Below are 87,013 nucleotides of genomic sequence, written 5' to 3' on the forward strand. Positions count from 1 at the left end.
TCCCAACGGATATCGCGGCACATCTGACTGATATCGTCGGCGGAAATACGGCATTTCGATCCAGCCTCCGGAACTTAATCATCACCTGCGCTGTTTTGTCCACAATGATATGAACGCCGAATGAGCAGCCCGATATGGACGCCCATCGGCCCAGCCGGAGAGATTGCCATGACGGATATCAACAGCACGGTAGATGCAGCAGCGCGTGACGCCAAGACCGCAGCGCATGATGTAAGCGCAGAAGCGAAAAGCGTCGTAAATGACGTAACCCAGCAAGCCAAATCGGTCGCAAACGATGCGAAAGAAACGATCAAGTCCGAAGTGACCGCCCGCGCCGACGCTGCAAAGGGCGCCGCCGCACAGGAAGTAAACAACGTAGCCTCGGCTCTGCGCAAGGCCGCAAACGAAAGCCGCACTGGCAGCCCGCAGGAACGCACGTTCGGCCAGATCGCCGATACGCTTGCCGATGCGTCTGATGCAATCAGCAACAAGGATCTGGGCACGGCGATCAGTGATGTAGGCCACTTTGCCCGTCGTAATCCGCTGGTCTTTTTGGCTGGCGCGGCCCTTGCCGGTTTTGCGGTCAGTCGTTTCGCCAAAGCATCCGAACGCAATGCGGGCGGTATGGCGGCGCAGGATGACTATCACGGCAGCGATGATTTCATGCCGCCGCGCCACGGTAATGCAGACATCGACGGTCGGGGCTGATCATGCAGTCCCCTGACCCCCGCAGCACCGGTTCACTGCTCAGCGATGTGCTGGGCAGCGTCGGTAACTTGTTGCGCCAAGAGGTTGACCTTGCGCGTGCCGAGGTGGACCAGAATTTGAAACGCGCCGGTGCGGCGCTGGGCCTTCTGGTCGTGGCGCTGATCCTTGCCTTCATCGGCCTGTCGGTTCTGTCGACGGCGGTGATTTCGGCCCTGGTTCTGGCCGGCATCAGCCAACTCTGGGCGACAGTTCTTGTCGGCTTTGCGGTTCTGCTCATCGCTGTCATCTTGGCGATTGTTGGCATCAAGCGACTGAAGCTGTCCAGTATTGCGCCGACCCGCGCGGCCCGCAGCCTAAAGGCAGACGCGCAAATGATGAAAGAGGCGTATAATGACCGCTGATACCCGTAATCCCAAAGAGATCGAGGCCGAAATCGCCTTGGAACGTGCGCGGCTAGGCCGTGATCTGGATGTCTTGCAAAACCGGCTGACCGTTGACGGCTTGATGGAAGAGGTCAAGCTGCAGGTGCGCGGCCAGATCGACGAGGTGACGGCGCAGTTGCGCGGTCAGGTCGGCGTTGTGACACGCGACGTATCCTTGGTGATGCGCGACCAGATTGCCGTCGCCAGCGACACAGTCAGCCGCACAGCGCAAAAAAATCCCTGGCCCTTTGCCGTGATTGGATTGGGTCTGGCCTGGCTGGCAATCAGCGCGGTCACGCCGGAACGCGCACCGCGCAACAAAAAGCCGCGGGTCGGTATGGCCCCTGTCAAACCTGCAACCCGTCCAGAGGTGCACCACTATGACAGCAGCCCCGCCGATATGGCTGCGGCACGGTTGGAAGATGACGCCGACCTTTGGGCTGACCACACACTTGCTGCGCAGGCCCGTCCGGTGCCCGCCTATGACACTGACCCGCTTTGGGCACGCGACGATTATGATCCGGCACCGCGCCGCCGTTGAACAATGACGCAGGCACCAAGCCTGTAACCCGTAAAGGAATATACCATGAGCAATACTGCAAAAGACATGCTGAACAGCGCCAGCGATGCGGCGCAGAAATTGGCACATGACGCGAATGAAACGATGCACCGTGTCGGTCACGATGTCAGCGCCGAAGCACGCCGCCTGCGTGACCGTCTGTCCGAAGGTACCGAAGGTCTGTCAGAGGCAGCACGTGAACGCGTCATCGCGGCCCGTCAGCGCGCCGTAGAGGCGCGTCGCCAGGCAGGCAGCGCAATGTCGAACGGCCGCGATTCCGCAGGCGATCTGTTTGACCGCCAGCCTTTGGTAATTGGTGCGCTGGCCTTTGCGGTGGGTGCTGCGGTTGCAGCCTTGCTGCCAAAGACCCGGACCGAAGACAGCTATCTGGGTGCCCGCCGCGATGCTCTGATGGATGAGGCAGAGCGCATCTATCACGAAGAGCGCGCCCGCGCAGAACGTGCCGTTGCCGCTGCCCGGTCGGAGCTTCAGACAGCTGCGCAAGAAGCTGCGGGTTCGGCCAAGGCAGCGTTGAAAGGTGCAGCGACGCAGGCCGAAGATAAAGTTCGCCAGACGGTCGATGATGTTGCCGACAAGGCTGCGAAAGCCGCAGAAAAGTAAAAGTTGCCATCAGGCAAAATGAAAAGAGCCCCGCAATGCGGGGCTCTTTTTTGTCAGCTTGCCCAGTTGAAATCCAAAGCTGCATAGCGATCCTGAAAATTCAGCCGCGTGGCCCAGACATCGCGTTCATTGATCTTTACGTTCGGCCGGGCCAACGACAGCTGGCCTGACTTTTGCAGTCCGCGTAGCAAGCGGTTCACATAGATGTCGGTCAATCCCAACGCATCACCGATTTCCTTTTGTGACATCGGCAAAGGAAACCGGTCGGAAGGTTGCCCACTGATTTGTTCGGACTTTGCTTTGATCGTAAGCAAAAAGTGCATCAGCCGATCCTCGGCTGAATAGCGCGTAATCGCGTGCAGGCGATCATTCGTCGCTGCAGCGTCAAGGCTGGCCAAGGACAGGATCAATGCAAACAGCCGTGGGTGTTCTGCGCCCAGACTGCAAAGCGCCTTGCGACCAAGCAAATGAACAGACCCGTCGGTTTGCATCGTTGTCTCATGTGGGGGGCGGCCAAGCCCCAGATCCGACAGGCCGATAACGTCGCCGGCCATAAAGATTTGCGCGATTGTCGTCTGGTTGCCGTCACTGCGCACCCGCGTCACCGCCCAGCCAGACCGCACGATCGCGATCCGGTCTTGCGGCTTGCTATCGGAAAAAAGAGGGGACCGCTTGCCCAGGGCGACAGGCTGGCCTTCAAGACGCGACAAGGCATCGCGTTCTGAATCCGTCAGTGCAATATGTCGGCCTAACCGGGCCTGAAACGCGCTTTGAACAATCTTGAGCATAAACCACCTTTTGCCTGGCAAGGCGGCCTAAGCCGGCTTGCATGCTTACGTGAAGCAACACTTGAAACTTGATGTGGTTTCATAGGGCGCGATAAGACGTGGCGATATAAACTGGTTTAATCGACAGGCGCGTTTTGTCCTGCCCAGCGGAACCCCGCGTGCGGCCCGTTTGTCAGAGTGGCGCGATGCCCAAGGCGGTTTCGACACAGGTCGTAAACCTGTCGAGCGCGGCAGGCAGTCGACGATAGGGCGGATAAAAAGCTGTCAGCCAAATGTCAGGCGGGTTCCACCCGGTAAGCAGGCGCACCAGCGTTCCCGCCGCAATGGCATCACGCAACAAAAAATCTGGAAGCAGTGCGATTCCCTGACCTGCTTGGGCCATTTGCGCCAGCAAATCGCCATTGTCACACGTCAGCCCCGGCTTGATCCGCACAGGTTCGGTCAAACCGCTTGCCGCGTGTGTCAGGTGCCACACATTTCGTCCGGCCAGATAGGTATAGGATAGGGCAATGTGTCCACCCAGGTCCTCGGGGCGGCGGGGAATGCCATGCTGCGACAGATAATCCGGCGAGGCGACAAGCGAACGGGGGACCGGAGCGATTTTACGCCAGATCGTCGACAGATCGGACGGGGCAGACGAAATACGCAGGGCCATGTCGACATCCTCTGTCAGGATGTCGACAAAGCGGTCCGTCAGGTTGAGGTGGAGTTCGACATCCGGCGTGGTTTCGCGAAAGCGGATCAGCGGCGCGGCCAGTCGATGCAGGCCAAGCGACAAAGGGGCCGATACACGCAACGTACCGATCAGCGTCGTCTGAAAGGCGCGAATATCGTCCTGCGCCTGCGCGAGTCCTGCCAAAAGCGGTGCGACTTGTGCGCGAAACGCTGTGCCGGCTTGGGTCAGGGACACGCGCCGCGTGGTGCGCACAAGCAACTGGACGCCGAGGCGGGTTTCCAGATCTGATACTGTCCGAGTGACGGATGATGGTGCCACGCCAAGGGACTTTGCGGCGCTGGCAAAGCTTTGCGCCTCTGCTACGGCCAGAAAGGCAGCGATCTGTTCAGCGTGTCCAGCCATCTATTATTGCGATTTCTGCAATGAATTCTGCTGGCTTATTGCGGTTATCGCAATTGCTGTCCAGCATTAGGTTTACATCATGCAAGAAAGGATGCGCCATGCTGCACCAGATCAAAGGACTTCACCACGTCACGTCGATCGCTTCGGACGCGGCCGAAAACAACGCGTTCTTTACGCAGACCCTTGGCCTGCGCCGCGTGAAAAAGACCGTTAACTTTGACGCCCCGGATGTTTACCATCTTTATTATGGTGACGAAGTCGGCACGCCCGGAAGTGTGATGACGTATTTTCCGTTCCATAACGCCCTGCGCGGGCGTCGCGGCACCGGCGAGGTGGGTGAAACCGTCTATTCCATTCCCAAAGGAAGTTTGCCGTTCTGGGCGGATCGCCTTGGCGCGGTCGCAGGCAACGTTTCGATAGCCGATCATTTCGGTGAAAGCCGGCTGCGTTTCCAGACGTCAGACGGCGAAGGATTTGCCTTGGCTGAAATCGCGCAGGACGATCGCCAAGGCTGGACGGGCAATGGCATAGCAAGCGATTACGCCATTCGCGGTTTCCACAGCGCCACACTGCGGCTGAAGGATACAGGCGCGATGGAGGAATTGCTGACCTTTATGGGGTATGAAAAGCAGGGAAGTTCTGGAAACCTGACGCGCTTTGCTGTGGCGCAGGGGACGGGCGCAAATACGATTGATCTAGAACTGCTGCCCACGGCGCAGCGTGCCTCTCAGGGGGCTGGGTCGGTGCACCACATTGCGTTTGCCGTGGAAAATCGCGCGGCTCAGGTAGATGTGCGGGCGGCCCTGCTGGATACAGGTTATCAGGTCACCCCCGTTATTGACCGCGACTATTTCTGGGCGATCTATTTCCGCACGCCGGGCGGTGTCCTGTTTGAAGTGGCAACCAACGAACCCGGCTTCGACCGCGACGAAGACATGACCCACTTGGGTGAGGCGTTGAAGTTGCCCGAACAGCACGAAGATTTGCGGCCGTTTCTGGAAAGCCACCTGCAGCCGCTTGATTAGGAAGCAAACCCGAAGCATTGGCGCGGGGGCACTTGCTGGCTTGCCTTTTTTCAGAAGTCGGCATTCACGCCGGGAAGGTTCAGCGCCTTGATCAGGTCACGCAATTCCTGCCGCGCGGCGATGTTTGATATGTTCAGGTTTTTTACGCCAACATCGCGCAGATCTAGCAAGGTCAGACCGCGCGGGAACAGTTCGCGGAAAATGACACGCTCGTTAAAGCCGGGCGCATTGCGAAAGCCGATCCGCTTTGCCAGCTTGTCGATAACGCGTTCCATCTTGTCCTTGTTGACCATTTGCTGCGCGCCGACACGGTTGCGCACGACGACCCAGTCGATAGGCGTCAGGCCAGCTTGTGCACGCAACTGGCGGGCGTTCCACACCATTTCGGAATAAACGCTTGGCCCTGTGATAGTTTCACCCGCTGTATCGACATGGGCCAGCAGGTCGAAATCGACAAAGCTGTCATTCAGCGGCGTGATCAGCGTGTCGGCAAGGCTGTGCGCCACCTGACTAAGACGCGTATGGCTTCCGGGGCAGTCGATCAGGATAAAATCGCTCGACGGCTCCAGCTCTGCCACGGCCATGGACAGGCGGTGATCATAGATGTTTTCGTTTGGGCCAAGCGCCGACTGATCGATATCCGGCAGATCGGCATAGCTGGGCGAGGGCAGGTCGATGCCTTCCGCCGCAAGGTATTCGCGGCGATTGGCCATATAGCGGCCAAGGGACTTCTGGCGCAAATCCAGATCAAGCGTGCCCACGCGGTGCCCCATGCGCGCCAGCGCCGTTGCGACATGCATCGCCACCGTGGACTTGCCTGCGCCGCCCTTTTCGTTGCCCACCACAATGATATGCGCCACAGTCAGCCCCACGTGTTTTTCAGTTGCGGACACTTTATCTTGTGTCTGCCGGCGATGAAAGCGCAAGCGCACCCTTGCCGCGCCTTTTCACAGCCCCTTGACACATGGGACTCAAAAGTCCACATGGCGACCAGACGATTGATCCTGCCGCGTGAGCAGGGCCGGGCCGCAGGCCCCGCAAATCACCGTCGCCAACTTCGGTTCCCATGATCACGCAGGGGGTCCAGCGCCAGATCGGCGTCAGGGCAATGCGGCTTTGACTGTCAGGATTTCGGCGCAACCTTTTGTCGCCGCGCGCACACCCCCGTGCGCCCGAACCGCTTGGGCCGATGCGGCCCGGAAAGAATACTGATGGATTTTGATATGCTGGGCCTCGCGCCCCGCCTTGTGGCCAAATTGGCTGAACAGGGCATCACCGACCCGACCCCTATTCAGACGCAAGCGATCCCGCACGCCATGAATGGCCGCGATGTCATGGGCCTGGCGCAGACTGGCACGGGTAAAACCGCAGCTTTTGGTCTGCCCATGATCGATGCGCTGATGAAAGCCGGCGTAAAGCCGAACGCAAAGACCGCGCGCGGTCTGGTGCTTGCCCCAACGCGCGAGCTGGCCAAGCAGATTGCCGATAACCTGACCGACTATACCAAAGGCTCTCACCTGAAGGTCGCCCTAGTCGTCGGCGGCGCCGGCATTGTGGCGCAGACAAAGCGTCTGCAGAACGGCGTCGACCTGCTGGTGGCCACGCCCGGCCGCCTGATCGACCTGCTGGATCGCCGCGCAATCCGTCTGGACGAGACGATTTACCTTGTCCTTGATGAAGCTGACCAGATGCTTGACATGGGCTTTATCCATGCGCTGCGCCGGATTGCGCCGCTGCTGGCAACGCCGCGTCAGACGATGATGTTTTCCGCCACGATGCCTAAACTGATGTCCGAACTGGCTGATGCCTTCCTGAACGATCCTGTGCGGGTGCAGGTCAACCCTCCGGGGCAGGCCGTGCAGCGGATTGAACAGTCGGTGCACTTTGTCGCGCAGGCCGCCAAGACCGATTTGCTGGTCGAATTGCTTGATAAACACCGGGACGAGCTGGCGTTGGTTTTCGGCCGCACAAAGCATGGCTGCGAAAAGTTGTACAAGCAGCTGGAAGCAAAAGGCTTTGCCGCTGCGTCCATTCACGGCAATAAGTCTCAAGGTCAGCGTGAACGCGCGATCGAGGCGTTCAAGTCCGGCAAGATCCGAGTGCTGGTCGCAACTGATGTTGCTGCCCGCGGAATTGACATTCCCGGCGTGCGGCACGTCTATAACTATGACCTCCCGAACGTCGCTGAAAACTATGTTCACCGTATTGGCCGTACAGCCCGCGCCGGTGCCGATGGTGCCGCAATTGCACTGGTCGCCCCTGACGAGATGATCGAGCTGAAGGACATTGAAAAGGCTATGAAGGCCGAGATTCCTGTCGCATCCGGTCGTCCGTGGGACATTCTGCCGGGCCAGAAAAAGCGCCCGAATGGCGGCGGCGGCGGTGGCCGTGGTCGCGGGGGTGCTGGCGGCGGCGGTGGCCGCGGCAAGCCTGCCGGTGCCGCGGGCAAACCCGCCGGTGGCAAACCGCAGGGGCAACGTCGTCGTTCCGGTGGTGGCGGCGGCCGTGGTCGCTCTGCTGCGTAAAGCAGGCGTTACGTTTTGTGAAAGGCGCATCCTGCGGGGTGCGCCTTTTGCATTTCGGAACCTCGCGCGGGGCGGATGGGTTGAACTGGCAGAACCTGAAACAGGAGACGCCAATGTCCATCAAGGAAATGATCGCAGAACACCCTGATGTTGCCGGCCATGACAACGAACTGCTGACCGAGGCTGTAAAGCATGCCATGTATTGCGCCGCGATCTGCAATTCTTGTGCAGATGCCTGCAGTGCCGAAGATGGCGACCGTGCCCAGTGCATTCGCCTGTGCATGGACTGTTCCGACATTTGCACTGCAACCTATCGTGTCGCCACGCGCCGGACCGGAGAGAACGTCGCCATTATCAAGCAGATGCTGGAACTTTGCGCCGCAGCCTGTGACGCCTGCGAAAAGATGTGCGCGATGCATGATGACGCTCATTGCAAACGCTGTGCCCAGATGTGCCGTGAATGCGCCGCCGATTGCCGCAAGGCGGCGCAAAATCTGTAATTTGGAATCACCCTATCCCTAAAAGCAAAACGCCGCCCCAAGGGGCGGCGTTTCGTGTCTTGGCGCTGGTTGGCTTAGAAGCCCAGACCGGCGTACTTGTTCTTGAACTTCGACACGCGGCCGCCGGAGTCCATCAGGCGGGACGTGCCGCCGGTCCATGCCGGGTGCACAGAAGGATCGATGTCCAAGGACATCTGGTCGCCCTCTTTGCCCCAGGTGGAGCGCATCTTGACCACGGTGCCATCGGTCATCTTGACGTCGATGTCGTGGTAGTCTGGGTGAATACCTTTTTTCATCGTCAGAGTCCTTATTTCTGGGCCAGAGGCTTGTAGTTGGTGACTTCGACAATACGCGCGGACTTACCGCGACGTGCGCGCAGATAGTACAGCTTTGCACGGCGAACTTTACCGCGACGCACGACTTCGATGCTGTCGATGTTGGTGGAGTGCAGCGGGAAAACACGTTCCACGCCTTCACCGAAGGAAATCTTGCGCACGGTGAACGAACCGGCGATGCCGGAGCCGTTTTTGCGCGCGATGCAGACGCCTTCGTAATTCTGAACCCGGGTACGGGTGCCTTCGGTTACTTTGTAACCAACGCGGATGGTGTCACCCGCTTTGAAATCGGGGATCGTCTTCCCCAGCGCAGCAACCTGCTCCGCTTCGATTTGTGCGATCAAGTTCATGATCAGCTCCTATGATAGCACGGGTTTTCCCGCGACGTTTATGCTGGCCCTAGAGCTCTTGGTCTTCATCCGGGTCCCTACCATGCTGTGCACAATAAGCCCGCCAGAGGTCAGGTCTGCGTTCCTTTGTTAGCCTTTCGGCCTGCGCCCGCCGCCAGTCGGTGATGTTCGCATGGTGCCCGGACAGAAGAACGCCAGGGATCGTGCGACCGTGCCAGTCAGCAGGTTTCGTATAGTGGGGGTGTTCCAGCAACCCGTCGGAAAATGACTCTTCCTCTGTGGATGCCTGATTCCCAAGCACGCGGGGTATAAGACGGACCGTCGCGTCAATCAAGGCCATAGCGGCGATCTCTCCGCCTGTCATGACAAAGTCGCCAAGACTGACTTCGATCATGTCGAAATGTTCTATGACACGCTCGTCGATACCTTCAAACCTGCCGCATAGCAGGGTCACGCCGTCAGCCTGTGACAGCTTTTGCATCAGCGATTGTGTCATCGGCCGGCCGCGCGGCGAGAAATAGATCAGCGGCATATGTCCGCGTGCGCCGCTGCGCACCTCTCTGAGTGCTGCTTCCAGCACATCGGCGCGTAACACCATGCCTGCACCGCCGCCGGCTGGAGTGTCATCCACATTACGATGTTTGCCAATGCCAAAGCGGCGCAGGTCTGTGACCTTCAACTGCCACAGATCATCCTTTAGGGCGCGGCCGAGCAGGCTGTCGCCAAGGATGCCGGGAAAGGCGTCGGGCAGCAAGGTCAACACCTGCGCTGTCCAAACACCCGCCAGATCCGGTGTGTCGGTCATCAGCTCTTGCGGCTGCAGGGTCGGGCGAATTGTTTTGCGCCCTAGAGCGCGGGGGGGCGGTGTATCGGTCATAACCGCGTCTTAGAACATCGCCCCCCGCACGCAAACGCTAATTCGTCAGATCAGGGCGATGATTCCGAAGAGCGCCAATAGGAACAGGACCAGCACAACGAAAATTAAAAATTTCGCGCCGGTCAGCGCCGCGCCGGAAATCCGGCCAAAACCAAGAAGCGCCGCAATCGCAGCGACAACCAAAAGTGTGACAATCCAGCCGATCATGATGCGGTCCTTTGATAAGTGTTGCAACGTCCAACACGCCAAAGCCCTGCCGGGTTCCTTTAGTCTGCGTCGCCGGTGTCCCGAGCGGCCCTTAGCATCGCATCCTTGGCCAGCTTGAGCGCTGCCTTGTCGCGGCTTGCCCTGTTCATTCGCAGGAATTCAGCCTCCATCGCCTTGCTTTGGCCGCTGTTGGCACGGCCGGCAGGGGCAAAGGCGGCGCGCACCTCGTCCGGCACCCCCAGCAGGTCAAGCACGGCGGCGGCCGGTCCTTCGTGCCGGTCACTGACTTCTGAAAGGTCGACGAAATGCGCCGCGACGCCAAGCGTTCTTGCTATCGACTCCGCCTCTACCCGCGGATCAATCAGATTTGGAAACCTTGCACGGAAAGTGTCGTAGTCATCACGCAGATGGATCGACCGTAAAAGGTGGCCATAGACGCTGCGGATCCAGCTTTCGCGTTCACGCAAGGTATAAAGAAACGTGATCTGCACATCCGCGCCAAACCGCGTTTGCAGGGCTGCGATCACCTGCTGCCCCAAGGACACGGCCACGCTGCGATACCCGGTGATGATCCGCCCCGGAAAGCGGCGGTGGCCCGGCATTGAACCGCTAAAGGTTTCGCGCGACAGCACAATGACGGGCGCATCGGGGATCTTGTTGAGGAACCGGTCAAAACTGCGGCGGAACGCACGCAGGCGCCACGGATAGGGCTTTTGCCCATAAATCCGCGCGGCGCTGCCGGCGGTCAGAAAATCGGCTTTACCGTAAAAGCTAAGATATGGTTTCAGCGCACGGCGGTTTTGCCCCAGCCAGCTTTGCAGGCTTGATGTGCCCGTCTTGTGAAATCCCGGATGAACAATGACATGGACCATCAGGATTGACGCCACCCGCCAAGGTCGGTTGTGCGTGCAAGCTCTGCTTTCGCAGCCTGCGCGGCGCGGTCATCCAGATCGCTGCGGTTCAGATCCAGAAATTGTTGCCAAAGCGACTGCTCTGGCCCCGCGTTGCCTGCGCCGACAGGGGAAAGACTTGCGGTAACCTTTGCTGGCAAGTCGAGCAGACTACAGATCGCGCCGCCCGGGCCAAGCGGATGATCGCGCATGACAGACAGGTCTAGCGATTGTACGCTAACGCCGCCCAGCGCCGCGGCAATCGCGTTAACATCACTATTCAGGTTGCCGGCTTCGACATAGGTGGCTGCGAATTCAGCCGCTGAAAGTGTCATGCGCTGCCCCCGCAGGTGGTGACGATATGCGCTGAACAGCCAACTGTCCGGATCGCGGGTCGTCAGAACGATGTCAAACTGGGCCTTGGGATAACGGTCCTGAAAATAGCCGGTCAGATAGGTCAGAAGCGCGGGCGCCGCCGCATAGCTATCGACTCCAGGCCAGCCGGGCAGGTGCCCTAGCAATCCTTCGCAGGATAGGATGATATCCTGATTAGCACGCGGCTCGGCCTGCTTAATCGCAGCATCCATGCCGTCAACGATATCAATCAGATCCGCGGGATTTCCATACCGCGAATAGCGGCAGGCCATACGCACAACAGGTTTCAGGTGGCGCAGCAACACGGGGACGGCATGCGGTGCAAGCACCGCACGATTATGCCAAAGGAAATGCTGGATCGAGCTCGTGCCCGTCTTGTGAAACCCCGGGTGAAGCAGGATGCGGGTCATACGCCCGGGAAAAGTCCGTCGGGTGGATCCGCCACGATGCGCCCGCTAGCCAGATCCACGGTCGGCACAACGGCCTGCGTAAAGGGCAGCAGGACTGTTTCCGACTGGCCTGGCACCGCGATATCGAGCAAATCACCTGCGCCATGATCGACAACGCGTACGACCTTGCCCAGCGTGACACCGCCGGTGTCCAGTACGGTCAACCCTTCAAGATCGGCGTAGTAATATTCATCGTCCTCCGGCGCAGGCAAGGCACTGCGCAAAGCGTATAGATCGACATTCGTCAAAGCGTCAGCCTGTTCCTTATCGACTATGCCGTCGATCCGGGCTGTAAAGCCGCCCTTGATCTGGCCTGTTAGTACGACCTGCGCAAAGGTCAGGCCCGTGTCCGTTGTCAGGGGAACATAGTCCGCAATAGCCATCGGGTCCGCGCAGAAGGATTTCAGACGCACTTCGCCGCGCACGCCAAAGGACCCCGACAGGCGGCCGACGATAACACGGGGATCGGTTGGGGTGTCTGTCATAGCGGAACCTCTGATTGGCGGGGCGCTGGCTGTCAGCGCCCGGCAAAGCAGCGGGTAGCAGGCCGGATCATGACGATCCGGCCTGCGGCAGGCAAGATTACTCTGCTGCGGTGTCTTCTGCCGGTGCATTTGCAGCTTCGTCGATTGCAGCCTGCTTGGCAGCTTTCTCGGTCGCGCGTGCCTTGGCAGCTTTGCCCGGCTCGCCCTTTTTCAGGTTGGAACGGTCCTTCTTGGGCAGGGTGCCAGCAGCTTCCAGCATACGTGCAACGCGGTCGGTGGGCTGAGCGCCTTGATCCAGCCAGTACTGCACGCGCTCCATATCCATTTTAACGCGGTTTTCGTCGTCTTTTGCCAGCATCGGCGCGTATGTGCCCAGCTTTTCCTTAAAGCGGCCATCGCGCGGCATGCGGCTGTCGGCGGCAACGATCGAGTAGTAGGGGCGCTTCTTGGAGCCACCGCGGGCGAGACGAATTTTCATAGACATAGCGTATTTCCTTACGTTTGGCAGAAGTGACGACAAAAGCCGTCAGGATTGGTGTTGTTCGTGGTGGTGGATGACTTCCTGAATGATGAAGTTCAGGAATTTCTTGGCGAATTCAGGGTCCAGATCGGCCTTGTTCGCAAGATCGGTAAGGCGTGCAATCTGCGTTGCCTCGCGCGCGGGGTCCGAAGGCGGCAAGGCATGTTCTGCCTTCAGCCGGCCCACGGCCTGTGTATGTTTGAACCGCTCGCCAAGCGTGTAGACAAGGATCGCGTCCAGCCGGTCGATGCTGGCGCGGTGATCCTTCAGGACGTCGGCGGCGCGGATGGTATCGTCGCTCACAGCTCGTACTCCGGCCGTGCGTAGCGCCAAACTTCGCAACCGTCATGCATTTCGCCCGGCACTTTTTCAGCGCCAAGGCGGGTGGCAAGCGCGATGGCACGGTCGTTTTCCGGATCGATGTAGCTGACCAGCGTGTCAAAGCTCAGCGCATTCCAGGCGTTGTTGCGCGCCTTTTCGGACGCTTCAAAGGCGTAGCCCTGGCCTTCGGCCTCTTCGGTGAACAAAAAGCCCAACTCTGGCTCCGGATCGCCGGTTTCGTGGCCGAGCAGCACAAAACCCAGGACGCGCTTGTCGTCCTGATGTTCGACTGTCCACAATCCGCAGCCGCGCAGAATCCAGCTTGCAGTCAGCTGAATGAAATCATCCCAAGCGCCTTCGCGCGTCAGCGGGCCAGAGACATAACGGCCACGGTCGGAGGTCACCAGATCAGCGAAGACGTTGAAGTCTTCCATGTAGGGGCCGCGCAGGATGGTTCGGTCTGTTGCGATGCGCGGCAGCGCCTGCGCAATGCGGTCGACTGCGACGGCGGCTTGTCCGGTGGCGGGCTGTTCCCAGGGGTGGATGGTCATGGCAAGTCCTTGGATGCTGTGGCGCAAGATGCCGGTTGCGGGGCGGGGTGGCGCCAAGCGGCGCTGTCAGGATAGCTTGTTGGCATCAGGGCGCCGTCATCGCGCAGGGCACCCAGTTTTTCCGCCAGCGCGATCGAACGGAGGTTGTCCGGGTGGATATAACTGACGGCTGTCGTCCAGCCCAGCGTATCAAACGCATGGCCGATCGCAGCGCGGGCGGCTTCGGCGGCAATGCCGGTGCCTTCGGTCGCGGGATCAAAGATCATCCAGCCGATTTCAGTCTCTGGCCAGTCGGGCGGGGTCCAGGGGCCGACAAGGCCGATGGCCGTGTCATTGCCGCGCCGGGTCACGGCCCACATGCCATAGCCAAAGATATCCCAATGCCCCAGCTCTGACGCGAAGCTGCGCCAAATGCTGCCGATATTGCCCTGATGGCTGAAAAAGGCAGCACGGTCCGATTGCATGAAATCCCGAAACGCTGCCCAGTCGCCAGCAACAGGCCGGCGCAGAATGAGGCGTTCAGTCTGGAGGCTTAGCACGGTCTTCAGCATGGCGCAGCCTCGTGCGCGCGGTGGGCACGGGATGCCTCCGGCGGGAGTTTATGAGCCAGATGAAAACGGTTCATCATTGCTTATTTCTTTTTCCCAAAGCCAGATAGGCCAGCGGGCAGTTTCAACCCGCCGCCGCCAAGGCCGGGCAGGCCGCCGGCGGGCATTTTGCCTTGCAGGGCTTTTGCGGCTTCTTGCATGGCTGCGGGGTCGTTCATGTCGGGCATGCCGCCGCCTTTGCCCATCATCTGCTTCATGGCCTGCTTGAGCATGCCGCCCTTGCCCATTTTCTTCATCATGTCGGCCATCTGACGGTGCTGTTTGACCAGCTTGTTCAGTTCCGACACTTCCAGACCTGCACCCTTGGCGATCCGTTTTTTGCGGGAGGCGGCCATCAGGTCGGGGTTGGCACGTTCTTGTTTCGTCATCGAATTGATAAGCGCGATCTGGCGGCGCAGGATGCCGTCGTCCATGCCTGCAGCGTCCATCTGCTTGGACATTTTGCCCATCCCGGGCAGCATGCCCATCATGCCTTCCATGCCGCCCATCTTGAGCATCTGCTCTAGCTGCATCTTCAAATCGTTCATGTTGAAGCGGCCCTTCTGGAACCGTTTCATCATCTTTTCGGCTTGCTCGGCCTCGATGGTCTGTTGGGCTTTTTCGACCAGCGCGACGATGTCGCCCATCCCAAGGATGCGGCCTGCGATGCGCGACGGCTCGAAGGTTTCGATTGCGTCCATCTTCTCGCCAAGGCCGACGAAGCGGATCGGCTTGCCGGTAATGGCGCGCATGGACAGGGCTGCACCGCCGCGACCGTCGCCGTCCATTCGGGTGAGCACGACCCCGGTGACGCCGATTTTGTCGTCGAATTCTTGTGCAACGTTGACGGCGTCCTGACCTGTCAGGCCGTCCACAACCAGCAGCGTTTCGCGCGGATTGGCCACGTCGCGCACGGCAGCGGCCTGCGCGATCAGTTCGGCGTCAATGTGAAGCCGGCCTGCGGTATCGAGCATATAGACGTCGTAGCCACCAAGCGAGGCAGCGGTCTTGGCCCGCTTTGCGATCTGGACAGGGGTTTCGCCCTTGACGATCGGCAGGGTGTCCACGCCGATCTGGGTGCCGAGGATCGCCAGCTGTTCCATCGCGGCCGGGCGGTTGGTGTCGAGAGATGCCATCAGCACGCGCTTGCCTTCACGCTCTTTCAAGCGCTTGGCCAGCTTGGCGGTCGTGGTGGTTTTACCAGAGCCTTGCAGGCCGACCATCAGGATCGGGGCGGGCGGGTTGTCGATTTTCAGCGCGCCGGGGTCGGTGTCGCCAGTTAGCACACGTTCCAGTTCGTCATGGACGATCTTGACGACCTGTTGGCCGGGGGTGATCGACTTGGTGACCGCCTGGCCGGTCGCCTTCTCCTGTACGGCAGCCACGAAGTCGCGGGCTACGGGGAGGGAAACGTCAGCCTCCAGTAGGGCGACGCGGACCTCGCGCAGGGCTGTTTTGACGTCGTCATCGGACAGCGCACCTTGTTTGGTGAGCTTGTCAAAGACGCCTGACAGGCGATCTGATAGGTTCTCGAACATCGGCGCGGGCCCCGTTTCGTTACATCCAAACCCTGATATAGGGCAGATGGGTCAATGCAGTAACGCCCCCGTGGGCGCAACGCGCTGACGAGGGGCGATCCTTTGGCAAGCAAAGGACCGGAAGGCTTTGCTTCCGGGTGTTGACAGGCGTGTAAAAGGTGCGACGGCAGGAGTCAAGTATACTGGCGTTTGGCCCTGGGCAGGGTGTGGCTGGCAAGGAAGGTTCCGATTTCCGCGACACTTGCGTCCGCTTCTGGTGTACGGCCCACACCCATGTGCCAGACGTGGGGAAGACCGGTTTGCGCGTGAAAGGTAACATCGACCCCTTGGGCGCGCAGATGGTCGGCCATCAGGCGGGCGTCGTCGAAAAGCACCTCTGTTGTGTCGGCATGGATCAGCACGGGCGGTGCGCCGGTAAAATCGCCTAGAATGGGCGAGGCGTCAGGTTGCGCCGGATCGGTGCCTGCAAGATAGGCCGCAACACCGCGCGCGCCCCATCTGGTAGACACAAGCGGGTCGCTGCGACGGTTGATGGCCAGGCTTGGATTTTTCATCCGCAGGTCCGTCACGGGGGACATTACCGCAACCGCCGCAGGCAGCGTCAGCCCTTTTGCGACAATCCGTTGCAGTAGGGCCAGGGCGATATTTCCGCCGGCGCTATCCCCCGCGAGTGTCAGGGGGCCGTAGTCTGGATTGTCTGACAGGGCGCGCCAAGCGGCCTCTGCATCGTCGAGGGCGGCGGGAAAGGGGTGTTCCGGGGCCATGCGGTAATTTAGAAAAACGGCGCGCAGGCCTGCTGCCTTGCCGATCGCGGCAATCAGATGGCGATAGCCACGCAAATTGCCCATCACGAAAGCACCGCCGTGGATATAAAGCAGGGTGCCATGATCCTGCGCCTGCCCGGTGCCGCACAGGGTGCAACGCCGCGTTCCAAGCTGAAGGGGGGTTAGCGTCAGACCTGCTGGCGTGCGTGCGTTCAAAACGGCATTCAAGGTGAACAAGCGGCGCAAGATCTGCGGGCTGCGCACGACAGCAAGCAACGGCTTTTGCACAAGCCGTGCATTCAGTGTCGCAATGCGTTGGGGCAAAGAGCGCATATGCCAATCTTTGCAGCACAGACCCCATAGTCAAGCACGATGGCAGGACCAAGCGATGATTGGTTGTTGCAATTTCAAACAGAATTGCGGAACGATTGCGCACAAGGTTCATTACTGCACAGGATATCATGGACAGCTGGGACGAAATCCGCACCGCATTTCAGGTTGCGCGTGCAGGCACGGTAAGTGGGGCTGCGGATGCGCTTGGCGTGCACCATGCCACCGTCATCCGCCATATCGACGCATTGGAGGGGCGTCTGGGCGTGAAGCTGTTCCAGCGCCATGCGCGGGGATACACCCCGACAGAAGCAGGGGTCGATCTGCTGCGCGTTGCGCAGGCCACGGACGAGCAGTTTACCCAGCTTGCAGGGCGGATCAAAGGTCTTGGGGACGGTGTGCGCGGGGAGCTGGTCATCACATCGCTTGCGGCGCTTAGCCCAGTGCTGATCCCGATCCTGACCGACTTCCAGCACGACTATCCCGAAATCCGGTTGCAGTTCCTGACCGACGACCGCGTGTTCCGCCTTGAATACGGCGAGGCGCATGTCGCGATCCGCGCCGGAAGCCAACCGTCAGAGCCTGATAACGTCGTGCAGTTACTGGTATCGCAAAGCATGGCGCTGGTCGCATCTGACGACTACATCGCCCGTTTTGGTATGCCAAAAGATGAAGACGATCTAAAAAACCACTATTTCGTAGCCCATGTCGAAGAGCCGCATCGTGCGCCGTTCTTTCGCTGGCTGCATGAAAAAGTGGGGTCATCGCGCATGGTGTTGCGTGCAACCGATATGCGCGTGATGACAGATGCTATCGCGTCCGGTGCAGGCATCGGCTTTATCTCTGAACTGGAATTGCCGCTTTACCCGAACCTAAAGCGGGTAATGCCGTCGCCACCAGAATGGACGGTCCAGCTGTGGCTGGTCACGCATGTCGATCTGCATCGCAGCGTCAAAGTGCAAACCTTTTTAAGCCATCTGAAAGCGCGTGCCGCTGAATTTACAATCTGATGCGGCCTGCGCTAGGCGGACATTTGGCCATGCTGGCGTTTTCCGCGCTTGTGGCCGGGTCATTTGCCTTGGGGTCCCGGGCTGCGAATGACATTGATCCCTTGGTCATGACAGCAGCGCGGTTCTGGATTGCGGCGGCTGTGCTGGCTGTGCTGGCCTATATCATGGGCGCATGGGACAACCGTGTCTTTCGCGCGCCGTGGCGGTTCGTGGTGTTGTCGGGCCTGATTTCTGGCTACTTCGTCTCCATGTTCGAGGGGCTGAAGACGGCACCGCCCATCAGCACCTCTGCGGTCTTTACCCTGACTCCGATCATTGCGGCGGGCTTCGGCTGGCTATTGCTGCGACAGCGGCTGACAGGGCGGATGGCCGTCGCCTTGGCAATCGGCGGCGTGGGCGCACTATGGGTGATCTTTCGTGCCGATCTGCAGGCCGCACTGGCGTTTGATGTCGGACGCGGGGAATTCATCTTTTTTTGGGGCTGCGTCGCACATGCACTTTATACGCCGCTGATTGCCAAGCTGAAGCGCGGCGAAAATACGGTGATGTTTGCCTGTATGACGTTGCTGGGCGGGGCGGTTCTGACCAGTCTTTACGGTGCGCAGGCGATTGTTGCGACGCCGTGGAAGGCTTTGCCCGGCGTGGTCTGGATTACATTGATCTATATCTCGGTTTTTGCTTCTGCCGCCAGTTTTGTGCTGTTGCAATTTGCGGCCATGCGGCTGCCGAGTGCCAAGGTCATGGCCTATACCTATCTTACGCCGACCTGGGTCATATGCTGGCAGCTGGCACTTGGCGCGCCGCCGCCGCCCCTGCTGATTTTGATTGGTATCGCTTTGACGGTTTTGGCCTTGGTCCTGCTGTTGCGTGATGACGATGCGCCAACGGCTGCCACCTGATCTGTCATGTCGGCCGGATCTTGCCGGATAGGGTTTGCGCGCACGGTACGATGCAACCCTAAGGCAAGCAGGGCGTTTCAGTCTTAGGTAATCTAAGGAGGATACGCCATGGAAAGCGAACACAACCTGATCGACTCTGGCCGCGTGAACGGCACACATGTCTACGGGTCTGACCGTGAACAGATCGGCCATATCGACCATCTGATGATCGACAAGCAGTCTGGCAATGTTGCCTATGCCGTCATGAACTTTGGCGGGTTTCTGGGTATGGGAGAGGACCAGCACCCTCTGCCATGGAAATCACTGCGTTATGACACGGCGCTGGGCGGCTATGCTACGGACCTGACAAAGGACCAGCTGACCGGCGCGCCGGAACGCGTCAGTGACTGGCAGCGCGACCGCGATTACGAAACGCGGCTACACGACTACTATGGTCTGTCGCCTTACTGGATGTAACGCCAGATCTGCGCGGGCGGGTCAGCCGATCTGCCCGCGCACACCGCCTGTCTGGCCACGATCAAGCAGGATGTGATCCAAGATTACGCAGGCCATCATCGCCTCGCCTACAGGAACGGCGCGGATTCCGACGCAAGGATCGTGGCGACCTTTGGTCACGACCTCGACCGGTTGGCCGTCCATTGTGATTGATTTGCGCGGTGACAGGATGGACGATGTCGGTTTGACAGCAAAGCGCACAATGATGTCTTGCCCCGTGCTGATCCCGCCAAGGATGCCGCCCGCGTGGTTTGACGAATAGACAGGACGCCCGTCGTTCCCCATGAAAATCTCGTCCGCGTTATCGCGCCCGGTCAGTGTCGCGGAGGCCATACCTTCACCAATTTCGACACCCTTGACGGCATTGATGCTCATCATCGCGGCAGCAAGATCGGTATCCAGCTTGGCATAGACCGGCGCACCGATCCCTGCGGGCACACCGCGGGCGACGACTTCGATGATTGCGCCGACAGAGTTGTGGTCGTCCTTGCGCAGCCAGGTCAGGTAGTCTTCCCATTCGCCGGCGGCCTGCGCGTCAGGGCACCAGAAGTCGTTCTGGCTGATCTGATCCCAATCGAAGCGTGCGCGGTCGATCTTTTTCTCGCCCATTTGCACCATGTAGCCGGTGATCTGCACGCCGGGGACAATTTCGGTAATCGCCTCTCGGGCGACGCCGCCGGCGGCCACGCGCGCCGCGGTTTCGCGGGCAGAGGATCGCCCGCCACCGCGTGGATCGCGTAGCCCGTATTTCTGGTGGTAGGTGATGTCCGCATGACCGGGACGGAACGTGTTTAGGATATCGCCGTAATCCTTGGACCGCTGATCAGTGTTACGGATCATCAGCTGGATTGGCGTGCCTGTCGTGCGTCCTTCATAAACGCCGGACAGGATTTCGACCGCGTCCGGCTCATTGCGCTGGGTGGTATTCTTGTTCTGACCGGGGCGCCGTTTATCCAGCCACTGCTGGATCATCGCCGGGTCTAGCGGTACACCCGGCGGGCAGCCGTCGATCGTCGCGCCCAAGGCGGGGCCGTGGCTTTCGCCCCATGTGGTGAACCGGAACAGATGACCGAAAGAGTTGACTGACATGCGCGGCCCTTTGTGTTGTTGCACAGGGCTTAAACCATAGGCGGCGCGGGTTCAATTCTGGCAATTCAGGCAAAAGACCGGGCAGTAAGCGGTTGTATTTTAAGCAGATGCACAACCCTTGAATGTTTTTGTCGCCAAAAATTCATTTCTGTGACAGCCTGAACGCCAGAAAGCCTGACTTTTCATGATGAAGGAGCTGCCTCATGACAGATGCAAGTCAAACCTCCCCGCCCGTGCATGACGGTAAAATGTCACTGACCATGAAGATTATGCTGGCGATGGGGCTTGGCATCGTTGTTGGCGTCATTCTGAACGCGCTGGATGTTGCCTTTATCAATACGCATATTGTGGCCGGCTTTTTTGGCATGATCGGAACGATGTTCGTCAATGCCTTAAAAATGCTTGTTGTGCCGCTGGTGTTCTTTTCGCTGATCGGCGGTGTTGCCGGAATTGGCGATGTGCGTGTGTTGGGCCGTGTCGGCACCAAATCCTTTGGGCTTTATCTGGCGACCACAGCCTTGGCGATCACTGTCGCGCTTGTGCTGGCCACGGTTGTCGGGCCGGGCACAGGGTTTGACATGACCGGTATCGATGCCAGCAATATTTCCGCAGCCGAGGCACCAAGCGTCTGGAACGTCTTTGCCGCCATCGTGCCGACCAATCCGATTGCCGCCTTTGCGTCGGGCGAAATGCTGCAAGTCATTTTTTATACGGTCGTTCTGGGCATAGCGGTGCTGATGCTGGGTGATCGGTCCAAGCCGTTTATCGAAGCTTGCGATTACATGAACGAAGTGATGATGAAGATTGTCGATCTGGTCATGCGCGCAGCGCCCTACGGTGTGTTTGCCCTGATTGCAAAAACGTTCGCAGAGCAGGGGCTTGGGCTTTTTATGCCGGTTATTGCCTATGTGCTGACGCTTGTTGCGGCGTTGATGATCCACTTGTTTGTCACGCTGCCTGCCATGCTGAAACTGCTGGCAGGGCTGAATCCGGTCACCTTTATGAAAAAGATGCGGCCAGCGCAGATATTTGCCTTTTCGACCGCATCGTCAAACGCCACCATCCCCGTGACTTATCAGTGTGCGACAGAACGGGTGGGCGTGGATGAAAGCGTTGCGTCCTTTTGCATCCCCTTCGGTGCAACCATCAACATGGACGGCACCGCGATCATGCAGGGTGTGGCGACAGTGTTCCTGGCGAATGTGTACGGCATCGACCTTGGCCTGATGGGCTACCTGACCGTGATCGGCATGGCTGTGCTGGCGTCGATCGGCACGGCTGGTGTGCCAGGTGTCGGCTTGGTCATGCTGACCATGGTGCTGACGCAGGTTGGCCTGCCGATTGAAGGGATCGCGATCATTCTTGGCGTGGACCGCCTGATGGACATGATCCGCACAGCGGTGAACATCACCGGTGATGCCATTGTCACCACCATTGTCGCCAAGGGTGAAGGCAAGATCGACATGGGGATCTTTGACAATCCCGATGCCGGCACGACCGGCGAAGGAGAGGCGCATTTGCCCGACCATGCCATCGTCTGAAGGGTGCAACATCGTTCAAAAGGGCCGCAGCATTTGCGGCCCTTTTCATTTCGCAGGCCGATTGTTAACGTCATGCAACCTCGGGGGGCCAATCCGGCTGAGATGCGCAAGCGGACCCGTTGAACCTGAACCGGTTAAGACCGGCGGAGGGAAGGTCCGGCAATCATGCTGTCCCCCATTCCGCCCGTCGTTTTGGAGGATGACATGACGACCAAACTCTTGAGCGTCGGCGCGATCCTGTGTGCAAGCACAGCTTTCGCCCAGACCCCAACCCTGAATGTGCTGACCTACGACAGCTTTACATCCGAATGGGGCCCCGGCCCCGCGATCGAGGCGGCGTTCGAGGCAGAATGCGCTTGTGATCTCGTGTTTACCGGCGCGGGAGACGGCGCGGCCCTGCTGGCGCGGCTGCAACTGGAAGGCACGCGCACGGATGCGGATATCGTGCTGGGCCTTGATACAAATCTGACCGCTGCAGCCCGCGATACCGGTCTGTTTGCACCCCACGGGGTCACGGCAGACCTGACGCTGCCTGTTGCATGGGATGATGATACCTTTTTGCCCTTTGACTGGGGCTATCTGGCGTTTGTTGCCAACAAAGACACGCCGGCCGCCGCATCCTTTCGCGCGTTGGCGGATAGCGATTTGAAGGTCGTTATCCAAGACCCGCGATCATCTACCCCCGGGCTGGGGCTACTGATGTGGGTCCATGTCAGCGAAGGCGACGCCGCATCGCAAATCTGGGCCGATCTGGCTGACAATATAGTCACCGTGACCCCGGGCTGGACCGAGGCGTATAACCTGTTTCTAGAAGGCGAGGCCGATGCTGTTCTGTCCTACACGACATCGCCTGCTTATCACCTGATCGCCGAAGAGGACGACAGCAAAACGTCTTGGGCCTTTGACGCCGGGAACTACTTGCAAGTTGAAGTGGCGGCGAAATTGGCCGGAAGCGATCAGCCGGAACTAGCCGACCAGTTCATGGCCTTTATCGCCACCTCCGGTTTTCAAAACGTCATCCCCGAAACGAACTGGATGTATCCCGCAACAGACGTCAGTCTTCCGGATGGGTTTGATACGCTGACCGTGCCGTCCAAAGGCCTCTTGTTGTCATCGCAAGACGCCGCAGGGCTTCGTGACGATCTGGTCGAGGCATGGCGCGCCGCGCTGTCGCAATAATGCGTAGCCTGCCAGCGTGGCTAACCGCCGCGCTGGTGCTGACGCTGACCCTAGGCACGCTGCTTGCGGTTGCCTTGCGCGCCGAGGCAGGGCGCGGGCTGACGCCGGGTGATTGGTCCGCCATCCGCTTTACCGTGATGCAGGCTGCGGCATCTGCAGTCGCGTCCGTTACCTTGGCGATCCCCGTGGCGCGTGCGCTGGCACGGCGGCAGTTTCGCGGACGTGGTGCGCTTGTCATGCTTTTGGGCGCACCATTTATCTTGCCGGTTATAGTGGCGGTTCTTGGTCTGCTTGCGGTCTTTGGTAGAGGAGGATTGCTGAATGCCGGTCTGGAGGCGCTGGGGTTTGGTTCTGTTTCGATTTACGGCGCTGGCGGGGTCATACTTGCCCACGTCTTTTTCAATCTGCCGCTAGCGGTCAGACTTATCCTGCAAGGATGGCTGTCTATTCCGTCAGAGCGGTTCCGTTTGGCGGCCCAGCTCAATGCCCCGATCTGGCGCATTCTGGAGGTGCCGATGCTGGCACGACACGCGCCGGGTGCGCTGCTTGTCATTTTCCTGATTTGCCTGACCAGTTTTGCCGTTGCGCTGACCCTTGGGGGCGGCCCGCGCGCGACAACGGTCGAACTTGCGATTTGGCAGGCGATCCGCTTCGACTTCGATCTGGGCAGAGCCGCGTTGCTGGCTTGTGTGCAATTTGCATTATGTGCTGCGGCGGCCTTGGTTGCGTGGCGTATCACGCCGCTAAGCGGATTTGGTCGCGGGCTGGACCGGACCGTTGCGCGGTGGGATCAAAGCCGCTGGGATTGGGGGTGGCTGCTGTTGGTCACGCTTTTTATCGTGCTGCCGCTTGCCATGATCCTGTGGCGCGGCCTGCCGTCACTGCCCGATCTTGGACCTGATATCTACCGGGCGGCGGGCCGGTCGGCAGGGGTGGCCATTGCCGCGACGGCGCTGACGCTTGTCGGTACGCTTGCGCTTTCCCTTTACGGCGGCGGCCTGGTCATCGTCGTCGGCGCGCTGCCCTTAGCGGCCAGTGCGCTAGTCATGGGAACGGGCCTGTTCGTGATCGTCTTTCCTTTCGTCAATCCGGAGGCAGTGGCTTTGCCGGTGACGGTTGCCGTCAACGCTGTCATGGCCATGCCGTTTGCCTTGCGATTGCTGTCACCGGCTGTGATTGACATCCGTAGCGACTACGGTCCGCTGGCGGAGAACCTAGCGCTGGGATCATGGGCAACACTACGGCTGGTCATTCTGCCGCGTCTGCGCAAACCGCTGGGCTTTGCCGCAGGACTGACGATGGCACTGTCGATTGGCGATCTGGGTGTCGTCGCGCTGTTTGCGACGCCCGCGCAGGAGACGCTGCCGCTGGCTATGTACCGGTTGATGGGGGCCTACCGGATGGATGCGGCGGCCGGGGCTGCCGTTTTGCTGCTGTTCATGGCGCTGGGCGCATTCTGGATCTGCGATTCGAGGGGGCAGGGCGATGCTGACGCTGGATGACGTAACTGTGGCCAAGGGAACGTTCCGACTGCAGGCAAACATCGCTGTGCCACCCGGTATGACGGCAGTCATCGGCCCATCGGGCGGTGGCAAGTCCACATTGCTGAGCGCGATTGCAGGGTTCGAGCCTGCCGTGTCAGGGCGGATCAAATGGGGCGACGTCGATCTGTCTGAACAAGCGCCGGGCCAGCGACCCGTGACCATGCTGTTTCAGGATAACAACCTTTTCCCGCACCTGACGACCGCCCAGAATGTCGGGCTGGCGCTGGCCCCTCGACTGAAGCTGAGCCAGCCGCAATTGATGCGCGTGGAGGCCGCTTTGGAGGACGTGGGGCTGCCGGGACTTGGCGGGCGAAAGCCGTCTGCATTGTCCGGCGGTCAGATCGGGCGGGCGGCGCTGGCGCGAAGCCTGCTTTCGGATCGGCCAGTTGTGCTACTGGATGAAGCCTTTGCCGCGCTGGGCCCTGCGCTTCGGGCGGAAATGCTGGCCTTGGTGCGTGACCGGATGGCGCAGCAAGGTCGCACTGTCATCATGGTCACCCATGATCCGGACGACGCGCGAAATTTTGCGGATTACGTGATTTTTGTCGCCGAAGGCATCGCACATCCCCCGCAAAAAGCGAGGGCGTTTTTTACGGACCCGTCGCCTGCTGCGCAATCCTATCTTGGCTAGAACATAAAAAAAGGCCCGCCCCCTATCTGGGGCGGGCCTTTTGCCGTCAGACTTCGGCTTGCGCCTTAGTCCTTCAGCTTGTTCTTGTGTGGTGCCCAAAGGCGCTTGTTCGTCAGGTACAACAGCACCGACAGCAGCGACAGAAAGATGACGCCGGTCAAACCAGCTTGCTTGCGTGCAGTCATCTTGGGTTCTGCTGCCCACATCAGGAATGCGGCAACGTCCTGCGATTCGGATTCCAGTGTCGCCTCGTGGCCGTCATCAAACACCACATCGTCGCCATAAAGCGGCTGAGGCATGGCGATCCAGCTACCCGGTACGGTGTGGTGGCCGTGATCATCCTTGCAGGCATCAGGGAAGCCGCCGTTTGCGAAGGCAACGTTGTAGTAGCCTTCCATCGGGGTTTCCATTTCGGCCGCACAGGCTGGCTCTTCCTCGTAGCCGGCCATCAGGGATGCAAGGTATTCAGCGCCGCCCATGCCGTTGACGAACTGGCTGATGCCCGTGCCATAGGGGCCGTGGAAGCCAGCGCGCGACTTGGCCATCAAGGACAGGTCAGGCGCGTTCGACAGGGACGATGCGGGATAGTAGTCCGCCGGTGTCGCAGCGCGGTAGTCGCCTGCACCGTCGGCAAGCGCCGGATCGAAGACTTCGAAGTTTGCCGCATAGGCGCGCATCTGGTCTTCTGGCAAGGCAGGGCCTGTTTCGTCATGCAAGGTGCGGAACGCAACGCGTTCCAAACCGTGGCATGCAGCACAGACCTCTGTATAGATCTTCAGGCCGCGCTGCAGCTGCATGGTGTCATAGCTGCCGAACGGACCTTCGAAGGGGAAGTCGTAGTCGTGAATTTCGACTTCGGATTCGGCCGAAGCGGCACCGGCGGAAATCGCCAGTGCTGCCATGGCCGTCAGGGTGAGTTTGCGAAGCATGGTCACTTGGTCCTTTCTCACTCGGCCGGGTTCACGATGGTTTTTGTCCCACCGGTCGGCGCGTAGTGCGCGTTGAAGTCGTCTTCGATCGTTGCTGGCGGTGTCAGCGGTTTTTCCATCACGCCAAGCAGCGGCAGAATGACCAGGAAGTAAGCGAACCAGTAGGTGGCAGCGATCAGGGAAATCCAGTCATAGGGGAATTCCGCGGGTTGGGCACCGACCCACATCAGCACGATGAAGTCGACGGCGAGCAGGGCAAAGTACCACTTGAACGTGGGGCGGAAACGGCCCGAACGCACAGACGAGGTATCCAGCCAAGGTGCCAGCGCCATGACGGCAATGGCACCAAACATGGCCAACACGCCAAAGAACTTAGCGTCGACGATGCCGAAGGTGACCCAGTTGACCAACTGCACAACCCAGACATCAGCCGTGAAGGCGCGCAGGATCGCGTAGAACGGCAGGAAGTACCATTCAGGAACGATATGCGACGGTGTCGCCAGCGGGTTTGCCGGAATATAGTTGTCCGGGTGGCCCAGATAGTTCGGCATGAAACCAACGATCGCCATAAAGACCGCCAGAATGATGGCCAGTGCGAACAGGTCCTTGATCACGAAGTAAGGCCAGAAGGGCAGCGTATCCTTGGCAGCGTCTTCTTTGGATGTACGGCGAACTTCGACCCCTGTGGGGTTGTTGTTACCGGTCGTGTGGAAAGCCCAGATATGAACGATCGTCAGGCCCAGCAAAATAAAGGGCATCAGATAGTGCAAAGAGAAGAAGCGGTTCAGTGCAGGCTGCCCAACGGCAGAAGCACCAAGCAGCCAGGTCTGGATCGACTCGCCGATGAAGGGGATCGCGCCGAACAGGCCGGTGATAACTGCGGTGCCGTGGAACGACATCTGACCCCAGGGCAGAACGTAGCCCATGAAAGCGGTGCCCATCATCAGCAGATACATCAGCATACCGATGATCCACGTCACCTCACGCGGGGCCTTGTAAGACCCGTAGTATAGGCCGCGGAAGATGTGCAGATAAACAGCGATAAAGAACAGCGATGCGCCGTTGGCGTGGAAGTAGCGGATCATGTGACCGCCATTCACATCGCGCATGATGTGTTCGACAGAAGCGAAGGCCAGATCAACATGGGGGGTGTAATGCATGACCAGCACAACACCGGTCGCGATCTGCAGAACCAGTGTGAAAGCCAGGACGATGCCCCAGATCCACATCCAGTTCAGGTTTTTTGGTGTCGGAATGAACAGCGCGTCATGGATCAGGCCAATGATCGGCAGCCGTTTGTTAAGCCACTTTTCACCGCCGGACTTCGGTTCGTAGTGGTCGTGGGGAATACCAGCCATGGGTGTCTCTCCTTAACCGAGTTGAATGGTGGTGGCGTCGATAAACGACGCGACGGGAACGGGCAGGTTGCGCGGCGCAGGCCCTTTGCGAATGCGGCCGGCGGTGTCGTAATGGGACCCATGGCAGGGGCAGAACCAGCCGCCAAAGTCACCCTGTTCGCCCAGAGGCACACAGCCAAGGTGCGTACACACGCCCATTTGCACAAGCCACGCGCCGGGGGCCGCGTCCGACCCTTCGGGGGTCGGCAGGGCACGGTTCGCGTCCGTCGCGTCGCTGCCTGCGGGCAGGTTCGCGTTTTCCGCGCCCTGGTCGGGCAGATCGGCAAGGGCGACAGCCTCTGCTGCCTCGATCTCGGCCGGGGTGCGGTAACGGATGAATACGGGTTTGCCTTGCCACAGCACCGTCAGCTGCGTGCCTTCGCTGACGCCGCTGACGTCAACGCGGATCGACGCAAGCGCCTGAACGTCGGCCGATGGGTTCATCTGGTTGACTAGCGGCCATACGGCTGCGCCGCCAATCACGACGCCAGCACCGGCGGTCGCATAGTAAAGGAAATCGCGGCGTGTGCCCTGATGTTCGTCTGCATGTGACAAAGGGATGTCTCCGGTTAAGTTGGGCGCGCCGCGTGGCGGGCCTGCGAATAACAGCAAGGGCGGCCAATAATGCCACCCTGTATAAGGCGTTGTTTAGCGGCCATGCCCGCGCCAGTCCAGCGGACATTCCCGCGCAGGGCAGGCGATTGCGGCATGAAAGACGCATTTTTAGCAGGATGTGGACCCGTCCCTACCGTTACAGGTCACGCGATTCTGTTTAATATTACGCAAACCAGGGCTTGAGCGGTGACGGGTGGAGACCTAAGTTGCAAGGACAGTCCGAATACATAACCGAAAGATCGCCCGATGCTGCGTACCGCTGCCCTGACCGGAGCCCTTGCCATTCTATTGCCAGCAGCCGCTAGCGCGGAAGTCGAGCTGAGCTTTTACGGTGGCATTCAAAGCGCGCCACATTCGGATGTTTTCACATCCGGCGCTGATGGTTACCCATCAAAGACGCGGGTCAAATGGGAAGGCAAATCCTTCGATGCGCCGCCTTATTATGGAATCCGCGCAACTTACTGGGCGTCCGAAAGCGTTGGCTATGGCCTCGATTTCACGCATACCAAAGTTTATTCCGACGACGAGTCGCGTGAAGGCACACCTTATGAGGTGCTGGAATTCACGGATGGTCTTAACACGCTGACAGCGAACGCGTATCGCCGGTTTGAACCGATGGCTGGCTTCACCCCTTATGTCGGCGCTGGCGTCGGTTTGGCCATCCCCCACGTCGAAGTTTCGAACGGTGCCACGTCGACTGCCGAATATCAGATCACGGGTCCGGCTGCGACGGTGCTGGCCGGCGCAAGCTATGACATCAACGAGCGTATGTCGGTGTTCGGCGAATACAAATTCACCTATTCCCAGAACGAAGCTGATCTGGATGGCGGCGGCACGCTAAGCACCGACATCATCACGAACGCGCTGAATGTCGGCGTCAGTTTCGCCTTTTAAGCGCTAGGCGGGAACAACAGTCGCCTGCATCGAATCGCGTTGCGCAAATATTTCGTGCCACGCGGCTAGACTGTCGTTCCCGGCGCGCCAACTGCGCGCATCATGGCGCAGGTCAAGATAGGACAGCGCGCAGGCCACGCCGATTTGCCCCATGTCAAGCGGACCGCTCAGATGCGATATCCAGCGATCGTCAAGGGATTTGACGGCGCGGCTGACCTTTGCCCACTGGGCATCCATCCACTCTGGCATCTGACGGTCATCAGGGCGCATGCGCGCCTCGTAGGTGATGGCAAGTGCCGCCTCCATGATACCATCTGCCGTCGCCTCGAGCGTGAGAACCTCCCACAGGCGGGGGCTAGGGTAAAAGGCCGTGGCGGCATGGTCGTCAAGAAATCGGGTGATGACGCGGCTGTCATAGATGGCGGGGCCGTGTTCACGCAAAAGGGCGGGGATTTTGCCTAAAGGATTGGCGGCGGCAACGTCATGCGCCGTGGCAAAGGGGGATGTGGTGACATTTACCTCGGCCACGGTGTCCATCAACTGCGCCTCGCGCAGCAAAACGCGGCATTTGCGGGCGAATGGCGAGGCGGGGGACATCAGCAATTTCATGGCGAGGGCTCCTATGCGGTTAGAGCGAGCCAATCACAGGGTATGCCAACTGGCAAGCGGGCAGGGGGCGCTGCCCCCGCCGCCCTGCGGGCAGCCCCCCGGAGTATTTCGGGCCAGATGAAGACTGTCAGGCGCGCAAGACTGTCAGGTCGCAACCCTTGATCGATGCCGTGACGATCTGGCTTTCGGGTTGATCAGTGTCGAAGTGGACTTCGGCAAATTGGGCGGTGCGGCCCATCCGGGGTGATTCCATCAAGATTTGATGGGTCCGGCCGATTTGTGCAGACAGATGGGCTTGAACTGCGGCATCACCGGCTGCGCGCAGACGGGCGGCGCGATCCTTGATCGCGGGGCCGCGGACCTGGGGCATACGTGCGGCGGGGGTGCCAGGGCGCGGTGAGTAAGGGAAGACATGCAACCACGTCAAGTGGCAGTCGTTCACCAGCGCAAGTGAGTTCGCGAAGCTATCCTCTGTTTCTGTTGGGAAGCCCGCGATTATGTCGGCACCAAAGGTCATGTCCGGTCGCAGTTTGCGGGCTTCTTCGGCAAAGGCGATGGCGTCGTCGCGTGAGTGGCGACGCTTCATCCGCTTCAGGATCAGGTTGTCGCCATGCTGCAGGGACAGGTGCAAGTGCGGCATTAAACGAGGTTCGGTCGCAATGGCCTGCATCAAGGCGGGGTCGACTTCGATGGAGTCGATGGAAGAAATGCGCAGGCGCGGCAGGTCCGGAACCAGTTTCAGAATGCGCAGGACAAGATCGCCAAGGCGCGGCGCGGCCGGAAGGTCGGCCCCCCAGGATGTCAGGTCAACGCCGGTCAGCACGACTTCGGCAAAGCCGCGATCCACGAGGCGTTTGATCTGGTCCACCACCACGCCAGCAGGGACCGAGCGGGAATTTCCGCGACCAAAAGGGATGATGCAAAACGTGCAGCGGTGATCGCAGCCATTCTGGACCTGCACATAGGCACGCGACCGGGTTCCAAAGCCGTCAATCAGGTGGCCTGCGGTTTCGGTGACCGACATGATGTCATCGACCTGAACGGGTTCAGTTGTGCCCTTGAAGTCAGGGGCCATTGCGGCCCAGGTTTCCGGCTGCATTTTTTCCGTGTTGCCGATGACCATGTCGACTTCTTCCATTGCGGAAAAGGTGGCAGGTTCGGTCTGGGCGGCGCAGCCGGTGACGATAAGGCGGGCGTTGGGGTGCGCGCGGCGGAGTTTGCGAATGTCCTGGCGGGCCTTGCGCACGGCTTCTGCAGTGACAGCGCAGGTATTGACGACAATGGCGTTCTGCACGCCTGCAGCCTCTGCCAGTTCGGTCATGGCAGCGGTTTCATAGGCGTTCAGGCGGCATCCGTGGTTGGAAAAGATCGGTGCGTCAGACATGCCAGGCTCCGTCAAAGACATGGGCCGTGGGGCCGGTCATCCAGACGCCATCATCGCGCCAGTCGATGTGCAGGGTGCCGCCGTCGAGGTCAATGCGCACGTTGCGCCCCGTCAGGCCCCGGCGCGCTGCGGCGACTGCCGTGGCGCAGGATGAGGAGCCTGAGGCCAAGGTGACGCCGGCGCCGCGTTCCCAGACGCGCATGCGCAGGTGATCAGGGGCAATGACCTGCGCAAACTGGACATTGGTGCGTTCGGGGAAAAGCGGGTGGTGTTCCATCGCGCTGCCGCGTACGGCCAGATCAATGGTGGTGATGTCGTCCACGAAAAAGGTGCAATGCGGGTTGCCCATTCCGGTGGCCGTGGGAGTGCCGTCAATCGGAAGCGATAGCGTATCCATTTCAGATGCAAGGGGCACGTCGGCCCAGTCTAGCAGTGGGAGGCCCATGTTGACGGAGGTCAGGCCATCCCCGGCGCTACGCGCCTGCAGCGTGCCCCGGTCTGTTGTAATGACTAGGCTGTCCGTCCCCCGGTTTGCCATGTCCCAGGCTGCAATACAGCGGGTTGCGTTGCCACAAGCGGCGGAGGTGGAGCCGTCGCTGTTCCAGAATGTCAGATGTAGATCGCCGTCAGGGCTGTCTGTCACTTCGGCCAGTTGGTCAAAGCCGATACCGCGGTGACGGTCGGCCATCGCAATTGCAAGAGCGCTGTCGACGCGCGGACCGGACCGGGCGTCAATAACAACGAAGTCGTTGCCGAGGCCGTGCATCTTCATGAACGGAATGGAAGAGGTTTTGTTCTGCATGGCGCGCCTATACGCCCCGAATGAAACTTTATCCAGAGGAAGCGATATTTCGGGGTTGACCCCACCCGGCACAACGCCTAATTCCCCCCTCGTGGCATGGGCCGGTAGCTCAGTTGGTAGAGCAACTGACTTTTAATCAGTAGGTCTCGGGTTCGGATCCCGACCGGCTCACCACACACTTTACCTTCATATATGATGTTGCAAGTGTGCGGTCACATGACGCCGGCGCAACTGTGCTAGTGTTTGTTGTTACTTCGAATAGTCGCAATGGATGCGGTTATAAGGCTCGCCGTGCACGCAAAGCGGCTGTGATGGTGCCGTCGTCCAGATAATCCAACTCTCCCCCCACGGGCACCCCCTGCGCAAGTGAGGTGACCGTTACATCTGTCAGCTGATCGGCAATGTAATGGGCGGTTGTATGGCCGTCGATTGTGGCACCAAGGGCCAGAATCACTTCGGTCACATTTTCGGAAGTTACACGGTCGAGCAAGCGGGGGATTCGCAAATCTTCCGGGCCAATGGCGTCGAGGGCGGAAAGCGTACCGCCAAGGACATGATAGCGTCCTTTGAATTGTTGGCTTCGCTCCATCGCCCAGAGGTCGGCGACATCTTCGACGACGCAGATTTCACCGTTGGCCCGTCGATCGTCGTTGCAGATATTGCAGATGTCCCCGGCAGCAATATTGCCGCAGTTCAGACATTCGCGCACATTCGCGCCGACGCGCTGCATGGCATCGGCGAGCGGAACAAGCAGCTGACCGCGTTTTTTGACCAAGTGCAGCACGGCACGGCGGGCAGAGCGCGGGCCAAGGCCCGGCAACTTTGCCATCAGTGCAATCAGGTCGGTCAGATCATCCGGGCCATCAGTCATCGCAACGTGTCGCCAAATGCGCCTCCGGCGGGAGTTTGTCTTGCCAGATGAACAGGGGTCCGTGCCTCAAAAAGGCATCTTCATGCCGGGGGGCAGACCGAGGCTTTCTGCGATTTTGCCCATCTCGTCCTGAGCGCGCTCTGATGCTTTGGACTGCGCGTCTTTGATTGCGGCCAAAATCAAGTCCTCGACGACTTCCTTGTCGGATCCGTTAAAAATGCTGGGGTCGATATCCAGGCCAGTCAGCTCGCCCTTGGCGGTGGCTGTCGCCTTAACGAGACCTGCGCCAGCCTCACCGGTGACGGTGATGGTGTCCAGATCGTCTTGCATCTGCGCCATCTTGGCCTGCATATCCTGCGCAGATTTCATCATCTTGGCCATATCGCCAAGACCGCCCAAACCTTTGAACATGTCGGTGTCTCCGTCGTGAGTTATTTATAACAGGTATGTGTGCTGCGGGGCGAAGCAAGGGGGCCTAGCCGTCTTCGAAGGGGTCCCATTCGTCGGGCACTTCTTCCAGCGCTTCGCTTGCTGCCTCTTGGGCGCGGTCGGCTTCAGTCCTGATGTCGGTGATGCGCGCCTTGGGAAAGGTCAGCAGCACGGCCTGCACCAGCGGGTGAGCAGCTGCCTGCTGCTGGAGAGCTGTTGCAGCTGCGTCGCGGACTTCGGCAATCGTTGGTTCGCCTTCGTCATTACTGATGATCACAGCCCAGCGGTTTCCCGTCCAAGCCTGCAGGCGTGCGCCGAGGCGCTGGGTAAGGTCGGACGCGGCATCGCCAGTAGGGTGCACTTCGATGCGGCCTGGCTGGTAACTGACAAGGCGCAGGCCGGTTTCAACCTCCACCAGCAGCTTTACGTCGCGGTGGGCGCGGATAAGGTTCACCACGTCCTCGAACCTTGCGTAGTGCTGCAAGGCCTCTGTCGCCAGTTGCGGCGCGGCAGAGGCTGAGGGGCCAGACGGGCCGCTGTGTGTCGGCGTGTGCGTCTGCGATATTGCCTGCGCTGTGTTGCCAGAGGGTGCCATGCGCGCACCGCTGCCGCCACCGCCAGAGGGGGGCGGCGGGGTTGCATCCTTGAGCTTGCGCACAAGTTCGTCGGGCGTGGGCAGGTCGGCGACATGGGTCAGGCGGATAATGGCCATTTCGGCGGCCATCATCGCATTGGGGGATGCAGCGACCTCTTCCAGCGATTTTAGCAACATCTGCCATTGCCGAGACAGTACGCGCATGGGGACAGCCTGCGCCATTGCCAGACCGCGGGTGCGTTCGTCCGGGCCGATGGTGGGATCGTCCGCCGCGTCTGGGGTGATCTTGATCACGCTGACCCAATGGGTGACTTCGGCCAGATCGCGCAGGATCGCCATGGGGTCGGCCCCATCGGCATATTGCGTCGACAATTCGTTCAGCGCCTCTGCCGCGTCGCCGCGCAAGATCATATCAAACAGATCCAGCACCCGGCCGCGATCGGCAAGGCCCAGCATGGCGCGGACCTGATCGGCCGTGGTTTCACCGGCGCCATGACTGATCGCCTGATCCAGAAGCGAAGTCGCGTCGCGGGCAGAGCCTTCTGCGGCGCGGGTAATCAGGGCGAGTGCGTCATCACTGATTTCGGCTGTTTCAGCTTTGGCGATCTTTTGCAGCAGGCCGATCATAACTTCAGGTTCGATCCGGCGGAGGTCGAAGCGTTGACAGCGGGACAGAACCGTTACGGGGACTTGCCGGATTTCTGTCGTGGCAAAGATGAACTTCACATGAGCTGGCGGTTCTTCCAGCGTTTTCAAAAGCGCGTTGAAAGCGCTTTTGGACAGCATGTGAACTTCGTCAATAATGAAAATCTTGAATCGCGCGGAGACGGCGCGGTAGCTGACGGTTTCAATGATCGCGTCGCGGATATTTTGCACGCCTGTATTTGACGCGGCGTCCATTTCCATGACGTCGACGTGCCGCCCTTCCATGATGGCGACGCAGTGTTCGCATTTGCCGCAGGGGTCCGTCGTGGGGCCGCCGTTGCCGTCCGGCCCGATGCAGTTCATGCCTTTGGCGATAATGCGGGCGGTTGTCGTTTTGCCGGTGCCGCGAATACCCGTCATGATAAAGGCCTGCGCAATCCGGTCGGCTGCAAAGGCGTTTTTCAATGTGCGGACCATCGCATCCTGACCAACAAGGTCGGCAAATGTCTCTGGCCGGTATTTGCGGGCGAGGACCTGGTAGGCGGGTTTGTCGGACATGGGCGCTTTCTGATTGCGGGTCGCGGGCAATCTATGCGCTGCGCGCCGCCGCGTCCACCAACGGTGTGGATTGCGCCAAGGTTTCGATGGCAAGCATCAGATCTGCGACGAAGGCATCTTCTGCCGCTGCGCGATCTGCTGGCGGCATCCGCAGCAAAGCACTGGGATGCAAGGTAATCAGAACGGGGCCATGGGGCGTTTGTTCAATCGTGCCGCGCCGCGCCGTGACGCCTTTGGCATTGCCCGTCAATGCCCCCATTGCCGTCGCCCCAAGCGCCAGCGTCAAGCGTGGTTTCAGCAAGGTGCGTTCACTGTCGAGCCAGAATTTGCAGTGACTGACTTCTGACGTGTTCGGGTTCACGTGCAGGCGGCGTTTGGCACCTTCCTTGAACTTAAAGTGCTTCACGGCGTTCGTCACATAGGCTTGCCTGCGGTCGAGTCCGGCCCGCGCAGCAAGCTGGTCAAAAAGCTGGCCTGCTGGGCCGACGAATGGTTTGCCGGCTAAATCCTCTTGATCGCCGGGCTGTTCACCAACGATCATCAGTGGCGCATCATGGGGCCCATGGCCGGGTACGACCTGCGTTGCCGGGCCATGCAGCGGACAACGGGTGCAAGCTGACAGGCCCGCGTTCAACAAGTTCCACGATGCTGGTTGCGGCACGGCTTGCAGTTGTTCGCGGATGCGGGCAACGCGGGCGGGTTCCAACGTGGGTGCCGTGGCGGCCATTTCGCGCACGCGTGCCTCTGCATTGGCGATCAAACTAGGAATAAACTGCGCCTCTGGCAGGTTCTTCCAATATTTCTTTGGCATCTCTGATGTCATCGCGGATACCTTCAGCCGCGCAGGATTAAAGATGTTCTGGAAATAGGTCCCCCAAAGCGCCTCTGCCGCGTCTTCGGGAAGGTCGGGCTTTTCCCGCCCTTCGTGGAAAGTCAGATTGCCGTCGGTGAACTTGGCCGTGACGTCTGGGGTCACGATCATCCAGTCCATATCGGCAAAGCGGCGTGCAAAGAATGGCGCGCAGGGTTCGAGCGAATGATGGGTGGGTTCGAACCAAGCAGCAAAGCTGCGCCGCGCGCCGCCGGTGCGTAGATCGCGAAACCGCACAAAGGCGCGCATTTTGTGTTTGCAGCGATGGACCGCCTTTTCCATCTGGCGCAGGCGGGCCAGTTCGGTATCGGCGCGGTCGGCCATGATCCCTTTTTCCAAGCGCAATCGCCAAAGCAAGGCATAAAGCCGCGCAAAGCGTTCAGGATCTTTATGCCAGACGACCCAACGCGCCATTTCCACGAAATCGGCGGGCACCTTGATTGCCTGCCGTGTTGTTGGTGGCGGTATATCGGTTGCGAACAATTCGTTTGATGTGCCGTCCCAGTCCCAACAAACCTGTTCGGGCGGTACGCGTGCAGCAAGTAAGGCACGCGCGGCGTCGCGCCACGCGTCCCAAGTGCCAATGCGGGGCAAGGGTACTGTGAACATTTAGAATAGCGTCAATTGTTCGGGGGGCGGTGCAAAGCGCGCACGCAGGTTCGCGCTGTCCGTCAGGTCGCCGGGGGTCCAGTCCAATGCGGTTACGAAGGCCTGCGCCTTTTTCAGGGATGCACCAAGGCGCAACAGGTCGTCATAGCGCAGCGTACGATGACGCCGCGTTGTCAGGATGCGATTGACTGTTTTGGTGCCGAACCCCGGCACCCGCAGCAACATGTCGCGGCTGGCCTTGTTGACGTCGACCGGAAACAAATGGCGGTTCTGCAATGCCCAGGCCAGCTTTGGATCAATTTCGAGGTCAAGATTTCCTTGATGGGCGACAGATGTGATTTCATCGGCACCAAACCCATAAAAGCGCATCAGCCAATCCGCCTGATACAGACGGTGTTCGCGCATCATTGGAGGCTTGATCAAGGGAAGCTTTGCCGTGCTGTCCGGAATTGGCGAGAAAGCTGAATAATAGACCCGCCGCAGTTTGTAGTCGCCATAAAGCGAGGTTGATCGCGTCAGGATCGTAGCATCCGTCGCCCCATCCGCACCGACAATCATCTGAGTCGATTGTCCGGCTGGTGCAAACGCCGGGGGGCGTTTTCCCGTATGACTGCGATCCTTTGACGCCGTGCGCAGCCCGCGCACATTGCCCATGGCCGCGCGAATGGTCGTCGGGTTCTTTTCCGGGGCAAAAGCCTGAACCGATCTGTCTGTTGGAAGTTCGACATTGATCGACAGGCGGTCTGCATAAAGGCCAGCTTCTGCAATAATTTCGGGCGAGGCGTCGGGGATTGTCTTGAGGTGAATGTAGCCGCGGAAATTTTCGACCGTCCGCAGGCGTTTTGCGATGCGCACCATGTCCGACATCGTGTCGTCAGGGTTTCGAATAACCCCAGAGGACAAAAACAGACCTTCAATATAATTGCGCCGATAAAACTCGAGCGTCAGACTGACAACTTCATCAACGCTGAACCGCGCCCGCGCCACGTTAGACGACACGCGGTTGACGCAATAGGCGCAGTCATAGATGCAAAAGTTCGTCATCAGAATTTTTAGCAAACTGATGCAGCGACCATCAGGCGCGTAGGCATGACAGATGCCCGATCCTTCTGTACTGCCAAGCCCCTTGCCATCCCGGCTATCGCGCCGGGTGGTGCCACTTGACGCGCAGGATGCATCATAGCGGGCCGCGTCGGATAAAATTGCAAGTTTTTGCTGAAGTGTTTGTGCCATAAGTTCATGTTATGTTCTTCGCGCCTCACTTTCAAGCGGGCTGAGCGAAAGTTCAGGCGCAAGTTCATCATGGGCTAATCTGGGTTATATTTCGCTAATCCGGGCCAGCGGATGTGCAGCGTCATTTTTACGGCAGGAATGCCATTAAACCAGGTGAAATCCGCTATTTCGACATGAACGCAAAACTAGCTTATTTTTCGCTTGTTTCATTGGCCCGCCACACATAAAAGCGGCCTCGGAGACGTGGCCGAGTGGTCGAAGGCACGCCCCTGCTAAGGGCGCATACCGGCAACGGTATCGAGGGTTCGAATCCCTTCGTCTCCGCCAGACTACCTTCAACGCTCCTCCGGTTTCTTCAAAGATGAATGCCTTCGGGCGCTGTTTTCCCTGTTTTCAGGCGGCTTTTCTAACGCAGGGTGCGTCTGACTGAACGCGGATAAGGTTTGGCCCTTTACGCCACGGTACACAGGTTTAGGCGCGTCGGACGCGTCTTAGCGTGTGCTTGAATAACTTACCTTTTCTGTCGGGCTTGAATGTGGCAAGCTTTACCGTGTCCGCAAGTCTGCGAACGATAACTTTGTGACAGCCATGACGGACCAACCTGCACTTCTTGAGACCTATCGCATATTGGCGGCAGAGCGTCTTGCGGCTGGGCCACTGGCATTTTTGAACGGCGGTTCGGGCGCTTGCGTCACGCAGCGCGCAAATCAAAGCGAATTTGACGATATCGCTATTTTGCCACGTGTGCTGCGGGACTTGCGCGGTGGCGGCACGGCGGTTCGTTTGTTTGCGCAGACACTTGAAGCACCGATATTGGTGGCGCCTGTCGCGTATCAAACGCTTTTCGCACCACAGGGTGAACCTGCCACGGCGATGGCGGCTGCCGCGCAAGGGGTGGGTATGGTGCTAAGCTGTCAGTCCGCCACGCCGATGGCAGTTGTCCAGCAAGTTGGAGAAGGGAATTTGGCCTGGTTCCAGCTATACTGGCAGGGCGCGGGGCGCGATGCGACAATGGATCTGGCGCAAGCCGCCGCCGATGCCGGCTTTGACGCCCTTGTTCTGACCGTCGATGCCCCCGTCAACGGCGTAAGGGACAGCGAGGTTGCATCCGGCTTTCGTTTGCCGCCGGGTATTGGTGCAGTCAATCTGGCCAATGCACCGCAGCCAAAGTTTGCCCCGCTGGAAACAGGCGAATCGCTGCTGTTCGACCGCGTCGCATCATGCTTGCCGACTTGGGAAGACGTTGCATGGCTTTGTGGCAACGCCCCGTTGCCTGTCGTTATAAAGGGGGTGCTGTCCCCTGCTGATGCAAGCCTTGCAGTTGCTGCAGGTGCGGGTGCCTTGGTTGTGTCAAACCACGGCGGCCGCGTGTTGGACGGGGTTCCCGCCGCTATAACGGCACTTCCTGCGATTGCTGACAAGGTGCAGGGCGCAATTCCGGTTTTGATGGACAGCGGCATTCGGCGCGGCAGCGACATTTTCAAGGCGCTGGCCTTGGGGGCAAGTGCCGTATTGGTCGGGCGTCCGGTCATGTGGGGGCTTGCTGTGAACGGCGCACAGGGCGCCAGTCACGTGTTGCGAATGCTGCGTGACGAGCTTGAGGTGACGATGATGCTTGCCGGTTGCCGCACGATTGCCGATATTTCGCGGGACTGCGTTCACCTGAACCGATAGTTGATCGGCACAATCATCGTAATACGATCTCGGCCCAAGTTCTGCGGCGGAGTAGGAAGCTTGTCCAGCCCATCCAGAACCGACAGCGCGGCATTGTCCAGCACGGGCCACCCCGACGATGTCTCGATCTCGCGGGCGACAACCGCGCCATAGGCATCTATGGTAAAGCGCACACGAACCTCGCCTTCGATCTTTTTGCTGCGCGCGGCGGCAGGATAGGCGCGGGCGGATGCGATGCGGACGACGACCGACTTTTGCCAGTCGGCAATCTGCGCCAGATCCTCTGCGGTCAACCCTTCTGATTGCGCTTGTGCGGTATCGCCCTGCTGGTCTGCGTCCGATCCGTTCACTGCGGCGTCCCGCGCATCGGCAGCGACGGCGCCGATGGCGCTTGGCTTCAGGATTTTATCCTCGTCAAAGGCGTTGGCAATCTCGGTTGCGACATGGTCGGTTTCCGCCGGAGGCTCCGGGCTGGCGACACCGAACTTCAGGCTGTCGTCGTCGACGTCGTAGGGGATCTGAGCCAACATCGGCTGTTCGTCCGCTTTGGCAGCTTCAACGACTTCAGGGCTTTCGGTAACGGTCGGGGCATCGACGGCTTCGGCGACAGCGGTGCTGGCTTCACCCACTTCTGCGGGCGCTGTGATGACGTCAGCCAGATCGAAAAGTATCGCGCCGGTCACGCCGGCTTGCTGTTCGATTGCCGCAGGCGCGCGCGCCACAAAGGGTGCTGTCAGGGCAACATGCACAGCAATGCTGCCCGCGATGGCCCCGGCCCAGATCACTGCGCCACCGTTGAAAGGGCTATAGATCATGCTCATTCTTCCGCACCGTGTGCGCCGGGCGCATCGGGAACGGCGTCCGCGTCAAGCCCGACAAGACCGACCTTAAGATATCCTTCGCCGCGGAGCTGGTTCATCACGCCAATCAGCTCGCCATAGGGAACCGATGTGTCTGCGCGCAGATAAAGTCGCTGGTCGCGGTCAAGCCTTGCGGCAATGCCAACCTCGGTAATCAGACTGGCTTTGGTTGTTGCGGTCTCGCCAACTGACAAGGACAGGTCTTCAGCGATTGTGATAAAGACCGGCTCGGACGGCCGTACAGGCGGGTCTGCGACCGCAACGGGTAGTTCGACGGGAATATCGACCGTGGATAACGGTGCGGCGACCATAAAGATGATCAGCAGCACGAGCATGACATCAATAAATGGGGTGATATTGATCTCTGCGTTTTCGGCCAGATCGCCATCGTGTTCGCCCAGCTTCGCCCCCATGATCTAAGCCGCCTTTGCGGCAAGGGTCGGGGTAACCGCGGCCCTGTCCAGATCGCGGGACAAAGTCCGCTGCACCAGCGTTGCCGCATCCGTTAGCATCACGCGATATCCCGTGATGGCCCGCGACAGAGTGTTATAGAAAATCACAGCAGGAATCGCGGCAACCAATCCCAAGGCCGTTGCCAGCAAGGCCTCTGCGATGCCAGGGGCGACGACAGCAAGGTTTGTAGTGTTCGTCTCGGCGATAGAGATGAAGCTGTTCATGATGCCCCAAACGGTGCCGAACAACCCGACAAAGGGCGCGACCGCGCCGACGTTTGCCAACACGCCGGTGCCAGCGGCCATGCGGCGTGCCGCGCCGGCCTCGACCCGCGTCAATGCCGATTCAGCGCGGTCCTTGATCCCTGCTGATTCCATTCCCGGTGCCGCGCGATCACGCTCTGCCACGGCGGCAGCGATCATTGCGGAAAGCGGGCCGCGACTGCGCGGCTGGTCCACGGTCATCGTCGCCAAAACATCCAACTGCCTGTAGCCCCGGCGCAGCCGTGCTCGCGCAACGGCAAGTGTCAGCAATTTGGCCATGAAAATGGCCCATGTCACAACCGAGGCGAACGCAAGCGCCACCATAACGGTTTTCACCACGACGTCGGCAGCCATGAACATCCCGACGGGGGACATGTGATCCTGACCGGCCGTCGCCAGCCAGTTTTGCAAATCACCCCAGGCAGGCACCTGGGCTTGCGCCGCAACCGGCACAGTCAAAAGAATGGAAAGAGAAGGCGTTAAGATCAGGTTACGCATTGCTTATACCTCTGACCACATGCGGATCATATTGTGATAGATGCCCGTCAGCCGGACAACTTCGGCATCGGTTGCATTAAGCCGATCTGCCAGCGCCTGAATGGTCTGGTCCATGTCGAACAGCATTGCGCGCTGTTCGTTTGACCGGATCATGCTTTGCAGCCAGAAAAAGGATGAAACCCGTGCGCCGCGGGTTACGGGGCGGACTTCGTGCAAGGATGTCGAAGGGTACAGAACCATATCGCCCGCATTCAGTTTGACCGCCTGTGTGCCGTAGTGATCCTCGATCACCAGTTCGCCGCCGTCGTATTCATCCGGCTCTGACAGGAACAGGGTCATCGAAAGGTCGGCGCGCAGCCTCTCCTGCGTCAGGGGCGATACGCGAATGGCATTATCGACATGAACGCCGAAGGTCTCTCCGGTTTCGTAGCGGTTGAACATGGGCGGCAGAATGCGCAGTGGCAAGGCGGCGGACAGAAACAGCGGGTGCTGCGTCAAGGCGCGCAATATTTCCTCGCCAAGGGCGCGGGCGTCGGGGCCGTCAACGGGAAGTTGCTGATTGCGTTTCACGCTTTGAGATTGCGCGCCGGCTGTCTGGCGACCGTCTTGCCAGGATGCGGCATCAAGGCGGGCGCGAATGGCCTGCACCTGCGCTGGATCCAGCACTTGCGGAATTGTAATCAACATTGTGTCTAACCTGTCGTTTGGAAAAGTGTGGCAGGGGCGGCCACATGGTCGCCCCCACCCATCAGGGCGTGCCTAGAATTTGAAATCAACGGCGGCCCAAAGCTCGCGCCCCGGCGCGACATAGGTGAACGGCTCTCCCGAACGATAGGCAGCATCGTAAACCGTCTTGTCGGTCAGGTTTGTCACGCCGAACCGCACGTCAGTGTTGTCCGTCACCGCATAGGACCCGACGAGGTCAAAGCTCCAGCTTTCAGGCAGGGTGTTGCCGTTGGCATAGACGCTGCCCAGATCGCGCTCTCCGATATAGTTTGACTGCAAGCCCAGCATCAGGTCGTCCGAGATGTCATAGGTGGCCAGCAGATTGAACTGCATGCTGGCAATGTTCGGAACGCTTTCACCAATCGCGTCAGGATCCTGACTTTCAAGCACCTCTGTATCCATGAAGACCAAGCCGCCATAAAGGCCGACCTTGTCGTGGACCTTGCCTGCGACACCCAGTTCCAGACCCTGCACCTGATACTTCAGGCTGTCGTAGGTGACCGAATTTCCGCGTCCACCGATGTCTTCGCGAGCGTTGTCTTTGGTCGTGCGGAACAGAGCTGCCGTCAAAAGCAGGTCATCGGCGTATTCGTATTTTACCCCGACCTCGATTGACGTGTTCAGCTCTGGCGCGAGTGCTGCGCCGCTGTCGTCAAGCCCGCCATAAAAACCACCGCCCGCAGCAATTTCCTGACCCATCGGATTGCTGGAAGTCGCAACGGCGCCGTACACGGTCAGCGGTTTCTGCGGCTTGTAGGTGACGCCGCCGTTCCAATTCCACATGGTGTCCGTGCGGCTAAGCGATGTCGACGCGCCATCGTCGTCGAAGCTATCGCGGTCGACTTCGTAGTGATCGACCCGCACGCCGCCATTTACGGCCCATTTGTCGGACAGTGTTACCGTATCCAGCAGATAGGCAGAAGTGGTGCGCACACGTGTTTCCGTGTGGCTGTCGGATAGCACAGCACTTTCGCCCGACCAGCAGCCGGCTGCAATGGGATCGGGGTTTGTCACACTAACCTGACAGGAGCTTCCGCCGCCCGGGGCCTGATAGTCCTCGCTCAGCAAGTTGTCGTATCCATAGGTGGATACGCGTTCCTCGCTCAGGTGCAGGCCTGCGACGTAGTTGTGACTGACACCGCCAAGGCTGGATGTGCCGGTCAGTTCCAATTCGTCCGCGATGACTTCCGTTTCCTGATAGCGGCTTTTGAAGCTCAGGTTCGCTGTCCAGTCGTCCGGATCGGTAGAGCCGTTATCGGCAACAGAGCTGGGTGCTGTCAGAATATAATCGTTGATCGAAGAAGACGTCCGCAGCGTGTTGGTCAGGGTCATGCCATTGCCCATGTCCCAGATCGCGCGGCCGGTCGCGACCTTGCTGCTGGCGTTCTGGTAATCGCGGCCTTCGACGCCATAAAAGGTGTCACGGTCCACGCCGAATTCAGTCACTGGCCCGGTCGGCAGGCCCGCTGTTGGCGCTGAATCGTCAACGGAAATGAACGGAACGCCCCAATCCGGCGTCTGTTCGATCCGTGTATAGGTATAATCGCCTTCCAGCGTAAACGTGTCCGACACCTTGTAGCGCACAGCGCCGGCAAGACCTTCGCGGTCGTCAATGACCGCTTCACGGCCCGCAACCTCGCCGTCTTGCAGCATACCGTTCAACCGGTAGGAAAACTTGTCATCGACGACGCGGTTGGCATCGATCGTAACACGCTTTGTGCCGGCGTCGGTCAGCATGGTGCTGACTTGGGTAAAATCGACATCCTGCGGCGTTTTGGTTGCGATGTTCAACGCGCCGCCTGTCGTGCCGCGGCCGCCGACTGTGCCGGACGGTCCTTTCAGGACTTCGACTTGTTCGGTGTTGAACGTCTCTCTTACGCCGGTGCCAGGATCGCGGACGCCATCAACATAGACGTCGTTGTTTGCCTTAAAGCCCCGGATATAAAGGTTGTCGCCAAAGGCATTGCCGCCTTCGCCAAAGCCAAGTGAAATGCCAGGGGTCGTTCGCGCAAGCTCGCGCACTGAGGTCGTGCCCGTCGTTTCCAGCGTTTCTTTTGTCACGGCAGTGACCGTGCGGGGCATGTCGCGCACTTCACCCGGTAGTTTGCTGTTCGAAAGCGTCTGCGCCCGCAAGCCTGCGTCCGGATCGGCGTAGGGGCTGTTTCCAGCGTTTGCCTTGGCAGCGGCTTCGGCTGCTGCCGTCGCAGCGGCCTGTGCATCAGCAGCAGCCTGCGCGCGGGCGGCATCCTGCGCAGCGCAAACGGGCTGACCTGTCAGTTCTGGTGTGCAGACTTGCGGTGCAACCGGTGCGGCGACAGGGCGGGGCGCAGCGGCCTGGCGCGGTGCCTGAACAGCGGGCGCTGGTGCTGGCGCGGCTTCGGTCGTTTCGACATCAACGGTCGGCAGCACGAAAATATCACTGTCTGCACCTTGCGCGGACGCCACGCCGGCGACGCACATTGCTGCCAGCGATGCTCCCCGCAAACCGATATTTCTTGCTTTTCCTGACCGCAGAACGGTCTTTGGCTGGCGCAATGATTGCATTTTTGATCCTCTTTCAAATAAATCCAGTCGAAACCCCATGTGGGCGTTTCGTATGCTTTGGCTGGCTTGAAGAGGGCAGGGCCCGGTGGCTGGCGGGAGCGGTTCCCATTAGGTGACATTTTTTGTCAGGTAAAGGGGGCGGGGTGCCGGAAAATCAATTTTTCATGATCCGCATCAGAATTGCGTCAATTTATGTGTGGGTTATCGTGATGATATCTAGCCTGAAATGCGAAGCCGGCGTTGTGGTCAGCGGCAGCAGCCTGACTGCCTCTGGCTACAAAACAAACAATGCTTTCTGGCTAAGCGTTCAGCCGCTATGACTGCGGCAATGGATATCACCCTACTTAAAACGTTTCTTGAAGTCAGCGCGACGGGGTCGTTCGTCGCGGCATCTGATCGTTTGTTTGTCACGCAATCCGCCGTATCCCTGCGGGTTCAACGGCTAGAGGATTCCTTGGGCAAACCGCTTTTCACGCGGTCTAAGGCAGGTGCCGAACTGACCGCCGCGGGGCGCGAATTTGAACGCTACGCCATGTCGATGATCCGCGTCTGGGAAGAGGCCCGGCAGCAAGTTGCCGTGCCAGAAGGTTTCAAACGTAGTCTTTCCATCGGCGCGCAATACTCGCTTTGGCCGCGGCTGGGCTTTCGTCTGATCGATCAGTTGCGGCAGAATATGCCGGATCTGAATGTCCGGGCAGAAATGGGAATGCCAGATCGTTTGACCCGGTTTCTGGTCGAAGGCGTCATGCACGTCGGCCTGATGTATATGCCCAACCTGCGCCCAGGCCTGATCGCCGAGGAAATCATTGAGGAAGAGCTAGTTCTGGCCGCGTCGTGGCCTGATCCTACGATGGATATGCAAGGGCGCTATGTCTTTGTGGATTGGGGGCCTGAATTCGTGACAGCCCACGCAATTGAGTTGCCAGAATTGAAAAATTCCGGGCTGACGTTGGCGCTTGGTGCGATGGCGGCCGACTTTGTAGTGAACCGCAAGGCTGCCGCCTATCTGCCTGCCCGCTACATCAAAAAATATCTCGACAGTGGGGAGCTTCACCTCGTCCCTGACGCGCCGCGGTTCCCTTATCCGGTATGGGCCGTCTGGCGCGATGATATGGATACAGAGCTCGCCGAAGGCGTAAAGGCGGCGCTCCTGCATGTCAGCCGCCAAGCCGAAGCGGACGGGGACGCCGTGCTGGCGCAGCTTGCAGACATCAGCGAAGATCATGAAGTCGACGTTCTGGGTGAACATAGTCGGGATGTATAGCTAAAACTCTTGTTAAGCCCGATTATTCTGAATTTTACTCATCCATCGGTCAGATGCTAAGTTCTCTTTGGCTTCGCTGCTTAGCGACGATCGAGTCGTGTGTGTGATCGAGTGGGGTCTAAGGGGGGGGCGCAAGTCCTTCCTCTTTGCTAGTAGGACGAAGCTAAAACGAGGGTAAACGATGTCTATCCATGACCGTGATCATCATCTGACCTGCGATACTGCGATTGATAGCGTCAAATCGGATTGCGCAGTCAACCGAAACGGCTGCGGTGCCCGTGCTGTTCGTCGTAAATACCGCGTGGTGCAGTGGGCCAGGCCGGCGCACCGCTGACTTAAGGCCGATATTCCGCCTATTTTGTCCAACTTAACGCGCGCTTTGCACATCCTTTTCAAGGGGTTTTCCACTCATGGCTTTCCTGAACTTTTCAAAATTTGCTTTAATCGTTTCCGTCATCACTGTGTCCGCGTGTTCGACCAGTGGCGTTGTGAACGGCGTCGTCGACACAACCGGCTATGTGACCAAAGCTGCTGTAAACGGCACCATCGGTGCCGGGAAAATGGTGGTGCGCGGTGTGACGGGGTCCGATTCGAAATAATCTGGTGCCATGAACTGGCGCTTATTCAAACTGTCTGTCGCTGGAAATGAAGGGCGAACAACATGATTGTCACCACGTCCATCAGTAAGGATCATTTCCGGCTTCACTTTCCAGGTGGCGTTGGTACAGCCTATCCCCTGTGCACGCTGCAAAGCAAATTAAAGCATTATCGCCGGATGGCCCGATTGCACCGGCATCCGTCCTATCAGGCCATCGCTATTGCATTGGAAGAGCTAACACTGTTGCTAGATAGCGGTGCCGAACCGGACGGTTGAAATCGTCAGCGGCTGATACGACTTTCACAGCCTCGAAATTATGTGCCGCTTTAGTCAGGCGGCTAAAATTCAAGTGCTGCGATCAGTAAACCATTCGTGGCTTTGCTGCTTCAGCTGCGCGATCAAGACCTCGATCCGCGTCAAATGAGCTGTCATCGCTTGCGCAGCAAGGTCGGCATCGCCGAATGATATGGCGGCCAGAATTGCGATATGCTCTGCCAATGCGCGTTTTTGCGATGTGGCATCAAGCGATAGCATACGCACCCGGTCCATGTGGGCCTTGTGGTCGCTGATGATCTCCCATGCAAACTCTACGTTTGCCAAAGCACAAATCCGCTGGTGAAACAGATCATCAAGAATGTGAAAGCGATGACGATCACCGTCGCTGATCGCCTGCCTTTGCTGAACAATCAACTGTTCGAGTGTCGCCAGCCCGTCGGCGTTTGCGGCGTGACACGCGGCGCGGCAGGTCTGGGTTTCCAGTGCGATCCGGATAAACCGCGACTTCAAAACGGCATCTTCCGAAATTAATGTGACCGTCGTGCCGCTTTGCGGACGGATGCTTAGAAATCCCAAATTGGCGAGGCGGCGAAAAGCTTCTCTGACGGGCTGGCGTGAAACGCCCAGTCTGCTTGCAACCTCTGCCTCTGATATTCGCGTGTTTGGGGGAAGTTCCAGCGACAGAATCTCTTGCTGCATCGTGTCAAATACACGGTCGGCGACGCTTTTGGGCGGATTAACGGTCATCTGATCTTGCGCGGCTCCCTACACTTGATCGGTTTTAGCATGCTAAACGGGGGTAAGGGCAACTGGGATATCAGTTGACGTTGGAAATCTGGTCTACTAGGATATTAGTTAAGGCGCTGCGCTGCGGGTGGGAGGATTCAAGTTGGCACTTTTGAATGACGATCGCCTTTTTCCGGCCGATCCATCGGTCCGAACGCGCGCGCGCGCGCTTTACGAAGGTGTGCGCGACCTTCCCATCATCAGCCCCCATGGCCATACCGACCCGCGCTGGTTTGCGGAAAACGGTGCATTCGCTAACCCTGCGGCATTGTTCGTGACACCTGACCACTATGTGTTCCGCATGCTTCATTCGCAGGGTGTATCGCTTGATGCGCTCGGTGTGCCGCGTGCGGATGGCACTGCCCCGGACGTGGACCCGCGCAGTGTCTGGCAGCTGTTTGCTGACCATTATCACCTGCTGCGCGGCACCCCGTCGCGGCTGTGGCTGGACCACGCCTTCAGTACTGTGTTTGACGTGCAGGAGCGATTGTCAAAGGACAATGCCAGCGCAATCTATGACCAGATTGACGCGGCATTGAAAACGGACGCCTTCCGCCCGCGTGCCCTGTTCGAGCGATTCAAGATCGAGGCGATATCGACAACGGAATCTGCCATAGACGATTTAAGATGGCACCGCATGATCCGCGATAGCGGCTGGGCGGGGCGTGTCGTGACCGCCTATCGCCCTGATGCCGTGATTGATCCGGAATATCCGGGCTTTGCCGATAACGTCGCAATACTTGGGCAAATGTCGGGTGAGGATACAACGACATGGATCGGCTATCTGGCGGCGCACCGTAATCGCCGCGCCTATTTCAAAGGTTTCGGTGCGACATCGACGGATCATGGTCATCCGACCGCCCGGACAGAAGATCTGCCACAGGACGTTGCAGCCGCCCTTTTCGACAAGGCGCTGGGCGGCAAATGCACCGCCGAAGAGGCAGACGCCTTTCGCGGCCACATGCTGACGGAAATGGCGCGGATGTCGCTGGATGATAGCCTTGTGATGCAGATTCATCCGGGGTCGTTCCGTAATCATTCTGACCGTATCTTTACCGGGTTTGGCCGCGACAAAGGTTACGATATTCCGACGCGCACCGATTATGTCCACGCGCTAAAGCCGCTGCTGGATGCCGTCGGTCACCGGACTGATCTGACCGTTATCCTGTTTACATTGGACGAATCCGCTTATGCGCGTGAACTGGCTCCGCTGGCTGGCGTCTATCCCTGTCTGCGCCTTGGTCCGCCATGGTGGTTTCATGACAGCCCAGAGGGGATGATGCGTTTTCGCCAGATGACGACAGAGACGGCGGGTTTTTACAATACTGTCGGCTTTAACGACGACACCCGCGCCTTCTGCTCTATTCCTGCGCGTCACGACGTGGCCCGCCGTGTTGATTGCGCCTTTCTGGCCAATCTGGTCGCGACGGGCCGTCTGGATGCGGATGAAGCGCCGGAACTTGCGCACGAGTTGGCCTATGGTCTGGCCAAGCGTGCCTACCGGCTTTGATTTTCACAATTCCTGAACCGAAAGATGAGACATGCTGAAAACCCAGACCCGATATGCCATTGATCCATCGACTGCCAAAACACTGGATACCGATCAGTTGCGTGATCATTTCCATGTCGACGGGCTTTTCGCAGAAGGCGAGATCAAGTTGGTTTATAGTCACTATGACCGGCTGATCCTCGGCTCTGCCGTCCCGGGCACAGGCACCTTGACGCTGGATCACGTCGCAGAGACCGGGACTGCGACATTTCTGGAACGGCGCGAGATGGCGGTCCTGAACGTCGGGGCGACCGGCCGTGTCACTGTCAGCGAAGAGGTCCATACACTGGAAAAGGGCGAAGTCATCTATATTGGGATGGGCGCAGGCCCCGTCGCCTTTGACGGGCCGGGTCGTTTCTATATCCTGTCAGCCCCTGCTCATCGGACCTGCCCGACACGGCTGATCAAGCTGTCCGACGCGCGCCGGGTTGAAATGGGATCACCAGAAGCTGCAAACGAACGCGTTATCCTGCAGTTTCTGCATCCCGAAGTCGCAGAGTCCTGCCAGCTTTTGATGGGGTACACTCAATTCGCAGAAGGCTCTGTCTGGAACACCATGCCGGCCCATACCCATGATCGCCGGATGGAAGCCTATATGTATTTTGATATGCCGGCCGATCGCCGCGTGTTCCATATCATGGGTGAGCCAACCCAAACCCGTCACATCGTCATGGCGAACGAAGAAGCGGTAATCAGCCCGCCATGGTCCGTCCATGCGGGCGCTGGCACCGGATCGTATACCTTCTGTTGGGCCATGGCGGGCGACAACGTGGACTTTACCGATATAGACATGGTCCCGATGGAGGCGCTGCGTTGAGCATGTTTTCACTTGCCGCAAAACGTGCGCTTGTCACCGGCGCAAACACAGGCATCGGCCAGGCCATCGCCGTCGGCCTGGCACAGGCAGGTGCCGAGGTGGTCTGCGCCGGGCGGCGCACATGCGATGAAACAGTCGCCATGATCACGGCCAACGGAGGCACAGCGCACAGCGTGGTGGTGGACTTTGCCGACCCGATGGCGGGGCAGGGGCTTTTCGCCCCGCAACAGATCGATATTCTGGTGAACAACGCCGGTATCATCCGCCGCAATGATGCGGTGGATTTTACGCAAAGCGATTGGGATGACGTCATGGACGTTAATCTAAAGGCGCTGTTTTTCACCACGCAGGCCTTTGCCAAAGCGGTGTTTGCCCGCAACGGACAAGGCCGCGTCGTCAATATTGCGTCATTGCTGTCATTTCAGGGTGGTATCCGGGTGCCAAGTTACACAGCGTCCAAGCATGGTGTTGCGGGGCTGACCAAGCTTTTGGCGAACGAATGGGCGGCCAAGGGGATCAACGTCAACGCGGTCGCGCCCGGCTATATCGAGACGAACAATACGGAAGCCCTGCGCGCGGACGAAGCTCGAAACGCTGCCATTCTGGACCGGATCCCCGCAGGTCGTTGGGGCGCTGCCTCTGATATTGCGGGTGCTGCGGTCTATTTGTGCACGCCTGCTGCGAACTATGTCCATGGTGCCATTTTGAACGTCGACGGGGGCTGGCTTGCCCGTTGACCGACTGAAACGTACCGTCGGCCAGCGCCCCGCAACAGGCATTGTCCATCTGGGGCTTGGCGCATTCTATCGCGCGTTTGGCTGTGTATACATCGCTGATGCGATGCAGGCCGCGGGGGGCGATTGGGGCATTGTCGGCGTCAGTCTGCGCAATCCAGACACCCGCGATGCGCTGGCGCCGCAGGACTGGGCCTATACGTCTGTGACGCTTGCACCGGACGGGCCGCAGACGCGCATGATTGATGTGCTTAACGGTGTGCTGGTCGCGCCGGAGGATCCGCAAGCCGTTCTGACCGCGATGTGTAATCCCGCGGTCCGCATCGTGTCTTTGACGGTTACGGAAAAAGGGTATTGCCACAATCCGGCGACAGGAACCTTGAATCCGGACCACCCCGATATCATCCACGACATCACCCATGGCCTGCCACGGTCGGCCCCCGGCTATCTGGTCCGGGCCTTACAGCAGCGCCGGGCCGCTGGCCTTGCGCCGTTTACCGTCCTGACCTGTGATAACCTTCCGCATAACGGTGCGCTTGTGCGCGGTGTTGTGCTTGATCTGGCGCGGCATATTGACCCCTCACTGGCAGAATGGATCGCTGAATTCGGGTGTTTTCCAGCCACGATGGTTGACCGCATCACGCCCGCGACGACGGCGCAAGATATTACGACTGTAGAGCAACTGACCGGCCGGCATGACGCTGCCCCCGTCATTCACGAACCATTCCGGCAGTGGGCTGTGCAGGATCATTTCGTAAACGGCGACCGCCCCGACCTAGCCAGTGCCGGTGTGCAAATGGTCCAGGATGTTGCTCCGTTCGAGGAAATGAAACTTCGGATGTTGAACGGCACGCATTCGGCGCTGGCTTACCTTGGTTATCTGGCCGGGCACGAAACTATTGCCGACACGGTGTCTGATCCTGATTTTGCGGCTTACGTCCGCCAATGCTGGGCAGAGATTGTTCCGACCGTCACAGCGCCGCCCGGCGTTGCGCTGACAGATTATGCCGATGAGCTTTTCGACCGCTATGCAAATCCGGCTATCCGGCATCGGACATGGCAGATCGCAATGGACGGCAGCCAAAAATTGCCGCAGCGTTGGCTGGGCACGCTGCGGGCGAACCTTGATGCTGGCCGCGACAGCCCGGCGCTTTGCCTCGCTGTGGCAGGGTGGATGCGATATGTGACCGGCATAGATGAGGCAGGACAGCCCATCGATGTGCGCGATCCTTTGGCGGATGTGCTGCGACATGCCGCGACGGATACGGCAACAGGGACCGTGTCGGCGCTGCTATCGCTTAGGGACGTCTTTCCTGCCGATCTGGCCCTGCAACTGGTAGGGCCGATCAGCACGGCAGCGGCGACGCTGTGGGCAAAGGGTGCGGCGAAAGCGGTGCAAGAGGTGACACGATGATCGAAAGCTGGCGTTGGTATGGTGATCTGGACGCGATCACCCTGGACGAGGTTGCCCAGACGGGGGCAAGCGGTATCGTCACGGCCCTGCACGAAATCCCATATGGCGAGGTTTGGGGCACCGATGCAATTGTCACCCGCAAGGCGCAGGTGACCCAAGCGGGATTTGATTGGGTCGTGGTCGAAAGCCTGCCAATCCACGAAAGCATAAAGCGGGGCACAGGTGATCTGGGGGCATTGTTCGCCAACTACCGGCAATCAATGGCCAATCTGGCAGCGCAGGGTGTCACCACAATTTGCTATAACTTCATGCCTTTGCTTGATTGGACCCGCACAGACCTGCATGCCCCTGTCAAAGGTGGCGGCACTTGCCTGCGCTTTGAAGCTGTCCGGATGGCGGCCTTCGAGGTGCATATGCTGGGCCGTGCTGAAGCCGAGGATGATTATCCGCCCGAAGTTCTGACCAAGGCGGCCATCTGGTTTCAAAGTGCTACCGCAGCAGAGCGCGAAGCGCTTCTGGCATCAATCATGGCTGGGATGCCCGGTGCCTTTGACCGCTACGACATTCCCGGCCTGCGCCGCGCATTGCAAGAATACGCCGGAATCGACCGCGCCGCGTTGCGGTCCAATTACAAAAGGTTTCTGAACGAAATTATACCCGCCGCTGCTGACCTTGGTCTGCGGTTTTGCGTTCATCCTGACGATCCTCCGCGCGATATCCTTGGTCTGCCACGCATTGTGTCAGACGAAATCGACATTGCATGGATCATGGACGCAGTTGATGTACCCGCGAATGGGCTGACACTGTGTTCCGGATCTCTTGGGGCAAATCCCGTGAATGATGTGCCCGCAATCGCCGCGCGCTTTGCGGATCGCATTCACTTTGCCCACCTGCGAAATGTGACAAAGGATCCTGACGGATCCTTTGAAGAGGCAGCGCATCTTGACGGGGATACGGATATGATTGCCCTGATCCAGGTGCTGCTGCAGGAAGAAAACCGCCGCCGCGCCGCAGGGCGCGCCGATCATGCGATCCCGTTTCGGCCGGATCACGGCCATCATATCCTGTCGGACCAGACCCGAAAGCTTATCCCCGGCTATCCGCTGATTGGCCGGATGCGTGGACTTGCTGAACTGCGCGGCGTCATGCGAGCGCTGGCCCACTCCGGGTCATAAAAGTAAAAGGCGGGCCCTGCGACAGGGCCCGCTTGTAGGGTTCGTCACGCTGCGCGTTACTGGCGTCAATCGGCAGCGGTGTAAGCTGTCAATGCGGCAACGGTGCCTGCCTCGTTGATCAAAAGCAGCCAGCGGCTGAATTCGGCAACGAAAGTTGCGTTCTGGCCAAGGTCGCCATAGATGCGTGTCTGAGCAAGCCAGCTTGCAGGGTTTGCTTTCGCATCCTTTGCTGCTGCCTGCAAAGCGTCCCAATACGGGTCGTTCGGCGCGATAACGGTTCCGTCTTCGCGCGTGCCTTCGCACATGCGGGCCCACAAGGCTTCGACCAGTGCCAGGCCAGACACAGAGGTTCCGGCTGCCAGCGCGTCACGGATGACCGGCAGGATGAAACCGGGGTGGCGCGATGAGCCGTCGAAAGCGACACGCCGCGTCGTATCGCGGATCTGGGCATTGGCAAAACGGCCGGCGATCAGGTCGACATAGGCTTCGGGTGTCATACCGGGGACGGCATGGACGTGAGGGACGATTTCCGTCAATTCGACCTTGCGGAAAAATGCATTGATGGCAGCATCTTCCATGCAGCCGTTGATCGTTTCCACACTCAGGATCTCTCCGGCGTTGGCAATGATCTGGTGGCCGGCATTCAGGCAGCGCAGCTTCATCGCCTCGTAGGCGTGAACATCGTCCGTCAGGGTCGCGCCAACCTTTTCCCATGCGGGGCGGCCTGCGCAGAACGCATCTTCGATGACCCACTGGCGAAAGTTTTCATGAGTGACGGGGACGTTGTCGGCCACACCAAATTCGCGGGCGAGGGCAAGCTCTGACGGGCCGGTGGCCGGTACGATGCAGTCAACCATCGCATTGGGAAAGGTGCAGTGCGTGTCAATCCAATCGGCCAGATCCGGATCCGACAGGCGCGCAAGGCCGATGATGGTCTGGCGCAAAATGTCGCCGTTACCCTGCAGGTTGTCGCAGGACTGGCAAGTGAATGGACCGGCACCTGCATCGCGCCGCGCACGCAAGGCAGCGATCATGGCACCAAAGGCGCTGCGCGGGGTGTCGGGGTTTGCTGCGTCATGCGCCATGTCAGCATGATCCGCGTCAAACTCGCCGGTTCCGGTCTGGTAATAACCGCCTTCGGTAACAGTCAGGGCCACAATGCGGATCGCAGGCTGGCTCATCGCGGCGATCAGGGGGGCGTTTCCCTCTTGTACGGGGACGAAATCAATCATGGACCCGGTGACTTCAGCCGATTTACCGGCCGGATCAAGTTCGATCAGCGTCGTCAGGCAGTCCTGCGCCAGCATCTTTTCACGCGATGTGGCATCTGCGGGGCGCACGCCGGCACCAATGATGGCCCAATCATGGGCAAGGCCCTGATCCATCAAGCGATGCAGATACCATGCCTGATGTGCGCGGTGAAAGTTGCCAAGTCCGATATGAACGATGCCGGGGGTCAGATCGCTGCGGGCATATGACGGAACGCGCACGTCAGCTGGCAGGTCGGACAGGGTGGAAAGGGACAAAGAGATGGCCATGATAGCGCTTTCAAAGGGGGGCTTGGGGTTGTGTGGTAGCGGTCAGCTCATCCACTGGCCGCCGTCGACATTATAGGTCTGCGATACGATGTAATCCGCGTCGGACGACGCGAGAAATACAGCCATGCCGGTCAGATCCGATGGCACAGCGAAACGGCCCGCAGGGACAGAGGCGGCAACTTCGGCCTTTTTCTGGCCCAGGGGCTTTCCTTCGAGAGTGGCGAACATGGAATCGACGTGGTCCCAATGGTCGCCGTCCACGACACCGGGGGCGATCGCGTTCACGTTGATACCGTGTTTGATCAGGTTCAGCCCGGCGGACTGGGTCATAGAGATGACAGCAGCCTTGGTCGAGCAATAGACCAGCACCAAAGGCTCTCCTCTGCGGCCCGCCTGTGATGCCATGTTGATGATTTTGCCGCCGTGACCTTGGGCAATCATCTGCTTTGCCGCAGCTTGCATCGTGAACAATGTGCCGGCGACGTTGACGGCATAAAGTTTGTCATAAGAGGCGCGGGTGATGTCGACGGTTTGCGCCGCATCAAAGAGGGCCGCATTATTGATGAGAATATCAAGTTTGCCCGCCTGCGCCACGACAGCGGCGATCGCGGCGTCGATGCTGGCTTGGTCGCTGACATCCAGCTGGACAGCGTAGGCACATTCACCAAGATCTGCCGCTGTCGCGCGTGCCGCATCAATGTTGATATCGGCAATCGCGACGGTGGCACCTTCGGCCAGGTAAGCCTCAGCAAACCCGCGGCCAATGCCGCGGGCTGATCCGGTGATCAAAGCTGATTTCCCAGCCAAACGCATCATGCGATCCGCAGGCCTTGGGCGTTAAAGCGGTGAATATGCTCTGCACGGGGCTCAAGGTGGATAGTGTCACCATGCTTCAAGCCGACTTCACCGCCTGCACGGACGGTCATCGGCTCTGACATCTCTGGGATATGGACATGGAAAAAGGTGTCCGAACCCAGATGCTCTGCCACGCCGACGCGGCCGGTAAAGGTGCCGCCGGATTCGACCACATCAAGGTGTTCGGGGCGGATACCGATAGTGGTCGCATTGTGCTTGTCAGCGATTGCGCCGGTCAGCAGATTCATCTTTGGGCTGCCGATAAAGCCGGCAACGAAGGTGTTACGCGGGGCTTTATACAGCTCCAGCGGGCTGCCGACCTGTTCGATGTTGCCAGCGCGCAGCACGACGATCTTGTCGGCCATGGTCATGGCTTCGACCTGATCGTGTGTCACATAGATCATCGTGGTTTTCAGGGTGCTGTGCAGCTCTGAAATCTCCATCCGCATGCCGACGCGCAGGGCCGCATCAAGGTTCGACAGTGGTTCGTCGAACAGGAATGCTGCAGGTTCACGCACGATGGCACGGCCAATGGCAACACGCTGGCGTTGACCGCCAGACAGCTGGCCGGGGCGACGGTCAAGGTAGTCGGTCAGGTTCAGCGCTTCTGCCGCTTTGGCAATGCGGCGATCCTGCTCGGCCTGATCCATGCCCGCCATTTTCATCGGGAAGGCGATGTTCTTGCGCACGGACATGTGGGGATACAGGGCATAGCTTTGAAAAACCATCGCCAGACCGCGCTTGGCGGGGGGCAGGTCGGTGGCAGGCTTGCCGTCGATGCGGATTTCGCCGCCTGTGACATCCTCTAGTCCGGCAATCAGACGCAGCAGCGTGGATTTACCGCAGCCCGAGGGGCCGACGAAGACGACAAATTCACCGTCTTCAATGGTCAGATCCAGCGGCGGAATGACTTCAACTTCGCCGAACTTCTTTTGCACTTTATCAAGTGTAATGCGTCCCATGGGTCTTCTCCCTTATTTCACAGCGCCGAAGGTCAGGCCCCGGACAAGTTGTTTCTGGCTGAACCAGCCCATGATGAGGATCGGTGCAATGGCCATGATCGAAGCAGCCGAGAGTTTGGCGTAGAACAGACCCTCTGGTGCCGAGAAGCTAGAGATGAACTTGGTCAGCGGGGCTGCGTTCACCGTTGTCAGAATGATCGTCCAGAACGCCTCGTTCCAGGCCAGGATGATGTTCAGCAGGATAGTCGATGCAATCCCCGGCACAGCCATGGGGGTCAGCACATAGATGATCTCGTTCTTCAGGCCGGCACCGTCCATGCGCGCGGCTTCCAGAATTTCACCCGGAATTTCGCGGAAATAGGTGTAAAGCATCCAGACGATGATCGGCAGGTTGATCAGCATCAGCACGACAATCAGCAGGATCCGGCTGTCCATCACGCCAAAGTACTTAGCAATCAGAACCAGCGGATAAAGCACGCCCACGGCCGGCAACATTTTGGTCGACAGCATCCAGAGCAGGACGTCCTTGGTTTTCTTGCCCGGCACAAAGGCCATGGCCCAAGCGGCAGGCACCGCAATGATGATACCCAGCAGGGTTGAGCCGACAGCGATAATGATCGAGTTCATCAGCGCCAGTGGATAGTTCGACCGTTCAAGCACATCGGAGTAATTCTGCGTCGTCCAGTCAAAAAAGAACCAGACGGGCGGGTCGGAAATTGCCGTGGCCTCTGATTTGAAGCTGGTCAGAAACGTCCACAGGATTGGAAAGAAGATCAGCAAGCCGATGCCCCAAGCCAGGGCGGTCCACATGATCTTTTTGCGATTTGTGATAGCGCGTGCCATGGTTGCGTTCCCTTCAGGTATCGAGGTTCTTGCCAACGATGCGCATCAGGAAGATGGCAACGATATTGGCAAGGATGACGGCGACGATTCCCCCGGCAGAGCCGAGACCGATGTTCTGGCTTTCCAGCACACGCTGATACACGAGGTAGGTCAGGGTGCGGGTGCCAAAGGCGCCGTTGGTAGTGACAAAGATTTCCGCAAAGATCGACAGCAGAAAGATCGTCTGGATCAGAACAACCACGGTGATTGCGCGGCTCAGGTGCGGCAAGATGATGTACCAGAACCGGGCATAACCGGGGGCACCGTCCATTTCGGCGGCTTCCAGCTGCTCGCTAGACAGCGATTGTACGGCAGTCAGTAGGATCAGCGTCGCGAAAGGCAGCCACTGCCACGCCACGATCACGACGATCGATAGCAGGGGTGATTGCGACAGAAAGTCGTAAGGCTGCGCGCCGAAAAATTCCCAAAGGTAGCTGAACAGACCGTTGTCGACGTTGAAGAACATGTTCTTCCACACCAGCGCAGACACGGTGGGCATGACAAAGAAGGGGGCGATCACAAGGATGCGCACGATCCCTTGGCCAAACATCGGCTGGTCTAGCAACAATGCCAGCGCAACGCCGCCGCCGATGGTGATCAGTAGGATGCCGGCCACCATTTGCAAGGTCACCATCACTGACGACAAGAACGACGACGAGGTCAGGAAAGACGCGTAGTTGCTGAAGCCGATCCAGGCATCAAACGTGCCGCGCATGGGGCGGTAGTCTGCAAACGAAAAATATAACGTCATGCAAAGCGGGACCAACATCCACACCAGCAGCACAAACACTGCTGGTGCGATCATAAGCCGCGCGGATGATTTTGAGTGTTCTGTCGCCATGACTGGCTCCTCCCGACAGTGAGCAGGGTTTTGCGCAGACCGCGCAAAAGCGCCCTGCGGAAAAGCCTACAACCATTAGTGTAATTATCAAAAGAAATCGGGGGCGAGCGAGCCGCCCCCGATCTTGGTGAAGCTGGGCTTAGTAGCCTGCGGCTTCCATTTCTTCGTTGGTCAGCGTCTGTGCGTTTGCCAGCGCTTCGTCAGCGGTCAGGTTGCCGGCCAAAGCGTCAGAGAACTGCTGGCCAACCTGCGTTGCAATGCCAGAGAATTCCGGGATCGCGACGAACTGAACGCCTGTGTAGGGCACTTCCTGAACGGACGGGTTGGACGGGTCAGCAGAGTTGATGCTGTCCAAGGTCATCTGTGCGAAAGGCGCGGCTTCCAGATACTCTGCATTCTCGTAGAGCGAGGTGCGTGTGCCCGGGGGAACGTTTGCCCAGCCTTCTTCACCAGCGACCAGCGCGGTGTAGGACTGACCGGTTGCCCAGCTGATGAAGTCCTTTGCAATGTCCTGCTTCTGAGAAGAGGCGGGGATTGCCAGCGACCATGCCCAGAGCCAGTTGCCGCGCTTGCCCAGACCGTTGTCGGGTGCCAGTGCGAAACCAACCTGATCGGCAACGGTGCTGTCAGCGCCGGTAACGAAGGACGCGGCAACAGTCGCGTCAATCCACATGCCGCACTTGCCCTGTTGGAACAGCGTCAGGTTTTCGTTGAAGCCGTTGTTTGCTGCACCGGCGGGGCCGGATTCGTTCATCATGTCGAGGTAGAACGTCAGCGTCTCTTTCCACTCAGGGCTGTCGAACTGGGCTTTCCAGTCCATGTCGAACCAGCGCGCGCCAAACGAGTTGGACATGGCGGTCAGAAAGGCCATGTTCTCGCCCCAGCCAGCCTTGCCGCGGGCACAGATGCCGTTGATGTCTGCGTCGCGGTCGGTCATGGCGGCAGCAGCTTCACGGATTTGCGTCCATGTCGGTGCGTCGGGCATTTCCAGGCCGGCAGCTTCCATCAGGTCCTTGCGGTACATAACCATCGAGGATTCGCCATAGAACGGCGCTGCATAAAGTGTGCCATCGACGGTCAGACCGTTGCGGATGGCGGGCAGCAGGTCGTCAGCGTTCCAATCATCGGCCATGCCTTCGTCCAGCGACACGAGCCAGTCGTTGTTGCCCCAGATCGGTGCTTCGTAGGTGCCGATTGTCATCACGTCGTACTGGCCACCGCCGGTCGAGATGTCGGTGGTCACGTTCTGGCGCAGAACGTTCTCTTCCAAGACAACCCAGTTGATTGTGTTGCCAGTCGCTTCTTCCCACTGCGGGGACAGCTTCTGCATCCGCACCATGTCGCCGTTGTTCACGGTCGCGATGGTGATTTCTTCTGCCATGGCAGCAGAAGCAAGGCCGGCAGCCAAGCCGAAGCCGACTGCGGTGGACATCAGGTTACGCTTTAAAGTCATGAAAAGGTTCCTCCCACGGATTTTTACATGCGTTAAACTTAGTGGGGGAAGCAACCTTGCGTCAATACAAAATTTCAAATTTGATCGCTGCAGCGCAGCAAACCTATCGGAACCTATGCAGACTCACGGATTTTCAGGATGCCATCCATCAGGTGAATGACCTGATTCTCTGCAATATTTTCGGCGCGTAACTTTTCCAAAAGTCGGTCCACCGCGGTCTGACCGATGGCCGTCACGTTCTGCGCGACAGTTGTCAGTGATGGCGTCGTGAAGGGGCAAAGCGGGTAGTCATCGTGCCCCGCGATTCGCAAACCGCCCTTGCGCTGCGCGCCAGGTTCCAGTCCGTGCTGTGCTGCTGCGCGCAACGCACCAATTGCGACCCGGTCATTCGCGCAGAGTATGGATGATTCGATCAGCTGCCCGCGGGCGAACATGTCGTCCAGCACGGCCAGGCCGTGCGCTTCAAAGTGGTCATGCTCGTGGTACAGGCGGGCCCCCACGATTTGCGGTTCGTGCCCAAGTTCGCGCATCTTTTCGATATATGCTGTTTCCCTTTCCAGTGCGTTAAAGTTGACGCGGGGCATAGCCAGAAACACCGGTGGCGGCCCGACGCGGCACAGATACTCTGTGATGGCACCAGTGCTTTGTCGGTGGTCGGACCCGATAAAATCAACGTCTTGCAGTGCTTTCGGACGCGAATCCATTAGGACAAAGGGCAAGCGTTCGTTCAGGCGCGCATAGACGTCCATATCGCTGTCGTCGCCCAGCGGTGCCACGATCGCGCCATCCACATTCATCGACAGGAATGTCTCGGCGGCCCGCTTTTCAAGCGCCGGATCAGCATGTGAACATTGGGTGATAACTGTATACCCCGCACGCAGCGACGCGGTTTCAATCGCTTCCAGCAGAAGGGTGAAAAACAAGTCGTTCAGATAGGGAATGATGACGCCGATCAGACCCGTCGATTTACGGTTCATGCGGGTGGCAAAAAAATTCGGCGTGTATTCAACCTTTTCCAAGCCATCAGCGATGCGCGCGACAGAGGATTTGCTGACCTTGGTGGGATCTTGAAAATAGCGCGACAGCGTTGGGCGTGAGACGCCAATTGCCTCGGCCAGTTCTTCCATCGTGTGAATTTTTGGCTTTGCCATCGCACATTGCTCCCCCCAGCTTACATCGCAGTTTTAGATACTACGTCAAAAAAACTAACAAGATCCAATGCTTTTATTTACACGCGTAAATAAAGATGCAATCTAGAGGCGGTGCTCTCTTACATGCGGGCGTTGTCCTGCAAAATTGACACCGCGCCAATGCGCTTTGTTTGGTGTTCGCCCTGCGGGCGACCTGCCGGTGTGACGCGGCGGAAATGATGTCACGGCGTTATTTGCCCATTACGTGGGTAGCAGTCACTTCAGGAGTTTTTGGCCATGCCTCGCATCCCGTTCAGCGTCCCCCATACCATGCCGGTCGAAGTTGCCGCGCAGCGCTTGCTTGACGGCGTGCCGAAGCTTGAAAAGGCAATTCCCGGTGGCGGCAAGGTCGATGCGACGCGGATTGGCGAAGATGGCATGCTGCTGCGAATTGGCGTGATGGGGCAGACGATTGTTGTGGATGCCATCCTGACCGCTGATGCCGTTGGCGGAACGGTCGAAATACCGATGGTCCTTGCCATGATGAAAGGGCAGGTATCTCAGATGGTCGAAGGCGCGATTACACGCATGCTTCGGTCTGATCCGCAGACCGAACGCGCGGATCAGATTGTTTCAGGCGACGCCAGAGCTTGACTTAAGTGTCGGAACGGGTGGCCCAAATCTTATCAGCAGGCGGCTGAGGCAGTTCTTCAACATCACGGCAGCGGTGCAGGTGCACCTTTGCGATGAAGTTTGCGGAAATCGGTGCCGTAACAAACAGGAAAGCCATGACCAGCATTTCATGCAGGGACGGCATGCCGGTGGCAAAACCATAAACCATGGACGCCAGCAAAAGCGACCCGACTCCCAAGGTCGAAGACAGTGTTGGCGCATGTAGCCGCGACATGGCATCCGACAGTTTCAGCAGGCCAAGCGAACCGGCCAAGGTGAATGATGCGCCGATCAGCAGCAGGGCGGATACGGCAATTTCGGCGTAAATGGACATGGTCATTCTGTGATATCCCCCCGAAGGACAAATCGACACAGGGCTACGGTGGATACGAAGCCGAGCATGGCAATAATCATCGCGCTTTCGAAATACATCTGAGTGCCTAGGCTCATCCCGGCGAGGATGATTAAGGCAATCGCGTTGATGACCATCGTATCAAGTGCCAGAATGCGGTCACCGACATGGGGGCCGCGCAGCAGGCGCACCATGGCCAGTACTTGCGCGAGTCCAACAATCCCGACGGACACATAAATCGCGGTGGAGATCATGGGAAAATCCTCCTGAGGCGTCTCTCATACCGGTTTTTGATATCGTCGCGCACGCTGTCCGGGTCGGGCGCATGCAGGGCATGAACAAGCAGTGCAGTTCCATCGGCGCTAAGGTCGGAAGACAGGGTGCCCGGCGTCAATGTAATCGAACCGGCAAGCAGTGTGATCGCTTCGGGCTTTTTTAGATCCAGCGGGATAACGATCCACGCAGGCTGCAGTGTCCGGTCAGGCTTGAACAGAATCTGCCAAGCGACCTGCGCGTTGGATTTAATGATGTCGAACATCACGATCAGACAATAGGCGATCAACCGAAACGGGCGGGCGACCGGTGGGCGGTCAGGCCAATAGGCGGCCGTCACGATGGGGATCAGGACGCCAAGGATCGTGCCAAAAACTACCGTTCCTAAGGTGATACTGTTGTTCAGCAGGCACCATACGGCAACAAGTATGACGGTCAGCAGCGGATGCGGCGCAAGGCGACGGGTCATTCGGAGCGGCATATCAGTGACCCCCTTCGTCTTTATCTTCGGTTGCATAGCCTGCGTCATGATCGCTGTGCGAATCAGATTTAATCACTTTGCCCGGCATCGACAGAACGGCCGAGATGTATGGCTCTGGCGCGAACAATTGCGCCGCCGTTGCAGACAGATTGCGGGTCATCGGGCCAGCAAAGACGGTCAGCGCAACAAGCAGGGCAATCAAGCTACCGATCGCAATCATCGGCAAAGCTGGCTGCGCAGGAGATGGATCTGCGGTATTCGCCTCCTCCTCCTCGCTTTCGGCATCATCGACCCGATCAAGAGCGATCTGATGCGAGCGCCAGAAAATTTGGCTTCCTGCCCGGCCAAAGCCGACGACGGCGACCAGCGATCCCGCAAGCACCGTGGCCCAGATCCACCAAATCAGGGTCGATTCCCGCGCGGCATCAAGGATCAAGAGCTTGCCAACAAAGCCGGACAGTGGCGGCAATCCGGTCATACCGATGGCGGCAACAAAGAACATGCCTGCAACCAACGGCCCCCCGGCAACGGGGACGGCATCATTCAGCCATGCGCCAACCTTGCCGCGCCGATCACGCAGCACATCCACCAGTAAAAACAGCGCCGCCGTCGCGAATGTTGAATGAATGGCATAGTATAGCGCTGCGACAATACCTTCCGGCGTAAACACCGCCACTGCGCTTAGCAGCATTCCCATCGAGCCAATAACGGCAAACGCGACCAGCTTGTCGATCCGCCGGGACCCAAGTACCCCGATCATCCCCAGCGCAAGCGTCAGCAGCGCCGCCGGCATAAGCCAGGTATCGAACAGCCCCTGCGTGGCAGTCAGATCCGGCGGGAAAACCAGCGTATAGATGCGGATAATGCCATAAGCACCGACCTTGGTCATGATTGCGAACAGGGCAGCAACAGGGGCAGGGGCCTCTGCGTAGCTGGCGGGAAGCCAGAAATGCAGCGGCAATATCGCGGCCTTCACCGCGAAGACCAGCAGCAAAAGCACAGCCGCGACGCGGATGCCGGCGTTATCCGCCAGATCGAGTGTCGCAACTCGTTCCGCAAGATCAGCCATGTTTAGCGTGCCAGTCTGGGCATAGATTGTGCCCAGTGCGAATAGAAACAGGGTAGAGCCAAGCAAGTTGTACAGTACGTATTGCGTACCTGCGCGCAGACGCTCTGCGCCGCCTGCGTGGACCATCAGGCCATAAGACGCAATCAGTAGGACTTCGAAGAAGACGAACAGGTTAAAGACGTCGCCAGTCAGGAAGGCTCCGGTTATTCCCATCAGTTGGAACTGAAAAAGCGGATGAAAGTGCCGCCCCCGGACATCCCAGCCGCTGCCAATGGCGTAAAGCAGGACAAGCGGGGCAAGGATGGCCGTCACCAGCACCATAAGCGTGGACAGGCGATCCGCGACCAGCACGATACCGAATGGTGCCTGCCAATGGCCTAGCTGATAGACGCTGATTGTCCCGTCAGAAGCCTGCCAGAACAGCCCTGCGGCGATGGCCAGCAAGACTACAGTCCCCGCCATCGACAAAGTGCGCTGCAGCGACACATGGAAGCGTGCCACGAGCACAAGAATGGCGGCGAGCATGGCAGGCAGGACGACAGGTGCGATAAGCCAATGGGTCATTCCACAGCCTCCCCGCGCAGGGTTTGCGGGGCCTGCGGAATATCCGCATGGGGATCAGGCACATCCACCAGATCATCGCCCGCGCTAAGGTAGGAGCCAAGCGCCATGATCACGACGACCGCTGTCATGCCAAAGGAAATGACGATTGCCGTCAGCACCAGCGCCTGCGGCAATGGATCGGCATAGACGTCAACGCCGTCACGCAGCACGGGCGGCGCATTCACCGTCAGCCGGCCAGAGGCGAACAGGAACACGTTGACGGCATAGCTTAGTAGCGATGTGCCGATAATAACGGAAAAGGTGCGCTGTCGTAGCACCATATATATGCCGGCAGCCGTAAGCACGCCGATGGCAGAGGCGACAAGAAGTTCCATAATCAGCCCTCCTTGGCCGTATCGGTGCGGGACGGGTCGATATCGATGGCATATTCGCTGTCTTCCGTTCCAGCGCGGCGGCCAAGGCGAAAGAAGCTTTCCAAAAGCAGCATGACTGCGCCGACAACGGACAGGAACACGCCCAGGTCAAAGCCCATGGCTGTGGCCAGTTCGAATTTCTGCATCGGCGGGATGCGGAAATAGCCGAAAGCAGATGTCAGGAACGGCTGTCCGGCGAACCATGATCCGATGCCGGTCAGGCCGGCGCAAAGCACGCCTGCGCCGATAATGCCGTGATATGGATAGCGTTGCCGCTTTTCCGCCCAGGCAAATCCGGATGCCATATACTGCATGACGACAGCGATAGCGACGACCAGACCCGCAACGAAACCGCCGCCGGGTTCATTATGACCGCGCAAGAAGATGTAAACGCCGACCATCAGCACGACGGGCATCATCACGCGGGTCAATACGACCATCATCAGCGGATGTGCATCGCCTGCGCGGGCTTCCTCGAAGTCACGGTTCAGCAGTTTGGCGCGGACGGGTCCGTTCAACAGCGCCTCTGTCAGGGCATAGATCACCAGTGCTGCGATACCAAGCACGATGATTTCGCCAAACGTATCATAGCCACGGAAATCCACGAGGATGACGTTAACGACGTTGTCACCGCCGCCGCCTTTGTACGAATTGGCAAGATGATACTCGGAAATAGAGGTCAGCGGGAAGCCGGACATCAGGATTGTCCAGACAAGGCCGGCGACACCAACCCCGCCAATCAACGCAATGGCAGCATCGCGTGTGCGGCGGGCAGTGCTTGATTCCTTGGGGCTGCGGTTCGGCAGAAAGTTAAGCGCCAGCAAAAGCAGGATAATCGTCACCACTTCGACCGAGATTTGCGTCAGGGCAAGGTCCGGGGCAGAGAAGAAGTTAAAGCTGACCGACACAATCAGGCCAATGATCCCCATCAGGATCAGAACTGCCAAACGGTTGCGGTGATAAACAACAAGGAAACAGGTCGCCGCAATCAGCATACCCCACAGCATGACAGCGATCGGCGTCATCGCCTGCATCGTGCGGGTTGCACCGCCTGCCGTACCAGTAAACCAGGCATGCGCACCGATACCGACCACCGCCAGCGTGAAAATCGCAGCATAACGGGTAAAGCTGCCGTCATGCAGCGCCCGGCTAAATACGCCGGCACCATTTGCCAGCGCTTTGATCAGGGCGTCAAAAAGCTCTTTCGCTTCGGGCCGGGGGGCGGCTTCCCACATGCGGGACAATGGGCTGAACAGCGCCAGCCAGATGAGGCCGCCAACAACGGCAATCATCGACATATACAACGCAGGTTTAAAGCCGTGCCAAAGCGCAAGATGCTCTTCTGGCAATTCGGCCACGCCGCCGACGACAGCTTCTGTCACCAAGCGGACAAAGGGTTCAGCCAGGAACGGCGCAACGCCGAGGGCGATCACAGGGATCATCAGCAGGGCAGGAGAAAACCACAGGCCCGCCTTGGGGTCGTGCGGATGGGCAGGATAGTCATCCCGCTCTGCCCCCAAGAAGGTGTGAGAGATGAAGCGGAACGAATAGGCCGCCGAAAATAACGCGCCAACCGTTGCCACAACCGCGACCAGCAGGGGGCTGCCGAACAGGGTGGTGTGGACTGCCTCTTCCAGCATCATTTCCTTGGAAATGAAGCCGTTCAGTAGCGGAATGCCAGCCATCGACAAACCTGCCAGCGTCGCCAGAACAAAGGTCAGCGGCATGACATGCCGCAGCCCGCCCAGTTTACGCATGTCGCGGGTATGCACGCCGTGATCAACGATGCCCGCAACCATGAACAACGCGGCCTTAAAGCTGGCGTGGTTGAGGATATGAAAAACGGCAGCCATCGCGCCAAAGGTCGTGCCGGTGCCCAGCAAAAAGCAGATCAGGCCCAAATGAGACACGGTGGAAAACGCCAGCAACGCCTTCAGGTCATGCTTAAAGAAGGCGATGAATGCGCCAACCACCATGGTGATCAAGCCGACAGAGCAGACGAGCGTGATCCAGACATCGGTACCAGACAAAACCGGCCACATGCGGGCCATCAGGAACAAGCCTGCCTTCACCATCGTGGCAGAGTGCAGATAGGCAGAAACGGGCGTGGGCGCGCTCATCGCGTGGGGCAGCCAGAAATGGAACGGGAATTGCGCGGATTTTGTAAAACAGCCGGTCAGGATCAGTAGCAAAGCGGGCAGATAAAGCGGCGAGGCCTGGATCAACTCGCGGTTTTCCAGAATGACAGTTAGGTCATAGCTGCCGACAATCTGGCCAAGGATCAGCATGCCACCAATCATCGCAAGGCCGCCCATACCAGTCACGGTCAGTGCCATCCGCGCGCCTTGGCGCCCTGCCGGAAGATGTTTCCAAAATCCAATCAGCAGGAAGGACGACAGCGACGTCAATTCCCAGAATACCAGCATCATCAAGATGTTGTCCGATAGCACGATGCCAACCATCGCGCCTTGGAACAGCAGCAGATAGCTGTAAAACTCGCCCATATTGTCGTCGCGGGACAGATACCAGCGTGCGTAGATGATGATCAGCAGGCCGATCCCCAAGATCATTGCCGCGAACATGAAGCCCAGCGGATCAAGGAACAGGTTCAGGTTCAGGCCCAGATCCGGCAGCCAATCCAGACGGGCGGTTGCCACCTGTCCCCTTAGCACTGCGGGCAGGTGCGTCATCAGGCCAACGAAGGCCAGTGCACTTACCGTGAAGGTTGCGACAAAGCACGCCTGACGGCCGGCCCTGATGAACAGGCCGGGCAGCAGGGCGCCGAGAAAGGGCAGGGCGACGATAAGGAACAATGACATGGCATCGTTATCGCCGAGGGCGGTGCGATGGGCCAGCCCTTTTCACGCCATCCCTGTCGGTTTTCGTCGGTTTTTGCCTCGTTTAACGCGAAATTTATTGACTACCGGTTTCCCCCAAATGACCTGCGACATGCCGCAAGGTTTCAAGGGCTTGCGGTGTGGCATCTGGCCACAGGTGCCACATATGAAACAGGTTCGGCAAAATGGCCGCTGTCACGCAAACGCCCTGCCGCGCAGCAGCGCGGACAAGCATCAGGGAATCGTCCAGCAGAACCTCTGTCGTTGTGGCGCTAACGAACAAGGGCGGTAGCTTTCCCAAGTCAGCGTAAAGAGGAGATGCTGCCGGATCATCGTCGCGCAGGTGTCCAAGCGCCATGTCGCTCAGTCTGCGATCCTGCGCGTCGTCGTTCATTAAATCACAGACCGTATTGCGCGCGCGTGTCGTGCTTTGCCCGCTGCGATCGGTGTTTGGCGAAAGGACGGCCAGCGTACCAATCAGGTCGGAACGGTCCAGCGCAAGGTGTAGGGCCAGATGCCCACCGGCACTGTCCCCCACCAGATCGCAAGGCCCGATTGCATCAGCGACCGCGACCGCAGCATTCAGCTGCGCCGGCCAGGGATGTTCCGGCGCCAATGGATAATCCGGGACAAAAACAGCGCGCCCTGACAGATCGGCCAAGGCCTGCGCGGGGGCGGCATGGCTGTCAGATCCGCCAAACACATAGCCGCCACCATGCAGCCAGATAATCGGTTTGCCGCCTTGCCCGAACCAGCGTCCGGGGCAGCCGCCAACGTCTTGCTGCGGCGGCAGGTCGGGCACGGTCCCCGCCTGTGCAAGCGTCAGAAAAGCCGCCCGCATATTTGCAGGCGACCCGACGACCGGAGTGTTCCGGATATGCTGTTCCAGCGCAGCGCGGTCCATCAGACGTTGATGGAACCGACGGCACCGCCATCAATGCGCCAATTCGAACCGGTGACAAAGGACGACAGTTCGCTGCACAGGAAAACGATGACGGGTGCCACTTCCTCGACCTTGCCGCGGCGTTTCATCACCAGATAGGGGCGCTCTTCCTCAAGAAAGCTCTCGACAGCCTCGTCAAAGCTGCAGCCATTTTCCTCTTTGCGCTTTTCCATCATACCGTCGGTCATCGGCGTTTCGATAAAGGCGGGCGCGATGCAGTTCACCAGCAGGCCTTTGTCCGAATGCGCCATCGCAATGCTTTTCGCATGGCTCAGCAGGGCGGACTTGGCAGAGTTATAAACCGTCTCTTCGGGATACGGCTGGGCCACATTTTCCGAAGTGACAAAAACGACGCGGCCCCAGCCGCGGTCGATCATGGGCGGACACAGGTGACGCGCCATACGAACGCCCGACATGAAATCGATGTTCAGCGCGTCTTCCCAGGCCTCTTCACTCATTGTCAGGGGATCGCCCTTGTCGCCGGTGACACCGGCAGCGTGGACCCAGATGTCGAAGTCTGTGCCGGCCTTGGCAATAAAGTCGTCAACGCCCGCTTTGCTGGACAGATCGCCGGCGATGCATTCGATGCCGAACTCCTTACGAACTGGCTCCAAGTCTTCGTCCTTCAGGTCGGTTGCGGTGACGGTCACGCCTGCTTCGATAAAGCGTTTAATCGTCTCAATGCCCATGCCGCCAGAACCGCCGGTTACCAGCGCGCGTTTGCCTTTGATGCCAAGATCCATGGCTCTCTCCTGATTTGTAAAGTTGCTGCTCAACGATCCGCACAGCATCGGGGTTCCGTGATCACCAATGTGTCATGCTCTGGGAACCTCTGTCTGATCTCGGCGGTTTGCTCACCAACTCAGCTTTAGCCACGACAGGATAGCTTATGACCGATGCACCAAAGATTCCCGCCCAACATCAGGACTCCATGCCAGCGGACGAACACAAAATGGATCCGGCCCCCGACTACATGCCCCGCCATCCCGGTGTCGGGAAACTGAAAGGTAAAGTTGCGCTGATTACCGGTGGGGACAGCGGGATAGGTCGCGCGGTGTCCGTGCTCTTTGCCCGCGAGGGGGCAAAAGTCGCAATCGCCTATTTCGACGAAGACCGCGATGCCGAAGAAACCAAACGCCTGGTCGAAGCAGAAGGGTCAGAAGCCGTGCTGATTGCTGGCGATCTGGGCAACAAGGACCATGCGGACGCCGCAGTGGCAAAGACTGTCGCCACGTTTGGCCAACTCGATATCCTGATCAATAATGCTGCCATGCAGTGGATGGATGATGATCTGACAGACTTGTCAGAGGAAACCCTCCGCCGCACGATGGACAGCAATGTCATGTCTTATTTCTTTTGCACGCAGGCGGCATTGCCGCATTTGAAAAGCGGCGACTGCATTATCAATACGACCTCGGTCAACGCGTTCAAAGGCAACGCAAAACTGATTTCCTATTCGACCACGCGCGGTGCATCGCTGGCATTCAGCCGGTCTATGTCGGCCAATTTGGTTGAAAAAGGGATCCGTGTGAACGCCGTAGCCCCCGGCCCGATCTGGACGCCGTTCATCCCGGGATCAATGCCTGCCGATATGGTCGAAGATTTCGGATCCGATGTTCCGATGGGGCGCGCCGGACAGCCATGGGAAGTGGCGACTGCATTTCTGTTTCTAGCCTCTAGTGATGGCAGTTACTTTACAGGGCAGACCCTGCATCCGAATGGAGGCATGATCGTTGGAGCGTAACAAAACGCCGGCGATTTATCAGATTTACCCGCGTTCGTTTCAGGACTCCAATGGCAGTGGAACCGGCGATTTGCCGGGGATCAGGCGGAGGTTGAGCCATATTGCAGACCTCGGCGTCGATGCAATCTGGCTGTCGCCAATCTATGTATCGCCCATGATCGACGGTGGCTATGACATCGTCGATCATCGCCACATCGACCCTATGTTTGGCACTTTGGACGATTTCGACGCGATGGTCGCCAAGGCGCATGATCTTGGTCTGCAGGTCTATCTGGACCAAGTGTTGAACCACACCAGTGACCAATGCCCTTGGTTCCTTGATGCGATCGCGGGCGACGAGGGGATGGCTGACCGTTACCTGTGGCGCGATCCCAAACCTGATGGTAGCCCGCCCAATAACTGGCTGTCGCAATTCGGCCTGCCGGCCTGGCATTGGAACCACAAGCGGCGACAATACTACTATAGCCAGTTCCTGCCGCAGCAGCCCAGCTTGAATCTGCGCTGTCCCGGCGTGCAGGACGAAATCGCAGCGCAGATGCAGGGCTGGCGAAATCGCGGTGTTGACGGGTTCCGGTTCGATGTCGTCACGGCATTCCTGTGGGACGAAGTGATGAAAGACAATCCGCCCGCAAGACCGGAAGTGCAGGACAAGGTGGCAGGCGAAAACTTCAATCCCTATACCTATCAGGACCATGTTTATGACATGTTGCCAGGCGATGGTGCGTCCTATGCGGAAAACCTGCGGAAGTGGGCGGGCGATGACGCCTATCTGTTCGGGGAAAATACATCCGGCAACCAGTCGATCGAATTGGCTATGGCCTTTACCCAGCCGGGGCGGCTGGATTCGGTTTATACCACTGACTTGCCCGAAGGGCGCGGCAGCCCGGCGGTCGTTGCTGATATGATTGCCCGAAGCGAAAGCCTTCACAGGATTGCAGGTTGGCTTTCCAGCCACGACCAGCCGCGGCACACGCGCGGTGATGCCTCTGATCTGGTGCTGGCTTTGCAAATGGCCTTTCTTCCGGGGCCCTGGATTATCTATCAGGGCGAGGAACTGTCACTGCCGCAGCCCAAGCTGGCAAAAGGGGACGTCACTGATCCTCTTGATCTATTGTACTGGCCGGATGGACCAGGACGCGAAGGGGCGCGGGTGCCGGTGCCTTGGACATCAGACTCTGACGACCAGTTCGGATTTACCAGCGGCATCCCTTGGTTGCCGATGACGTGGGACAGTAACGGAATCCGGCGTGGCTATGATGTCGTGCTGCCGTTCTATCGCAAAATCATTGCGTTGCGCCGCAAACATGGTTGGGCCAGCGCAAGGGTGATCGCATGTGAGGCGAATGACGACATTCTTGATATCACGATCCTGACTCAAGGAGACCAGCGCTTTCGCGGCCTGTTCTCTCATGGTGCTGGCCAGCCCGGCAATTGCCCTGAAACAGAGCCGCTTTTCCGCACGCAGCCTGACGGTGATTATGGCTGGTGCGGCGCAATCTGGCAGGTTTAGGAACGTGCCCCGCCGTCAGGCGGGGCCGCCTTGCGTCAGGACAAGGACGCTTTGCCACGGAACCGAAATGGTTCCCGACACTGTCACCTGTGCCGCCGGGTCATGGGCAGATGTGTCCAGCCTTTGCGCCCAGTCACCATCGGGCAAAGTAAACTTTGCCGCATCGCCAGCATTCAGGATGAGCAGGACATCAGTGCCGCCAGCGATCACCACACGCTTGGCAAAAATGCGCAGCCCGCCGTCGTGCCAGTCGTCCTTGCTCATTTCGCGTCCTTCGGGGTGCAGCCAACGGATTGCCTTGCCGTCCGACAGTTCTGCATTGCCAAAGCTGGTGTCGATGAACCCGTCCAGTTCCTGACGCAGCGCAAGCGCGGCCGTGGCGGAGGCGATCAGCGTCTGGTCCGCGTTATCCCAATCCAGCCAAGTCAGATCGTTGTCTTGGCAATAGGCGTTGTTGTTACCCTGCTGCGTCTGGCCGAATTCGTCCCCCGCAAGGATCATCGGCACGCCTTGGCTTAGCGCGACAGTGGCCAGCATGGCCTTTACCCGCCGCTTGCGTGCTTCAATGATCGCTGGGTCATCGGTTGGCCCCTCGGCCCCGAGGTTGTCGCTGATGTTGTTGTCATGCCCGTCGCGACCATCTTCGCCATTCGCGTCGTTGTGTTTGTCGTTATAGGCGGTCGTGTCCCATAAGGTGAAACCGTCATGGGCCGCGACAAAGTTGACTGACGATGTCGCGGGGCGATTGTCGTGATTGAACTGGACGGGCGATCCGGACAAACGCTCGCTCATCGGGGCGACCATACCGTCATCCCGCCGCCAGAAGGCGCGGATATCGTCGCGCGACTTGTCGTTCCATTCCCGGAACGGCCAGACAAAGCCACCGACCTGATAGCCGCCATGGCCGATGTCCCACGGCTCTGCGATCAGTTTGACAGCGGACAGCACCGGATCCTGCCTGATCGTCGCAAAGAAGTTGCCGCTGCGGTCAAATCCATCCGCATCCCGCGCAAGGGTAGAGGCAAGGTCAAAGCGGAAGCCGTCGACATGCATCACCTCGACCCAATAGCGCAGCGAATCCATGACCATGCGCAACACCATGGGGTGCTGCACGTTCAAGGTGTTTCCCGTGCCCGTGGTGTCATAGACGTGGCGTTTGTCTTCGCCAGTCATGTAGTAGGTTGCGTTGTCGATGCCGCGAAACGACAGGGTCGGCCCCATCTCACTGCCTTCGCAGGTATGATTATAGACAACATCAAGGATCACCTCGATCCCGGCGGCGTGGAAACGGTCGATCGCTTCCTTGACCTCTCTGATGTCCCAGCTTTTCAGATAGCCTTGATGCGGGGCAAAGAAGGACAGGGTGTTATAACCCCAATAGTTCGAAAGGCCTTTTTCGATCAAATAGTTATCGTTCGCAAAGGCATGGATTGGCAGCAGTTCGATTGCGGTGACGCCCAGCTTTGTCAAATGCTCGATTACCGGATCGGACGACAGCGCGGCAAATGTGCCGCGATCAGCCTGCACAACGCTAGGATGCTTCATTGTCAGGCCTTTGACGTGGGCCTCGTAGATGACGGTTTTGTCCCAGCGGGTGCGTAGGGCATCGTTGCGGTCCCATTGATAGTCGTCGCCTGTCACCACGCCCTTGGGCATGAAACGAGCCGAATCGCGGTCATCAAAGGTCAGATCATCTTCGCCCACCTGATAGCCAAACAGAGAATCGTCCCAGACCAGTTTGCCCATCAGCGCCCGGGCATAGGGGTCAAGCAGCAGCTTGTTGGGGTTGAAACGGTGGCCGTTTTCCGGATCGTAGGGGCCATGGACGCGGTAGCCATAGCGCTGACCGATTTTCAGACCCGGTACAAAGCCATGCCAAACGCCGCCTTCCATATCGGGCAGAGCGACACGGGCTGTTTCTGTCTGGCCGGATTCGTCGAACAGACACAGTTCAACCTTTTCCGCGGCATTGGAAAAAAGGGCAAAATTCACGCCATCGTCACGCGCCTCTGTGCCCATTTTATCGGGACGGGCCAAAGAGGTGTCGAACGTCACGTCGGCCGGCGGTTTGGTCGTCATTCTATGTCATCCCATATGCGCCGCGCGAAATGTTGCTGTCGCGGCAGGTGGCTGCAGGCGTTTGTCGCCTGCACCCGCAACGCAGATCAACGCTGCGCTGCGATGCCTGTTCCGCTAGGGCGCTGAAACAAGTCAGATCGGTCGCCCGCCAGTTTTTTCAGCCGCTTTTTATAGCAGATATCCCGTCTTCTGTAATCGTTACCGGTGAAGTGGATTGAACATCGCATCGCAAGGTCAGCTGCTGATCAGACGTGGCGCGTAGCAAGGTGATGACGCCGCTTGCATCCTTGGTGATCCGGCAAGTTGCCCTATCGAAAAACGCCGGATGCTTATGACGCAACAGCAAAAGGCGGCGCGACAAACACGCCTTTTCACCGGCAAAACCCATAACGTCAGGGAGCTGCATCAAATGATCCAGATCGACAGCACGCCGATTGTCAGGGTCGGTCAGGGCAAAATGGGGACCAAGGCAGCTGCGGTAAATGTCCGGCACGCCGGTCATCGACAACTTCAGGGCTGTCTGGATCAAGGATAGTCTTTCACCCAATGCGATCAGCCTGTGCAAAGCCTCTGGCTGCTGTTGCTGCCATTGCGCTGTCAGATGCGGAATGAGATTCAACACGCGGGCTTCGGCATCGGTGTCCGGATATGTCCAGTTGGTCATGCGTTTGGCTTCTCGCATGGCCTTTGTCATGTGATCGCACAGGCGGGTGTCTATATCATCGGACGCCCCCCAAATCGCCAAGGCGCTTTGCACCAGATACCAGCGGGTATTTGGCCGCACCAGATCGGCACCCGGTAGCAACGCCGACTGCGCAACAAGGTCTAGCAAATCCTCCGGCAGGTGGCTGCAAGTCACAAGGCGCATGCGCGAATCTTCTGACCGTTTGGTGTCATGGGACGACGTTAATGTCAGGGCTGTGGGTAACCGGCGCGCCAGCCAGCCGTTCAGGGCGTCGTCCGTGATCGTAACGTCGTCCGGATCAGCACCAACTTCGTTTGCGGCAATATAGGCGTTCCAGCGGAACCCTGCGGTATCCTCGTGGGATTTCGCCAGTAAAGCCCCGGTCACTTGCTGAAACCTGACTTGCAGGCGCTGGGCCTGCGGCGTTTGCGGATCAACGATGCAATCTGTCAGCAGTCGCACAACATGATCCGTGCGCAGATCACGCGCGGCCGTATTTGCAACCTGCTGCATCAGTAGCCGATCTTCTGGTCTGCTTTTGCGGCTGGCCAGATAGGTGCGATAGCGTGGAAAAGCGACAAGAAGCGCGATAACGGCCTCGCGCAGTGCCTCTTGCCCCTGCTCATCGCCAGCGGCTTGTGCGGCAGCGTGGGCCAGTGCGATCATCTGCTGCAGTTCAGCCGCAAGATCCTGTCGCAGGACTTCGTGCTTTGCGGTCATCAAAGCATCATGGAACCGCCCCTTGCGCCCGGTCTGGTCCTGCCAGGCGGCAAACAGCCGTGCGTGTCCGGCACCGTCAGTCAGCAGACGTGCAATCTGGCGTGCGGCCTCGTATCCCGTTGTGCCGGCAAGGCCCCAATCGGGCAGGTCCTCGTCGCCCGTCAGAATTTTTTCCACCCAGATTGGTGTTTGCGGTGCGTGATCCTTAAGTTTGCTAAGGTAGGCGCAAGGATCGGCAAGCCCGTCGATATGGTCCAGCCGAAGCCCCTGTACCTGCCCTGCCGCAATCAAGTCAAAGGTTTTGCGGTGCATGTCGTCGAAAACGGCTTCATTTTCGACGCGCATTCCAATCAGGCCCGTTACATTAAAAAACCGCCGGTGCGTGATGCTATCCCGCTCGCGCTGCCACGGGGTCAGCCGCCACGCCTGTGCATCGTGCAACTTTGCCAGATCCGCGTGGTCGGACAGGCTGGCAGGGTTCAGCGGTACCGCCAGATCACCAACACACAAAACGGGGCCGTCGGCCTCATTGTCCAGACTGACCTTGCCTGCCTCCAGCAAAGCTTCGAAGCTTTCGGTCAGAAACGGCAGCAAAAGTCGTTCGGACCAATCAATGTCAAAATGCGGTGCAAAACGACTTTTTGCGCCGTGCCGCAAAACATCGCGCAGCCACGGGTTTTCCAGCGAAAAGGCAGTGTGGTTCGGCACAATGTCGATAATGATACCAATACCAGCGGCCTGCGCTGCGGTGGCAAGCCGGGCGAACCCTTTTTCGCCGCCCAACGCGGGCTCGATCAGGTTGGGATCAATGACGTCATAGCCGTGGGTCGATCCCGTTTGCGCCGCGAAAATCGGCGAAAGATAAAGATGGCTGATTCCGTTGGCTGTCAGATGCGGAAGATAGCGTTCGGCTTCGGCAAAATCGACTCCGTTGCGAAGTTGCAGACGATAGGTGGCCGTCATCGGGATCATGTCTGCTCAATCCATGTGTGAAATGCAAAATCGTTTTGATGTGACCCAAGACTTAGCTGGGTTTGCGACTCTGGCCAGTTGTCCGCAGGTACGGGCTGTCCCAGCTGGATAACGCTGTTCAGCTTGCCAGTGTTAAAATGCCAAAGGACATGCAATGCTTTTGGGCCCAGGATCCGGGCCGAAGCCGAGGTCAGGCCGCCATGCAGCAGTGGCAGAACGACGGCGCGCCGCCATGTCAAAAGCCGCGTTGTCAAATCTTCCCAAGCAGCGGCATCCGCTGGCGGTGCATCATAAGGGCGCGCATCGTGAAAGGTCTGCGGATCCAGAGGATCGGGCAGGGTGCCATCAAAGCCGCTGAAGGCTGAAAACTCCGACAGCCTGCCTTTGCGAACCGCCGCGGCAAGGTCGCCAGAAAAATCGCAAAAGAAGGGGAAAGGCGTACGCGCACCGATTTCTTCGCCTTGGAAAAGCATCGGAACAAAGGGGGATGTCAGTAGCATCGCATGCGCGATACGCATGGCGTCAGGGGACGACAATGCAATGAGACGTTCGCCAAGGGCGCGATTGCCGATCTGGTCGTGAGTCTGACTGGCATTTACGAATGACTGTGGCGGCAAATGACCGCTAGGCGCGCCGCGCGGTTTTCCGGTCGGGTCCTGTCCCGGCCGCAACTGGCCTTGATCGACATGTCCTTCGGTCAGGGCCGTCGCCAAATCGCGGACCGGGTCAATGGCGAAAGGGGCATAGTAGCCTTCGGTTTCACCTGTCAGCAGACAATGCAGGCTGTGATGATAGTCGTCGTTCCATTGCGCATCGGTCACTCCGGACTGGCGGTGATCAGGCAAATTGCGCTCGTCCTCTGCGATCAGGTGCAGCGGGCGGGGCAAATTCAGTGCGCGCAGGCTGGTTGAAAGCTCTGCCAGAAATTCCGGTGTTGTCGGGTCCTGTATTTGATGGACCGCATCAAGCCGCAGCCCGTCCACTCCGAAATCACGCACCCACATGATGGCATTTTCAATGAAGAATGCGCGCACGGGATTTTGCGTGAAATCAATTGCAGGCCCCCATGGCGTGACGCGTCCCGCGTCAAAGAATGCCGGACTGCTGGTATGAAGATAGGCACCCTCTGGCCCGAAGTGGTTATAGACGACATCAAGGATCACCGACATGTCTAGCCGGTGCGCGGCCGCTACGAAATCGGCAAAGTCGCCGGGTGTGCCATAAGCTGGATGCACGGCATAGTGCAGCACACCGTCATAACCCCAGCCGCGCTGGCCTGCGAACTGGGCGATTGGCATCACCTCGACCGTGTTAATGCCAAGGCGCGCAAGGCGGGGCAGTTGCGCGGCAGCAGCGGCAAAGGTGCCTTCTTTTGTAAATGTACCGATATGAATTTCGCTAACCACGGCGTCCCGCCAGTCGCGGCCGGGCCAGGTATCAGCAGTTGGCGGCAATACGGTCAGGCATGACGGTCCGTGCACATCGCGGCTTTGCTGCCGCGCGGCGGGGTCTGGAATACGGGTGCCGTCGATATCGAACATATAGGTGGCACCGACTTTGGCCGAAAAATGCCCTCGAAAGGTCCCGTCGCTCTCGCGCGACAGCGGGGTCGGCTGATCCAGCACGACAACACTAACCCTTTGCGCATCGGGGGCCCAAATGGCGGCGGACCATTGGCCTGGCTGGTCCTGCCTGACGCCCCACCACTGTGCAGCTTCTTTCCCCATTCCTCTAACCCTTTGACATTTTGTTGCTTTCAAAACGCAATCTGTGTCACGGCAGTTCCGCTAACATTTGATAGTGTGCCCGCCGTCGGTTGTCTGGCAAGTGGGCAGTTGCTGTGCATCAGCACGTGGGCTTACATTGGTGCAGCCAAGCCGCGTTGCACCATGGTCCGGCAAGGTGTCACATCGTGACCTTGCACAAGCCAAGGTATCGGCGGGGCGGCGAATTACGTGGCAATAACGAAACGTATGTCGTTAGGCTTGGATCAGAATAGACGAGGGACAATCATGCCGGAAAACTGGATTGACCGCTTTGCGGGCCTCGCGGCCCTGGCCCCTGACATTCGCGATACGCTGATAAGCCAAAGCGCCATTGTCAGCGTCCCCAAGGGAACGCGTATCTTTGGGCCGGGGCAGTCACCGGAAAACCTGCTGTTGTTGCTTGATGGCGCGGTGCGGGTACATCAGACGTCAGAACAGGGGCGCGAGATCGTCCTTTACCGGGTGGCTGCCGGCGAAAGCTGCGTTTTGACGACGGCCTGTATGCTGGCGCACGAGGATTATTCCGCCGAAGGCCATGCCGATACGGATGTGCGCGCTGTCGCTATCCCGCGCAAGGTTTTCGATGATCTGGTGTCGCGCTCTATTCCGTTCCGCAATTTCGTATTTGCCGCCTATTCGCAGCGGATCACCGACTTGTTCCATGTGATCGAGGAGATCGCCTTTCAGCGGCTGGATATTCGCCTTGCGCAGCGTCTGCGGGTCCTTGCCGGGGCCGAAAACGAAGTGCGCACAACGCATCAGGATCTGGCTGTCGAACTCGGTTCAGCACGAGAAGTGATTTCCCGGCAGCTGCAGGAATTCCAGCGGCGCGGCTGGATTGCGCAATCGCGCGGCCGGATCGAGCTGCTTGACCCGGCGGCAATCGCCGACCTAGCAGAGGCCGCCTAGCACATATTTACGATTTTGTCGTGGGTTGGTGACAAGGTCACCGACGGGGCATCACCGATACCTTAAGTGTGAGTCGCAACACACAAAAGGATCAGACCCATGAAAAACAATGTTGGCACTACCGATCGTATGTTACGCCTGATTGCAGGGGTGATTTTGCTGGCGGTAACCTGGATCGCACCGATCGCTGTCTTTCACGGCGCGGCAGCCGTTACGATCGCGACAATCGTTGCCTTGGTTCTGATCGGTACCGCGTTGTTCCGCTTCTGCCCCCTTTATCGTCTGCTTGGCAAAAGCACCTGCGCGGTGAAGTGATGGAAACGGCGTTTACCCCTTTGCAATCTCTTGGTGGCGGTGCCTTGATTGGACTGGCTGCGGTTCTGCTGATGGGGCTGCATGGCCGCATCTTCGGGGCGACCGGCATCCTGACCGGGCTGATTGCCCCGGCATCGAAACCCGATCTTTCATGGCGTGCAGTTCTGATGCTGGGCATGGTCAGCGGCCCGGTGCTGGTTCTGGCCTTCAGCGGCAGTTTTCCCGCGGTGGATGTGCCGGTTTCAAACCTGATGCTGGTGCTTGGCGGCTTGCTGGTCGGCGTCGGCGTCACCTTTTCCGCAGGTTGCACGTCCGGCCATGGCGTTTGCGGGCTGGCACGACTTTCGCCGCGTTCGCTGGCGTCGGTTCTGACATTCATGGCGGCGACTGCGGTTACCGTTTACATCATTCGCCACATGATCGGAGCATAGATCATGCGCTACATCTCTTTATATCTCATCGGCTTAATTTTCGGCACCGGCATTTCCGTGTCGGGCATGGCGAACCCGGCCAAGGTGCTAAACTTCTTTGATGTTGCAGGCACCTGGGACCCCAGCCTTGCTTTTGTAATGGGCGGGGCCGTGATTGTTACGTTCCTTGGGTATCGTTTCGTGCTCAAACGGCCCATGCCGATGATGGAAGAACGTTTCCATCTGCCCACCAGCCGCGTGATCGATGCGCGGTTGCTTGGCGGATCTGCCGTGTTTGGCATCGGTTGGGGCATTGCGGGGTTCTGCCCTGGCGGTGCGTTGCCGGCGCTGGGCACCGGATCGCCTGCCGTCTTTATCTTCGTTGGCGCTGCAATAGCGGGTATTTTGTTGGCACGTACCATTACCGCCGCCCGCACACCCCGCACTTTGACAGCCTGAAAGGACAACTGAAATGACTGATTTCCCCGTCGATATGACCGTCAAACCCGAAGTGACAGCCTTCTTTGACGATGCGACCAACACCATCAGCTATGTGGTCAAGGACCCGAACTCGGCGTCCTGTGCAATCATCGACAGCGTGATGGACATTGATTACGCAGCCGGCCGGATCACCTATGGGCACGCCGACAAGATGATCGCCTTTGTCCGTGACAACAGCCTGACGCTGGAATGGCAGATCGAAACTCACGTCCACGCCGACCATCTGTCCGCTGCGCCGTATATTCAGAATGCGCTGGGCGGAAAAATCGGCATCGGTGACAAGATCATGGTCGTGCAGGAAACCTTCGGCAAAATCTTTAACGAAGGTACTGAATTCCAACGCGACGGATCGCAGTTCGATGCGCTGTTCAAGGACGGCGACACCTATACCATCGGCGGAATGACGGCCTTTGCCATCTACACGCCGGGTCATACGCCGGCCTGCATGGTGCATGTCATTGGCGATGCCGCCTTTGTTGGCGATACGCTGTTCATGCCGGACGGTGGATCGGCCCGCGCCGACTTCCCGGGCGGCGATGCTGCTACGCTATATGACAGCATTCAGCGTGTGCTGACCCTGCCGGACGATATGCGTCTGTTCATGTGCCACGACTATGGCCCCAATGGCCGCGACATTCAGTGGGAAACCACTGTTGGCGACGAACGCGAGCACAATATCCACGTCGGCAAGGGTGCCACGAAAGAAGATTTCGTAAAATTCCGTACGGAACGCGATGCAACGCTGGCTGTGCCAAAGCTGATCATTCCATCCCTGCAGGTGAACATGCGGGCCGGTGAGATGCCTCGGGACAAGGACGGCAACATGGTGCTGAAGGTGCCAGTAAACGGCCTTTGATGGCCAAGGGGGGAGGGTGGAACGCTATGGATATTCGTAAGATTACGAAAGAAGTCTCTGTCGCGCCGCAGATCGCGGTTAGTGACATGGCCGCGATCAAGGCCGCTGGTTTCGCCAGCATCATCAGTAATCGTCCCGACGGCGAAGAGGCGGGTCAGCCTACCTTTGCCGTAATCAAGGCCGCCGCAGAAGCAGAGGGGCTTCGGGCGCTGCATATTCCGGTCGTATCAGGCCGGATTGCGCAGACCGATGTCGCGGCCTTTGGCGCGGCGCTGGCGACTTTGCCGGGGCCGGTGCTGGCATTTTGCAAGTCCGGCACACGGGCAGCGACGCTTTGGACCCGCGCGCAGGCCGGACAGCGCCCCATGGCAGAGCTTTTGGCACGCACGCATGCTGCTGGCTACGACATGGGTGCGACGGTCGCGGCGATGGCCGAAACAGCCGCCCCGATGACGGCAGCACCTGACGTCCGTGCCGATATCGTCATTGTCGGGGCAGGTTCCGCCGGAATTGCCGTGGCAGCCAGTTTGCTGGCGCGCGACGGTAGTCTGGATATCACAATCATCGATCCGGCTGACGTGCATTATTACCAGCCCGGTTGGACCATGGTCGGCGGCGGCGTATTCGGTGTGGAGCAGACAAAGCGCAAGATGGGGCCGCTGATTCCCGACGCTGTGACGTGGATCAAAGCCGCCGTCGCTGAATTTTTGCCCGGCACAGATGCTGTCGTTTTGGGGGATGGCCGCGTTGTCGGCTACAAACGATTGATTGTCTGTCCAGGGCTGGAACTGCACTGGGACGGCATTGCAGGTCTGAAGGACACGCTGGGCCGCAATGGCGTCACCTCGAATTATCGCTATGATCTGGCACCCTATACCTGGCAACTGGTGCAGGGGCTGAACAAGGGTAAAGCAATCTTTACCCAGCCACCTATGCCAATCAAATGCGCTGGTGCGCCGCAAAAGGCGATGTATCTATCCGGCGACGCGTGGTTCCGGCGCGGCGTGCTGAAAGACATCGACATACAATTCATGAATGCGGGCGGCGTGCTGTTCGGTATCAAGGATTATGTGCCCGCGCTGATGGACTATGTTGCCAAATATGATGCCAAGCTAAACTTTTTTCACACGCTGACAGCAGTGGATGGCGCAGCTAGGACGGCAACATTCAAGGTCGCCAAACCTGACAGCGAAACGACCGAGGTGACGACCGGATTCGACATGATCCACGTTTGCCCGCCGCAACGCGCCCCTGGTTTTATCCGCCAGTCCGCCCTGGCGGATGCGGCGGGCTGGGTCGATGTGGATCAAACGACACTGCGCCACAAAACCTATAGCAATATCTGGAGCCTTGGAGACGTCATGAACGCCCCAAACGCCAAGACTATGGCTGCAGCGCGCAAGCAGGCCCCGGTCGTTGCGGTTAATGTTCTGGCCGATATCGCCGGAAAATCTGCTGCCGGGATATATGACGGTTATGGCTCGTGTCCGCTGACCGTCGAAAGGGGCAAGATCGTGCTGGCTGAATTCGGCTATGGCGGGGCACTGCTGCCGAGTTTTCCAGAGTGGTTGATCAATGGCACCAAACCCAGCCGTCTGGCCTGGGCGCTGAAAGCGCAGGCTCTGCCGCAGGTTTATTGGCACGCCATGTTAAAGGGACGCGAATGGATGGCCGGTCCAGAGAAAGCGCCGCTTTGAACCGAATACCGCGCCGGAGACCATTCCGGCGCGTCACATATTGAAAGCACTGCCATGACTACGAATGCCATCGCCCGCTATCTGCCGATCCTAACGTGGGGGCGAACCTACAATCGCGAAAGCCTATCCAATGATCTGGTTGCCGCCGTGATTGTGACGATCATGCTGATCCCGCAATCGCTGGCCTATGCGATGCTGGCCGGCCTGCCGCCAGAGGCAGGGCTTTATGCATCGATCGCGCCGATCATTCTTTACGCGATCTTTGGCACCAGCCGCGCGCTGGCGGTCGGGCCGGTTGCTGTTGTATCCTTGATGACGGCGGCGGCGATCGGGAATATCGCGGATCAAGGCACCATGGGATATGCCGTCGCCGCACTGACGCTGGCGGGGCTGTCGGGTGTGATGATGCTGTTGATGGGGATCTTGCGGCTTGGGTTTCTGGCAAATTTTCTGTCGCATCCCGTTGTGGCAGGGTTCATCACCGCCTCTGGCATCCTGATCGCGCTAAGCCAGCTGAAGCATATCCTTGGCATCAGCGCCTCTGGCGATACGCTGCCAGAGCTGACGGAGACGCTTTTTGCCCACTTGGGCGACGTGAATCTGATCACGCTGGTCATCGGGGTGGGGGCGACGGCCTTTTTGTTTTGGGTGCGTAAAGGTCTGAACCCGCTGTTGCGCAGCTATGGGATCAAACCGGCTTTGGCCGGCGCGCTGACAAAGGCCGGTCCGGTCTTGGCTGTGGTCGTCACAACTGTGGCCGTTTGGCTGTTCGGCTTGTCGGATCGCGGCGTCAAGATTGTCGGCAGCGTCCCGCAAAGCCTGCCGCCGCTGACGATGCCGTCGATTTCTTTGGCGTTGGTGGGGCAGTTGCTTTTGCCTGCGCTGCTCATTTCAGTGATCGGGTTTGTGGAATCGATTTCTGTTGCGCAAACCTTGGCTGCAAAGAAACGTCAGCGGATCGACCCGGATCAGGAATTGATCGGTCTTGGTGCGGCCAACGTTGCCGCGGCATTTACGGGTGGTTTCCCGGTTACAGGCGGCTTTAGCCGGTCGGTCGTGAACTATGACGCCGGGGCCGAAACGCCGGCTGCCGGTGCTTATACGGCTGTCGGCCTTGCGATTGCCGCCTTTGCGTTGACGCCGCTGATCTATTTCCTGCCGACCGCGACGCTGGCCGCGACGATCATCGTGGCCGTGCTGTCATTGGTCGATTTTTCGATCCTGCGCACAAGCTGGACCTATTCCCGCGCCGATTTCGCCGCGGTACTGGTGACGATCCTTGCAACCTTGTGGTTCGGGGTCGAGGTCGGCGTGTCGGCTGGCGTCATCCTGTCGATCCTGCTGCACCTGTATAAAACGTCCAAACCACATATTGCAGAGGTCGGCTGCGTGCCTGGCACCCAGCATTTCCGGAACATCAATCGCCACGATGTCCAGATCAACCCGGCCATCCTGACCCTGCGCATTGACGAAAGCCTGTATTTTGCCAATGCCCGCTACCTAGAGGATTATGTGCTGGACCGCGTCGTGCGCGACAAGGCCATCAAGGATGTCATCCTGATGTGCTCTGCCGTGAATGACATCGATTTCAGTGCGCTGGAAAGCCTAGAGGCACTTGGTGCGCGCCTGTCAGACATGGGCATCCGTCTAAGCATGTCAGAGGTCAAAGGCCCCGTGATGGATAGGCTGCAACGCAGTGACTTCCTGACCCATCTGACGGGCAAGGTTTATTTGTCGCAATACGAGGCTGTGCAATGCCTGTGCGATCCGCAGCCGGGTGTCGCCTGACGGCTTTGACACCGGCGGCGGGGCGGCGCATCATCCCGCTATGCGCATAGTTATCCTGATCCTTGTCTTGCTGTGGCCGTCCTTTGGGGCGGCCCAGTCCCGTGCAAACGTCGAAGCCCAGTTTCGCGGCTGGCTGGAACAGGTGGTCTGGCCGCAGGCGCAGCGAAAAGGCGTGGCGCGTGGCACATTTGACGCGGCTTTCGCGGGTGTCGCGTTAAATTGGGATCTGCCCGATCTGGTCCCGCCGGGGATGGCTCCGCCCGCGCAGCAGGTGCAGCGGCAAAGCGAGTTTGGCGCGCCGGGCAAGTATTTTAGCCGCGGCGGTGTTGATGGGGCGACCAGCGTTGGCCGACAGATGGCGCGGCAACATGCGGCAACTTTGGCCGCGGTAGAGCGGGCAACGGGTGTGCCGGGCCGGATCATCCTTGCGATCTGGGGACGCGAAAGCGGCTATGGCCGCGCTGATATTCCACATGACGCCTTTCAGGTGCTGGGCACCAAGGCATTCATGTCCACCCGCGCCCCCTATTTTCTGGAGGAGCTGATCGCCGCCCTGCAGATCGCGCAGCGCGGGGCATCCCCGCGCGGCATGAAAAGCAGTTGGGCGGGCGCGATGGGCCAGCCGCAATTCATGCCAAGCAACTATTTATCGTATGCTGCCGATGGTGACGGCGACGGGCGCGCGGATATCTGGAATTCTGCCCCCGATACGATTGCGTCGATCGGCACCTATCTCGCCCGTCATGGCTGGCAACCCGGCCGCGATTGGGGGTTCGAAGTGTCGCTGCCATCGCAAGTATCCTGCGCGCTAGAGGGACCCGATCAAGGGCGGCGCATTGCGGATTGGGCCGCCATGGGTGTGGCGCGCGTGGGCGGCAAGGCGTTTCCGACGCATGAACTGGCAGGCGAAGGGTATCTGATGCTGCCAGCCGGGCGCAGCGGCCCGGCCTTTATCGTGACGCCGAATTTTTATGTGCTGAAGGATTACAACACGAGCGATCTATATGCTTTGTTTGTTGGCCATGTCGGCGACCGTATTCAATACGGTGTTGGCGATTTCGCAGGGCAGTGGGGCAATGTCGGCGGCCTGTTGCGGTCCGATGTGGCCGCGATGCAGCGCGCCTTGATCGGGCAGGGGCTGGATACCGGAGGCGATGACGGGCTTGCCGGTTTTCGTACGCGGCGCGCCATCGGACAGTGGCAGGCCGCCACGGGACAGGCGCAGACGTGCTTTCCAGACGCTGGCATCGTGGCGGCGCTGACGCGTTAAGCGCGATATAACCGCACTGCCGCGACGCTTATATTGGCGGCAAAGGCGTGACCGATGGCGACGATACCAAGGCGGCGCAGGTTGGCCGCAACAAAGCGTGCGTCCGTGCGGTGCGCCTCGAATGCGGCGAAGGGCAGTCTGTAGCTGCCCCAATCCGGTCCGGGCGTAAAAGCCGTGCGATATGATTGCCAGGGCCGGGCCAGGTCTGTGGTGCGCAGGCGTATGTCATAGGCTTCGCCGTTCCCGGTCGCATCGACTTCTAGTCCTGCGAAATCCTTCAACTGAACTGCTGGCGGCAGATTGGCGGCCATCTGGATAAACCCGCCGTCATTTTCAAGCGACACCTGTCCCGTAAGCTGCATTGCATCGCGGCCTTTGATGGAAACTGCCGCAATCTTGCCCTGTGACACGCCGCCCATCACGGTGTCGGCCACGTATTCCCAGTTCAGATCCAGTTCCATCACGCTCTCCTTTAACGAGCCAATATCTAGCGCAGTTGCGCCCGGATCAATGCCGCCCTTGGCGGCCAGCGATCCGGGGGATATCACACAGGTCCAATCGCAAAGGAGCCTGCCCCTTGGACCCCGTTACAGATCGCATCAATCGCACCATCGCCACCGAAATCGGGGCGCGCCCCGATCAGGTCAGCGCCGCCGTGGGGCTGCTGGATGGCGGGGCGACCGTCCCCTTTGTCGCGCGCTACCGCAAAGAGGTAACAGGCGGCCTTGATGATACGCAGCTGCGCAATCTGAACGACCGGCTGACCTATTTAAGAGAGCTGGAAAAGCGTCGCGACGCAATCAAGGCCTCTATCACCGAGCAAGGCAAGATGACCGATCTGCTGGCGCGTGCAATTGCCAGCGCCGACACTAAAGCCGCGCTAGAGGATCTGTACCTTCCATTCAAACCCAAGCGCCGCACGAAGGCGATGATTGCGCGCGAAAACGGGCTGGAGCCGCTGTTGCGTGCAATTATTGCCGATCGCAGCCTTGATCCGGCGGCAACTGCGCAAGGATATGTCAGCGAAGAGGTCCTGACCGCCAAGGATGCGCTGTCAGGTGCGCGGGATATCCTGATCGAGGAGCTGGCCGAAGACGCCGCCCTGCTGGGGCGCGTGCGGCAGATCATGCAGGAAGAAGCAGAGATTACAGCCAAGGTCATTGCCGGCAAAGAAGAGGCTGGTGCCAAGTTCAGCGACTACTTTGACCACCGCGAAAGCTGGGCGCGTATTCCGTCGCACCGGGCGCTGGCGATTCTGCGC

At 59.0% G+C, this 87,013-nt stretch carries 90 protein-coding genes, 2 tRNA genes and 1 riboswitch (2 of these 93 running past the window's edge); of the genes, 39 read left to right on the plus strand and 53 right to left on the minus strand.

What is annotated here, in order from left to right:
* The 5 genes from galE to SJY10_RS03265 form a co-directional block, all read left to right on the plus strand.
* Positions 1–31: the 3' end of a UDP-glucose 4-epimerase GalE gene (gene galE / locus SJY10_RS03245; RefSeq protein ID WP_386679605.1), read on the plus strand. Its footprint begins 989 nt before the window's first position; 31 of the gene's 1,020 nt are visible here — the last part of the coding sequence; the start codon falls outside the window, past its left edge; it ends in the stop codon at positions 29–31.
* Positions 32–120: 89 nt separating this feature from the next.
* A complete protein-coding gene (locus SJY10_RS03250) occupies positions 121–708 on the plus strand; it encodes a hypothetical protein (protein ID WP_386679606.1) in 588 nt (195 codons plus the stop codon).
* A gap of 2 nt (positions 709–710) precedes the next feature.
* Positions 711–1,109: a phage holin family protein gene (locus tag SJY10_RS03255; RefSeq protein ID WP_386679607.1), complete on the plus strand. Its 399-nt coding sequence runs from the start codon at positions 711–713 to the stop codon at positions 1,107–1,109.
* Positions 1,099–1,671: a DUF3618 domain-containing protein gene (locus SJY10_RS03260; RefSeq protein WP_386679608.1), complete on the plus strand. Its 573-nt coding sequence runs from the start codon at positions 1,099–1,101 to the stop codon at positions 1,669–1,671. Before SJY10_RS03255 ends, SJY10_RS03260 begins: the two co-directional genes overlap by 11 nt.
* Before the next feature lie 45 nt (positions 1,672–1,716).
* Complete coding sequence (locus tag SJY10_RS03265; RefSeq protein WP_386679609.1) at positions 1,717–2,310, plus strand: hypothetical protein; 594 nt, start codon at positions 1,717–1,719, stop codon at positions 2,308–2,310.
* A gap of 53 nt (positions 2,311–2,363) precedes the next feature.
* Here SJY10_RS03265 and SJY10_RS03270 read toward each other — a convergent pair whose 3' ends face one another.
* Both SJY10_RS03270 and SJY10_RS03275 read right to left on the minus strand, forming a co-directional pair.
* Positions 2,364–3,098: a Crp/Fnr family transcriptional regulator gene (locus SJY10_RS03270; RefSeq protein WP_386679610.1), complete on the minus strand. Its 735-nt coding sequence runs from the start codon at positions 3,096–3,098 to the stop codon at positions 2,364–2,366.
* Between the two features lie 172 nt (positions 3,099–3,270).
* Complete coding sequence (locus SJY10_RS03275; protein ID WP_386679611.1) at positions 3,271–4,176, minus strand: LysR family transcriptional regulator; 906 nt, start codon at positions 4,174–4,176, stop codon at positions 3,271–3,273.
* A 98-nt stretch (positions 4,177–4,274) separates the two neighbouring features.
* Between SJY10_RS03275 and SJY10_RS03280 the strand changes: the two genes are divergently transcribed.
* On the plus strand, positions 4,275–5,201 hold the full coding sequence (locus SJY10_RS03280; RefSeq protein ID WP_386679612.1) for a VOC family protein: 927 nt from the start codon (positions 4,275–4,277) through the stop codon (positions 5,199–5,201).
* A 50-nt stretch (positions 5,202–5,251) separates the two neighbouring features.
* Here SJY10_RS03280 and SJY10_RS03285 read toward each other — a convergent pair whose 3' ends face one another.
* Positions 5,252–6,061 (minus strand): division plane positioning ATPase MipZ, encoded by an 810-nt coding sequence (locus tag SJY10_RS03285; RefSeq protein WP_386684477.1) that lies wholly within the window; start codon positions 6,059–6,061, stop codon positions 5,252–5,254.
* 351 nt (positions 6,062–6,412) lie between these two features.
* On the opposite strand from SJY10_RS03285, the gene SJY10_RS03290 reads away from it, so the two are divergent.
* Positions 6,413–7,726 (plus strand): DEAD/DEAH box helicase, encoded by a 1,314-nt coding sequence (locus SJY10_RS03290; RefSeq protein WP_386679613.1) that lies wholly within the window; start codon positions 6,413–6,415, stop codon positions 7,724–7,726.
* A gap of 113 nt (positions 7,727–7,839) precedes the next feature.
* Positions 7,840–8,226, plus strand: a complete 387-nt coding sequence (locus tag SJY10_RS03295) for a four-helix bundle copper-binding protein (RefSeq protein ID WP_386679614.1) — start codon at positions 7,840–7,842, stop codon at positions 8,224–8,226.
* 74 nt (positions 8,227–8,300) lie between these two features.
* Here the strand turns inward: SJY10_RS03295 and rpmE are convergent, their stop codons facing one another.
* The 13 genes from rpmE to SJY10_RS03360 all read right to left on the minus strand — a co-directional run bounded on the left by rpmE (position 8,301) and on the right by SJY10_RS03360 (position 16,808).
* Complete coding sequence (rpmE, locus tag SJY10_RS03300) at positions 8,301–8,522, minus strand: 50S ribosomal protein L31 (protein ID WP_386679615.1); 222 nt, start codon at positions 8,520–8,522, stop codon at positions 8,301–8,303.
* Between the two features lie 11 nt (positions 8,523–8,533).
* The gene (gene rplS, locus SJY10_RS03305) at positions 8,534–8,911 is read right to left on the minus strand and encodes a 50S ribosomal protein L19 (protein WP_386679616.1); all 378 of its coding nucleotides are present in this window, start codon (positions 8,909–8,911) and stop codon (positions 8,534–8,536) included.
* Between the two features lie 49 nt (positions 8,912–8,960).
* Positions 8,961–9,788: a tRNA (guanosine(37)-N1)-methyltransferase TrmD gene (gene trmD, locus SJY10_RS03310; RefSeq protein WP_386679617.1), complete on the minus strand. Its 828-nt coding sequence runs from the start codon at positions 9,786–9,788 to the stop codon at positions 8,961–8,963.
* Positions 9,789–9,833: 45 nt separating this feature from the next.
* Complete coding sequence (locus SJY10_RS03315; RefSeq protein WP_386679618.1) at positions 9,834–9,995, minus strand: DUF1328 family protein; 162 nt, start codon at positions 9,993–9,995, stop codon at positions 9,834–9,836.
* A 59-nt stretch (positions 9,996–10,054) separates the two neighbouring features.
* The gene (locus SJY10_RS03320) at positions 10,055–10,867 is read right to left on the minus strand and encodes a hypothetical protein (protein ID WP_386679619.1); all 813 of its coding nucleotides are present in this window, start codon (positions 10,865–10,867) and stop codon (positions 10,055–10,057) included.
* Positions 10,867–11,670, minus strand: a complete 804-nt coding sequence (locus tag SJY10_RS03325; protein WP_386679620.1) for a hypothetical protein — start codon at positions 11,668–11,670, stop codon at positions 10,867–10,869. Before SJY10_RS03325 ends, SJY10_RS03320 begins: the two co-directional genes overlap by 1 nt.
* Complete coding sequence (gene rimM / locus SJY10_RS03330) at positions 11,667–12,194, minus strand: ribosome maturation factor RimM (RefSeq protein ID WP_386679621.1); 528 nt, start codon at positions 12,192–12,194, stop codon at positions 11,667–11,669. The genes SJY10_RS03325 and rimM overlap by 4 nt, the downstream gene beginning before the upstream one ends.
* Positions 12,195–12,291: 97 nt before the next feature.
* Positions 12,292–12,678, minus strand: coding sequence for a 30S ribosomal protein S16 (gene rpsP / locus SJY10_RS03335; RefSeq protein WP_386679622.1), 387 nt, complete (start codon positions 12,676–12,678; stop codon positions 12,292–12,294).
* A gap of 42 nt (positions 12,679–12,720) precedes the next feature.
* Positions 12,721–13,017: a chorismate mutase gene (locus SJY10_RS03340; RefSeq protein WP_386679623.1), complete on the minus strand. Its 297-nt coding sequence runs from the start codon at positions 13,015–13,017 to the stop codon at positions 12,721–12,723.
* On the minus strand, positions 13,014–13,586 hold the full coding sequence (locus SJY10_RS03345; protein ID WP_386679624.1) for a GNAT family N-acetyltransferase: 573 nt from the start codon (positions 13,584–13,586) through the stop codon (positions 13,014–13,016). The genes SJY10_RS03340 and SJY10_RS03345 overlap by 4 nt, the downstream gene beginning before the upstream one ends.
* Entirely contained in the window at positions 13,583–14,137 is a 555-nt protein-coding gene (locus SJY10_RS03350; RefSeq protein WP_386679625.1) for a GNAT family N-acetyltransferase, read from the minus strand. The genes SJY10_RS03345 and SJY10_RS03350 overlap by 4 nt, the downstream gene beginning before the upstream one ends.
* 80 nt (positions 14,138–14,217) lie before the next feature.
* On the minus strand, positions 14,218–15,711 hold the full coding sequence (gene ffh, locus SJY10_RS03355) for a signal recognition particle protein (protein ID WP_386679626.1): 1,494 nt from the start codon (positions 15,709–15,711) through the stop codon (positions 14,218–14,220).
* A gap of 173 nt (positions 15,712–15,884) precedes the next feature.
* On the minus strand, positions 15,885–16,808 hold the full coding sequence (locus tag SJY10_RS03360; RefSeq protein WP_386679627.1) for an alpha/beta hydrolase: 924 nt from the start codon (positions 16,806–16,808) through the stop codon (positions 15,885–15,887).
* A 128-nt stretch (positions 16,809–16,936) separates the two neighbouring features.
* Between SJY10_RS03360 and SJY10_RS03365 the strand changes: the two genes are divergently transcribed.
* The 3 genes from SJY10_RS03365 (at position 16,937) to SJY10_RS03375 (ending at position 19,170) form a co-directional block, all read left to right on the plus strand.
* Positions 16,937–17,815 carry a LysR family transcriptional regulator gene (locus SJY10_RS03365; protein WP_386679628.1) on the plus strand — a complete coding sequence of 293 codons (879 nt, stop codon included), beginning with the start codon at positions 16,937–16,939 and terminating at the stop codon, positions 17,813–17,815.
* Positions 17,815–18,714, plus strand: a complete 900-nt coding sequence (locus tag SJY10_RS03370; RefSeq protein ID WP_386679629.1) for a DMT family transporter — start codon at positions 17,815–17,817, stop codon at positions 18,712–18,714. Before SJY10_RS03365 ends, SJY10_RS03370 begins: the two co-directional genes overlap by 1 nt.
* Positions 18,715–18,822: 108 nt before the next feature.
* Positions 18,823–19,170, plus strand: coding sequence for a PRC-barrel domain-containing protein (locus SJY10_RS03375; protein ID WP_386679630.1), 348 nt, complete (start codon positions 18,823–18,825; stop codon positions 19,168–19,170).
* A 21-nt stretch (positions 19,171–19,191) separates the two neighbouring features.
* Here the strand turns inward: SJY10_RS03375 and aroC are convergent, their stop codons facing one another.
* Positions 19,192–20,298 carry a chorismate synthase gene (aroC, locus tag SJY10_RS03380; RefSeq protein ID WP_386679631.1) on the minus strand — a complete coding sequence of 369 codons (1,107 nt, stop codon included), beginning with the start codon at positions 20,296–20,298 and terminating at the stop codon, positions 19,192–19,194.
* Between the two features lie 203 nt (positions 20,299–20,501).
* Here aroC and SJY10_RS03385 point away from each other — a divergent pair, with 203 nt between their 5' ends.
* The 4 genes from SJY10_RS03385 to SJY10_RS03400 all read left to right on the plus strand — a co-directional run bounded on the left by SJY10_RS03385 (position 20,502) and on the right by SJY10_RS03400 (position 25,193).
* The gene (locus tag SJY10_RS03385; RefSeq protein WP_386679632.1) at positions 20,502–21,839 is read left to right on the plus strand and encodes a dicarboxylate/amino acid:cation symporter; all 1,338 of its coding nucleotides are present in this window, start codon (positions 20,502–20,504) and stop codon (positions 21,837–21,839) included.
* Positions 21,840–21,910: 71 nt separating this feature from the next.
* A riboswitch (TPP riboswitch) is annotated at positions 21,911–22,008 on the plus strand.
* The gene (thiB, locus tag SJY10_RS03390) at positions 22,005–23,018 is read left to right on the plus strand and encodes a thiamine ABC transporter substrate binding subunit (protein ID WP_386679633.1); all 1,014 of its coding nucleotides are present in this window, start codon (positions 22,005–22,007) and stop codon (positions 23,016–23,018) included. (Overlaps the previous riboswitch by 4 nt.)
* Complete coding sequence (locus SJY10_RS03395; protein ID WP_386679634.1) at positions 22,994–24,520, plus strand: thiamine/thiamine pyrophosphate ABC transporter permease ThiP; 1,527 nt, start codon at positions 22,994–22,996, stop codon at positions 24,518–24,520. The genes thiB and SJY10_RS03395 overlap by 25 nt, the downstream gene beginning before the upstream one ends.
* Positions 24,504–25,193 carry an ATP-binding cassette domain-containing protein gene (locus SJY10_RS03400; RefSeq protein ID WP_386679635.1) on the plus strand — a complete coding sequence of 230 codons (690 nt, stop codon included), beginning with the start codon at positions 24,504–24,506 and terminating at the stop codon, positions 25,191–25,193. The genes SJY10_RS03395 and SJY10_RS03400 overlap by 17 nt, the downstream gene beginning before the upstream one ends.
* A gap of 65 nt (positions 25,194–25,258) precedes the next feature.
* On the opposite strand, the gene SJY10_RS03405 is transcribed toward SJY10_RS03400, so the two are convergent.
* From SJY10_RS03405 to petA, 3 genes are read right to left on the minus strand one after another with little or no spacing between them, the layout of a single operon-like run.
* A complete protein-coding gene (locus SJY10_RS03405; protein ID WP_386679636.1) occupies positions 25,259–26,122 on the minus strand; it encodes a cytochrome c1 in 864 nt (287 codons plus the stop codon).
* A 17-nt stretch (positions 26,123–26,139) separates the two neighbouring features.
* Entirely contained in the window at positions 26,140–27,480 is a 1,341-nt protein-coding gene (locus tag SJY10_RS03410; protein ID WP_386679637.1) for a cytochrome bc complex cytochrome b subunit, read from the minus strand.
* 12 nt (positions 27,481–27,492) lie between these two features.
* Positions 27,493–28,074: a ubiquinol-cytochrome c reductase iron-sulfur subunit gene (gene petA / locus SJY10_RS03415; RefSeq protein WP_386679638.1), complete on the minus strand. Its 582-nt coding sequence runs from the start codon at positions 28,072–28,074 to the stop codon at positions 27,493–27,495.
* Between the two features lie 306 nt (positions 28,075–28,380).
* On the opposite strand from petA, the gene SJY10_RS03420 reads away from it, so the two are divergent.
* Positions 28,381–29,028: an outer membrane protein gene (locus SJY10_RS03420; RefSeq protein WP_386679639.1), complete on the plus strand. Its 648-nt coding sequence runs from the start codon at positions 28,381–28,383 to the stop codon at positions 29,026–29,028.
* A gap of 3 nt (positions 29,029–29,031) precedes the next feature.
* Here SJY10_RS03420 and SJY10_RS03425 read toward each other — a convergent pair whose 3' ends face one another.
* The 3 genes from SJY10_RS03425 to dapF form a co-directional block, all read right to left on the minus strand.
* Positions 29,032–29,637 carry a glutathione S-transferase gene (locus tag SJY10_RS03425; RefSeq protein WP_386679640.1) on the minus strand — a complete coding sequence of 202 codons (606 nt, stop codon included), beginning with the start codon at positions 29,635–29,637 and terminating at the stop codon, positions 29,032–29,034.
* A gap of 127 nt (positions 29,638–29,764) precedes the next feature.
* A complete protein-coding gene (mtaB, locus tag SJY10_RS03430) occupies positions 29,765–31,021 on the minus strand; it encodes a tRNA (N(6)-L-threonylcarbamoyladenosine(37)-C(2))-methylthiotransferase MtaB (RefSeq protein ID WP_386679641.1) in 1,257 nt (418 codons plus the stop codon).
* Positions 31,014–31,823, minus strand: a complete 810-nt coding sequence (gene dapF, locus SJY10_RS03435; RefSeq protein ID WP_386679642.1) for a diaminopimelate epimerase — start codon at positions 31,821–31,823, stop codon at positions 31,014–31,016. Before dapF ends, mtaB begins: the two co-directional genes overlap by 8 nt.
* A 98-nt stretch (positions 31,824–31,921) precedes the next feature.
* Between dapF and SJY10_RS03440 the strand changes: the two genes are divergently transcribed.
* Positions 31,922–31,997 (plus strand) — tRNA-Lys (locus SJY10_RS03440).
* Between the two features lie 103 nt (positions 31,998–32,100).
* Here SJY10_RS03440 and recR read toward each other — a convergent pair.
* From recR to SJY10_RS03465, 5 genes are all read right to left on the minus strand, one after another.
* On the minus strand, positions 32,101–32,694 hold the full coding sequence (recR, locus tag SJY10_RS03445; RefSeq protein ID WP_386679643.1) for a recombination mediator RecR: 594 nt from the start codon (positions 32,692–32,694) through the stop codon (positions 32,101–32,103).
* A 66-nt stretch (positions 32,695–32,760) separates the two neighbouring features.
* Entirely contained in the window at positions 32,761–33,105 is a 345-nt protein-coding gene (locus SJY10_RS03450) for a YbaB/EbfC family nucleoid-associated protein (protein WP_386679644.1), read from the minus strand.
* A 64-nt stretch (positions 33,106–33,169) separates the two neighbouring features.
* Positions 33,170–34,921, minus strand: coding sequence for a DNA polymerase III subunit gamma/tau (locus SJY10_RS03455; RefSeq protein ID WP_386679645.1), 1,752 nt, complete (start codon positions 34,919–34,921; stop codon positions 33,170–33,172).
* A 31-nt stretch (positions 34,922–34,952) separates the two neighbouring features.
* Positions 34,953–36,401: a UdgX family uracil-DNA binding protein gene (locus SJY10_RS03460; RefSeq protein ID WP_386679647.1), complete on the minus strand. Its 1,449-nt coding sequence runs from the start codon at positions 36,399–36,401 to the stop codon at positions 34,953–34,955.
* The gene (locus tag SJY10_RS03465; RefSeq protein ID WP_386679649.1) at positions 36,402–37,634 is read right to left on the minus strand and encodes a putative DNA modification/repair radical SAM protein; all 1,233 of its coding nucleotides are present in this window, start codon (positions 37,632–37,634) and stop codon (positions 36,402–36,404) included.
* A 237-nt stretch (positions 37,635–37,871) separates the two neighbouring features.
* On the opposite strand from SJY10_RS03465, the gene SJY10_RS03470 reads away from it, so the two are divergent.
* Positions 37,872–37,961: transfer RNA gene (locus SJY10_RS03470), tRNA-Ser, on the plus strand.
* A 261-nt stretch (positions 37,962–38,222) separates the two neighbouring features.
* Positions 38,223–39,308, plus strand: coding sequence for an alpha-hydroxy-acid oxidizing protein (locus tag SJY10_RS03475; protein ID WP_386679650.1), 1,086 nt, complete (start codon positions 38,223–38,225; stop codon positions 39,306–39,308).
* Here SJY10_RS03475 and SJY10_RS03480 read toward each other — a convergent pair.
* From SJY10_RS03480 to SJY10_RS03500, 5 genes are all read right to left on the minus strand, one after another.
* Positions 39,293–40,123, minus strand: a complete 831-nt coding sequence (locus SJY10_RS03480) for an energy transducer TonB (protein ID WP_386679651.1) — start codon at positions 40,121–40,123, stop codon at positions 39,293–39,295. The two genes, SJY10_RS03475 and SJY10_RS03480, sit on opposite strands and share 16 nt — an antisense overlap.
* Before the next feature lie 2 nt (positions 40,124–40,125).
* Positions 40,126–40,581 (minus strand): biopolymer transporter ExbD, encoded by a 456-nt coding sequence (locus SJY10_RS03485; RefSeq protein ID WP_386679652.1) that lies wholly within the window; start codon positions 40,579–40,581, stop codon positions 40,126–40,128.
* 3 nt (positions 40,582–40,584) lie between these two features.
* Positions 40,585–41,382 (minus strand): tonB-system energizer ExbB, encoded by a 798-nt coding sequence (gene exbB / locus SJY10_RS03490; protein ID WP_386679653.1) that lies wholly within the window; start codon positions 41,380–41,382, stop codon positions 40,585–40,587.
* Between the two features lie 3 nt (positions 41,383–41,385).
* Positions 41,386–42,069 carry a Fe2+-dependent dioxygenase gene (locus SJY10_RS03495; RefSeq protein WP_386679654.1) on the minus strand — a complete coding sequence of 228 codons (684 nt, stop codon included), beginning with the start codon at positions 42,067–42,069 and terminating at the stop codon, positions 41,386–41,388.
* A 72-nt stretch (positions 42,070–42,141) separates the two neighbouring features.
* Positions 42,142–44,652 (minus strand): TonB-dependent receptor, encoded by a 2,511-nt coding sequence (locus SJY10_RS03500; RefSeq protein WP_386679655.1) that lies wholly within the window; start codon positions 44,650–44,652, stop codon positions 42,142–42,144.
* A gap of 328 nt (positions 44,653–44,980) precedes the next feature.
* On the opposite strand from SJY10_RS03500, the gene SJY10_RS03505 reads away from it, so the two are divergent.
* From SJY10_RS03505 to SJY10_RS03515, 3 genes are all read left to right on the plus strand, one after another.
* Positions 44,981–45,916, plus strand: coding sequence for a LysR family transcriptional regulator (locus SJY10_RS03505; RefSeq protein WP_386679656.1), 936 nt, complete (start codon positions 44,981–44,983; stop codon positions 45,914–45,916).
* Between the two features lie 410 nt (positions 45,917–46,326).
* On the plus strand, positions 46,327–46,515 hold the full coding sequence (locus SJY10_RS03510) for a hypothetical protein (protein ID WP_386679657.1): 189 nt from the start codon (positions 46,327–46,329) through the stop codon (positions 46,513–46,515).
* Between the two features lie 62 nt (positions 46,516–46,577).
* Positions 46,578–46,790, plus strand: a complete 213-nt coding sequence (locus tag SJY10_RS03515) for a hypothetical protein (RefSeq protein WP_386679658.1) — start codon at positions 46,578–46,580, stop codon at positions 46,788–46,790.
* A 69-nt stretch (positions 46,791–46,859) separates the two neighbouring features.
* Here the strand turns inward: SJY10_RS03515 and SJY10_RS03520 are convergent, their stop codons facing one another.
* A complete protein-coding gene (locus SJY10_RS03520; protein WP_386679659.1) occupies positions 46,860–47,537 on the minus strand; it encodes a GntR family transcriptional regulator in 678 nt (225 codons plus the stop codon).
* A 142-nt stretch (positions 47,538–47,679) separates the two neighbouring features.
* Here SJY10_RS03520 and uxaC point away from each other — a divergent pair, with 142 nt between their 5' ends.
* Genes uxaC through uxuA form a run of 5 tightly spaced genes read left to right on the plus strand, consistent with a single transcriptional unit; the run spans position 47,680 to position 53,265 of the window.
* Complete coding sequence (gene uxaC, locus SJY10_RS03525) at positions 47,680–49,086, plus strand: glucuronate isomerase (protein ID WP_386679660.1); 1,407 nt, start codon at positions 47,680–47,682, stop codon at positions 49,084–49,086.
* 31 nt (positions 49,087–49,117) lie between these two features.
* A complete protein-coding gene (gene kduI / locus SJY10_RS03530) occupies positions 49,118–49,942 on the plus strand; it encodes a 5-dehydro-4-deoxy-D-glucuronate isomerase (protein ID WP_386679661.1) in 825 nt (274 codons plus the stop codon).
* The gene (kduD, locus tag SJY10_RS03535) at positions 49,939–50,679 is read left to right on the plus strand and encodes a 2-dehydro-3-deoxy-D-gluconate 5-dehydrogenase KduD (protein WP_386679663.1); all 741 of its coding nucleotides are present in this window, start codon (positions 49,939–49,941) and stop codon (positions 50,677–50,679) included. Before kduI ends, kduD begins: the two co-directional genes overlap by 4 nt.
* Positions 50,669–52,090: a mannitol dehydrogenase family protein gene (locus SJY10_RS03540; RefSeq protein ID WP_386679665.1), complete on the plus strand. Its 1,422-nt coding sequence runs from the start codon at positions 50,669–50,671 to the stop codon at positions 52,088–52,090. Before kduD ends, SJY10_RS03540 begins: the two co-directional genes overlap by 11 nt.
* The gene (gene uxuA, locus SJY10_RS03545; protein ID WP_386679667.1) at positions 52,087–53,265 is read left to right on the plus strand and encodes a mannonate dehydratase; all 1,179 of its coding nucleotides are present in this window, start codon (positions 52,087–52,089) and stop codon (positions 53,263–53,265) included. Before SJY10_RS03540 ends, uxuA begins: the two co-directional genes overlap by 4 nt.
* A gap of 65 nt (positions 53,266–53,330) precedes the next feature.
* Here uxuA and SJY10_RS03550 read toward each other — a convergent pair whose 3' ends face one another.
* The 7 genes from SJY10_RS03550 to SJY10_RS03580 form a co-directional block, all read right to left on the minus strand.
* Positions 53,331–54,803 carry a mannitol dehydrogenase family protein gene (locus tag SJY10_RS03550; RefSeq protein WP_386679668.1) on the minus strand — a complete coding sequence of 491 codons (1,473 nt, stop codon included), beginning with the start codon at positions 54,801–54,803 and terminating at the stop codon, positions 53,331–53,333.
* A 42-nt stretch (positions 54,804–54,845) separates the two neighbouring features.
* Positions 54,846–55,616, minus strand: a complete 771-nt coding sequence (locus SJY10_RS03555) for an L-iditol 2-dehydrogenase (protein WP_386684480.1) — start codon at positions 55,614–55,616, stop codon at positions 54,846–54,848.
* Complete coding sequence (locus SJY10_RS03560) at positions 55,616–56,620, minus strand: ABC transporter ATP-binding protein (protein ID WP_386679670.1); 1,005 nt, start codon at positions 56,618–56,620, stop codon at positions 55,616–55,618. The genes SJY10_RS03555 and SJY10_RS03560 overlap by 1 nt, the downstream gene beginning before the upstream one ends.
* Before the next feature lie 12 nt (positions 56,621–56,632).
* Positions 56,633–57,463 (minus strand): carbohydrate ABC transporter permease, encoded by an 831-nt coding sequence (locus SJY10_RS03565; RefSeq protein ID WP_386679672.1) that lies wholly within the window; start codon positions 57,461–57,463, stop codon positions 56,633–56,635.
* Between the two features lie 13 nt (positions 57,464–57,476).
* Entirely contained in the window at positions 57,477–58,343 is an 867-nt protein-coding gene (locus SJY10_RS03570) for a carbohydrate ABC transporter permease (protein ID WP_386679674.1), read from the minus strand.
* Between the two features lie 139 nt (positions 58,344–58,482).
* Positions 58,483–59,796, minus strand: a complete 1,314-nt coding sequence (locus SJY10_RS03575) for an ABC transporter substrate-binding protein (protein WP_386679676.1) — start codon at positions 59,794–59,796, stop codon at positions 58,483–58,485.
* Between the two features lie 113 nt (positions 59,797–59,909).
* Complete coding sequence (locus tag SJY10_RS03580; RefSeq protein WP_386679677.1) at positions 59,910–60,947, minus strand: LacI family DNA-binding transcriptional regulator; 1,038 nt, start codon at positions 60,945–60,947, stop codon at positions 59,910–59,912.
* A 276-nt stretch (positions 60,948–61,223) separates the two neighbouring features.
* On the opposite strand from SJY10_RS03580, the gene SJY10_RS03585 reads away from it, so the two are divergent.
* Positions 61,224–61,580: a hypothetical protein gene (locus SJY10_RS03585; RefSeq protein ID WP_386679679.1), complete on the plus strand. Its 357-nt coding sequence runs from the start codon at positions 61,224–61,226 to the stop codon at positions 61,578–61,580.
* A 1-nt stretch (position 61,581) separates the two neighbouring features.
* Here the strand turns inward: SJY10_RS03585 and SJY10_RS03590 are convergent, their stop codons facing one another.
* The 8 genes from SJY10_RS03590 to SJY10_RS03625 all read right to left on the minus strand — a co-directional run bounded on the left by SJY10_RS03590 (position 61,582) and on the right by SJY10_RS03625 (position 69,273).
* Complete coding sequence (locus SJY10_RS03590; protein WP_386679681.1) at positions 61,582–61,938, minus strand: Na+/H+ antiporter subunit G; 357 nt, start codon at positions 61,936–61,938, stop codon at positions 61,582–61,584.
* Complete coding sequence (locus SJY10_RS03595; protein WP_386679682.1) at positions 61,935–62,204, minus strand: K+/H+ antiporter subunit F; 270 nt, start codon at positions 62,202–62,204, stop codon at positions 61,935–61,937. Before SJY10_RS03595 ends, SJY10_RS03590 begins: the two co-directional genes overlap by 4 nt.
* Positions 62,201–62,692, minus strand: a complete 492-nt coding sequence (locus tag SJY10_RS03600) for a Na+/H+ antiporter subunit E (RefSeq protein ID WP_386679684.1) — start codon at positions 62,690–62,692, stop codon at positions 62,201–62,203. The genes SJY10_RS03595 and SJY10_RS03600 overlap by 4 nt, the downstream gene beginning before the upstream one ends.
* 13 nt (positions 62,693–62,705) lie before the next feature.
* A complete protein-coding gene (locus SJY10_RS03605) occupies positions 62,706–64,337 on the minus strand; it encodes a monovalent cation/H+ antiporter subunit D (RefSeq protein WP_386679686.1) in 1,632 nt (543 codons plus the stop codon).
* Positions 64,334–64,711: a Na+/H+ antiporter subunit C gene (locus SJY10_RS03610; protein WP_386679687.1), complete on the minus strand. Its 378-nt coding sequence runs from the start codon at positions 64,709–64,711 to the stop codon at positions 64,334–64,336. The genes SJY10_RS03605 and SJY10_RS03610 overlap by 4 nt, the downstream gene beginning before the upstream one ends.
* 2 nt (positions 64,712–64,713) lie before the next feature.
* Entirely contained in the window at positions 64,714–67,569 is a 2,856-nt protein-coding gene (locus tag SJY10_RS03615; RefSeq protein ID WP_386679688.1) for a monovalent cation/H+ antiporter subunit A, read from the minus strand.
* A gap of 94 nt (positions 67,570–67,663) precedes the next feature.
* Positions 67,664–68,491 (minus strand): alpha/beta hydrolase, encoded by an 828-nt coding sequence (locus tag SJY10_RS03620; protein WP_386679689.1) that lies wholly within the window; start codon positions 68,489–68,491, stop codon positions 67,664–67,666.
* Positions 68,491–69,273 carry an SDR family NAD(P)-dependent oxidoreductase gene (locus SJY10_RS03625; protein ID WP_386679690.1) on the minus strand — a complete coding sequence of 261 codons (783 nt, stop codon included), beginning with the start codon at positions 69,271–69,273 and terminating at the stop codon, positions 68,491–68,493. The genes SJY10_RS03620 and SJY10_RS03625 overlap by 1 nt, the downstream gene beginning before the upstream one ends.
* A 146-nt stretch (positions 69,274–69,419) precedes the next feature.
* Between SJY10_RS03625 and SJY10_RS03630 the strand changes: the two genes are divergently transcribed.
* On the plus strand, positions 69,420–70,274 hold the full coding sequence (locus SJY10_RS03630) for an SDR family oxidoreductase (RefSeq protein WP_386679691.1): 855 nt from the start codon (positions 69,420–69,422) through the stop codon (positions 70,272–70,274).
* Between the two features lie 70 nt (positions 70,275–70,344).
* A complete protein-coding gene (locus SJY10_RS03635) occupies positions 70,345–71,784 on the plus strand; it encodes an alpha-amylase family glycosyl hydrolase (protein WP_386684483.1) in 1,440 nt (479 codons plus the stop codon).
* Positions 71,785–71,799: 15 nt separating this feature from the next.
* On the opposite strand, the gene glgX is transcribed toward SJY10_RS03635, so the two are convergent.
* The 3 genes from glgX to treZ all read right to left on the minus strand — a co-directional run bounded on the left by glgX (position 71,800) and on the right by treZ (position 77,967).
* Complete coding sequence (gene glgX, locus SJY10_RS03640) at positions 71,800–73,863, minus strand: glycogen debranching protein GlgX (protein ID WP_386679692.1); 2,064 nt, start codon at positions 73,861–73,863, stop codon at positions 71,800–71,802.
* A 157-nt stretch (positions 73,864–74,020) separates the two neighbouring features.
* Complete coding sequence (gene treY / locus SJY10_RS03645) at positions 74,021–76,240, minus strand: malto-oligosyltrehalose synthase (RefSeq protein WP_386679693.1); 2,220 nt, start codon at positions 76,238–76,240, stop codon at positions 74,021–74,023.
* On the minus strand, positions 76,237–77,967 hold the full coding sequence (gene treZ, locus SJY10_RS03650) for a malto-oligosyltrehalose trehalohydrolase (protein ID WP_386679694.1): 1,731 nt from the start codon (positions 77,965–77,967) through the stop codon (positions 76,237–76,239). The genes treY and treZ overlap by 4 nt, the downstream gene beginning before the upstream one ends.
* A 285-nt stretch (positions 77,968–78,252) precedes the next feature.
* On the opposite strand from treZ, the gene SJY10_RS03655 reads away from it, so the two are divergent.
* From SJY10_RS03655 to SJY10_RS03690, 8 genes are all read left to right on the plus strand, one after another.
* Entirely contained in the window at positions 78,253–78,915 is a 663-nt protein-coding gene (locus SJY10_RS03655; RefSeq protein WP_386679695.1) for a Crp/Fnr family transcriptional regulator, read from the plus strand.
* A 99-nt stretch (positions 78,916–79,014) separates the two neighbouring features.
* Positions 79,015–79,230 (plus strand): DUF2892 domain-containing protein, encoded by a 216-nt coding sequence (locus SJY10_RS03660; RefSeq protein ID WP_386679696.1) that lies wholly within the window; start codon positions 79,015–79,017, stop codon positions 79,228–79,230.
* Positions 79,230–79,661: a YeeE/YedE family protein gene (locus tag SJY10_RS03665; protein WP_386679697.1), complete on the plus strand. Its 432-nt coding sequence runs from the start codon at positions 79,230–79,232 to the stop codon at positions 79,659–79,661. Before SJY10_RS03660 ends, SJY10_RS03665 begins: the two co-directional genes overlap by 1 nt.
* Positions 79,662–79,664: 3 nt before the next feature.
* Positions 79,665–80,099 carry a DUF6691 family protein gene (locus SJY10_RS03670; RefSeq protein ID WP_386679699.1) on the plus strand — a complete coding sequence of 145 codons (435 nt, stop codon included), beginning with the start codon at positions 79,665–79,667 and terminating at the stop codon, positions 80,097–80,099.
* 13 nt (positions 80,100–80,112) lie between these two features.
* Complete coding sequence (locus tag SJY10_RS03675; protein WP_386679701.1) at positions 80,113–80,997, plus strand: MBL fold metallo-hydrolase; 885 nt, start codon at positions 80,113–80,115, stop codon at positions 80,995–80,997.
* Between the two features lie 26 nt (positions 80,998–81,023).
* Positions 81,024–82,694 carry a TIGR01244 family sulfur transferase gene (locus SJY10_RS03680; RefSeq protein WP_386679703.1) on the plus strand — a complete coding sequence of 557 codons (1,671 nt, stop codon included), beginning with the start codon at positions 81,024–81,026 and terminating at the stop codon, positions 82,692–82,694.
* Between the two features lie 54 nt (positions 82,695–82,748).
* Positions 82,749–84,482, plus strand: coding sequence for a SulP family inorganic anion transporter (locus SJY10_RS03685; protein WP_386679705.1), 1,734 nt, complete (start codon positions 82,749–82,751; stop codon positions 84,480–84,482).
* Between the two features lie 40 nt (positions 84,483–84,522).
* Positions 84,523–85,752 (plus strand): lytic transglycosylase domain-containing protein, encoded by a 1,230-nt coding sequence (locus tag SJY10_RS03690; protein WP_386679707.1) that lies wholly within the window; start codon positions 84,523–84,525, stop codon positions 85,750–85,752.
* On the opposite strand, the gene SJY10_RS03695 is transcribed toward SJY10_RS03690, so the two are convergent.
* Positions 85,749–86,300 carry a CIA30 family protein gene (locus tag SJY10_RS03695; protein WP_386679709.1) on the minus strand — a complete coding sequence of 184 codons (552 nt, stop codon included), beginning with the start codon at positions 86,298–86,300 and terminating at the stop codon, positions 85,749–85,751. The genes SJY10_RS03690 and SJY10_RS03695 overlap by 4 nt on opposite strands.
* Positions 86,301–86,329: 29 nt before the next feature.
* Between SJY10_RS03695 and SJY10_RS03700 the strand changes: the two genes are divergently transcribed.
* Positions 86,330–87,013, plus strand: partial view of a Tex family protein gene (locus SJY10_RS03700; protein ID WP_386679711.1) — the 5' portion only. 1,629 nt of this gene lie beyond the right edge of the window; 684 of the gene's 2,313 nt are visible here — the first part of the coding sequence; its start codon is at positions 86,330–86,332; its stop codon lies beyond the right edge, outside the window.

The organism is Loktanella sp. R86503, assembly GCF_042466455.1.
GTDB lineage: Bacteria > Pseudomonadota > Alphaproteobacteria > Rhodobacterales > Rhodobacteraceae > Loktanella.

Excerpts from the sequence above, each read along its gene's own strand:
- SJY10_RS03510 (WP_386679657.1), top strand. The coding sequence starts at position 46,327 with ATGGCTTTCCTGAACTTTTCAAAATTTGCTTTAATCGTTTCCGTCATC.
- SJY10_RS03615 (WP_386679688.1), bottom strand. The coding sequence starts at position 67,569 with ATGTCATTGTTCCTTATCGTCGCCCTGCCCTTTCTCGGCGCCCTGCTG.
- SJY10_RS03385 (WP_386679632.1), top strand. The coding sequence starts at position 20,502 with ATGACAGATGCAAGTCAAACCTCCCCGCCCGTGCATGACGGTAAAATG.
- SJY10_RS03345 (WP_386679624.1), bottom strand. The coding sequence starts at position 13,586 with ATGACCATCCACCCCTGGGAACAGCCCGCCACCGGACAAGCCGCCGTC.
- SJY10_RS03555 (WP_386684480.1), bottom strand. The coding sequence starts at position 55,616 with ATGCGTTTGGCTGGGAAATCAGCTTTGATCACCGGATCAGCCCGCGGC.
- SJY10_RS03455 (WP_386679645.1), bottom strand. The coding sequence starts at position 34,921 with ATGTCCGACAAACCCGCCTACCAGGTCCTCGCCCGCAAATACCGGCCA.
- SJY10_RS03625 (WP_386679690.1), bottom strand. The coding sequence starts at position 69,273 with ATGGATCTTGGCATCAAAGGCAAACGCGCGCTGGTAACCGGCGGTTCT.
- SJY10_RS03565 (WP_386679672.1), bottom strand. The coding sequence starts at position 57,463 with ATGGCACGCGCTATCACAAATCGCAAAAAGATCATGTGGACCGCCCTG.
- SJY10_RS03605 (WP_386679686.1), bottom strand. The coding sequence starts at position 64,337 with ATGACCCATTGGCTTATCGCACCTGTCGTCCTGCCTGCCATGCTCGCC.
- SJY10_RS03410 (WP_386679637.1), bottom strand. The coding sequence starts at position 27,480 with ATGGCTGGTATTCCCCACGACCACTACGAACCGAAGTCCGGCGGTGAA.
- SJY10_RS03465 (WP_386679649.1), bottom strand. The coding sequence starts at position 37,634 with ATGGCACAAACACTTCAGCAAAAACTTGCAATTTTATCCGACGCGGCC.
- SJY10_RS03590 (WP_386679681.1), bottom strand. The coding sequence starts at position 61,938 with ATGACCATGTCCATTTACGCCGAAATTGCCGTATCCGCCCTGCTGCTG.
- ffh (WP_386679626.1), bottom strand. The coding sequence starts at position 15,711 with ATGTTCGAGAACCTATCAGATCGCCTGTCAGGCGTCTTTGACAAGCTC.
- rpmE (WP_386679615.1), bottom strand. The coding sequence starts at position 8,522 with ATGAAAAAAGGTATTCACCCAGACTACCACGACATCGACGTCAAGATG.
- SJY10_RS03570 (WP_386679674.1), bottom strand. The coding sequence starts at position 58,343 with ATGGCGACAGAACACTCAAAATCATCCGCGCGGCTTATGATCGCACCA.
- SJY10_RS03290 (WP_386679613.1), top strand. The coding sequence starts at position 6,413 with ATGGATTTTGATATGCTGGGCCTCGCGCCCCGCCTTGTGGCCAAATTG.
- kduI (WP_386679661.1), top strand. The coding sequence starts at position 49,118 with ATGCTGAAAACCCAGACCCGATATGCCATTGATCCATCGACTGCCAAA.
- SJY10_RS03315 (WP_386679618.1), bottom strand. The coding sequence starts at position 9,995 with ATGATCGGCTGGATTGTCACACTTTTGGTTGTCGCTGCGATTGCGGCG.
- SJY10_RS03665 (WP_386679697.1), top strand. The coding sequence starts at position 79,230 with ATGGAAACGGCGTTTACCCCTTTGCAATCTCTTGGTGGCGGTGCCTTG.
- SJY10_RS03680 (WP_386679703.1), top strand. The coding sequence starts at position 81,024 with ATGGATATTCGTAAGATTACGAAAGAAGTCTCTGTCGCGCCGCAGATC.
- SJY10_RS03400 (WP_386679635.1), top strand. The coding sequence starts at position 24,504 with ATGCTGACGCTGGATGACGTAACTGTGGCCAAGGGAACGTTCCGACTG.
- SJY10_RS03475 (WP_386679650.1), top strand. The coding sequence starts at position 38,223 with ATGACGGACCAACCTGCACTTCTTGAGACCTATCGCATATTGGCGGCA.
- SJY10_RS03270 (WP_386679610.1), bottom strand. The coding sequence starts at position 3,098 with ATGCTCAAGATTGTTCAAAGCGCGTTTCAGGCCCGGTTAGGCCGACAT.
- trmD (WP_386679617.1), bottom strand. The coding sequence starts at position 9,788 with ATGACCGATACACCGCCCCCCCGCGCTCTAGGGCGCAAAACAATTCGC.
- SJY10_RS03295 (WP_386679614.1), top strand. The coding sequence starts at position 7,840 with ATGTCCATCAAGGAAATGATCGCAGAACACCCTGATGTTGCCGGCCAT.
- SJY10_RS03485 (WP_386679652.1), bottom strand. The coding sequence starts at position 40,581 with ATGGGGGCGAAGCTGGGCGAACACGATGGCGATCTGGCCGAAAACGCA.
- SJY10_RS03250 (WP_386679606.1), top strand. The coding sequence starts at position 121 with ATGAGCAGCCCGATATGGACGCCCATCGGCCCAGCCGGAGAGATTGCC.
- SJY10_RS03690 (WP_386679707.1), top strand. The coding sequence starts at position 84,523 with ATGCGCATAGTTATCCTGATCCTTGTCTTGCTGTGGCCGTCCTTTGGG.
- rplS (WP_386679616.1), bottom strand. The coding sequence starts at position 8,911 with ATGAACTTGATCGCACAAATCGAAGCGGAGCAGGTTGCTGCGCTGGGG.
- SJY10_RS03575 (WP_386679676.1), bottom strand. The coding sequence starts at position 59,796 with ATGACTTTAAAGCGTAACCTGATGTCCACCGCAGTCGGCTTCGGCTTG.
- SJY10_RS03675 (WP_386679701.1), top strand. The coding sequence starts at position 80,113 with ATGACTGATTTCCCCGTCGATATGACCGTCAAACCCGAAGTGACAGCC.
- SJY10_RS03350 (WP_386679625.1), bottom strand. The coding sequence starts at position 14,137 with ATGCTGAAGACCGTGCTAAGCCTCCAGACTGAACGCCTCATTCTGCGC.
- SJY10_RS03405 (WP_386679636.1), bottom strand. The coding sequence starts at position 26,122 with ATGCTTCGCAAACTCACCCTGACGGCCATGGCAGCACTGGCGATTTCC.
- SJY10_RS03255 (WP_386679607.1), top strand. The coding sequence starts at position 711 with ATGCAGTCCCCTGACCCCCGCAGCACCGGTTCACTGCTCAGCGATGTG.
- rimM (WP_386679621.1), bottom strand. The coding sequence starts at position 12,194 with ATGACAGACACCCCAACCGATCCCCGTGTTATCGTCGGCCGCCTGTCG.
- SJY10_RS03595 (WP_386679682.1), bottom strand. The coding sequence starts at position 62,204 with ATGATCTCCACCGCGATTTATGTGTCCGTCGGGATTGTTGGACTCGCG.
- rpsP (WP_386679622.1), bottom strand. The coding sequence starts at position 12,678 with ATGTCTATGAAAATTCGTCTCGCCCGCGGTGGCTCCAAGAAGCGCCCC.
- SJY10_RS03370 (WP_386679629.1), top strand. The coding sequence starts at position 17,815 with ATGCGGCCTGCGCTAGGCGGACATTTGGCCATGCTGGCGTTTTCCGCG.
- SJY10_RS03685 (WP_386679705.1), top strand. The coding sequence starts at position 82,749 with ATGACTACGAATGCCATCGCCCGCTATCTGCCGATCCTAACGTGGGGG.
- SJY10_RS03365 (WP_386679628.1), top strand. The coding sequence starts at position 16,937 with ATGGACAGCTGGGACGAAATCCGCACCGCATTTCAGGTTGCGCGTGCA.
- aroC (WP_386679631.1), bottom strand. The coding sequence starts at position 20,298 with ATGTCAGTCAACTCTTTCGGTCATCTGTTCCGGTTCACCACATGGGGC.
- SJY10_RS03260 (WP_386679608.1), top strand. The coding sequence starts at position 1,099 with ATGACCGCTGATACCCGTAATCCCAAAGAGATCGAGGCCGAAATCGCC.
- SJY10_RS03630 (WP_386679691.1), top strand. The coding sequence starts at position 69,420 with ATGACCGATGCACCAAAGATTCCCGCCCAACATCAGGACTCCATGCCA.
- recR (WP_386679643.1), bottom strand. The coding sequence starts at position 32,694 with ATGACTGATGGCCCGGATGATCTGACCGACCTGATTGCACTGATGGCA.
- exbB (WP_386679653.1), bottom strand. The coding sequence starts at position 41,382 with ATGCGTAACCTGATCTTAACGCCTTCTCTTTCCATTCTTTTGACTGTG.
- SJY10_RS03550 (WP_386679668.1), bottom strand. The coding sequence starts at position 54,803 with ATGGCCATCTCTTTGTCCCTTTCCACCCTGTCCGACCTGCCAGCTGAC.
- SJY10_RS03325 (WP_386679620.1), bottom strand. The coding sequence starts at position 11,670 with ATGACCCGCATCCTGCTTCACCCGGGGTTTCACAAGACGGGCACGAGC.
- SJY10_RS03670 (WP_386679699.1), top strand. The coding sequence starts at position 79,665 with ATGCGCTACATCTCTTTATATCTCATCGGCTTAATTTTCGGCACCGGC.
- SJY10_RS03275 (WP_386679611.1), bottom strand. The coding sequence starts at position 4,176 with ATGGCTGGACACGCTGAACAGATCGCTGCCTTTCTGGCCGTAGCAGAG.
- SJY10_RS03500 (WP_386679655.1), bottom strand. The coding sequence starts at position 44,652 with ATGCAATCATTGCGCCAGCCAAAGACCGTTCTGCGGTCAGGAAAAGCA.
- SJY10_RS03265 (WP_386679609.1), top strand. The coding sequence starts at position 1,717 with ATGAGCAATACTGCAAAAGACATGCTGAACAGCGCCAGCGATGCGGCG.
- SJY10_RS03375 (WP_386679630.1), top strand. The coding sequence starts at position 18,823 with ATGGAAAGCGAACACAACCTGATCGACTCTGGCCGCGTGAACGGCACA.
- thiB (WP_386679633.1), top strand. The coding sequence starts at position 22,005 with ATGCTGTCCCCCATTCCGCCCGTCGTTTTGGAGGATGACATGACGACC.
- SJY10_RS03580 (WP_386679677.1), bottom strand. The coding sequence starts at position 60,947 with ATGGCAAAGCCAAAAATTCACACGATGGAAGAACTGGCCGAGGCAATT.
- glgX (WP_386679692.1), bottom strand. The coding sequence starts at position 73,863 with ATGACGACCAAACCGCCGGCCGACGTGACGTTCGACACCTCTTTGGCC.
- mtaB (WP_386679641.1), bottom strand. The coding sequence starts at position 31,021 with ATGTCTGACGCACCGATCTTTTCCAACCACGGATGCCGCCTGAACGCC.
- SJY10_RS03420 (WP_386679639.1), top strand. The coding sequence starts at position 28,381 with ATGCTGCGTACCGCTGCCCTGACCGGAGCCCTTGCCATTCTATTGCCA.
- treY (WP_386679693.1), bottom strand. The coding sequence starts at position 76,240 with ATGATCCCGATGACGGCCACCTATCGTCTGCAACTTCGCAACGGAGTC.
- SJY10_RS03610 (WP_386679687.1), bottom strand. The coding sequence starts at position 64,711 with ATGGAACTTCTTGTCGCCTCTGCCATCGGCGTGCTTACGGCTGCCGGC.
- SJY10_RS03280 (WP_386679612.1), top strand. The coding sequence starts at position 4,275 with ATGCTGCACCAGATCAAAGGACTTCACCACGTCACGTCGATCGCTTCG.
- SJY10_RS03495 (WP_386679654.1), bottom strand. The coding sequence starts at position 42,069 with ATGTTGATTACAATTCCGCAAGTGCTGGATCCAGCGCAGGTGCAGGCC.
- SJY10_RS03515 (WP_386679658.1), top strand. The coding sequence starts at position 46,578 with ATGATTGTCACCACGTCCATCAGTAAGGATCATTTCCGGCTTCACTTT.
- SJY10_RS03520 (WP_386679659.1), bottom strand. The coding sequence starts at position 47,537 with ATGACCGTTAATCCGCCCAAAAGCGTCGCCGACCGTGTATTTGACACG.
- SJY10_RS03460 (WP_386679647.1), bottom strand. The coding sequence starts at position 36,401 with ATGTTCACAGTACCCTTGCCCCGCATTGGCACTTGGGACGCGTGGCGC.
- treZ (WP_386679694.1), bottom strand. The coding sequence starts at position 77,967 with ATGGGGAAAGAAGCTGCACAGTGGTGGGGCGTCAGGCAGGACCAGCCA.
- SJY10_RS03450 (WP_386679644.1), bottom strand. The coding sequence starts at position 33,105 with ATGTTCAAAGGTTTGGGCGGTCTTGGCGATATGGCCAAGATGATGAAA.
- SJY10_RS03655 (WP_386679695.1), top strand. The coding sequence starts at position 78,253 with ATGCCGGAAAACTGGATTGACCGCTTTGCGGGCCTCGCGGCCCTGGCC.
- SJY10_RS03425 (WP_386679640.1), bottom strand. The coding sequence starts at position 29,637 with ATGAAATTGCTGATGTCCCCCGCCTCGCCATTCGCCCGCAAATGCCGC.
- SJY10_RS03320 (WP_386679619.1), bottom strand. The coding sequence starts at position 10,867 with ATGGTCCATGTCATTGTTCATCCGGGATTTCACAAGACGGGCACATCA.
- SJY10_RS03395 (WP_386679634.1), top strand. The coding sequence starts at position 22,994 with ATGGCGCGCCGCGCTGTCGCAATAATGCGTAGCCTGCCAGCGTGGCTA.
- SJY10_RS03660 (WP_386679696.1), top strand. The coding sequence starts at position 79,015 with ATGAAAAACAATGTTGGCACTACCGATCGTATGTTACGCCTGATTGCA.
- SJY10_RS03480 (WP_386679651.1), bottom strand. The coding sequence starts at position 40,123 with ATGATCTATAGCCCTTTCAACGGTGGCGCAGTGATCTGGGCCGGGGCC.
- dapF (WP_386679642.1), bottom strand. The coding sequence starts at position 31,823 with ATGCAGAACAAAACCTCTTCCATTCCGTTCATGAAGATGCACGGCCTC.
- SJY10_RS03620 (WP_386679689.1), bottom strand. The coding sequence starts at position 68,491 with ATGGACCGCGCTGCGCTGGAACAGCATATCCGGAACACTCCGGTCGTC.
- SJY10_RS03600 (WP_386679684.1), bottom strand. The coding sequence starts at position 62,692 with ATGACCCGTCGCCTTGCGCCGCATCCGCTGCTGACCGTCATACTTGTT.
- SJY10_RS03560 (WP_386679670.1), bottom strand. The coding sequence starts at position 56,620 with ATGGGACGCATTACACTTGATAAAGTGCAAAAGAAGTTCGGCGAAGTT.
- SJY10_RS03585 (WP_386679679.1), top strand. The coding sequence starts at position 61,224 with ATGCCTCGCATCCCGTTCAGCGTCCCCCATACCATGCCGGTCGAAGTT.
- SJY10_RS03505 (WP_386679656.1), top strand. The coding sequence starts at position 44,981 with ATGGATATCACCCTACTTAAAACGTTTCTTGAAGTCAGCGCGACGGGG.
- SJY10_RS03360 (WP_386679627.1), bottom strand. The coding sequence starts at position 16,808 with ATGCGCTCTTTGCCCCAACGCATTGCGACACTGAATGCACGGCTTGTG.
- uxuA (WP_386679667.1), top strand. The coding sequence starts at position 52,087 with ATGATCGAAAGCTGGCGTTGGTATGGTGATCTGGACGCGATCACCCTG.